This window comes from Nonomuraea sp. NPDC049625 (assembly GCF_040675285.1).
Classification (GTDB): Bacteria; Actinomycetota; Actinomycetes; order Streptosporangiales; family Streptosporangiaceae; genus Nonomuraea; species Nonomuraea angiospora_A.
Window position 1 is genome coordinate 1 of sequence record NZ_JBFAOQ010000020.1, and the last position, 113,409, is coordinate 113,409.

The 113,409-nt window shown below is 68.1% G+C and carries 112 protein-coding genes, 1 tRNA gene and 1 pseudogene (1 of these 114 only partly in view); 61 read left to right on the plus strand and 53 right to left on the minus strand.

The window, feature by feature from the left end; genetic code table 11:
• Positions 1-67 precede the first annotated feature (67 nt).
• The 5 genes from AB0J87_RS53055 to AB0J87_RS53075 form a co-directional block, all read right to left on the minus strand.
• Complete coding sequence (locus AB0J87_RS53055) at positions 68-694, minus strand: glycosyl hydrolase family 28-related protein (protein ID WP_363981087.1); 627 nt, start codon at positions 692-694, stop codon at positions 68-70.
• Between the two features lie 825 nt (positions 695-1,519).
• Complete coding sequence (locus AB0J87_RS53060; protein ID WP_363981090.1) at positions 1,520-2,083, minus strand: dihydrofolate reductase family protein; 564 nt, start codon at positions 2,081-2,083, stop codon at positions 1,520-1,522.
• Between the two features lie 477 nt (positions 2,084-2,560).
• Positions 2,561-3,658 carry a hypothetical protein gene (locus tag AB0J87_RS53065; RefSeq protein ID WP_363981093.1) on the minus strand — a complete coding sequence of 366 codons (1,098 nt, stop codon included), beginning with the start codon at positions 3,656-3,658 and terminating at the stop codon, positions 2,561-2,563.
• Between the two features lie 303 nt (positions 3,659-3,961).
• A complete protein-coding gene (locus tag AB0J87_RS53070) occupies positions 3,962-6,718 on the minus strand; it encodes a glycoside hydrolase family 95-like protein (protein WP_363981096.1) in 2,757 nt (918 codons plus the stop codon).
• A 328-nt stretch (positions 6,719-7,046) separates the two neighbouring features.
• Positions 7,047-7,787, minus strand: a complete 741-nt coding sequence (locus tag AB0J87_RS53075) for a polysaccharide lyase (protein WP_363981099.1) — start codon at positions 7,785-7,787, stop codon at positions 7,047-7,049.
• A 179-nt stretch (positions 7,788-7,966) separates the two neighbouring features.
• Here AB0J87_RS53075 and AB0J87_RS53080 point away from each other — a divergent pair, with 179 nt between their 5' ends.
• Positions 7,967-8,272: a hypothetical protein gene (locus AB0J87_RS53080; RefSeq protein WP_363981573.1), complete on the plus strand. Its 306-nt coding sequence runs from the start codon at positions 7,967-7,969 to the stop codon at positions 8,270-8,272.
• Positions 8,248-8,664 (plus strand): PIN domain-containing protein, encoded by a 417-nt coding sequence (locus AB0J87_RS53085; RefSeq protein WP_363981102.1) that lies wholly within the window; start codon positions 8,248-8,250, stop codon positions 8,662-8,664. The genes AB0J87_RS53080 and AB0J87_RS53085 overlap by 25 nt, the downstream gene beginning before the upstream one ends.
• Before the next feature lie 16 nt (positions 8,665-8,680).
• On the opposite strand, the gene AB0J87_RS53090 is transcribed toward AB0J87_RS53085, so the two are convergent.
• Together AB0J87_RS53090 and AB0J87_RS53095 are read right to left on the minus strand one after the other, a co-directional pair.
• Positions 8,681-9,040, minus strand: coding sequence for a nuclear transport factor 2 family protein (locus AB0J87_RS53090; protein WP_363981105.1), 360 nt, complete (start codon positions 9,038-9,040; stop codon positions 8,681-8,683).
• Positions 9,041-9,443: 403 nt separating this feature from the next.
• The gene (locus tag AB0J87_RS53095) at positions 9,444-10,190 is read right to left on the minus strand and encodes a MerR family transcriptional regulator (RefSeq protein WP_363981108.1); all 747 of its coding nucleotides are present in this window, start codon (positions 10,188-10,190) and stop codon (positions 9,444-9,446) included.
• A 41-nt stretch (positions 10,191-10,231) separates the two neighbouring features.
• Here AB0J87_RS53095 and AB0J87_RS53100 point away from each other — a divergent pair, with 41 nt between their 5' ends.
• A complete protein-coding gene (locus AB0J87_RS53100) occupies positions 10,232-10,921 on the plus strand; it encodes a hypothetical protein (RefSeq protein ID WP_363981111.1) in 690 nt (229 codons plus the stop codon).
• A 79-nt stretch (positions 10,922-11,000) separates the two neighbouring features.
• Here the strand turns inward: AB0J87_RS53100 and AB0J87_RS53105 are convergent, their stop codons facing one another.
• Positions 11,001-12,296 (minus strand): MFS transporter, encoded by a 1,296-nt coding sequence (locus AB0J87_RS53105; RefSeq protein WP_363981114.1) that lies wholly within the window; start codon positions 12,294-12,296, stop codon positions 11,001-11,003.
• The gene (locus AB0J87_RS53110; protein WP_363981117.1) at positions 12,296-12,490 is read right to left on the minus strand and encodes a hypothetical protein; all 195 of its coding nucleotides are present in this window, start codon (positions 12,488-12,490) and stop codon (positions 12,296-12,298) included. Before AB0J87_RS53110 ends, AB0J87_RS53105 begins: the two co-directional genes overlap by 1 nt.
• 105 nt (positions 12,491-12,595) lie before the next feature.
• Here AB0J87_RS53110 and AB0J87_RS53115 point away from each other — a divergent pair, with 105 nt between their 5' ends.
• Positions 12,596-13,147, plus strand: a complete 552-nt coding sequence (locus AB0J87_RS53115; protein ID WP_363981120.1) for an XRE family transcriptional regulator — start codon at positions 12,596-12,598, stop codon at positions 13,145-13,147.
• Positions 13,148-13,164: 17 nt separating this feature from the next.
• Here AB0J87_RS53115 and AB0J87_RS53120 read toward each other — a convergent pair whose 3' ends face one another.
• Positions 13,165-14,154, minus strand: coding sequence for a DUF5937 family protein (locus AB0J87_RS53120; protein ID WP_363981123.1), 990 nt, complete (start codon positions 14,152-14,154; stop codon positions 13,165-13,167).
• A 92-nt stretch (positions 14,155-14,246) separates the two neighbouring features.
• Here AB0J87_RS53120 and AB0J87_RS53125 point away from each other — a divergent pair, with 92 nt between their 5' ends.
• A complete protein-coding gene (locus AB0J87_RS53125) occupies positions 14,247-15,095 on the plus strand; it encodes an isocitrate lyase/phosphoenolpyruvate mutase family protein (RefSeq protein ID WP_363981126.1) in 849 nt (282 codons plus the stop codon).
• A 6-nt stretch (positions 15,096-15,101) separates the two neighbouring features.
• Here the strand turns inward: AB0J87_RS53125 and AB0J87_RS53130 are convergent, their stop codons facing one another.
• Both AB0J87_RS53130 and uppS read right to left on the minus strand, forming a co-directional pair.
• Positions 15,102-16,505 carry an oxygenase MpaB family protein gene (locus AB0J87_RS53130; protein ID WP_363981129.1) on the minus strand — a complete coding sequence of 468 codons (1,404 nt, stop codon included), beginning with the start codon at positions 16,503-16,505 and terminating at the stop codon, positions 15,102-15,104.
• Positions 16,502-17,239, minus strand: a complete 738-nt coding sequence (gene uppS, locus AB0J87_RS53135; RefSeq protein WP_363981132.1) for a polyprenyl diphosphate synthase — start codon at positions 17,237-17,239, stop codon at positions 16,502-16,504. Before uppS ends, AB0J87_RS53130 begins: the two co-directional genes overlap by 4 nt.
• 221 nt (positions 17,240-17,460) lie before the next feature.
• Here uppS and AB0J87_RS53140 point away from each other — a divergent pair, with 221 nt between their 5' ends.
• Complete coding sequence (locus AB0J87_RS53140; RefSeq protein WP_363981135.1) at positions 17,461-18,756, plus strand: cytochrome P450; 1,296 nt, start codon at positions 17,461-17,463, stop codon at positions 18,754-18,756.
• Here the strand turns inward: AB0J87_RS53140 and AB0J87_RS53145 are convergent.
• The gene (locus AB0J87_RS53145) at positions 18,686-21,529 is read right to left on the minus strand and encodes a BTAD domain-containing putative transcriptional regulator (protein ID WP_363981138.1); all 2,844 of its coding nucleotides are present in this window, start codon (positions 21,527-21,529) and stop codon (positions 18,686-18,688) included. The two genes, AB0J87_RS53140 and AB0J87_RS53145, sit on opposite strands and share 71 nt — an antisense overlap.
• 84 nt (positions 21,530-21,613) lie before the next feature.
• Positions 21,614-21,913, minus strand: a complete 300-nt coding sequence (locus tag AB0J87_RS53150) for a hypothetical protein (protein WP_363981141.1) — start codon at positions 21,911-21,913, stop codon at positions 21,614-21,616.
• On the opposite strand from AB0J87_RS53150, the gene AB0J87_RS53155 reads away from it, so the two are divergent.
• The gene (locus tag AB0J87_RS53155) at positions 21,906-22,484 is read left to right on the plus strand and encodes a hypothetical protein (protein ID WP_363981144.1); all 579 of its coding nucleotides are present in this window, start codon (positions 21,906-21,908) and stop codon (positions 22,482-22,484) included. The two genes, AB0J87_RS53150 and AB0J87_RS53155, sit on opposite strands and share 8 nt — an antisense overlap.
• Before the next feature lie 100 nt (positions 22,485-22,584).
• The gene (locus AB0J87_RS53160) at positions 22,585-23,004 is read left to right on the plus strand and encodes a VOC family protein (protein ID WP_363981147.1); all 420 of its coding nucleotides are present in this window, start codon (positions 22,585-22,587) and stop codon (positions 23,002-23,004) included.
• On the opposite strand, the gene AB0J87_RS53165 is transcribed toward AB0J87_RS53160, so the two are convergent.
• Positions 22,995-23,618: a TetR family transcriptional regulator gene (locus AB0J87_RS53165; protein WP_363981150.1), complete on the minus strand. Its 624-nt coding sequence runs from the start codon at positions 23,616-23,618 to the stop codon at positions 22,995-22,997. The genes AB0J87_RS53160 and AB0J87_RS53165 overlap by 10 nt on opposite strands.
• A gap of 76 nt (positions 23,619-23,694) precedes the next feature.
• Here AB0J87_RS53165 and AB0J87_RS53170 point away from each other — a divergent pair, with 76 nt between their 5' ends.
• The 15 genes from AB0J87_RS53170 (at position 23,695) to AB0J87_RS53240 (ending at position 40,397) form a co-directional block, all read left to right on the plus strand.
• A complete protein-coding gene (locus AB0J87_RS53170; RefSeq protein ID WP_350733490.1) occupies positions 23,695-24,060 on the plus strand; it encodes an MmcQ/YjbR family DNA-binding protein in 366 nt (121 codons plus the stop codon).
• A 35-nt stretch (positions 24,061-24,095) separates the two neighbouring features.
• Positions 24,096-24,611: a GNAT family protein gene (locus AB0J87_RS53175; RefSeq protein WP_363981154.1), complete on the plus strand. Its 516-nt coding sequence runs from the start codon at positions 24,096-24,098 to the stop codon at positions 24,609-24,611.
• Positions 24,612-24,686: 75 nt separating this feature from the next.
• Entirely contained in the window at positions 24,687-26,642 is a 1,956-nt protein-coding gene (locus AB0J87_RS53180) for an NACHT domain-containing protein (RefSeq protein WP_363981157.1), read from the plus strand.
• Between the two features lie 59 nt (positions 26,643-26,701).
• Complete coding sequence (locus AB0J87_RS53185) at positions 26,702-27,079, plus strand: hypothetical protein (RefSeq protein WP_363981160.1); 378 nt, start codon at positions 26,702-26,704, stop codon at positions 27,077-27,079.
• A 19-nt stretch (positions 27,080-27,098) separates the two neighbouring features.
• Positions 27,099-27,989, plus strand: a complete 891-nt coding sequence (locus tag AB0J87_RS53190; RefSeq protein ID WP_363981163.1) for an EamA family transporter — start codon at positions 27,099-27,101, stop codon at positions 27,987-27,989.
• The gene (locus AB0J87_RS53195; RefSeq protein WP_363981166.1) at positions 27,986-28,609 is read left to right on the plus strand and encodes a GntR family transcriptional regulator; all 624 of its coding nucleotides are present in this window, start codon (positions 27,986-27,988) and stop codon (positions 28,607-28,609) included. Before AB0J87_RS53190 ends, AB0J87_RS53195 begins: the two co-directional genes overlap by 4 nt.
• Before the next feature lie 68 nt (positions 28,610-28,677).
• Positions 28,678-29,034 (plus strand): hypothetical protein, encoded by a 357-nt coding sequence (locus AB0J87_RS53200; protein ID WP_350733499.1) that lies wholly within the window; start codon positions 28,678-28,680, stop codon positions 29,032-29,034.
• A 269-nt stretch (positions 29,035-29,303) separates the two neighbouring features.
• Positions 29,304-30,758, plus strand: a complete 1,455-nt coding sequence (locus AB0J87_RS53205) for a sugar transferase (RefSeq protein WP_363981170.1) — start codon at positions 29,304-29,306, stop codon at positions 30,756-30,758.
• A 2-nt stretch (positions 30,759-30,760) separates the two neighbouring features.
• Positions 30,761-31,828 (plus strand): glucose-1-phosphate thymidylyltransferase, encoded by a 1,068-nt coding sequence (locus AB0J87_RS53210; RefSeq protein WP_350733503.1) that lies wholly within the window; start codon positions 30,761-30,763, stop codon positions 31,826-31,828.
• A complete protein-coding gene (gene rfbB, locus AB0J87_RS53215) occupies positions 31,825-32,751 on the plus strand; it encodes a dTDP-glucose 4,6-dehydratase (RefSeq protein WP_363981174.1) in 927 nt (308 codons plus the stop codon). The genes AB0J87_RS53210 and rfbB overlap by 4 nt, the downstream gene beginning before the upstream one ends.
• Before the next feature lie 25 nt (positions 32,752-32,776).
• Positions 32,777-33,628, plus strand: a complete 852-nt coding sequence (gene rfbD, locus AB0J87_RS53220) for a dTDP-4-dehydrorhamnose reductase (RefSeq protein WP_363981177.1) — start codon at positions 32,777-32,779, stop codon at positions 33,626-33,628.
• Positions 33,613-34,572, plus strand: a complete 960-nt coding sequence (locus tag AB0J87_RS53225; RefSeq protein WP_363981180.1) for an endonuclease/exonuclease/phosphatase family protein — start codon at positions 33,613-33,615, stop codon at positions 34,570-34,572. The genes rfbD and AB0J87_RS53225 overlap by 16 nt, the downstream gene beginning before the upstream one ends.
• Positions 34,573-34,624: 52 nt before the next feature.
• The gene (locus AB0J87_RS53230) at positions 34,625-35,404 is read left to right on the plus strand and encodes a WecB/TagA/CpsF family glycosyltransferase (RefSeq protein ID WP_363981183.1); all 780 of its coding nucleotides are present in this window, start codon (positions 34,625-34,627) and stop codon (positions 35,402-35,404) included.
• Positions 35,401-36,516 (plus strand): hypothetical protein, encoded by a 1,116-nt coding sequence (locus AB0J87_RS53235; protein ID WP_363981186.1) that lies wholly within the window; start codon positions 35,401-35,403, stop codon positions 36,514-36,516. Before AB0J87_RS53230 ends, AB0J87_RS53235 begins: the two co-directional genes overlap by 4 nt.
• Before the next feature lie 68 nt (positions 36,517-36,584).
• The gene (locus AB0J87_RS53240) at positions 36,585-40,397 is read left to right on the plus strand and encodes a LamG-like jellyroll fold domain-containing protein (RefSeq protein WP_363981189.1); all 3,813 of its coding nucleotides are present in this window, start codon (positions 36,585-36,587) and stop codon (positions 40,395-40,397) included.
• Here the strand turns inward: AB0J87_RS53240 and AB0J87_RS53245 are convergent.
• Together AB0J87_RS53245 and rfbC are read right to left on the minus strand one after the other, a co-directional pair.
• Entirely contained in the window at positions 40,394-41,314 is a 921-nt protein-coding gene (locus AB0J87_RS53245) for a glycosyltransferase (RefSeq protein WP_363981192.1), read from the minus strand. The two genes, AB0J87_RS53240 and AB0J87_RS53245, sit on opposite strands and share 4 nt — an antisense overlap.
• Positions 41,218-41,775: a dTDP-4-dehydrorhamnose 3,5-epimerase gene (gene rfbC / locus AB0J87_RS53250; RefSeq protein WP_350733516.1), complete on the minus strand. Its 558-nt coding sequence runs from the start codon at positions 41,773-41,775 to the stop codon at positions 41,218-41,220. Before rfbC ends, AB0J87_RS53245 begins: the two co-directional genes overlap by 97 nt.
• Here rfbC and AB0J87_RS53255 point away from each other — a divergent pair.
• The 10 genes from AB0J87_RS53255 to AB0J87_RS53300 all read left to right on the plus strand — a co-directional run bounded on the left by AB0J87_RS53255 (position 41,774) and on the right by AB0J87_RS53300 (position 51,945).
• Positions 41,774-43,078 carry a class I SAM-dependent methyltransferase gene (locus AB0J87_RS53255; protein ID WP_363981195.1) on the plus strand — a complete coding sequence of 435 codons (1,305 nt, stop codon included), beginning with the start codon at positions 41,774-41,776 and terminating at the stop codon, positions 43,076-43,078. The genes rfbC and AB0J87_RS53255 overlap by 2 nt on opposite strands.
• Complete coding sequence (locus tag AB0J87_RS53260; RefSeq protein WP_355206657.1) at positions 43,075-43,854, plus strand: sugar phosphate nucleotidyltransferase; 780 nt, start codon at positions 43,075-43,077, stop codon at positions 43,852-43,854. The genes AB0J87_RS53255 and AB0J87_RS53260 overlap by 4 nt, the downstream gene beginning before the upstream one ends.
• On the plus strand, positions 43,851-44,498 hold the full coding sequence (locus tag AB0J87_RS53265) for a PIG-L deacetylase family protein (RefSeq protein WP_350733522.1): 648 nt from the start codon (positions 43,851-43,853) through the stop codon (positions 44,496-44,498). Before AB0J87_RS53260 ends, AB0J87_RS53265 begins: the two co-directional genes overlap by 4 nt.
• Positions 44,498-45,514 (plus strand): SDR family oxidoreductase, encoded by a 1,017-nt coding sequence (locus AB0J87_RS53270; protein WP_363981199.1) that lies wholly within the window; start codon positions 44,498-44,500, stop codon positions 45,512-45,514. The genes AB0J87_RS53265 and AB0J87_RS53270 overlap by 1 nt, the downstream gene beginning before the upstream one ends.
• Positions 45,511-46,776: a DUF4910 domain-containing protein gene (locus AB0J87_RS53275; RefSeq protein WP_363981202.1), complete on the plus strand. Its 1,266-nt coding sequence runs from the start codon at positions 45,511-45,513 to the stop codon at positions 46,774-46,776. Before AB0J87_RS53270 ends, AB0J87_RS53275 begins: the two co-directional genes overlap by 4 nt.
• Positions 46,773-47,753, plus strand: coding sequence for a hypothetical protein (locus tag AB0J87_RS53280; RefSeq protein WP_350733527.1), 981 nt, complete (start codon positions 46,773-46,775; stop codon positions 47,751-47,753). Before AB0J87_RS53275 ends, AB0J87_RS53280 begins: the two co-directional genes overlap by 4 nt.
• Before the next feature lie 11 nt (positions 47,754-47,764).
• On the plus strand, positions 47,765-49,240 hold the full coding sequence (locus tag AB0J87_RS53285; protein WP_363981205.1) for an oligosaccharide flippase family protein: 1,476 nt from the start codon (positions 47,765-47,767) through the stop codon (positions 49,238-49,240).
• Positions 49,241-49,255: 15 nt separating this feature from the next.
• Positions 49,256-50,134, plus strand: a complete 879-nt coding sequence (locus AB0J87_RS53290; RefSeq protein ID WP_363981208.1) for a glycosyltransferase family 2 protein — start codon at positions 49,256-49,258, stop codon at positions 50,132-50,134.
• Positions 50,135-50,141: 7 nt separating this feature from the next.
• Entirely contained in the window at positions 50,142-50,963 is an 822-nt protein-coding gene (locus AB0J87_RS53295; RefSeq protein ID WP_363981211.1) for a hypothetical protein, read from the plus strand.
• A gap of 130 nt (positions 50,964-51,093) precedes the next feature.
• On the plus strand, positions 51,094-51,945 hold the full coding sequence (locus AB0J87_RS53300) for a hypothetical protein (RefSeq protein WP_350733534.1): 852 nt from the start codon (positions 51,094-51,096) through the stop codon (positions 51,943-51,945).
• Here the strand turns inward: AB0J87_RS53300 and AB0J87_RS53305 are convergent.
• Entirely contained in the window at positions 51,938-53,062 is a 1,125-nt protein-coding gene (locus AB0J87_RS53305; RefSeq protein WP_363981214.1) for an acyltransferase, read from the minus strand. The two genes, AB0J87_RS53300 and AB0J87_RS53305, sit on opposite strands and share 8 nt — an antisense overlap.
• Before the next feature lie 236 nt (positions 53,063-53,298).
• Here AB0J87_RS53305 and AB0J87_RS53310 point away from each other — a divergent pair, with 236 nt between their 5' ends.
• From AB0J87_RS53310 to AB0J87_RS53320, 3 genes are read left to right on the plus strand one after another with little or no spacing between them, the layout of a single operon-like run.
• Positions 53,299-54,105, plus strand: coding sequence for a hypothetical protein (locus AB0J87_RS53310; RefSeq protein ID WP_363981217.1), 807 nt, complete (start codon positions 53,299-53,301; stop codon positions 54,103-54,105).
• A 9-nt stretch (positions 54,106-54,114) separates the two neighbouring features.
• A complete protein-coding gene (locus AB0J87_RS53315; RefSeq protein WP_363981220.1) occupies positions 54,115-54,849 on the plus strand; it encodes a hypothetical protein in 735 nt (244 codons plus the stop codon).
• Positions 54,846-56,252, plus strand: a complete 1,407-nt coding sequence (locus AB0J87_RS53320; protein WP_350733540.1) for an O-antigen ligase family protein — start codon at positions 54,846-54,848, stop codon at positions 56,250-56,252. The genes AB0J87_RS53315 and AB0J87_RS53320 overlap by 4 nt, the downstream gene beginning before the upstream one ends.
• Here AB0J87_RS53320 and AB0J87_RS53325 read toward each other — a convergent pair.
• Both AB0J87_RS53325 and AB0J87_RS53330 read right to left on the minus strand, forming a co-directional pair.
• The gene (locus AB0J87_RS53325) at positions 56,141-56,689 is read right to left on the minus strand and encodes a dTDP-4-dehydrorhamnose 3,5-epimerase family protein (RefSeq protein WP_350733541.1); all 549 of its coding nucleotides are present in this window, start codon (positions 56,687-56,689) and stop codon (positions 56,141-56,143) included. The two genes, AB0J87_RS53320 and AB0J87_RS53325, sit on opposite strands and share 112 nt — an antisense overlap.
• Before the next feature lie 37 nt (positions 56,690-56,726).
• Entirely contained in the window at positions 56,727-57,665 is a 939-nt protein-coding gene (locus AB0J87_RS53330) for a glycosyltransferase family 2 protein (RefSeq protein WP_363981224.1), read from the minus strand.
• 91 nt (positions 57,666-57,756) lie between these two features.
• Between AB0J87_RS53330 and AB0J87_RS53335 the strand changes: the two genes are divergently transcribed.
• The 4 genes from AB0J87_RS53335 to AB0J87_RS53350 all read left to right on the plus strand — a co-directional run bounded on the left by AB0J87_RS53335 (position 57,757) and on the right by AB0J87_RS53350 (position 61,119).
• Entirely contained in the window at positions 57,757-58,569 is an 813-nt protein-coding gene (locus AB0J87_RS53335; RefSeq protein ID WP_363981227.1) for a 2OG-Fe(II) oxygenase, read from the plus strand.
• Entirely contained in the window at positions 58,569-59,492 is a 924-nt protein-coding gene (locus tag AB0J87_RS53340; protein WP_350733545.1) for a right-handed parallel beta-helix repeat-containing protein, read from the plus strand. Before AB0J87_RS53335 ends, AB0J87_RS53340 begins: the two co-directional genes overlap by 1 nt.
• A gap of 420 nt (positions 59,493-59,912) precedes the next feature.
• Positions 59,913-60,467, plus strand: coding sequence for a hypothetical protein (locus AB0J87_RS53345; RefSeq protein ID WP_363981230.1), 555 nt, complete (start codon positions 59,913-59,915; stop codon positions 60,465-60,467).
• 22 nt (positions 60,468-60,489) lie between these two features.
• Positions 60,490-61,119, plus strand: coding sequence for a hypothetical protein (locus tag AB0J87_RS53350; protein WP_350733548.1), 630 nt, complete (start codon positions 60,490-60,492; stop codon positions 61,117-61,119).
• On the opposite strand, the gene AB0J87_RS53355 is transcribed toward AB0J87_RS53350, so the two are convergent.
• The 6 genes from AB0J87_RS53355 to AB0J87_RS53380 all read right to left on the minus strand — a co-directional run bounded on the left by AB0J87_RS53355 (position 61,116) and on the right by AB0J87_RS53380 (position 67,493).
• Complete coding sequence (locus AB0J87_RS53355) at positions 61,116-61,772, minus strand: hypothetical protein (protein ID WP_363981233.1); 657 nt, start codon at positions 61,770-61,772, stop codon at positions 61,116-61,118. The two genes, AB0J87_RS53350 and AB0J87_RS53355, sit on opposite strands and share 4 nt — an antisense overlap.
• Before the next feature lie 44 nt (positions 61,773-61,816).
• The gene (locus AB0J87_RS53360) at positions 61,817-62,755 is read right to left on the minus strand and encodes an NAD-dependent epimerase/dehydratase family protein (RefSeq protein ID WP_363981236.1); all 939 of its coding nucleotides are present in this window, start codon (positions 62,753-62,755) and stop codon (positions 61,817-61,819) included.
• 61 nt (positions 62,756-62,816) lie between these two features.
• A complete protein-coding gene (locus AB0J87_RS53365) occupies positions 62,817-63,863 on the minus strand; it encodes a 2-oxoacid:ferredoxin oxidoreductase subunit beta (RefSeq protein ID WP_350733553.1) in 1,047 nt (348 codons plus the stop codon).
• Entirely contained in the window at positions 63,856-65,700 is a 1,845-nt protein-coding gene (locus AB0J87_RS53370) for a 2-oxoacid:acceptor oxidoreductase subunit alpha (protein WP_363981239.1), read from the minus strand. Before AB0J87_RS53370 ends, AB0J87_RS53365 begins: the two co-directional genes overlap by 8 nt.
• A gap of 194 nt (positions 65,701-65,894) precedes the next feature.
• Positions 65,895-65,984 carry a putative leader peptide gene (locus tag AB0J87_RS53375; RefSeq protein WP_350733556.1) on the minus strand — a complete coding sequence of 30 codons (90 nt, stop codon included), beginning with the start codon at positions 65,982-65,984 and terminating at the stop codon, positions 65,895-65,897.
• 33 nt (positions 65,985-66,017) lie between these two features.
• Positions 66,018-67,493, minus strand: a complete 1,476-nt coding sequence (locus AB0J87_RS53380) for a polysaccharide deacetylase family protein (RefSeq protein ID WP_363981242.1) — start codon at positions 67,491-67,493, stop codon at positions 66,018-66,020.
• A 176-nt stretch (positions 67,494-67,669) separates the two neighbouring features.
• Between AB0J87_RS53380 and ndhC the strand changes: the two genes are divergently transcribed.
• The 5 genes from ndhC to AB0J87_RS53405 all read left to right on the plus strand — a co-directional run bounded on the left by ndhC (position 67,670) and on the right by AB0J87_RS53405 (position 71,712).
• Positions 67,670-68,041, plus strand: a complete 372-nt coding sequence (ndhC, locus tag AB0J87_RS53385; RefSeq protein WP_350733559.1) for an NADH-quinone oxidoreductase subunit A — start codon at positions 67,670-67,672, stop codon at positions 68,039-68,041.
• A 467-nt stretch (positions 68,042-68,508) separates the two neighbouring features.
• On the plus strand, positions 68,509-68,976 hold the full coding sequence (locus tag AB0J87_RS53390) for an NADH-quinone oxidoreductase subunit B (RefSeq protein WP_225965718.1): 468 nt from the start codon (positions 68,509-68,511) through the stop codon (positions 68,974-68,976).
• Entirely contained in the window at positions 68,973-69,755 is a 783-nt protein-coding gene (locus AB0J87_RS53395; protein WP_363981245.1) for an NADH-quinone oxidoreductase subunit C, read from the plus strand. Before AB0J87_RS53390 ends, AB0J87_RS53395 begins: the two co-directional genes overlap by 4 nt.
• Positions 69,748-70,689 (plus strand): NADH-quinone oxidoreductase subunit NuoH, encoded by a 942-nt coding sequence (gene nuoH / locus AB0J87_RS53400; RefSeq protein ID WP_363981248.1) that lies wholly within the window; start codon positions 69,748-69,750, stop codon positions 70,687-70,689. Before AB0J87_RS53395 ends, nuoH begins: the two co-directional genes overlap by 8 nt.
• Before the next feature lie 63 nt (positions 70,690-70,752).
• Positions 70,753-71,712 (plus strand): hypothetical protein, encoded by a 960-nt coding sequence (locus tag AB0J87_RS53405; RefSeq protein WP_363981250.1) that lies wholly within the window; start codon positions 70,753-70,755, stop codon positions 71,710-71,712.
• A gap of 521 nt (positions 71,713-72,233) precedes the next feature.
• On the opposite strand, the gene AB0J87_RS53410 is transcribed toward AB0J87_RS53405, so the two are convergent.
• Entirely contained in the window at positions 72,234-73,661 is a 1,428-nt protein-coding gene (locus AB0J87_RS53410) for a protein kinase (RefSeq protein WP_363981253.1), read from the minus strand.
• A gap of 268 nt (positions 73,662-73,929) precedes the next feature.
• Between AB0J87_RS53410 and AB0J87_RS53415 the strand changes: the two genes are divergently transcribed.
• From AB0J87_RS53415 to AB0J87_RS53450, 8 genes and pseudogenes are all read left to right on the plus strand, one after another.
• Complete coding sequence (locus tag AB0J87_RS53415; protein WP_363981576.1) at positions 73,930-75,264, plus strand: 4Fe-4S binding protein; 1,335 nt, start codon at positions 73,930-73,932, stop codon at positions 75,262-75,264.
• On the plus strand, positions 75,261-76,064 hold the full coding sequence (locus AB0J87_RS53420; protein WP_363981256.1) for an NADH-quinone oxidoreductase subunit J: 804 nt from the start codon (positions 75,261-75,263) through the stop codon (positions 76,062-76,064). The genes AB0J87_RS53415 and AB0J87_RS53420 overlap by 4 nt, the downstream gene beginning before the upstream one ends.
• A pseudogene (gene nuoK / locus AB0J87_RS53425) lies at positions 76,064-76,363 on the plus strand (NADH-quinone oxidoreductase subunit NuoK); the annotation flags it as partial. The gene AB0J87_RS53420 and the pseudogene nuoK, both read left to right, overlap by 1 nt.
• 350 nt (positions 76,364-76,713) lie before the next feature.
• A complete protein-coding gene (locus tag AB0J87_RS53430) occupies positions 76,714-78,810 on the plus strand; it encodes an NADH-quinone oxidoreductase subunit L (protein WP_363981259.1) in 2,097 nt (698 codons plus the stop codon).
• An 87-nt stretch (positions 78,811-78,897) separates the two neighbouring features.
• The gene (locus AB0J87_RS53435; RefSeq protein ID WP_363981579.1) at positions 78,898-80,742 is read left to right on the plus strand and encodes an NADH-quinone oxidoreductase subunit M; all 1,845 of its coding nucleotides are present in this window, start codon (positions 78,898-78,900) and stop codon (positions 80,740-80,742) included.
• Positions 80,739-82,325, plus strand: a complete 1,587-nt coding sequence (locus AB0J87_RS53440) for an NADH-quinone oxidoreductase subunit N (protein WP_363981262.1) — start codon at positions 80,739-80,741, stop codon at positions 82,323-82,325. Before AB0J87_RS53435 ends, AB0J87_RS53440 begins: the two co-directional genes overlap by 4 nt.
• 130 nt (positions 82,326-82,455) lie before the next feature.
• Positions 82,456-83,307, plus strand: a complete 852-nt coding sequence (gene htpX, locus AB0J87_RS53445; RefSeq protein ID WP_363981265.1) for a zinc metalloprotease HtpX — start codon at positions 82,456-82,458, stop codon at positions 83,305-83,307.
• 3 nt (positions 83,308-83,310) lie between these two features.
• Positions 83,311-84,795 (plus strand): hypothetical protein, encoded by a 1,485-nt coding sequence (locus AB0J87_RS53450; protein WP_363981268.1) that lies wholly within the window; start codon positions 83,311-83,313, stop codon positions 84,793-84,795.
• Here the strand turns inward: AB0J87_RS53450 and AB0J87_RS53455 are convergent.
• The 3 genes from AB0J87_RS53455 to AB0J87_RS53465 all read right to left on the minus strand — a co-directional run bounded on the left by AB0J87_RS53455 (position 84,770) and on the right by AB0J87_RS53465 (position 87,231).
• The gene (locus AB0J87_RS53455) at positions 84,770-85,243 is read right to left on the minus strand and encodes an NUDIX domain-containing protein (RefSeq protein ID WP_363981271.1); all 474 of its coding nucleotides are present in this window, start codon (positions 85,241-85,243) and stop codon (positions 84,770-84,772) included. The two genes, AB0J87_RS53450 and AB0J87_RS53455, sit on opposite strands and share 26 nt — an antisense overlap.
• Before the next feature lie 259 nt (positions 85,244-85,502).
• The gene (locus tag AB0J87_RS53460; RefSeq protein WP_363981273.1) at positions 85,503-85,757 is read right to left on the minus strand and encodes a hypothetical protein; all 255 of its coding nucleotides are present in this window, start codon (positions 85,755-85,757) and stop codon (positions 85,503-85,505) included.
• 973 nt (positions 85,758-86,730) lie between these two features.
• Positions 86,731-87,231 (minus strand): YajQ family cyclic di-GMP-binding protein, encoded by a 501-nt coding sequence (locus AB0J87_RS53465; RefSeq protein WP_350733739.1) that lies wholly within the window; start codon positions 87,229-87,231, stop codon positions 86,731-86,733.
• Between the two features lie 259 nt (positions 87,232-87,490).
• Between AB0J87_RS53465 and AB0J87_RS53470 the strand changes: the two genes are divergently transcribed.
• Positions 87,491-87,572, plus strand: a tRNA-Tyr gene (locus AB0J87_RS53470).
• Between the two features lie 221 nt (positions 87,573-87,793).
• Here the strand turns inward: AB0J87_RS53470 and AB0J87_RS53475 are convergent.
• From AB0J87_RS53475 to AB0J87_RS53525, 11 genes are all read right to left on the minus strand, one after another.
• The gene (locus AB0J87_RS53475; RefSeq protein WP_363981276.1) at positions 87,794-89,158 is read right to left on the minus strand and encodes a tyrosine-type recombinase/integrase; all 1,365 of its coding nucleotides are present in this window, start codon (positions 89,156-89,158) and stop codon (positions 87,794-87,796) included.
• A complete protein-coding gene (locus tag AB0J87_RS53480; RefSeq protein ID WP_363981279.1) occupies positions 89,155-89,346 on the minus strand; it encodes a helix-turn-helix domain-containing protein in 192 nt (63 codons plus the stop codon). The genes AB0J87_RS53475 and AB0J87_RS53480 overlap by 4 nt, the downstream gene beginning before the upstream one ends.
• The gene (locus tag AB0J87_RS53485; protein ID WP_363981282.1) at positions 89,343-90,956 is read right to left on the minus strand and encodes a replication initiator; all 1,614 of its coding nucleotides are present in this window, start codon (positions 90,954-90,956) and stop codon (positions 89,343-89,345) included. Before AB0J87_RS53485 ends, AB0J87_RS53480 begins: the two co-directional genes overlap by 4 nt.
• Positions 90,953-91,156, minus strand: a complete 204-nt coding sequence (locus tag AB0J87_RS53490) for a hypothetical protein (protein WP_363981285.1) — start codon at positions 91,154-91,156, stop codon at positions 90,953-90,955. Before AB0J87_RS53490 ends, AB0J87_RS53485 begins: the two co-directional genes overlap by 4 nt.
• Positions 91,153-92,580, minus strand: coding sequence for an FtsK/SpoIIIE domain-containing protein (locus AB0J87_RS53495; protein WP_363981288.1), 1,428 nt, complete (start codon positions 92,578-92,580; stop codon positions 91,153-91,155). Before AB0J87_RS53495 ends, AB0J87_RS53490 begins: the two co-directional genes overlap by 4 nt.
• 84 nt (positions 92,581-92,664) lie before the next feature.
• Complete coding sequence (locus AB0J87_RS53500; RefSeq protein WP_363981291.1) at positions 92,665-92,982, minus strand: hypothetical protein; 318 nt, start codon at positions 92,980-92,982, stop codon at positions 92,665-92,667.
• On the minus strand, positions 92,979-93,245 hold the full coding sequence (locus AB0J87_RS53505; protein WP_363981294.1) for a hypothetical protein: 267 nt from the start codon (positions 93,243-93,245) through the stop codon (positions 92,979-92,981). The genes AB0J87_RS53500 and AB0J87_RS53505 overlap by 4 nt, the downstream gene beginning before the upstream one ends.
• Entirely contained in the window at positions 93,246-93,671 is a 426-nt protein-coding gene (locus AB0J87_RS53510; RefSeq protein ID WP_363981297.1) for a plasmid replication, integration and excision activator, read from the minus strand. It lies immediately after the preceding gene.
• 122 nt (positions 93,672-93,793) lie between these two features.
• Entirely contained in the window at positions 93,794-94,510 is a 717-nt protein-coding gene (locus AB0J87_RS53515; protein ID WP_363981299.1) for a GntR family transcriptional regulator, read from the minus strand.
• Positions 94,511-94,584: 74 nt separating this feature from the next.
• Entirely contained in the window at positions 94,585-95,064 is a 480-nt protein-coding gene (locus AB0J87_RS53520; protein WP_363981302.1) for a hypothetical protein, read from the minus strand.
• 328 nt (positions 95,065-95,392) lie between these two features.
• Entirely contained in the window at positions 95,393-95,806 is a 414-nt protein-coding gene (locus AB0J87_RS53525; RefSeq protein ID WP_363981305.1) for a hypothetical protein, read from the minus strand.
• A gap of 121 nt (positions 95,807-95,927) precedes the next feature.
• On the opposite strand from AB0J87_RS53525, the gene AB0J87_RS53530 reads away from it, so the two are divergent.
• Complete coding sequence (locus AB0J87_RS53530; RefSeq protein WP_363981308.1) at positions 95,928-97,145, plus strand: XRE family transcriptional regulator; 1,218 nt, start codon at positions 95,928-95,930, stop codon at positions 97,143-97,145.
• Here AB0J87_RS53530 and AB0J87_RS53535 read toward each other — a convergent pair.
• Positions 97,123-97,686, minus strand: a complete 564-nt coding sequence (locus AB0J87_RS53535; protein ID WP_363981310.1) for an NUDIX hydrolase — start codon at positions 97,684-97,686, stop codon at positions 97,123-97,125. The two genes, AB0J87_RS53530 and AB0J87_RS53535, sit on opposite strands and share 23 nt — an antisense overlap.
• A gap of 747 nt (positions 97,687-98,433) precedes the next feature.
• On the opposite strand from AB0J87_RS53535, the gene AB0J87_RS53540 reads away from it, so the two are divergent.
• Positions 98,434-101,751, plus strand: a complete 3,318-nt coding sequence (locus AB0J87_RS53540; protein WP_363981583.1) for an NACHT domain-containing protein — start codon at positions 98,434-98,436, stop codon at positions 101,749-101,751.
• 355 nt (positions 101,752-102,106) lie between these two features.
• Here the strand turns inward: AB0J87_RS53540 and AB0J87_RS53545 are convergent, their stop codons facing one another.
• The 3 genes from AB0J87_RS53545 to AB0J87_RS53555 form a co-directional block, all read right to left on the minus strand.
• Positions 102,107-102,496, minus strand: a complete 390-nt coding sequence (locus AB0J87_RS53545; RefSeq protein WP_363981313.1) for a hypothetical protein — start codon at positions 102,494-102,496, stop codon at positions 102,107-102,109.
• 62 nt (positions 102,497-102,558) lie between these two features.
• Complete coding sequence (locus AB0J87_RS53550; protein WP_363981586.1) at positions 102,559-102,654, minus strand: MYXO-CTERM sorting domain-containing protein; 96 nt, start codon at positions 102,652-102,654, stop codon at positions 102,559-102,561.
• Between the two features lie 15 nt (positions 102,655-102,669).
• Entirely contained in the window at positions 102,670-103,236 is a 567-nt protein-coding gene (locus AB0J87_RS53555; RefSeq protein ID WP_363981316.1) for a hypothetical protein, read from the minus strand.
• 974 nt (positions 103,237-104,210) lie between these two features.
• Here AB0J87_RS53555 and AB0J87_RS53560 point away from each other — a divergent pair.
• Positions 104,211-104,483, plus strand: a complete 273-nt coding sequence (locus AB0J87_RS53560) for a TetR-like C-terminal domain-containing protein (RefSeq protein ID WP_363981589.1) — start codon at positions 104,211-104,213, stop codon at positions 104,481-104,483.
• An 83-nt stretch (positions 104,484-104,566) separates the two neighbouring features.
• On the opposite strand, the gene AB0J87_RS53565 is transcribed toward AB0J87_RS53560, so the two are convergent.
• From AB0J87_RS53565 to AB0J87_RS53580, 4 genes are all read right to left on the minus strand, one after another.
• Positions 104,567-104,764 carry a (4Fe-4S)-binding protein gene (locus AB0J87_RS53565; RefSeq protein WP_363981319.1) on the minus strand — a complete coding sequence of 66 codons (198 nt, stop codon included), beginning with the start codon at positions 104,762-104,764 and terminating at the stop codon, positions 104,567-104,569.
• A 7-nt stretch (positions 104,765-104,771) separates the two neighbouring features.
• Positions 104,772-105,995, minus strand: a complete 1,224-nt coding sequence (locus tag AB0J87_RS53570; RefSeq protein WP_363981322.1) for a cytochrome P450 — start codon at positions 105,993-105,995, stop codon at positions 104,772-104,774.
• A 151-nt stretch (positions 105,996-106,146) separates the two neighbouring features.
• Positions 106,147-107,190 (minus strand): hypothetical protein, encoded by a 1,044-nt coding sequence (locus AB0J87_RS53575; RefSeq protein WP_363981325.1) that lies wholly within the window; start codon positions 107,188-107,190, stop codon positions 106,147-106,149.
• A 165-nt stretch (positions 107,191-107,355) separates the two neighbouring features.
• Complete coding sequence (locus AB0J87_RS53580) at positions 107,356-108,237, minus strand: RNA polymerase sigma-70 factor (protein ID WP_363981328.1); 882 nt, start codon at positions 108,235-108,237, stop codon at positions 107,356-107,358.
• Between the two features lie 317 nt (positions 108,238-108,554).
• Between AB0J87_RS53580 and AB0J87_RS53585 the strand changes: the two genes are divergently transcribed.
• The 4 genes from AB0J87_RS53585 to AB0J87_RS53600 all read left to right on the plus strand — a co-directional run bounded on the left by AB0J87_RS53585 (position 108,555) and on the right by AB0J87_RS53600 (position 111,122).
• On the plus strand, positions 108,555-109,220 hold the full coding sequence (locus tag AB0J87_RS53585) for an SDR family NAD(P)-dependent oxidoreductase (RefSeq protein ID WP_363981330.1): 666 nt from the start codon (positions 108,555-108,557) through the stop codon (positions 109,218-109,220).
• Positions 109,221-109,281: 61 nt separating this feature from the next.
• Positions 109,282-109,407, plus strand: a complete 126-nt coding sequence (locus tag AB0J87_RS53590; RefSeq protein WP_363981333.1) for a hypothetical protein — start codon at positions 109,282-109,284, stop codon at positions 109,405-109,407.
• Between the two features lie 51 nt (positions 109,408-109,458).
• A complete protein-coding gene (locus AB0J87_RS53595; protein WP_363981336.1) occupies positions 109,459-110,727 on the plus strand; it encodes an FAD-dependent oxidoreductase in 1,269 nt (422 codons plus the stop codon).
• A 98-nt stretch (positions 110,728-110,825) separates the two neighbouring features.
• Positions 110,826-111,122 (plus strand): hypothetical protein, encoded by a 297-nt coding sequence (locus AB0J87_RS53600; RefSeq protein WP_363981339.1) that lies wholly within the window; start codon positions 110,826-110,828, stop codon positions 111,120-111,122.
• Between the two features lie 38 nt (positions 111,123-111,160).
• Here AB0J87_RS53600 and AB0J87_RS53605 read toward each other — a convergent pair whose 3' ends face one another.
• The 4 genes from AB0J87_RS53605 to AB0J87_RS53620 form a co-directional block, all read right to left on the minus strand.
• Entirely contained in the window at positions 111,161-111,493 is a 333-nt protein-coding gene (locus AB0J87_RS53605; RefSeq protein WP_363981342.1) for a YnfA family protein, read from the minus strand.
• A 265-nt stretch (positions 111,494-111,758) separates the two neighbouring features.
• Positions 111,759-112,205, minus strand: a complete 447-nt coding sequence (locus AB0J87_RS53610) for a MerR family transcriptional regulator (protein WP_363981345.1) — start codon at positions 112,203-112,205, stop codon at positions 111,759-111,761.
• A gap of 163 nt (positions 112,206-112,368) precedes the next feature.
• Entirely contained in the window at positions 112,369-112,716 is a 348-nt protein-coding gene (locus tag AB0J87_RS53615) for a hypothetical protein (RefSeq protein ID WP_363981348.1), read from the minus strand.
• A 484-nt stretch (positions 112,717-113,200) separates the two neighbouring features.
• Positions 113,201-113,409, minus strand: partial view of a hemerythrin domain-containing protein gene (locus AB0J87_RS53620; protein WP_363981351.1) — the 3' end only. 544 nt of this gene lie beyond the right edge of the window; 209 of the gene's 753 nt are visible here — the last part of the coding sequence; its start codon lies off the right edge, out of view — the gene reads right to left on this strand; the stop codon is at positions 113,201-113,203.

The following is a 113,409-nucleotide window of genomic DNA, read 5'->3' on the forward strand; positions in this document are numbered from 1 at the left end:
CAGCCCCAGCGCAATCGGCGACATCGCCCGCGCCGCCCTTGTCCTCACCCACTTCGAGCACAACTACCTACCAGCAATTCGCTGAGATCACTTCACTGTATCCCCAGCCGGTCATGGCCGAGGAGTTTCGAAGCCACACGTTGGGCTGAGTAGTGCTGTTCGCTGTGCCGGTGCTCTCCTCGATCACCAGATTGTAGAACCTGGAGTCCCAGAACTCGACGGCGTCGATGCACAGGTCGTTGTTGCTCGACATGAAAACATCACGAAAGTAGGAGTTGTCATTGTAGTAAAGCTCGAGCAGCAACCCGGTCTTGCCATTGCCGTTGAACCCGAGGTTTTCGATCGAACAGTAGCGCCGATGTTTCGACCCGCTCGTGTCGGTTGGGGCTCCGGACATACGCAACAGGATGCCGTTCGCCTTCTTAACCAGCGTGGAGGCCTTGCTGCTCGCGCCGACCAGTCGGATTCCGTTGCCGCCGATGGACAAGGCCGGGCCGCCGGCCGTCGGGGTGACCGCGTACGCCCCCGCGGGGAAGTACACGGTTCCGCCTCCAGCGGCCACCGCCGCATCGATCGCGGCCTGGATCTTCGGGGTGTCGTCATCGGCCCCGTTGCCGAGCGCCCCGTAGTTCTTGACATTGAACCAGTCCAGCGGGGCCGTCTCCGCCGCCGCAGACGGGGTCTTCGCGATCATGGCGGCACCCGCCAGCCCTGCGGCGGTGCCCCACAACGCTCTACGCCCCATGCTCGGACTCTTCGGCTCCGTCACGCCACAGCCCTCCTAGAGATCAACTTGGGGATTAAATCAGTTCTAGACCGATTCGCGAACAAAAATCAGGACGAATCGGCACATTTTGGGCCCTTCTCACAACTGACGATTATCGTGAGCTACTGATCGTTGCAGGGTCCTGACCTGCCCGCGGAGGCCCAGCGGGAGGACGCCGGGCTGTTCTGCCGGATGCGAGCGGCTGTCGCTTGGCCGGATGGGGTGTGGGGGGTGGTAGGGAGCTCGGGGCTCGAACCCGGAACCTACGGATTCATCACTGATCTCGAACGCCGAAGGCGGTGGCGGCTCCACGCCACCTGCCGGGATGCCGTTGCGGGAATGGGTGGTTTGGCGTTTGGGCGCGAGGGCTCCGCCCCGCACTCCGAGCGGGCGTGCCGCCGACGCGGCCCCGTCTGTATACAGGGGCTTGGTGAGGGACCTCGACATCGACTCGCGCGTTGGGCGGCGGCGCGGCACGCCGCCGCACTCCCGGCCCTCCGGCCGCCCGCCCGCCGTCCGGGCGTGCGGCCTGGAGGCCGGTCCCGGACGGCGGCGGGAGAGCGGGTCGGGCACCGCGTGCCGACCCGGGCGATCGACGATCCAGGGTTCGGGCAAGGTCCCGAGGAGTAATGGGCTTCGAGGTCGCGGCGATGCCGCCGGTGTCGCTGGTTGGTTTGAGTTGGGTCGTGGACCCCTCGGGCGGGTAGCGGCGCTCGCGTGACTGCCGCTCGTTGCGCATGTCCGGTCGCTGGGTCAGCGGTGTCGGCGGTACTGCAGATATACGATCCCGTTGCTGGAGGCGGTGCTGGAGATCAGGTCGAGTGGGTAGGACTTGGGGACGCCGTCGAACAGCCGGGTGCCCTCGCCTGCGACGTAGGGGAACATGCTCAGCCGGAGTTCGTCGATCAGGTCGAGCCGCATGAGCGACCGCCAGAGGCTGACGCCGCCCCAGACTATGATGTGGCCGTCGCCGCCCAGCCTGAGCTTGTCGATCTCTTCTGCCGTGTCACCAGCGGCGATGGTGGTGTTGGCCCAGTCGGCCGTCTTCAGGGTCCGGGAGAAGACGACCTTGCGCCCGGCGTTCAGGATGTCGGCGAACGGGTGGTCGGTGGACGTTGTCATGCCCCTGGCCATGCCCTCGTAGGCGGTGCGGCCCATGATGTGCGCGTAGGCGCTCCGGAGAAAGTCGAGGTGCGCAGGGGCGTCGGGCTCACGGTTTTCGGGCAGGCCGAAGCAGAACTTCCAAAACTCGGTGTCCTCGTCGGCGAGAAGGCCGTCGAGGGAGTAGTTGAACACTGTCGCTATCAGCTTCCGCATGATCAGAACTCCGTGGTCTCGGGTCGTGGGGACCGTGCTTGTTAGGGGGACGTGCGTGTCCCGGGTCGCAGCGCTCGCGTGGCCGCGGCGTCTGTGGCCTGTCGCTGATGCTTTAGACGACGCTGGCGCCGGGAAATCATCGGTGCCCGCTCTACTGGCTGGTTGCGCGGTCAGGTACCGGGGTGGCTTGGAGCAGTGCGCGCGTCCGCACCGGTTAGGAGCGTCCTCTGTGAGATCCTCGCGTCGCTCGTCGAGTAGAGCGCGCTGCCGGACACCGACGATGAGCGGAAAGACCGCTGGTACGGGTACCCCTGCTGGGTGAGGTGACGAGGCTTGATCTCAGGCTCGTCCGGGCGGTGGGCCGGGGGTGGTGTCCTTCATGGGTGTGTGGAGCTTGCCTGTGACTTGGCCGCCGCGTACGACATGAGCCGGGCGTGAACGCGCCTCAGCTCTGCATGGAGCGACTGTGAATCCTCACTACCCGACGTACGGATAGGGCTCCCGCAGCTGCCTCTTGAGGATCTCGATCCCCGACTCCTTGGGGTCAAGGGCTTCGACGTACTCGATCTGGGGCAGCAGCATCTCGGCGTTCGCGGGGATCATGTTGTACCAGAAGCCCATCTGCTGGTTGAACTCGCGCAGGTACTGGCGGGCGCGCTCGTCGTCCTCGTTGTCCTCGCCGCCGGCCCACTCCCACAGGTCGTCAACCTCGAAGTCGCCGACGGCACTGGCGCAGTTCTCCTTGTACCGCCAGTAGAGTTCGCCGAACGACAGGAGCACGTCGCCCGTCCGGCCCGCGTCGTAGGCGAGCGTCTTCGCGGTGCCGTGCAGCTTCCTGAGAGCCTGCTGGCACAGCTCCGCCGCCTGGCTGCCCCATACCTTGGCCAGCGCCTCCGAGTGCCCCTCGATGGTGGCCGCCAAATCGGCCATCCAATCGGCGGAGTTCTGACACACCACGCCGAGGTCCAGGAGAATCCGCGGACGACTCCGCTCGAAGAATTTCCTGACGCCGGCCGCGTTGTTGGTCGAGACGTCCTCCTCGCGCCACCGCTCGATATCAGAGGGGGACCGGGAACGGCCCGGATCCTGCTGCCCGTTGACGATGTTCCGCAGCTTGCCCATTTGGCGGTTGAACATTCCCTCAGCCGCGTCGTAGTTCAGGGCGGCGGCGTATACGAGCTGGCCGAAGCCGGCGTAAGACCGGAAGAACGTCTCCAACTGATCTCGGAGGCTTTCGAACTTCCGATCGAGCGCCTCCTGCATCCTGTCTGCGGAGGCCCATGCGCCGTCCAGATCGATTTTCGCGACGGAATGGCCGCTGTAGGCACCCCAGACGACCTCCGAGACGTAGTGCCCGAAGGCCGCGCTCGGCGTGGACTCCCCGGACAGCGGCGAATACATTTCGTCGCTGATGGGTGGCGTCGAGCTGAGGTCGTCCGTGACGATTCGCGCCGAGCGCTTCTTGAGCTCCGCTCTGTTGACCTCTATCCCGCTCGCAGGCGACGGCCATGACCGGTCCAGCTCAAGTCCGCTGTGCCACTGCCTCCAGGGTTCGGAGCTGAGTGGTTCCTGCATGTACGTGTCCTTCCGGCGCGACGGGCGGACCACGACGGCCGGAGGAAACACCGCCGTTCTCGCCGCCTACATACATGTTATGCATGCCCGTGACCTGGCCGTCAAGATCGTGTAACCCCCGATTCCCCGGCTCTTCACCGTGGATCGCTCCAGGTTGTGAGCCGCCACCCGTGCCGGGAGCGGGCGACGTCCGGTGAGGCGTGGGCCTGCGGAGATGGCTGGATCCTGGGCCTCGATCGCCTGGCCCCGCCCGCGCGCCGAGCGAGTGCCATGCGGTCTACGACCTGTGGTTCAGCGTGATCATCAGTTGGTGATCAGGTCGAAGGATTCCCAGGGGCCGATGGCGTCGCGGTTGGCGATGAGCGCTGAGGATCCGGCGTTGTCGGCGCACACGTATTTGCCGTTGGCCTGGGCTTTGAGGCTGATCGTGCCGTCGGGATTGTTGATCTGCTGGAAGGTCTCCCAGGGGCCGATGGCGTCCCGGTTGGCGATGAGCGGTTGCGCCCCGGCGCTTTCGGCGGTGACGTATTTGCCGTTCGCCCTGGCCTTGAGGGCGACGTTGCCGTTGCCGAGGTCGGTGCGGTCGAACTGTTCCCAGCCGCCGACGGTCGTGCGGTTGGCGATCAAGGGCTGGGCTCCGGCGTTCTCCGCGGTCACGTACATGTTGTTGGCGCGCGAGCGCAGGCTGATCGTGCCGGACGGCGCTGACCCGGTCGGGAGGCCCAGGGTGGAGGCGGTGCCGCTCAGGGACTTCACGCCCTGGTTGGCGGCGCCGGTGAGCCGGGTGGTGGCGTACGAGCTGAGCGGCTTGGCAGTGCGCTCCACCACGTAGACGGACCCGGCTGCGGTGGCGAAGCCGATCTCCGCGCTCGAGCTCGTCGTGATGGTCGCGTTGTCGGAGGTACGGCGGACGCGGACCTGCTGGGTGCCCCACGGGTTGACCACGGTCGCCTGCTTGCCGTGCACGCTCTTCATGCCGACGTACTTGATCTCGCCGGCCTCCCGCTCGGAGCTGATCAGGAAGCCGTCCTTGGCCAGCAGGGTGAACTTGCCGGCGAACGAGGAGTCGGCCGGAACGGCGGGGAACACCCGGATCTTGCCGTTGTAGCTCTGCATGAGCGACTCGTTGAGGGCCGTGAGGTGCACGCCGAGGTACTCGAAGACGCCGTTGGTGTTGTTCGTCATGCCGTTCGGGTAGTTCTGGTACTTCTGCAGCATGGTCTTCATGCCGTTGTACGCCTGGTCGCCGAGGCCCAGCCGGGCGGCCTGCACGGCGTCGTTGGACCACACGTTGCCGTAGGGGAAGGGCCGCTGGTTCCAGGTGTTGACCGCGGTCTGGTGGTCGGGGAAGCCGATCCCCGTCATGTCGTACGGCCAGATCAGCTCGGCGGAGACGTTCTCGTTGTTCCTGGTCTGCGAGATCGGCGGCTGGTGCGGTTGGTAGGCGCCGTTCGAGACCACGTAGGGCACCAGGTGGTCGAGCACGTTCTGCCACGTGGACCGCAGCCCCGCGTCCACCCCGAGCTGCTCGCTGACCTGGATCGTCAGGGGGAAGATGCTGCGCACGGCGGCCAAATCGGTGATCGCGTTGCGGACGTTCCAGTACGTCTCGTGCGAGTTGGAGTTGGCCATGTAGTACGTGTTCGTGGCCGTGTCGTGGGAGAGCATGGCCGAGTAGAACTTCGCCGTCTCGCGCATGAACGGGTAGGCCACGTCGCGCAGGTAGTTCGCGTCGTTGGTGTACCGGTACCGCAGGTACATGCTGTAGGCGGCCTCGTAGCCGGTCGACAGGATGTTCTTGGTGTAGTCGCTGTTGATCGTGCCGCGCGCGTTGCCGTCCCAGCCCATGGTCTCCGGCACCCACAGGCCGTCCACGTTGTACCGCGTCTGGGTGTACGACTTCAGGGCGTTGTAGTTCCTGGCGTACAGGTTGTTGTGCCTGTCGATGAGGTCGGGATGGTTGGAGGCGAGGAAGGACAGGTAGACGTCGCGTTGGTTCCAGTACCAGTACGCGTTGCTCCACTTCGTGTTGTCCTGGGTCGCCCTGAAGACGCCGTTGATGAAGTGGGACGGGTAGTTGCCGTAGCCGCCCGCGGCGATCATGTACGTGGACAGGTAATAGACGTTCTCCATGAAGTCCGCGTCGCCGGACAGGCCGGAATACTGGACGAACGACTTGGCCCAGAAGGAGTGCCACCAGTTGCGGTAGTTGGCGATCGTGGTCGCGTACCCGGTGGACTTCACGGCGGCGAGCTGGTTGCGGGCCTGCGCCACCGAGTCGCGGTTGGGGGCGTTGAGCCGGCCGGCCGCGGTGAACCAGATCGTGTAGCTGGAGGTGGGCGTGATGGTGAGCCGTACCGTGCGGGAGTCGACGACCTGGGTGGAGTAGCTCGCGCCCTCGACTGTGGCGGCCAGCGTGTAGCCGAACCCGTTGGCGTCGGTCTGCCCCCGGCTCAGGCCGGCCGCGTTCGCGTCGGCGAAGGTGGAGACGGTCTTCCAGGTGTTCAGGTCGGGCACGTCGCCGCTGTTCGGGAGGTTCGCCGTGTCCCACATGCTCAGGTTCAGGGCCACGTTGGAGACACCGGTGCGGCTGTCGTCCACGTGGATGCCCATCACCTCGGAGTTCGGCGACCCCATGACGGTGACGGTGCGGTTCGAGTCGTACTTGGTGGTGAGGGTGCCGTCGTACAGGGACAGCCGTTGCTGGAAGGTGGTGTATCCGGTGTCCATGCCCGGGCTGGTGGCCAGGTTGACCAGCCCCGCCGCGAACGCGGACTGCTGGGACAGGTCCACGCCCGAGGTCTGCATGGTCAGTCCGTTCTGACTCCAGACCATCGCTCCGGTACGGCCGTTGCCCACGGTCATGCCGTACAGCGGGTTGGTGTTGGGCCTGTTGTAGACGATGTCGTGCTTGGACAGGTAGCCCGCGTAGTCGACGTCCAGCGTTCCCGTGGACTGGTCGAACGCGGCGTCGGTCGGCGAGGCCAGCGCGGGCGTCCCGGACAGCAACGCGCCGAGGAGCGCCACCAGGGGGAGGGAGCGTAACAACCTCTTCACCATGCTCACCTTTGGGGGGTTAGGAAGTGGCATGTCACGCGCAGTTAACATTGGGTGTTTCTTATCGTCAAGAGGAGATTAATAGATAAGAAACCTACAAAATCCATCAATATCCACCAGGTATGCCCTGCTAGCAGCGCATGTTTTGCATACGAGCTCGGGATATGTCCTGAAATATGCGACGCATGGTGAGGCTTATTGATCGGAGGTCTGATTCGGCGCCGACGGGCCGCGATCGTCACCGTGCCAGAGGGAGGCCGCGACATCGCCGACTCCCGGGGGCCGGTCGCGCTCGGCTCCTGGCCCCCGGGCCGGGGATGGCGTCGATGCGTCACCAGTTGGCGGGCTCTGCCAAGGAGTAGGAGGAGGCGATCCTGGCGTGGTCGTGGTAGATCGACAGTACGCGCGGGCCGGCGGGCGTCCCGTTCCGCCAAGCCGTGCAGTAGATGCCTGACGACCAGCGGATCGTCTGCGATGTCTTGGGCAGCACTGTGACGCCGGTCCTGCTCCACACCTTCCGCCCGTTGACCCAGACCTCGAAGGCTCCCGCGGTGCTGTGGAACTTCAGGCGGGTGACGATCCGGATCCACGTGCCACGAAGGTTTGTGATCTTGTCGAGTGTGGCCGCGAAACCGCCCGAGCCGCCGATCCGGAGTTCGTCGTTCTGGACGAACATCAGCTCCCAGGGCCCTTCCGGGTCCTCTGGCGACCACTGCTGGAAGGTGACGTTCTGGTTGTGGAACTGCCAGTTCGGCGGCAGGTAGATGGCCTGTCCGTAGTAGCGGTCCTGGCCCACGGCCTGGGTCCGGTTCTGGACGGTCTCGGAGTGGTACCCGCCGCCTTCGTCGAGGTACGTCTGCTGTGCCTCGATGGCGGTGGTCCCCTTGTACACGGGGCTGCTGACCGTACGGATCACGCCTTGCTTCTGGGGCTCTTGTGGGTAGTTGCTCCAGCCGGTCAGCGTTCCGGTGTCCTGGAAGAACACTTCGGCGGCGGTCGCCGAGCCTGCCGGAGCCACGGCGGGGACCGCGCACAAGGCAACGATGATGACGGTGATCATTCGTCGGCGCATGTGATCCTCTTCTGTGAGGGGTGCTGAGAGGCGAGTATCACACGCGTGAATTTATTAGTAAAGGTACTTAAAATATTTGCCTTGCCTGTGGCACGGCGAGCTCCTTCGGCAGGACGTCGCAAGCGGCAGCTCAAGGACGGGCATTTTGCTACTTCGAGTAGTAAACTGAGCTTGTGAGCATGCCAGAGCGAGATTTCGCCCCGGGCGACGGGCCGGCCGCCAAGGTCAGTGTGTCTCTGAGAGCGGGCAACATTCGCGCCGTCCGAGAGCGAGTCGGGGCCCGCGGGTTTTCCGCCTACGTCGATGCCGCTGTGGAGCGCCAGATCGAGCGGGATCTCCTGGAGGAGGCCCTGCAGGCGAACGAGGCCGCTTCTGGGCCGATCCCCCAGGCATTGCGTGATGAGGCGGCGGAGTTGTTCCGCCGCGTCAAGTCGGCGCCTGAACTCCAGGAGGAGTACGGATGGCGCGCGCACGAAGCAGGTTGAGCGCGGGCACCGTCGTTCTCGACTGCGAAGGGCTCGTGAAGTGGTGCGAGGCCGATCAGCGGGTGACAGCGTTCGTACGGGAGGCGCAGGATAACGACTTTCGGGTCGTGGTCAGCGCCATGACACCGATTGAGGCGCAAGACGTCCGTGTCAAAAGCGATCGTCTCAGGTGGTATCTGTCCCGCCTGAAGATCGAGCCGGTGACCGAGGACATCTCGTCGCGAGCGATCGAGCTTCTCCGGGATGCCCGCCTGCACGGTCACAAGTACGCCATAGACGCTGTGGTCGCGGCCACCGCACTGCGCTCGGTGCGTCCTGCCATCGTTCTGACGCCTGACGCGGACCACATGAGCGAACTGTGCGGGAAAGCAGTGCAGGTGGTCCCCGTCTAAGACTGGGTGCCGCACCCTACATGGGTGTCTGGTGGAGGAGGACGACGCGCCAGCCCTCGGAGGTACGGCGGTAGACCGTCGACGCATGCCATGTGGACGTCTCATCGCCGATGGTGCTCGTCAGTTTGTAGGCCACCACGGCTCCTGCGTCGCCGAGCGGCTTGACCACGACATCGTGTGCTCGGTTGCACCGTTCCGGATTGCCGCTTCCCTTGACGTACATGTCGAGAACCTGCTGCCTGGACACGATTCCGTAATGTCCCATGGCTACGAAGTCGTCGGCGCAGTGCTCCTGGAAAAATGTCTCGTCATAGGCAGCGTCCGCGTCCAGCATCCGCTGCTCGAGTTCTACCAGGGTCTTCTCGGTGCCGCTCATCCAGCCAACTCCTTTTCGCGAGATGTGCGGCCCATGCTGTCAGCCGTACCTGACGTCCTCTGACAGGTACAGCCGCAGCCACCGGCTGCGGGAGCTGCGCGCGGGCTCCACCGGCGTCCTGGTCTCCCACCGGCTCGGCCCCGTCCGCCGGGCCGACCGGATCGTCGTCGTGCAGGACGGCCGGATCCGTGAGAGCGGCGACCACGCCTCCGGCGCGGCGGCACTGGTGCTCGGGATCGTGCTGGCGCCGCGTGCCGCCGGGCATGCTGGTGCTGCGGGGAGACCATCGCCGCTCGGAGGACTCCAAGCAGTGGGGCCTGTGCCCGGCGGACCGGATGTACGGAGTGGTGCTGAGGCGAGCACGTCACCGCCTGACCGGTCATCCGGCGACAGCGAGGAACGGTCAAGCGGCGCGGATGCACCGCCGTGAGTTCACGGTCACCTCAAGAACGATGGCGTGAGCGCCGTCGCCGTCGATGAGGTGCTCCTCCACGGTGGGACCGGTGACCTCCAGGCGGTGGCGGTGCAGCCAGCCGAAGAGGTCCTGCCCGGCGCGGACCACCCCTGCCGAGGGCGGAACGACGGCTCGTACGACGGTGCGGGCAGGCAGGAAGAGCTGCTCGCCGGCGCCGTCGGTGGTCACCGCGACGGCGAACCCGCCCGTCGGCCGCCCGCGAAGCCAGGTCAGCAGGGCCGCCGGTGGTGCCGGGCAGACGGCGGCCAGTTCGGCGGGATGGTCGAGGCGCATGCGGCGGACGCGGAGTCGGCGCGAGTCCACCGCGGTCTGCTGAGGCAGGATCGACATCGGCACGGCGAGGTGGTCCTCGGCGTGAGCCGCGGTCGCGGCCAGCGTGGCGATGTCACGCCTGATGTTCGCCAGGATCTCGGTGAGCGCCTGCCGCACCTGTGCCTCGGGAGCGTCCAGCAGATCGGCGATCTGGCGCAGCGGCAGGCCGAGACGCTGCAGCCCGCGGATGCGTTCGAGCCGGGACAACTCAGTCACGCCGTACCAGCGGTAGCCGGTGGTGCGGTCGACCGCGGCGGGAACCAGCAGCCCGATCTTGTCGTAGTGGCGCAGGGTCCGTTCGGATACGCCGGCCATGCGCGCCAGTCGCCCGATCCGCCACATGGCGTCCCCCTCTCCTGGCATGTTGACTTTGTCCCAGCGTCAGGGTTCTACCGTCACGGTCCATGACCGATCCGAACCCTCGGCGCCGGCTCACCGGTGTGCTGCTGTTGACCTCGCTGACAGCCATGATCGCCGGTACGGCCATCGTGGTGCCATCGGGGTTGACCCTGAATCCGTCCGACCCCGGTGCCGCGCTGGACGCGGTACGCGAGCAGGTCGGGCTGCACCTGACCGAGCTGGCCTTCGACGTGCTGGGCTGGCTGGCACTGGCCGCGGCCGGACTGGTGATGGCCGCTCGCCCGGCCGAGACGTCAAGACCGTATCTGGTGACGCTCGCCGGTGGCCTGCTGACCGGCGCCGGGCTGGCGGGCCTGCTTCATGACGCCGGAAACCTGGCACTGACCCAGCTGGCCGCCCGCCCGACCGCCCCGGCGGCCGCCACAGTGGCCTTGGCCGTCCTGCACACCGCCAAATGGGCGGTCAATCTGGCCGGGCTGCTGTGGGTCGCCGCCACCGTCGCCGGCGCAGTGGGCCTCCCGATGCCCGCCGGGCTTCGTGTCACCGGCCTGATCGCCGCACTCAGCGGCCTGGCCGCGGTCGTGCTTCCGTGGACGACCGGGATCGCCGGCCCTACGGGGGCGCTGGAACAGCTCGGGTATGCGCTCCACCTGCCCGTCATGATCTGGTACGGGGTCCTGGGCCGGCGGTATCTGCGCAGGCAGCATGCCGTCGTTGCTGATCCTGATCTCTAAGAGGCCATCGACTTGTGGGCTGAGCACCGATCGAAGGCCCGTCAGGCCGTGCGCCTCACGGAAGCGATGAGACGCAGGGTCACCGGTGGTCCCCATCAGGATCCGCCCGGGTCGTCGCCACCTCGCCGTGAGCCGAACGGATGGCGGCTGACCTTGGGTCCGCCACCGCGCGTTGCGTCGAGCGGGCCTGCCGCGTCCGGTCCAGGAGGATGAACGGTACGGCGGTCGCGGCGAGGCCGGCCCCGATCAGGCAGACCGATGTGAGAGCGGCCCCTCGTGTGAGTGAGGCGGCCGCGAACACGGGGGTGATGCTGATGCCGAGCTGGAATGCCGACACGGTGGTGGCACCGGCGAGGGTCGGCGCACCGGCTGCGATGGCGAAGACGCGTCCGTAGACGGCGGGGTTCAGCACGAACGCGGCGACGCCGATCAGGAAGACCGTGGGCACCACCGCCCAGACCTGCTGGACCACGACAGCCATCACGACCGAAAGGATCACGATCGCGGCTGTGCCGGTGAGGAGCGCGAGGTGGGGGCGCCGGTCGGAGACGCGGCCGCCGATGGACAGGCCGACGAAGGCGCCGACCCCGAAGAGCGCGAGGATCGCCGGGATCCAGACCTCGGGGACGGCGGTGATCTCGGCGAGCATGGCGCTCAGATAGTTGAACGTGATCATGTACGCCGCGGTGGTCAGGATCGTGATCGCGTACATGCTCCAGAGCATCGGTTTCCGCATCGTGGCGAGCTCTCGCGAGACGCTGGGCCGGCGGGTGTCCGGGGCGGTGGCGGGGAGTCCGAGGAGGCAGCCGATGATCCCGGCGGCCGTCAGGGCGACGACGGCCCAGAAGCCGCCGCGCCATTGGACGAAGTGGCTGAGCAGCGTGCCTGCGGGACCGCCGACGACCATTGCCGCGCTGAGCCCGCTGACCACGACTCCGGAGGCGCGGGCGTTCCGGCCCGGTGTCACCAGGCTGATCGCGGTCACCGACGCGACGGCGAAGAAGCCCGCGTAGGCGATCCCCGAAACCACCCTCGTCAGCAGCAGGACCTGGTAGTCGCCCAGCAGCCCGACGACGACGCCGGCGGCGAAGAGGCCCTGGGTTGCCACCAACGCGGTACGGCGAGGCCAATGCAGACTCAGCATGGCGAACGGAGGCCCGCCGATCACGACACCCAGCGCGAACGCAGTGATCAGGAATCCGGCCGAAGAGAGTGTGACGTCCAGATCGGCGGCCACGGCAGGCAGTACGCCGGCCAGCAGGAACTCGGCGCTTCCCATCGCGAACAGGCTGAAAGCGAGCAGGTACACGCCGGCGGGCAACCTGCCGGAGGGAGTGTTCCGGGACGTCTCCGCGGACGCGGTGATGCCGCCCATCAGATCGCACCCACGGCAGCGGACAGCTCTCGTTCCAGCAGCCAGGAGGTCATGCCGATGGCGGCGGCGGAGCCCGCGCCCGCGGCGGTGACGACCTGCGCCCGGGGGTTGACCACGTTCCGGGCCGGCAGCCCGGCGGCGCCGCCGCCGATGACGATCGCGTCCCGTAGCGTCGAATCCGTTGTTGCGTTCATGCGAAGAGGATCGGGAGCCTGTCCCGGAATCGACAAACTTCGTTGCCGATTCCGGGACACGTTGATTGACTGCGTCCCGTGGAACAGCAACCGAGCGTCAGCGGGGTGATCGAGCAGATCGCCCCTCGGCTGCGACGTGCCCGCGAGAAGAAGGGCGTCAGCCTGGCCGACCTCGCGCGCGCCACCGGCATCTCGACCAGCACGTTGTCCCGGCTCGAATCAGCTCAGCGCAAACCGAGCCTTGAGCTGCTCCTTCCGATCACCGCGGCGCTGGGCATCCCCCTCGACGAGATCGTCGCCGCACCCCGGATTCTCGATCCGCGCGTGCCGCAGCAGCCCACCGGGAAGGACGGCCGGGTGCTGATCCCGTTGTCGCGGCATCAGGGCGAACCACGCGCGTACAAGATGACCATTCCGGCGCACGACGAACAGCCCCACCTGCGGACCCACGCAGGCTACGAATGGCTCTACGTGCTGCGCGGACGGCTTCGCGTGAGACTGGCTGACCACGACTTCATCATGGGAGCGGGCGAAGCGGCCGAGTTCGACTGTCAGATTCCGCACTGGTTCGGCGCTGCCGGGCGTGGCAGCGTCGAAGTGCTCAGCCTCTTCGGGAAGCAGGGCGAACGCATCCACCTCCGCACCACACAGCGCTGACGCGGGAGCGCGGGGTTTCACGCCTGCGCCGTGAGCAGGGCGTCGGCGAGGCCGGTGCGGGCGTAGAGGACCGAACGGCCCGCTCGGTGAGTGCTGGTCAGGCCGGCGGCCCGCAGGGCGGTGAGGTGCTGGGAGACGCCCGCCGCGGAAAGGCCCGACCGTTGGGCGAGTTCGGTGGTCGAGGCGGGGGTGTCCAGTTCGGCCAGGATCAACGCCCGGGATCGGCCGATCACGGCGGCGAGGGCTTCCATGTGCGTATGTGTCCGGCGCTCCCACAACAGGCCGATCCCGCGCGCCGGGTAGGCCAGCTGCGGTGGTTCGGGCGCGACGGAGCGGGTCAGCACCCGCGGCCAGGCGAAGACCGACGGCACCAGGAGCAGCCCGGCCCCGGTCTCGATCCTGGTGATGGCGCAGTGCCGCTCTACCAGGTGGAGGCTGCCGCCGGCCCAACGCACCGTGTGGTGCAGCTCGTCCAGCGCCTGGGCCGTACCCTGCTCGGCCACCTGGCGCCCCCGGTGGAAGATGTCCGCCTCCAGGACCGAGCGGATCCTGGCCCAGTAGGGCGCTATCGCCAGCCCCCAGTAGACCTCGATCTCCGCCACGATCCGGGGCAGGCAGCTCTGCGGGGTGCGGTGAAGGCTCCGCAGCTGGGAGGGCAGAGCGCCGTCGCGCTCTGCGGCCAGGCGATCGACGTCCTGCCGTACCTGCTCGGGGTCGGTGGCCTCGATGGCGGCCAGCTCGTCGGCAAGGCCGGGAGAGGGAGTCGTCGGCGCCGGGTTGAGGAAGTCGGGGAGGTGGCCGCTGGGCGGGATCATGTCGGCCAGCCAGCCGCGATCGAGGCCCGCGGCGGCGAGCCGGGGGCGTACCTGGTCGGCCCAGTTGCGGTGCGGGCGCGGCACGACCGCGGCGGCCAGCGCTCTGACGCTGGTGACGACTTCCCACATGGGCGAGACGGCGAACCGGGTCTCGGCCAGATCGTTCACCGAGAAGGCGAGTCGCGCCTTCATGCCGCCTCCATGATTCGGTCTCAGCTTAATCAGTGGATCCTCGACCCTCTGCCCAGCAGTATCCCGGAAGCAGGACAACCCGAAAGGCAGTCATGTACATCTCCTCCTCCGTCGATGCCGCGACTCAGCGGAAGGCGCGGCTGTTCCGCGCCCTGAGCACCGAGCCCGTGCTGGTGCTGCCCAACGCCTGGGATGCCGCCAGCGCGGCCGTCATCGCCGCGGCCGGCGCCACGGCGATCGCCACGACCAGCGGTGGCGTCTCGTGGTCGCTGGGCCGCGGGGACGGGCAGCGGCTCGGCCGGGGCGAGATGGTGGAGGCCGCGCGGCGCATCGTGGACTCCGTCGATGTGCCGGTGACGGTCGACGTGGAGGGAGGGTACGGGCCGGATCCGGCGGATGTCGCCGCGACCGTGCGGGCGGTGGCCGAGGCCGGGGCGGTGGGCGTCAATCTGGAGGACTCCACGGCCGTCGGCGGTCCTCTGTTCGACGTGGCCGAGCAGAGCGCCAGGCTGCGCGCCGCCAGGGAGGCCGCGGCCGCCGCGGCCCTGCCGGAGCTGTTCGTCAACGCCCGTACCGACGTCTTCCTGTTCGGGATCGGTGCACCGGACGGGCGGCTGGACGAGGTGCTGGAGCGGACGGAGGCCTACGCGGAGGCGGGAGCCGACGGCATCTTCGTTCCTGGCCTGCTCGACCTGGACGCGCTGAACACCCTCTGCGCGGCATCGCCGCTGCCGGTCAACGCGATGGCCGTCGCGGGTGGGCCGAGTGTCACCGAGCTCGCGCAGGCCGGGGTACGCAGGGTCAGCCTCGGCACCGGGTTGGCCCAGGCCGCGTACGCCGCGACCCGGCGAGCCGCCGCGGAGCTGCTCGGCACGGGAGGTCTCACGGCGCTGGACGGCTCGCTGGACTTCAGCGAACTCGACGTCCTGTTCCGCCGTTGATCGAAGCTAGGACAGGAGGGAGTCGTAGGCGACCGAGTGCCGCTGCCCCGACATGAAGGACAGGAACTGCCTGACGAAGGCGCCGCGCGAGTAGGCGTCGGCTCCGCCGGCCAGATCGCGGTGGAAGGCCGTGCGGAACAAGCTCTGGAACTCCTGCGCGTCGATCGCCTGGTCGTCGTCGCCGTCGGTGACGTCGAACAGCACGTCGGCGACCTTGATCAACCCTGAGCCGGGCAGCGAGACGGCCGAGGCGGCGTATTCCTGTCGTGTGACGCGCCCGTCGCCGTCGGTGTCGAGATTGGTCTGCAACTCCCGCCACCAGGTGGCGTAGGCGTTGTAGAGCCGCTCCTCGTCCTGTTCGTCCAGGTCGAGCCGGGTGGCGAGCTCTCTTGCCATGGCCGCCAGGTCGGGCCAGGTGAGGTAACCGTCGCCCGTCTGGTCCAGGACCTCGGTGAAGAACCGGTCGGCCGAGCGGGTGGTCGGGTTGACGTCGTCGGGGGCCGGGGTGATGAGCCTGACCATGGCCGCGACCTGGCCGGCCTTGCGGCGTACGGTCTGCCATGGCCCGGAACCACCGTCGTGGCCGGGATCCAGCAGGCTCACGAGCGAGTTGACGTCCACCCAGCCGTCCGGGAGCACGCGGGTGGCGATTCCGGCGGTGAGGTACGCCCCGTGCATGAGAGCCCGCGCCCCCGGGAGGTCGGGCAGGGCGACCCGCCGGCAGAAGGGCTCCGGCAGCGACGCGATGGTGATCGCGGCGGCTACGGGGCCCGCCACGGTCCGGCCCGCGGCCCACACCGCGGGATGGTTGCGCAGCAGGGGCGGTGCGGGCACGTTGGCGAAGAGCCGGTAGAGGATGACGCGCACGGCCTCGGTGCTCTCCAGGCGGTGGTCGATCATGTCGTCGTAGTAGGACCAGAACTCCCGCACCGTCGCGGGGAGCCGGTCGCTGTCGCCCTCGATCAGGGCCAGGAACGCACGGAACTCGGCATAGAGCTGTTCGAGCGCGGGTCCGTCGAGCGACTCGCCGCTCAGCCGGTACATCGTCACCGTCGATTCGAACAGGGTCGCCACCACCCAGGCGCGGGCTTCGGCGTCCTTTCCGTCGTAGGGGCGGCCTTGCGGGTCGGTGCCCGACATGCGGGCGTGCAGGCGGTTGAGGCGGGTCGCCTCCCGGGTGCGGACGTGCTGGTCAGGGTCGAGCACGCGCTGCATGCTCACCAACGTGTTGCGCAGCCGCCGCCACGGATGCGCCACGAACGTCGAGTTTTCGATCAACGCGGCGCCGATCTGCGGATGTGCGGCCTCCAGAACCGTGGCGCGGGTCACCGCGAGGCCCCACCGCGCGTCGTTGACGAGGCGGCGCAGCATCGAGTCCGGCCCGAAGGCGTCGGCGGTGCTCTGGCTCATCGAGATTCCTCTCCCGTGGCGGCGGTCGACTGACGGACATCGCCGAACCGGCGCTGGCGCGATCGGTAGGCGTCAAGGCATTCCCAGAGGTGGGTCGCGCGGAAGTCCGGCCACAGCACCTGCGGGAAGACCCACTCGGCGTAGGCCACTTGCCAGAGCATGAAGTTGGAGATGCGTTGCTCTCCGGAGGTGCGGATGACCAGGTCCACATCCGGCGTGTCGGAGTAGGGGAGATGCCGGGCGAAGGTGGCCTCGGTGACCTGCTCGGCCGGCACGTCGGCGCGGATCAGCGAGCGGGCGGCCTCCACGATGTCGCGGCGCCCCCCGTGATCGAAGGCGACCGTCAGTGTCATCTGCCTGTTGTCGCTGGTGAGCGTCATCAGGTCGGTGATGTCGCGGACCAGGGTGGGTGGGATCCGCGGATCGGACATGCCCAGGAACCTGCACCGGACGCCCCGCGCGTGCAACGCCGGTGCGTGCTTGCGGATGGCCCGGCGCACGAGCCTCATCAGGATGTCGACCTCGCCCGCCGGCCTCCGCCAGTTTTCGGTGGAGAAGGCGTACAGGCTCAACCACCTGATGCCGGCCGAACGCGCCTCCTCGATGATGTCCACGACGGCGGCCTCCGCCGCCTCGTGGCCCGCGGTGCGCGGCAGCGATCGCTGCGCGGCCCACCGCCCGTTTCCGTCCATCACGCAAGCCACGTGACACGGCAATCCGCTGACGACTTCCATAGCTGACCGTAACTATACCATTACCTGTGGTGACGGTGGCGGGCAGGCGGGTTTCATGCGGAGATCATGCGCCCCGTGATCGATCGTGGTCAGTGACGTCAGTCGCGCTACGGAGGTAACGCATGAAGCACATCCGACACGCAACCGTCCGCCTCGTGGGCCGGGTCCGCATGGGAGGCATGTACACCTACTGGAACTTCTGGAACTAAGAGGGCCGACGAGTGACGCACGCACCTGGTTCGGAGCGGCCCCCCGGGCCCCGAGGGCACTGGTTGTTCGGCAACACCGAGGAGTACGACCGGGACAGGAACGGTTTCCTGGAACGGTGTCACCGTGAATACGGGGACGTCTTCTCGTTCGACGCCCGCACCATCGTGGTGTCCTCACCGGATCAGGTGCATGCGTTGCTCACCAGGACCAACCGAGACTTCCTGGCCGAGAATTCGCCGCTGGCGGGAAACACGGACACCGAGCGGATGGCGGCCGACGCCGAGCTGTGGACGACGACCCGCCGCGCCGGCTGGCAGGGGCTGCACAGGAGGGTCGCGCAGGCGCACGCCGAACGCTTGCGGGAGATCTTCCTCAAGACCGTCGGTGACGGGGACATCGACGTGCTCGCCACGATGGCCGACTTCTTCGGCCGGGCGACCGCCGACTTCTGCCTGAGCGCGGACGCGGAAGGCGTGCCGGAGACGCTGGCCGAGAGCGTCGCGGCCATCGACCCCCTGTCGCGTGACTCGCTGCAGCTCCCGCCGTGGTGGCCGTCGCGCAAGGTGCGGCGCTTCGCCCGCTCCCGCAAGCGGCTCCTGGCGCTCATGACCGACATCGTGCGCCGCCGCCGCTTGGCCGGGGACTCCGCCGCCCAGGACCTCCTCGGCGTGCTGCTCGCCCCGGGCGATCAGCAGCTGTCCGACCTGCAGATCGAGCGGTTCCTGCGCGGGATCATGCTGGCCGCCCTGGGCGTCCCGGCCGCCGCGCTCACCTGGATCGTGTACGAGCTCAGCACGCGGCCCGACGTGCTGGCCCGGCTGGAGGCCGAGGCCGCGCCGGCCGGCGAGGTCCCGGTCATGGGGGACCTGCCGTACACCGAGGCGTTCGTCAAGGAGGTGCTCAGGCTGTGGCCGCCGACCTGGCTGATCGGCAGGACCGTACGTCACGACACCGAGCTCGACGGGTGGCGTCTCAAGACGGGGGATCAGGTGCTGTTCAGCCTGTATCGGCTGCATCGCGATCCGCGCTGGTGGTCCGACCCCGACCAGCTGGTGCCGGAACGGTGGCTGGAGCCTCGTGCCGCGCCCGTCAGGCACACCTACCTGCCGTTCGGCGCCGGGCCGAGGGTGTGCGTGGGGACCCAGCTCGGCATGATGCAGCTGACGCTGGCGACAGCCTGGCTGGTCAGCGGCATGAACCTGGCGCGGACGCAGGAGACGGCGATGGTGCCCGACTTCAGCGGTCTCCTGGTGCCGCGTGACCTGAGGGTCCGGCTGGAGCGGAAGGCGGTGCGGCAAGGCGCCTGATCTTCTCCTGGACGTTCCCGGCTTCGACCGCCCGGTGCTGCTTGTGGTAGAGATCGAGCGCTCGCTGCCAGGCGTCGCGGGCGGCGGCGGGCCGGCCCGTTTCGTGGTGGACGTCGCCGATGCGGACGAGGGTGTCGGCGCGCTGGTAGGCGTTTCCGAGTTCCTCGCGTAGTTCGAGGCATCGGCCGTAGTAATCGAGCGCCTGGTCATGTTGTCCCGCCCAGTGGGCGATGTAGCCGAGGCTGTCGAGGGTGGCGGATTCGCCGTTCAGGTCCTCGTGCTTCTGGAACAGCTCCAGAGCCTGCTCGCAGTACGACCGCGCCTGCGGGTAGTGGCCGAGCTTGGCGTGGCACCAGCCGGCGGCGCTGAGCGCGTTGGCCTCCCAGAGGGGGTCTCGGAGTTCGCGCTGGAGGCGCAGGGCGTTCTCCACGTGCGGGAGCGCGCGCTCGGGTGCGCCCCGCTCCAGCCAGGCGAACCCGAGGGTGTGGCTGGTGTGCGCCTGCCCGGCGAGGTCCTCCTCCTGCTCGAACAGCTCGAACGCGAGCAGCAGGTGCTCCAGGCCGTCGTCGGCCCGGGAGTCCTGCGCGTAGGCGTACCCCAGATACCAATGGGAGAAGGCCCGGGGGCCCGGCTGGCCCAGCCGCTCGGCGGCGGCCAGGGCCGTCTCCCAGGACCGGGTGCGCAGCTCGTGCTGGCACCGCTTGTGGTACGTGTCCATCGCCCACGCCAGCCGCCAGACGGCCGCGTCCAGGCCCAGCCTCTCGGCGTGCCGCTGAACGGCGATGAGGCTGGACTGCTCGTCCTCGAACCACGCCCAGGCCGACGCGGCGTCCTCGAACTCGTCCCGCACGGCCTCTCCGGAGATCCGCGCGGCGAAGGGACGGTTGGGGTTCAGCAGCCGGTCGCCGGCGCACGCGGTGAGCACGTAGGCGTCGACCAGGCGGGTCAGCGCCTCCGCCCGCTCGTGATCGGGCAGGTCGGACTGCGCGCGTTCGGAGGAGTAGAGGCGGACCAGGTCATGCGTGCGATACCGCCCGGGACGGTGCTGCTGGATCAGGTTGGCGGCTTCGAGGTGCCGCAGCGACACCCTGGTGCGGGAGGCGGGCAGGCCGGCGAGCGCGGCGGCCGACCGCAGGCTGATGTCCGGCCACGGCGCCAGACCCAGCAGCGCGAACAGCCGGGCGGTGCCGGGGTGGAGGGCCTCGTACGAGGACTTGAACGCGGCCCGCAGGTCCGCGTTCAGATCACCGGTCTGCAGGGCGTCGAGGCGGGTGGCGGGGCTGCTCAGCTCCTCGGCGAGGACCGACAGGGGAAAGCCGGGGTGCATGGCCGCGCGCGCGGAGAGCACGCTGATCGCGAGAGGGAGGCCGCCGCTGTGCTCCACGAGGGCGGCCGCGCTGTCGGGATCAGCGCCGATCCTCGATTCGCCCAGGTGGTGGCCGAGCAGGCGGCGTGTCTCGGCGGGCGTGAGGGCGTCCAGCCCGATCAGGCTCGCGCCGCGGGTGGCGTTCAGGCCCGGGAGGCGGTTGCGGCTGGTGATCACGACGACGCAGCCGGGGCTGCCGGGCAGCAGCGGCTCGACCTGTGCCACGTCGCGGGCGTTGTCGAGGACGACGAGCAGGCGGCGGTCGGCGACCAGCGACCGGTAGAACCCGGCCTGAGCCTCCTCGCCGGCCGGGATGGCCGCCGCCGGGACACCGAGAGAGCCGAGGAAATGGCGCAGCGCCACATGGGCCGGCAGGGGGTCGCTGCCCGGGTCGAACCCGTGGAGGTTGACGTAGAGCTGGCCGTCGGGGAAGAGGTCGCTGTTGTCGTGCGCCCAGTGCAGGGCCAGCGAGGTCTTCCCCATTCCCCCGGTGGCGCTGATGGCGGCGATGGCCACGCTGTTCCTGGTCCGGTCGCGGGCGAGGCGGTCCAGCTCGGCGCGTTCGCGTTCGCGGCCGACGAAGTGCGGTGGCGGAGCGGGCAACTGCCGGGGGATCGGCGAGAGCACCGGACGTGGCTGGGGTTCCGGCGTGCTGTCGGAGGTGAGGATCCGCTGGTGAAGCTGTTGCAGCTCGCGTTCGGGCTCCAGCCCCAGCTCCTCGCTGATCCGTTCGCGCAGTCTCCGGTAGACCGCCAGGGCGTCGGCGCGCCGGCCGCTGCGGTGCAGCGCGAGCATGAGCTGACCGTGCGCCGACTCGCGCAGGGGATGGTCCGCGACGACCGCGGTGAGCTCGGTGACGGCTTCGGCGTGCCTGCCCGTCGCGAGCATGGTCGAGCCCCGCTCCTCCATCGCTTCCAGCCGCAGCTCCTCGAGCCTGGCCACTTCCGCCGGGACGAAGGAGCCGTCGATCCCCACCAGCGGCGCCCCGTGCCAGAGGCCCAGCGCCTCGTCGTAGCGGGTCACCGCGGTCTCCGGGTCACCTGCGGTCGCCGCCTTGCGGGCCCGCGCCACACCGTCGAGGAACCTGGCCAGATCGAGCTGGTCGGGTGCCAGCCGCACGACGTACCCGGGCCGCTGCGTACGGATCAGCTCGTCCCCCGCGGCGGCGCACGTCTTCCTGAGGTCGGAGATCAGCATCCTGACGCGGGAGGAAGGGGAATTCGGCAGCGGCTCGCCCCACAGCGACTCCGCCAGCCGCTGGACGGACACCACGCGGTTGGCGCTCAGCAGCAGGATCGTCAGCAACGCCCCCTGCTTGCCGGTCAGGACGACGTGTCCTGTATCGGTCTGGAGCTCCACCGGGCCGAGAAGGCGGAACCTGGCCCGCGTCAGACCTTCAGAACTCACCGGCGACCTCCAGCGGAACCAGCTCCCCGACGTGAGGATAGTCGAGGCTTGATCACCGTCCCTTGGCGATCAGCCGGCCTGGCGTCATGGCAGGGAGGCGCGGCCCTCCAGCCGGGCCGGCACCCCGGGCGGTCGGTACGGCCATTCGAGGTGGCCGTCGGGCGCCATCAGGCCGAGGACCGTTTCGTAGTCCTGCGCCAGGCCCGCCCGCAACACGCGTTCGACGACCTCACGGGGCCGGTTCTCGCAGGCCGCGAAACTGCCCCCCGACGAGCTGGCGCCCGGCACGCCCGACGAGGTCGCCGACGCTCTGCTCGCCCTGCTCCACAAGCGGCTGGTCGGCGAGCCGGTCGCCTCGCTGGCCGTGCTGCGCTCGATGCTCACCCACGCCGACGCCGCCGAGGACTTCCGCGCCGCGGCCATCCGCAGGCTCGGCCAGTTCACGGCGGTCATCCCCGGCACGGACGCCGAGCTGCGCGCCGGCGTGGTCAGCGCGATCATCCACGGTGTGCTGATGGAGCGCTACCTGCTCCGGCTGGGCCCGCTGGCGGACGCCGGCTCCTGCTCGGGCTCGTCGCCCACCTCGGTGCCGTCCGGCAGGACCCTGACCTCCTCGTTGTTGATCTCATCGGTGAGATCGCACGACTGGCTGGCGAGCCCGGTCGTCGCGCTCGAGGCGCACCTGCACCACGAACTTGTCGAACCGCTTCGGCAGGTTGAACGATCTCGTGTCCCAATTCGCGCTGCAGGTCCAGCCGGCGGCGTGCGCGGGGGACGAGACGAGGACCACCCCGCCGGCCAGGGTCGCGGCGGTCACCGCCACCGCCGCGATGGCCTCGCGTCCACACTTCTGCGCGGAGCATCCGCATCGGATTCGCATTTCTCAATTGGCGCGGTGCGGTCGCCGCCGGACCTGCCGTGTTTACTTCGCTGTCATCCGGATCTTTCATTATGAAATGAGTGCGGCGCAGGCCGGTATCGGCCGCTGAATCACCGTCCAACCATGGAACCGCAGGTGGACAGGGGGATTCGGGGCGGCAGAAGCGGAGGTATGCATGGACGTGCGGCTGGACCATCTCGTCTGCTGGGTCTCCGACCAGCTCGATTCCCTGCATTTCTACGAGCAGGTTATCGGCCTGCCGGGGGTGCGGGTCGAGGCGTTTCGCGAGGGAAAGACGGCGTTTCCGAGTGTACGGATCTCGGCCGAGACCATCCTCGACCTGATGGCGTATGACGCCTCCATGGGAGTGGACGAGGGCACCGGGGTCAAGGGCAGCGCCGGGCATCCGATCAATCACTTCTGCCTGGCCGTCGGAAAGGAGGATTTCGACGAGCTGCAGGTCAGGCTGAAGCGGCACGGGGTCGAGATCACGGGCTCCGGCGTCAACTCCTTCGGCGCGCAGGGCATCGCCCCCGAGACGATGTTCTTCCCCGACCGCGACGGCAACGTGCTGGAGGTGCGCTACTACGAGTGACGGCGCAGCTTGGCCCGGGCGGCGCGGCGTACGAGGGGGCCCATGTCCTCCAGGGCCGTCACCAGGCCCGCCAGGCTCTCCAGGGCGTCGAACGCCTGGTTCGCACCGTCCGGGTCCACTCCCTCGTACAGCTCCAGGCCCACGAACGCCGCCGCCGTGGCCTTGGCCAGGCCCGCCACATCCACGAACTCCGCCAGCGGCGACTTGGCCAGCACCCTCCCCAGGGCCTGCTCGACCTCCTCGATCCACAGGTTGAGGCCGGTGGTGGTGGCCGGTGCGAGTTTGGGATCGGTCTGGCCGCCCGCGAGGACCTGCGCGAGGGCGGCGACGGTGCCCTCCGCCCGCTCCTCCGCGTGCAGCGCGCGGCCGAGATCGAGGAGCTCGCGGAGGGTGGTGACGGCGGCGAAGCGGGCGCGGTAGAGGGCGATGCGCTGCTGGGAGCCGTGCTCGACGGCGGCCGCGAGGAGCTGGTCGACACTGCCGAAGTGGTAGAAGACGAGGGCCTGGTTGACGCCCGCCGCCGCGGCGATCGTACGGGCGGAGACGCCGGCGATGCCGTGCTCCTTGAGCGTCTCCAGCGCGGCATCGAGCAGTTTGGTACGTGTGTCGGCCATCGGCATCACGTTATCGGGAACGCCGCCCTCGGGGCCGCGGTCGGAACTGTCGGTCGGGTTTGGTAGACAGGCGGGCATGGGTGTGAGCGTCGATGAGTTCCTCCAGTTGCTGGACGAGCTGCCCGGGGTCCGCATGAGCCACGGCGGCGAGTGGATCGGCCTCAAGGTCCGCGACAAGGGCTTCGGCTACCTGTGGGAGGCGACCGAGACCGTCGGGCTCAAGGCCACGATCGAGGAGCAGATCGCGCTGGTGGCCGAGCGGCCCGAGGTGTTCGAGGTGCAGTTCACGGCCGGGCGGTTCGGCTGGGTGGTGGTGCACCTCGACAAGATCGACTCTGACGAGCTGTTCGAGCTGGTGGCCGAGGCCTGGTGCCTGACCGCGCCGAAGGCGATGGTCGCCGAGTTCGAGGCCGCGCATCAAATCGGGCAGGGCGCGTTATAGGTGCATTACGGGTAATGTCGGGCATTGTGGGCGTTGTGCGCGTTCGGTTGCGGGAGTGGCGGGCGGACGACGCGCCGGTCGTGCTGAGGGCCTTCCGGGCGCCGGACCTGCGGACGCAGGCATCCTGGCCCGTCGTCACGCTCAAGGACGCCGCCGGGTGGATCACCGCCTGGCAGGGGGTGGGCCACGCGTTCGCCGTCACGGTCGAGGGCCCCGAGGGTGAGCAGGTGGTCGGAAACGTCGCGGTGTCCCGCCTCGACGAGCACGACAACGGCTGGGTGTCCTACTGGGTCCTACCCGAGGCCAGGGGGCGCGGCATCGCCGCGGCGGCCACCGGGGAGCTGGCCCGGTGGGCGTTCGGCGAGCTGGGGCTCTACCGGCTGGAGCTGGGGCACCGCGTCAACAACCCGGCGTCGTGCCGGGTCGCCACGAAGGCCGGGTTCCGGCCGGAGGGCATCGAACGCGGCAAGCTCCGTCACGACGGCGTCCGTCACGACGTCGAACGCCACGCTCGCCTGGCCACAGATCCCCCGCTCCAGACCGGCGAGTGACGCTGAGCTGGCCGCGTCGCGCTATTGTCCGCATGCATGCTCGACCCGATGGCGGCACCTGCCATGGCTCCGAGCATGCAGCCCGTTGTCCGCACGATGGTCCGGAGGCACGCCGGCGTGGCGCGATCACGCTCAGACATTCGTGGGTGGTACTGGTGGGCGCTGGTCGCCACGATCGTGCTCGTGCCGTCCTGCTGCATCGCCCTGGCCGTGTTCTTCGTCTCGGAGGGACTGGAGAACGCCGACCGGTGGGCCAGCGTCGGGGGCTTCTCCGTCAGCGTCCTCGTCGCCGCCGCGGCCTCGATCGGCTGGTTACGGCAGCGCGCCAAGGAAGTGGGCGACCTCGGCACCCTCGACGAGGCCGAGCCGGCGGCGGACGTCGAGGCCGCGCGCGCCGATCGGCTGGCCGCCAGGGTCCGGCAGGTGTGGGAGTCGGAGGAGTTACGGCAACGCCTGCTCGACCCGCAGCCGCTGCCCGTCTCGTGGCGCACGCTCGGCCCGCCGGTCAGCGATCACTGGCGGGTCATCGGGGGCGACGACACACCCGTCGACCTCGACGGCACCCTGGACGATCTCTACCAGACCTTCCACACCAAGCTCCCCAGCATGCGCCTGGTCGCGCTCGGCGAGCCGGGCGCCGGCAAGACCTCCCTGGTCATGCGCTTCGTTCTGGCCTGCCTGGCGGCCCGCGACAAGTCAGGCGACCCGGCCGCGCCCGTGCCGGTGATCCTGAGACTGTCGACCTGGAGTCCGTCGGACAAGTCGCTGCGCGCCTGGATCTACTCACGCCTCCGCGAGGACTACGCCTTCGACGAGCCTCTGGGCACGGACCGCCTGCTGCTCGTCCTCGACGGGCTCGACGAGATGCGGCAAGCCGATCGCGAGACAGCCCTGACCAAGATCAACGCCGCGTTCGGCTCCACTCGTCCGGTCCTCCTGACCAGCCGTACCGGCGAATATCTGGCCACCATCGACTCCAGGGAGGCCGATGTCCTGACCGCCGCGGCCGTGATCGAGCTCAGGCCGCTCGACGCCGTCGCCGTCCGCGACTACCTGACCGTCACCACGAAGCCCGCCCGGCTCGCCGAGTGGGACGGTGTGTTCGCGCAACTGGCCGCGCATCCGGACGGAGAGCTCGCCCGCGGGCTCTCCACTCCTCTGGCCCTGTCGCTGGCCCGGGTCACCTACGCCGAGCGCGCCGCCGACCCGGACGACCTGCTCGCCTTCACGAGCAGGCGTGAGGTGGAGGCCCACCTCCTGACGCAGATCGTTCCCGCGCTCTATTCGGACCCGTCAGGGCATCCGAGCTCGCCCTGGCGCGCGAACGACGTGCACAGGTGGCTCACCTTCCTCGCCCGCCATTTCCGCACTCAAGGCATCTCCGGGGCGGCCTTGGGGGACAGGGTCGCGCCTGTGGCGAGCAGCGTGATCACCGGTCTCGTGGCCGGTCTGGGCACCGGCGCGGCATTCGGCCTCGCGGCGGACGCCTCTCTGGGCGCCATCGCAGGTACGGCCATGGCGCTGGGCATCTTGGGTTACTACGCCTTCGCCAACACGGTTCCGGAGCGTAGGAGCCAGTGGGGGGCATGGGCCGCCGCGGCGGTGTGCTTCGCCGCCGTTCACTGGTACCTCGCGGCGGGAGACAGCCTGCCGGCCGGTGCCGCGAGCGGCATCGCGGCGGTGGCCGCGCTCTGGGTCCTCACGGTGTTGTCGCCTGCCCTGATCGCTCTTCAGGCGGTGATCCTCTCTTTCGCCGTCACGCTCGGGATCATCGGTGGGCCCGCCGCCTCGCCGTACGCGCTCGCCCTGGCGGCGCTGGCCGTGGTCGTCTTCATGACGATTCTGCAGACTTCCCGCACGAGCTTCGTCGTGGCGCGCATCTTGCTCGCCGCGACCGGCCGGCTGCCATGGGATGTGACGGCGCTCCTGGAGGACGGCTACCAACGAGGTGTGTTCCGGAAAGTGGGCGGCCTGTACTACTTCCGACACGACCTCCTGAGAGTGCGGCTGGCCCACCCGCACCGCTCTTAGTGCACGGGCAACAGCGGGACGAATGGCCACCTGCCGCCCCGCTGATCTACCCTTTCTTGGTGGACAGCGAGAGCCTGGCCGCAGCCGGTCTCCTGGAAGCCCTGAGCCGGGCGTCAGGGATGCTCGCGGAATTACGTCACCCGTTCGCCAGAAGCGAGCCCTTCTCCTATTTCCTCCCGCCCGCGGGCGCCCGCGTCGGCACCGGCCTCACGCTGCCCGACGGCCGCGAGGTCCGTTTCGAGATCTCCATCGCCGTCTTCGCCGGCGCCTTCCACATCGAGGGGTCGATCACCGCGGAGGACGAGACGCTGTTCGAGCTCCCGCGCAAGAGCGTGCCGGACATCCACGACGCCCTGGCCGTGCTGGACGACTACGCGGGGGAGGTGGTGGCCCCGGCGGGGCGGCTGATCGACCAGCAACTGGACGAAATTGTCTAATTGTCAGACAATGGCGAGCATGAGAAACGGACCACTCGCCGTTGTCGCTGCCTCCGTGCTCTGGGGCACGGCCGGGACGGCAGGACTGCTCGTCTCCGCCGACTCCGTCGCGCTGGCCGCCGCGCGGCTGGTCATCGGGGGGACGGCGCTCGCGCTCGTGGCCGGGGCCGGCGTCAGGAAGGCGATCAGGCCGGGCCTGCTGCTGGCCGCCGTCGCGGTGGCCGCGTACCAGCTGTGCTTCTTCGCCGCCGTCGGCCGCACGGGGGTCGCCATCGGCACCGTGGTGGCAATCGGGAGCGGGCCCGTCTTCACGGGGCTGCTGTCCTGGCTCCTCCACGGTCACCGGCCGAGCGGGCGGTGGGCCATGGCGACCGCGGCGGCCATCTGCGGGTGCGCCGCGGTCATCGTGGGAGGCGGGGCCGAGGCCGGCGGGCAGACGGTCTCGGGAGTGCTGTTCGCGCTGCTCGGCGGCCTGGTCTACGCCTTCTACGCGGTCATGGCGGCCCGGGCGATCAGCCGCGGGACCGAGTCCAACGCGGTCATGGGGGTCATGTTCGGCGGCGCGGCACTGATCATGCTGCCCGTCCTGCTGGCGAACGGCGTCGCCTGGATGGGCGAGCCGCGCGGGCTGCTCGCCGTCGTCTACCTGGGCCTCGGCACCACGGCCCTGTCCTATTTCCTGTACGGCAGGGGCCTGCGGACCACGCCGGTGGCCACGGCCGCCACGCTGGCCCTGGCGGAGCCGGCCGTCGCGGCGCTGCTCGGCCTGGTGGTGCTCGGCGAGCGGCTGGCCCCGATCTCGATCGCGGGCCTGGTGCTCCTCGCGCTGAGCCTGGTGGCCGTGGCGATCCCGGAGAAAGTACGCGAGCAAGAGCTTGTGCCGGAAAGGGAGCTAGAGTCGCAGCCGTGACGTTGCCGCTCAGACCCGTCTCCACCGTCGGCGCGCTCGCCGACGCCCTGCGCGGCAGGGTGCTGTCCGGCGAGATCCCGCCTGGCACCCCGTTGCCCGAGCAGGAGATCGCCGCCTCGTACGGCGTCGCCAGGCCGACCGTGCGGGAAGCGCTGGCGAGCCTCGTCCACGAGGGGCTGCTGAGACGCGAGCGCAACCGCAGCGCTTATGTCCCCGAGGTGACGCTTTCGGACCTCGACGATCTCATGTACGTCCGCAGGCCGCTCGAAGACCTCATGGCGCAGGCCGTGGCCGGGCAGCGGGTTCCCGGGGCGGAGGCCGCACTGCACCGGATGGCGGCCCTGCCCGCCGACGCGCCCTGGTCGGAGTGCGTGGCCGAGCACATGGCGATGCACCAGGCGCTGATCGAGGCCGTGGGGAGCCCCCGGCTCGAACGGCTCTACGGAGTCCTGGCCGCGGAGACGCGGCTCGGGACGGTGCGGCTCCGGGAGGTCTACACGGACCGGGACGTCCTGGTGCGCGAGCATCGCGAGCTGCTCGACGCCATCGCCGACGGCCCGGAGGACGCGGCCAGGGCGGCGGTGGCCGCGCATCTCAGCCACTCGTGGGGCGGTCACTGACGGGGTCAACCGCACCATTGTGTGCGAACCCTTGCGGGACAGCCCCTGAACTCGCAAGAATCGCGCCCATGCACGGCAATCCGATGCCGGACTCCTACGTATATGTCACGGAAGAGGGCGTCACCCGTCACTACGCGGACGGTAGCGTCGAGGCTCTCGCCTGGGAGGACGTGGTGGAGGTCCGTGTCGTCACCGAAGCCGAAGCCGGGGAGGACGTCCTCTACATCCTGCTCGACCGCGACGGCGACGGTTGTGTCGTGCCGCGTTCGGCCACGGACGCCACCTTCCTGGCGCGGCTGCGCTATCTGCCGGACTTCGACCTCGATCGGCTGGCCCTGGCCGCCGACTCCGCGCGTGACGGGGTTGTGGTCGTCTGGCGCAGTCCTGACCCGCCGTCCGCATTGCCGGATCTGGAGTACGACTAGCGGCTTGATTCGGCGGCAACCTGCCGAAATTCCACCGTAAACCGTACATTTTGCCAGCTAGACCGCTGCACTTATGGATCGTTCCGTCAAGCCCTTCAGCTGCTGAGCCCTCGTCCGATTGTGGACATTGGACGTTATTCCCCGTACCGGAATCGATCTTTACTCTTTAGTGGGGGCCGCCGCCCTTGATTGTGCGTGGGACATGTCAACCCATGTGGTTCAAGGAACGTCCTGTTATCGCGGTGCACAAGAGTTCTCAGGGTGGTGCTATGAGGGTGGGGACTGGGGAGTCCGTTGTCGTGCTCCTCGGGGCCGTGCCACGCCGCGCGTCGAGCATCTGGACGCGCGCGTACCTACGGCTCCTGTTAGGCGGTGATACGACATGCGCACTGCTGGCATGCGTATGCGTGCTGAGCATCAGGCTCATCGCCGGGGTGTTCATTCCGTGGGTCGAGTTCATGCTCGGACTCGGCCTGATCGTCGCCTGGCCCGTCGCGCTCATGATGGGCGGCGCGTACCGGCAGCGTGCCAACGGCGAGGGAACGGACGAGTTCAAGGCCGTCTTCAACGGCGGTGTCGGCCTGATGGCGACCGTCGCCATCCTGGCCTACGCGACGCAGACCGCGGTCGCCCGCAGTTTCGTGATGGCGATGCTGCCGCTGGCGCTGCTGTCCACGCTGTACTTCCGCTACCGGATGCGTAAGCGTCTCCACCGAAGGAGGGCGGTGGGCGACTACATGCGTCAGGTGATCGCGGTCGGGCACCGGGAGTCGATTCTCGACCTGGTGATGCAGTTCAGGCGGCAGCCGCACCACGGAATGCAGGTGGTGGGAGCCTGCCTTCCGGACAGCGCGATGGACATCGACCTCGACGGCATCCCCGTGCTCGGCTCCTTCGGCGACGTGGCCACGGTGGTCGAGCGCGTGCAGGCCGACGCCGTGGCCGTGCTGGCCTGCCCGGAGCTGGACGGGGCCGCGCTTCGCCGGCTGGCCTGGAGCCTGGAGACCGCGCGCACCGACCTTTTCGTAGCCCCCGCACTCATGGACGTGGCCGGGCCGCGCATCAGCATCAGGCCGGTCGCGGGGATGCCGCTCCTGCACCTGGAGCACCCCGAGTTCGACGGCACCAAGCAGGTCGCGAAGACCGTCTTCGACCGCCTGGTCGCCGCCGCCGCCCTGCTGCTCCTGGCGCTGCCGCTGCTGGCCATCGCGCTGGTGATCCGCCTCACCAGCCAGGGGCCGGCGCTGTTCCACCAGATCAGGGTCGGCAAAGGCGGCAAAGAGTTCCATGTAGTGAAATTTCGTACGATGGTGGTTGATGCGGAGCGGCTCAAGAGCGCACTTCTGGAAGCGAACGAGTTCGACGGCGTGCTCTTCAAGATTAGGAACGATCCAAGAATCACGCGGGTAGGCGCTTTCCTGCGGAAATACTCGCTCGACGAGCTGCCCCAGCTGCTGAACGTGCTCCGAGGAGAGATGTCCCTGGTCGGCCCCCGCCCGCCGCTGCCGGAGGAGGTGGGCCAGTACGGCGCCGACGTCCGCCGCCGGCTGGTGGTCAAGCCGGGCATGACCGGGCTCTGGCAGGTCAGCGGCCGCTCCAACCTGAGCTGGGAGGAGTCCGTACGCCTCGACCTGCGGTACGTGGAGAACTGGTCGCTCATCCTCGACCTGCAGATCCTCTGGAAGACCTGGTCCGTCGTCACCCGTGGAGAAGGGGCTTACTAGCGGTGAAAGCACTCGTGCTCGCCGGGGGGTCGGGCACACGGCTCCGGCCCATCACGCACACTTCGGCCAAGCAGTTGGTGCCGGTCGCGAACAAGCCGGTCCTCTTCTACGGGCTGGAGGCGATCGCGGCGGCGGGGATCAGGGAGCTCGGCCTGGTGGTCGGCGACACCCACGCGGAGATCGAGTCCGCCGTGGGGGACGGCTCGGCCTTCGGGCTGCAGGTCACGTACCTGCGGCAGGAGGCCCCGCTCGGGCTCGCGCACGGCGTGCTGATCGCCAGGGAGTTCCTGGGCGACGAGGACTTCGTCATGTACCTGGGCGACAACTTCGTGGTGGGCGGCATCAACGACCTGGTGGACAGGTTCGCCCGCGAGCGGCCCGCCGCCCAGATCATGCTCACCAGGGTCGGCGACCCGCGCCAGTTCGGGGTGGCCGAGCTCGACGCCTCCGGCCGGGTGGTCGGCCTGGAGGAGAAGCCCGCCCGCCCCAAGAGCGACCTGGCGCTGGTCGGCGTCTACCTGTTCAGCCCGGCCGTCCACGAGGCGGTGGCCGAGCTCAAGCCGTCGTGGCGGGGCGAGCTGGAGATCACCGACGCGATCCAGTGGCTGATCGAGGCGGGCCTGCGCGTCGAGTCCTCGGTGATCTCCGGCTACTGGAAGGACACCGGCAACGTCACCGACATGCTGGAGGTCAACCGGCTGGTCCTGGAGTCGGTCGAGCCCAGCGTACGCGGGCAGGTGGACGACGCCAGCGAGCTGGTGGGCCGGGTGGTCGTCGCGGAGGGGGCCGTGGTCGAGCGGTCCAGGATCGTCGGCCCGGTGATCATCGGCCACGGCGCGCGGATCCGTGACAGCTACGTCGGCCCCTTCACCTCCATCGGCGCCGACTGCGCCGTCACCGGCAGCGAGATCGAGTATTCGATCGTGCTGCCCAGGGCCTCCATCGCCGGGGTCGGCCGCATCGAGTCGTCGCTGATCGGCCACGACGTCGAGGTCACCCCCGCGCCCAACACGCCCAGAGCCCACCGTCTCGTGCTGGGCGATCACAGCAAGGTACAGATCAGTTCATGACCCGGATCCTGGTGACGGGCGGTGCGGGCTTCATCGGCTCGCACTTCGTCCGCAATCTGCACGATATGTACGTCACGGTGCTGGACAAGCTCACGTATGCCGGCAACCGGGCCAACCTTGAGGGAGTGCGGCACGAGTTCGTGCACGGGGACATCTGCGACGCCGAGCTGCTCAGGAGCGTCGTCCCCGGCCACGACCTCGTGGTGAACTTCGCGGCCGAGTCGCACGTGGACCGTTCGATCGAGGGCGCGGCCGAGTTCATGCGCACCAACGCGCTGGGCACCCAGACCCTCCTCCAGGCGTGCCTGGAGGCCGGGGTGCCGAAGATGGTCCAGGTGTCGACCGACGAGGTGTACGGGTCGATCGACATCGGCTCGTGGGACGAGGACGCGCCGCTGCGCCCGCGCTCGCCGTACGCGGCCTCGAAGGCCGCCGGCGACCTGATCGCCCGGGCCTACGCGATCACCTACGGCATGAACGTCTCGATCACCAGGTGCGGCAACAACTACGGGCCGGGACAGTACCCGGAGAAGCTCATCCCGCTGTTCCTGACGAACCTGATGCGCGGCCGGAAGGTCCCCCTGTACGGCGACGGCGGCAACGTCCGCGACTGGATCCACGTCGCGGACCACTGCGCCGGCATCCGGCTGGTCGCCGAGAAGGGGGAGCCGGGCGAGGTCTACAACATCGCGGGCACGGCCGAGCTGACGAACAAGGAGCTGACCGGCCGCCTGCTCCAGGCCTGCGGCAGGGGCTGGGACGCGGTCGAGTACGTCGAGGACCGCAAGGGCCACGACCGCAGGTACTCGATGGACGACGCGAAGCTGCGGGCGCTCGGCTACCGGCCGGAGATCCCGTTCGAGCAGGGGCTGAAGGACACCGTCCGCTGGTACGCCGAGCACCGGGACCGGTGGACCTCGTGATCGATCGGTTGCGCCGGGAGGCGGCATGAGGTGGCTCATCACGGGCGCCGGCGGCATGCTCGCCGCCGACGTCCTGGACAGGGCGGCATTGACGGGGGAGCCGGTGCTCGCGCTCGGGCGGGCCGAGCTGGACCTGCGCGACAGGCGCGCGGTGCGTGACTTCGTGTCCGCCTACCGGCCGAGAGTCGTGATCAACTGCGCCGGCTGGACCGCGGTGGACGACGCCGAGGCAAGCGAGGCGGAGGCGCTGGCGGTCAACGGGCATGCCGTGCGCTGGCTGGCCGAGGCCTGCGACCTGGCGGGGGCGCGGCTGGTGCACGTCTCCACCGACTACGTCTTCGACGGGGACGGCGTGGTGCCGTACGCGGAGGACGCGCCGACGGGGCCGATCAACGCGTACGGGCGGACCAAGCTCGCCGGGGAGTACGCGGCGCTGGAGCACGGGCACTACGTGGTGCGCAGCGCCTGGCTCTACGGCGCGGGCGGCGCGAACTTCGTGTCGACCATGATCCGGCTGGCGGCCGAGCGGCCCACGGTCGACGTGGTCGACGACCAGCACGGCCAGCCGACCTGGGCGGCCGACCTGGCGGACTATCTCGTCCGGCTGGCCCGGTCGGACCTGCCGCCGGGCGTCTACCACGGCACCAGCGCGGGCGAGACCACCTGGTGCGGGTTCGCCAAGGAGATCTTCAGCCTGCTCGGCGCCGACCCGGACCGCGTGCGCCCGGTGACCAGCGAGGCCTTCCCCCGCCCGGCCAAGCGGCCGGCCTACAGCGTGCTCGCGCACGCCCGGGGGGAGCCGATCCGGCACTGGCAGGCGGCGCTGCACGCGGCCTGGCCGGTGCTGATGCGTGGACGCCGGTGCAGCGTCGTCTGAGGGACTCGATGCTGTGGCTCATGGTCGCGGGCCTCGCCGGGTGGGCGGGCCTGCGCCTGTGCGGATGGGAGCCGAAGTTCGTCTGGTCCCAGCTCGTGTCGTTCACGCCGTACGCGGCCGTGCTCGCGCTGGTGCCGCTGGGGTTCGCGGTCTTCTTACGCTCCGGGGCGCTGCTGGCGGCCGCGCTCGTCGTGACCGTCGCCTTCGCGGTCATCGTGCTGCCGCGCGCGATCCCGGAGGGCAACCCGCCCGCCGGCGGCCCGGTGCTGCGGGTGATGGCCGTCAACCTGCTGCACTCTTCCGTGCTGCCGCCCGACCTGGTCGACGCGGTCGAGCGCGAGCGGCCGGACGTGCTGCACCTGCTGGAGTTCACCGACCTGATGCGGCAACGGGTGGAGGAGCTCGGGCTGGGGCGGCTGCTGCCGTACAAGATCGTCCTGCCGGGGGAGGACTCCCAGGGAGCGGCGATCTACTCGCGTTACCCGCTGCGGCCGGGGGACGCGCCGATCGCGGCCCCCGCCTTCGTGGAGAGCCCGCGCCACCTTCCCGCCGTCGTCACCCTGCCGGGCGGGCGGGAGGTGGACCTCGTCGCGGTCCACGCGTGCGCGCCCTCCGAAGGCTGGCGTACGGCGTGCTGGGCGTCGAGCATCCGGGCGCTGCCACCCGCCGGAGGACGCCTGCGGGTGCTGGCCGGGGACTTCAACTCCACCCTGGACCACGCGGTGCTGCGCGACCTGATCGCCACCGGCTACCGGGACGCCGCCGACGTCACCGGCAAGGGGCTGGCCATGACCTGGCCCTATTACCAGCAGCCGCGGTTGTTCCCGAAGGTGGCCATCGATCATGTGCTGGCCGACCCCCGGATCGCGATCCGGAGCTTTCAGACCCTGCGGATGCCCCGGACGGACCATCGCGCGACGCTCACCGAGCTGGTCCTCCCGTGATGTCACGTTTCCGGAGCCGGAACCGATATGTCATGGACACCCAGGGGGATGGATGACGAGGTTGCCGGAGCAGGCCTCCAGGAAGACCATACTCGGCACCACACTGGACGCCCTCACCATGCGTCAGGTGATCGCGCGGTGCGTGGCGGCGGTCTCGGAGAACAGGAGGCTCACCATCGGCGTGGTGAACGCCGCCAAGGTGGTCAACATGCGTACGGACGCCGCGTTACGGCAGTCCGTGGTCGACAGCGATCTCGTGCTGGCCGACGGGCAGGCGGTGGTCTGGGCGGCGCGGATGCTCGGTCACCGGCTTCCCGAGCGGGTGGCGGGCATCGACCTGTTCACGGAGCTGATGGCCGAGGGGCACCGGCGCGGCTACCGCGCCTATTTCCTGGGCGCGACCGACGAGGTGCTGGCCCGGGTGCTGGCAGAGGTACGGCTGCGCTATCCGGGGCTGGGCATCGCCGGTTCGCGCAACGGATATTTCCCGGTGGAGGACTCGGCCGAGGTCGCCGCCGAGATCGCCGAATCCCATGCCGACCTGCTGTTCCTCGGCATCACCTCGCCGAAGAAGGAGATCTTCATCCGCGAGTGGGGCGAGAGCACCCGGGCGCGGATCATCCACGGCGTGGGCGGCTCGTTCGACGTGCTGGCCGGGCACACCCGCAGGGCGCCGGTGCGCTGGCAGCGCCTGGGCCTGGAATGGCTCTACCGCATGCTGCAGGAGCCGTTGCGGCTCGGTCCGCGCTACGTGCGGACCAACGGCAGATTCCTGCTCCTGGTGCTCCGGGAGCGGGCCGGTGTCAAACGCAGGATCGAGGAGACGACGTGACGGATCACCGGATCGCTCTGCTGAGCTCCGGACACCAGGACTTCGTGATGGGCATGGTGGACCTGTCCGTGCGCGGGCTGCCGCCGGGCTACGCCGACGGCGAGTTCGTGTTCACCCGCCGGGGCCGCCAGAACGACGACGGGACGTGGACGGCGGTGCCGGAAGGGCGCAGCATCCGTTACTCGGCGATCGTCGCGCTCGGCGTGGGGACCCTGACGGAGCAGCGGCAGCGGGCGGCCCTGGCCGGTGACAGCCTCCTCGACCTGGTGGGCAACCTGATCAAACGGCTGCCGGAGGTGACGGGGGCCGGCGACGCCGCGCTGATCTGCTGGGCGGCCGCCGAGGCCGGGCACACCGATCTGGATCTGGCGCTGAGCCGGCTCGCGGAGCTGGACGCGGGCGGCCCGATCTACACCGTCGAGGCGGCGTGGGCGCTGGCCGCCCTGGTCGCGGCCGGCGTGACCGACGGCCGGGCCGAGCGCGCCCGTGAGCGGCTGCTGGCCGGGCTGGCGGGCAACCGGCTCTACCCGCACGCGCTCGGCAAGGGGGCGCTGGTCCCCCGGTACCGCGCCCACGTCGGCTGCTTCGCCGACCAGGTCTACCCGCTGCAGGCGCTGGCCAGGCTGCACGCCGCCACCGGCGACGCCGAGGCGCTGCGCGCGGCCGAGCAGGTGGCGGAGGGCATCTGCCACGCGCAGGGCCCGCAGGGGGAGTGGTGGTGGCACTACGACGCCCGTACCGGGTCGGTGGTCGAGGGCTATCCGGTCTACAGCGTCCATCAGCTGTCGATGGGGCCGATGGCACTGCTCGACCTGGCCGACGCGGGGGGCACCGCCTACGTGGCGGAGATCTCCAAGGGCCTCGACTGGATGATCGAGCGGCCGTCCTTCGTGCTCGAGGAGCTCGCTCTGACGTGGCGCAAGGAGGCCAGGGCGGATCCCCGCAAACTGGTGCGCGGGGTGCGGGCCGTGGCGACGGGGGTGCATCAGGGGATGCGCCTCGGCGTGCTGGACCGGATCTATCCGCCGGTCGCCGTCGATCGGGAGTGCCGGCCGTACGAACTGGGGTGGCTGCTTTATGCGTGGCTGTCCACTTGTGGACAGCCCTCGTGACTTCCGCCTGATTCGGTGCGATAGATCGAGTTCAGGGCTCGGGGGAGTTTCGGCTCAAGGGGGTTCTCGTGTTGAGGCGGCTTCGCCATGCGCTCCTTTCCGTCCTGCTACTCACCACCGGCCTGACGCTCATCGCGCCGTCCGCGGCGCAGGCGCTGCCGGGCAGCTTCCAGAGACAGGTCGTCTTCAGCGGACTGACCAACCCGACCAACATCGAGTTCGCCTCGGACGGCCGGGTGTTCGTCGCCGAGAAGAGCGGCCTGATCAAGGTCTTCGACTCGATCACCGACACCACGCCGGCGATCTACGCCGACCTGCGCACGCAGGTGCACAACTTCTGGGACCGCGGGCTGCTCGGCATGGCCCTGCACCCGAACTTCCCGGCCGACCCGCGCATCTACGTCCTGTACGCCTACGACGCGGTGCCCGGCGGCACCGCGCCGCGCTGGGGAACGGCGGGCGTGAGCGCCGACCCCTGCCCGACCCCGCCGGGCGCCACCGGCGACGGCTGCCTCATCACCGGGCGCTTATCCTCGCTGGCGCCCTCGGGAGGCTCGGTCGCCGAGACCCCGCTGATCACCGACTGGTGCCAGCAGCACCCCAGCCACTCCGTCGGCGACCTCAAGTTCGGCCCCGACGGCATGCTCTACGCCAGTGGCGGCGATGGTGCCAGCTTCAACTTCGCCGACTACGGCCAGGACAACCTGACCAGCTCCGACGTCACCCCGGACAACCCGTGCGGCGACCCGCCGTCGCCGGTCGGCACGGCGCTCACCCCACCGGCCGCCGAGGGCGGCGCGCTGCGCTCGCAGGACCCGCGCACCGGCGGCGACCCCGCGGCACTCAACGGCACCGTCATCAGGATCGACCCGAACACCGGCGCGGCCGCCCCCGGCAACCCGAACGCCGGCAGCAGCGACCCCAACGTGGCCAGGATCATCGCCTACGGCCAGCGCAACCCGTTCCGTTTCACCATCCGGCCGGGCACCGGCGAGGTCTGGGCCGGTGAAGTCGGCTGGAACACGTGGGAGGAGATCAACCGGATCGCCGACCCCACCGGCCCGGTGAAGAACTTCGGCTGGCCCTGCTACGAGGGCGCCGCCAGGCAGGGCGGCTACGACAACCTCAACCTGACCCTCTGCGAGAACCTCTACGCGGAAGGCGCCGCGGCGCACGCCCAGCCGTACTTCTCCTGGAACCACGGCTCCAGGCCCGCGCCGAACGACCCGTGCCCGTCCGGCGGCTCCTCCTCCAGCGGCGTGGCCTTCTACAACGGCGGCCCCTACCCCGACACCTACGACGGCGCGATGTTCTTCTCCGACTACAGCCGATCGTGCGTCTGGGTCATGACGAAGGGGGCCAACGGCCTGCCCGACCCGGCCACCATCACCACGTTCGACTCGGGCATGCCCGCCGTGGAGCTGCAGACCGGCCCCGGCGGCGACCTCTTCGCGGTCGACTTCACCAACGGGCAGATCATCCGCTACCTCTACAACAACACCCCGCCGACCGCGGTCATCGGCGCGAGCGCCACGTCGGGCAACGCGCCGCTCGCGGTGAACTTCACCTCCGCCGGATCCGCGGACGCCGACGGCGACCCGCTCACCTTCCGGTGGGACCTGGACGGCGACGGCGACTTCGACGACTCCACCTCGGCCGCCCCGTCCTTCACCTACACCCAGCCGGGCTCCTACGTGGTGAAGCTGCGCGCCGACGACGGGCGCGGCGGCCTGGGGGACGCCACCGTCACGGTCAACGTGGGCAACACGGCGCCGACCGCGACCATCAACTCCCCGTCGGCCGCCCTCACCTGGGCGGTCGGGGACACGATCGCGTTCTCCGGCACCGGCACGGACGCCCAGGACGGCACGATCCCGGGGTCGCGGATGTCCTGGAAGCTGATCATGCATCACTGCCCCGGCACCTGCCACGAGCACGAGATCACCACGTTCACCGGCGCGAGCGGGTCCTTCGCCGCTCCGGACCACGAATACCCCGCTCATCTGGAGCTCAGGCTGACCGTGACGGACGCGCACGGCCTCACCGACACCAAGAGCGTGACCCTCCAGCCGAAGACGGTGAACCTGACCTTCCAGACCGCGCCCACCGGGCTGCAGCTCGGCTTCAACAGCGAGCAGACCGTCGCCCCCTTCACCCGGACGGTGATCGTGGGCTCCCACAACTCGGTCTCCGCGCCCTCGCCGCAGAGCGCCGACGGCTTCAGCCACACGTTCACCTCCTGGTCCGACGGCGGCGCGGTCAGCCACAACCTCACCGCGCCCGCCACCGCGGCGACCTACACCGCGACCTACCAGCGGTCACAGGCGCCGGACGGCCTGGTGGCCGCCTACGCGATGGACGAGGGCGGCGGCACGGCCGTCGCCGACGCCTCCGGCAAGGGCAACAACGGCACGGCCGCGAACACCGCGTGGAACGTGACCGGCAAGTACGGCCAGGCGCTGTCGTTCAACGGCACGTCGAGCTGGGTGACGGTGGCCGACTCCACGTCGCTGCGGCTGACCGGCGGGATGACGTTGGAGGCGTGGGTACGGCCCACGAGCGTCTCCGGGTGGCGGACGGTGATGATGAAGGAGTTCGGCGCCGATCTGGCGTACGCGATCATGGGCAGCGGGAGCAGCGGCCCGGCGGCGTTCATCTACACCTCGTCGGGGGCCAACGCGCCGGCGGCGAGCAACCTGCCGTTGAACACCTGGAGTCATGTGGCGGCGACCTATGACGGGTCGACGTTGCGGATGTTCGTGAACGGCACGCAGGTGGCCACGAACCCGACGGGCGGCAACCTGCGTACCGGGACGAGTCCGTTGCGGATCGGTGGCAACAGCGGTTCGGGTGAGTACTTCAGCGGCCTCATCGACGAGGTCCGCGTCTACAACAAGGCGCTCACCGCGGCACAGATCACCACCGACATGAACACCCCCGTCGGCCAGCCGGGACCGCCCGACACCCAGGCGCCCACCGCACCGGCCTCGCTGGCGGCGACCGGCGGTCCGGGCAGCGCCCAGCTGACCTGGACGGCCTCGACCGACAACGTGGGGGTGACCGGGTACACCGTCCACAGGTCCGCCACCGCCGGGTTCACCCCGTCCGGCGCCAACCAGGTGGGCTCGACCGCGAGCACCTCGTTCACCGACTCGGGTGTCGCGGCGGGCACGTACTACTACCGCGTCGTGGCCTTCGACGGGTCCAGCAACACCAGCCCGTCGTCCAACGAGGCGTCGGCCGTCGTGACCCAGCCGCCCACGGTCAGCGGGCTGGTGGCCGCCTACGGGATGAACGCGGGCAACGGCACCGCCGTCGCCGACGCCTCCGGCAACGGCAACAACGGCACGGCCACCGCGGCCACCTGGTCGGCCGGCAAGTACGGCCAGGCGCTGTCGTTCAACGGCACGTCGAGCTGGGTGACGGTGGCCGATTCCACGTCGTTGCGGCTGACCGGCGGGATGACCCTGGAGGCATGGGTACGGCCGGACAGCGTCTCGGGGTGGCGGACGGTGCTGATGAAGGAGTTCGGCAGCGATCTGGCCTACGCGATCATGGGCAGCGGGAGCAGCGGGCCCGGGGCGTTCATCTACACGTCGTCGGGGGCCAATGCTCCGGCGGCGAGCAACCTGCCGTTGAACACCTGGAGTCATGTGGCGGCGACGTATGACGGGTCGACGTTGCGGATGTTCGTGAACGGCACGCAGGTCGCCACCAATCCGACCGGTGGCAACCTGCGTACCGGGACGAGTCCGTTGCGGATCGGTGGCAACAGCGGTTCGGGTGAGTACTTCAGCGGCCTCATCGACGAGGTCCGCGTCTACAACAAGGCACTCACCGCGGCCGAGATCACCACCGACATGAACACGCCGGTCGGTTAGTCCCGGCTGCTCTCGTCACGCAGCCAGGTGGTGTAGTCGCCCGCGCGGATCGCGCGGGCGGCTCTCCGCCTGGCCAGCACCGCCACCATGACGAAGACGACCGCCGCGCCCACCAGGCGCGGGTCTCCGGCCACGATGGCCAGCAGATCCCGCATGCCCGTGCGTTCCCCGGCCGTGGCCGAGGCCTGCTCCAGCTCGCTCACGCTGGTCGTGGCCCGCACCCGTCGGCGCATCAGGTCGGCGACGGTACGCGGAGTCTGGATCACCGCACGCGCGCCGGCCACGATCACGCGCTCGTCCGGCGTGAACGCCAGCGAGGCGGCCAGATCGTCGGCCATCGCCGGCGGCAGCGCACGGATCCGCGCGTTGCCCTCGTCGTTCACCGCGATGACGCCGCGGCCGAACAGCCCGGCGCGCACGTGCGGCAGCCGCGTCCAGATCGCGTAGTAGGCCCGGATCGGCCACGGGCGATCGGCCAGCGCCAGCTCCCGCTCGGGCGCGGCGGCGAGCGGCCCGTCCGGCGCGGCCAGCACATCGGCCAGCGCGCGGACGGAGGCGGTGCTCAGCTCGATGTCGGCGTCCACGTACAGCCGGGGATATCCGCGTGCCGCCTCGTCGCCCAGCCGCAGCGCCTCGCGCTTGGAGGGGACCGGCGTGGTCACGACGCGGACGTCGTACGGCTGCGCCGCGGCCACCGTGCCGTCGGTGCAGCCGTTGGCCACCACCACGACGTCGAACTCGCCGGGCACGGCCTCCCGGAGCAGGCCGTCCAGCAAGCGGCCAATCACCTTGGCCTCGTTGTGGGCCGGTATCACGACACTTACCACGATGGGAGTATCCCCGCTTCCTGAGCCTGCTTGAGCGTGGGCGCCGCGCCGTCCTTGGCCGAGAGGATCGGCTCCCCGTCGAGCGGCCATTCGATGCCGAGATCCGGGTCCAGCGGGTGGACGCCGTGCTCGCGCGCCGGGTCGTACGTCGTGGAGCAGAGGTAGAGGACGGTGGCCGACTCGCTGAGCGCCATGAAGGCGTGCCCCAGGCCCTCGGAGAGGTAGATCCCGCAGCGCGACACGTCGTTCAGCCGCACCGCCTCCCACCGGCCGAAGGTGGGCGAGCCGACGCGCACGTCCACGACGACGTCGAGCACCTCGCCCGAGACGCACATGACGTATTTGGCCTGGCCCGGGGGGACGTCGGCGAAGTGGACGCCGCGCAGCACGCCGCGTCTGGAGACCGAACAGTTCACCTGCGCGAGGTCCATCGATTGCCCCAGCGCCTCCCGCAGGTCGGCGGCGCGGAAACTTTCCAGGAAGTCGCCCCGCGGATCGCTGTGGATGCGGGGGGTGTAGACAAATGCTCCACTGATGCTCAGGTGCTTCATGAAGATACTTGTAACACTCCTTGGCGCCCACCCGAAGTACGGCTGTGGGTTTGCCATAGGGGGAAATCTTGTCATTTTCGGGTGGGGCCCATTGTTGAGGACATCGTGCCGGCTGTGTGGCTCGGCCGACCTGGTCGGTGTGGTGGATCTCGGGGCGACTCCGCCCTGTGAGCTCTTCCTCACCGCGGAACAGCTCGACGAGCCCGAGCTCACTTATCCACTTCACCTGCGGGTCTGCACCAGTTGCTGGCTGGCGCAGATACCGCCGCTGATCACACCGGAAGAAACTTTCACCGAATACGCCTACTTCGCGTCTTATTCCGCCTCATGGGTGGAACACGCACGGCAGTTCGTCGACTCCGCTGTGGAACGTTTGAAGCCGTCGTTCGTGGCCGAGGTGGCCAGCAACGACGGATACCTGTTGCAGCACGTCGTCGAGCGTGGCATCAGGTGCCTGGGCATCGAGCCGTCGGCCAACGTGGGACAGGCGGCCAAGGACAAGGGCGTGCCCACGCTCACCGCGTTCCTCACGCCGGAGACGGGCGCCGCGGTGCGGGCCGAGCACGGGCCGGCCGACCTGGTCGTGGCCAACAACGTCTACGCGCACATCCCCGACGTGGTCGGCTTCACCGAAGGCCTGCGGGCTCTGGTGGCCGACGACGGGTGGGTGTCGATCGAGGTCCAGCACCTGCTCACGCTCATGGAGCTGAACCAGTACGACACGATCTACCACGAGCACTTCCAGTACTACACGGTCGCCTCCGCGCAGCGGGCGCTGGCCTCCGGCGGGCTGACGCTGGTGGACGTCGAGCTGCTGCCCACCCACGGCGGATCCATCCGGCTGTGGGCCCGGCCGTCGGGGAGCCCGTCCGATCGGGTGCTCGACGTGCTCGCGCGGGAGAAGGCGGCCGGACTTCACGATCTGTCCGGCTACGCCGGGTTCGCCGACCGGGTCGCACGCGTCCGCCGCGACCTGCTCCGCTTCCTGATCGACGCCGCGGAGGAAGGCAAGACGGTCGTCGGTTACGGCGCGCCGGGAAAGGGCAACACGCTCCTCAACCACTGCGGCATCCGTCAGGACCTGCTGGCCTACACGGTTGACCGCAACCCCTACAAGCACGGCAGATTCACTCCGGGCACCCGGATCCCCATCGCCGCTCCGGAGCGCATCGCTCAAGATCGCCCGGACTATGTGCTGGTCCTGCCGTGGAACCTGCGCGAAGAGCTCACCGCTCAGCTCTCCTATGTGCACGAATGGGGAGGCCGTCTGGTCTTCCCGATCCCACACCTGGAGGTCGTGTGAAGGTTGTCCTGTTCTGTGGAGGCTTCGGCACACGCATGCGTACGGGTGTGCCGGGCGAGGTGCCCAAGCCGATGGCGCTCGTCGGCCCGCGGCCGCTGCTCTGGCACGTCATGCGTTACTACGCGCACTTCGGGCACAAGGAGTTCATCCTGTGCCTGGGCTACGGCGCCCACCACATCAAGGACTTCTTCCTCGGCTACCAGGAAGCCACGTCCAACGACTTCGTCTTACGCGGCGGCAAGGTCGAGCTGCTGTCGAGCGACATCTCCGACTGGTCCATCTCGTTCGTGCAGACCGGAACCAACTCCCCGATCGGCGAACGGCTGCGCCGCGTCCGTCACCACCTGGACGGCGACGAGATGTTCCTCGCGAACTACGCGGACGTGCTCACCGACGCGCCGCTGCCCGACATCATCGACCGCTTCACCGAGTCGGGCGCGGCCGCCTCGATGATGGTCGTGCCGCCGTCCCAGACCTTCCACTGCGTGGACGTGGGCGAGAACGGCCTGATCGGCGGCATCTCGCCGGTCAGCGAGATGCCGGTGTGGGTCAACGGCGGCTATTTCGTGCTGACCCAGGAGGTCTTCGAGCACATCCCGGAGAACGGCGACCTGGTCGCCGACGGCTGCGTGGAGCTGGCCAAGCGCGGACGCCTGCTGGCCTACCCGCACCGCGGCTACTGGCGGCCGACCGACACCGTGAACCAGCGCATGGAGCTGGACGAGGCCTACTCCCGGGGCGAGCGCCCGTGGGCCCTTTGGGAACGGTCCCGGTGATCGGTCTGCGCGCGGGGCGGCTCGACGGCATCGTGGCGCTCGCCGCGCACTGTGACGACCTGGCGATCGGGGCGGGCGGCAGCCTGCTGACGGTCTGCGCCGCCCGCCCCGGCATCCGCGTGGACGCGCTGGTGCTGTCCGGCGGCGGCACCGAGCGCGAGGACGAGGAGCGCGCGGCGCTGGCGGACTTCTGCCCGGGCGCCGAGCTACGCGTCACCGTGCTGAAGCTGCCCGACGGCTACCTGCCGGCCAGGTGGGAGGAGGCCAAGGCCGCGGTGGAGGAGCTGCGCGCCCGTACCGACCCCGGCCTGATCTTCGCACCCTGGCGGGGCGACGCCCACCAGGACCACCGCGGGCTGGCCAAGCTGGTGCCCACGGCCTTCCGCGACCACCTGACGCTCGGCTACGAGATCGTCAAATGGGACGGCGACCTCGCCGCGCCCGCCGTTTTCCAGCCGCTGACGGAGGAGGTGGCGGAGCTGAAGGTCGATCTGCTCCAGCGCCACTACGCCTCCCAGCGGCATCGGCCCTGGTACGACCGCGAGGCGTTCCTGGGCCTGGCCCGCATCCGCGGCATCGAGTGCCACGCGCGCTATGCCGAGGCGTTCCACGTTTCCAAGCTCACCGTCGATCTGGAGAACTGATGCGGGTACTTCTCACCGGTCACCAGGGCTACCTGGGCACCGTGATGGCCCCCATGCTGGCCGAGGCCGGGCACGAGGTGGTCGGCCTGGACTCCGGCCTGTTCGCCGACTGCCTGCTCGGCCCCGCGCCCGTGCAGGTCGAGGCGCACACGGTGGACCTGCGTGACGCGGGTCCCGAACACGTGGCGGGATTCGACGCGGTGATCCATCTGGCCGCGCTGTCCAACGACCCGCTCGGCGCGCTCGCGCCCGACCTGACCTACGACATCAACCACCACGCCTCGGTCCGGCTGGCCAGGCTGGCCAAGGAGGCGGGCGTGCGCCGCTTCCTGTACGCCTCCACCTGCTCGGTCTACGGCGCGTCCGGCGGCGAGGAGCTGCTGGACGAGAACGCGCCGCTGCGGCCGGTGACGCCGTACGCCGAGTCCAAGGTGCGGGTCGAGGACGACCTGGTCACGCTGGCCGACGACGACTTCACGCCGGTGTTCCTGCGCAACGCCACCGCCTTCGGGTTCTCCCCGAGGCTGCGCGCCGACATCGTGCTGAACAACCTGGTGGGCCACGCGCACCTGACCGGCGAGGTCCGGGTGCTGTCCGACGGCACGCCCTGGCGCCCGCTGGTCCACGCCAGGGACATCGCCGAGGCCTTCGCGGCGGCTCTCGTCGCGCCCCGCGAAGCCGTGCACACGACGGCCTTCAACGTCGGCACCGAGGTCAACAACGTGACCGTCGCCGAGATCGCGGCCGAGGTCGTCGCCGCGGTGCCCGGATCGACGCTCAGCATCACCGGCGAGACGGGATCCGATCCGCGCTCCTACCGCGTCGACTTCTCCCGGATCAGGGCCGAGCTGGGCTACGAGGCGCGCTGGACGGTCAAGGCGGGCGCGGTGGAGCTGATCGACGCCTATCGCGAGCACGGTCTGACGAAGCAGGACTTCGAGCGCCGCTTCACCCGGCTGGCCCGGCTCGCCGACCGGCGCGAGGCCGGCACCGTCGACGACACCCTGCGCCCATGACCGGGGCGGAAATGCACGCCCTGGTACGGCGGCTCTACCCGCTGTGCCGGAGCATCACCGGCGACGGGCTGCGGCAGACCCTGGAGATCATCGGCGAGTCGATCCCGCTGGAGATCACCCAGGTGCCGACCGGGACCAAGGTCCTCGACTGGACGATCCCCCGGGAGTGGAACATCCGCGACGCCTCCATCAAGGACGCCGCGGGGAACAGGGTGGTCGACTTCCAGGACTCCAACCTGCACGTCGTGGGATACAGCGTGCCGGTCGAGGCCACGATGTCCCTGGAGGAGCTGCGCCGGCACCTGCACACCCTGCCCGAACAGCCGGACCTGATCCCGTACCGGACCAGCTACTACGCCGAGACCTGGGGCTTCTGCCTGAGCCAGAACACCCTGGACGGGATGGCCGACGGCCCGTACGAGGTCAGGATCGACTCCACGCTGGCCGACGGGTACCTGACCTACGGCGAGTACGTGGTCCCCGGCAGCAGCTCCCAGGAGGTGCTGATCTCCTGCCACGTCTGCCATCCCTCGCTGGCCAACGACAACCTGGCCGGCGTGGCGGTGGCCGTCGCCCTGGCGCAGCGGCTGTCCGACCCCTGGTACACCTACCGGTTCATCTTCGCGCCCGGCACCATCGGCGCGATCACGTGGCTCGCCCTGAACCGGGAGCGCACCGACCGGATCAGGCACGGCGTGACCCTGGCCTGCGCGGGGGACAGCGGCACGATCACCTACAAGCGCAGCAGGCGCGGCGACGCCGAGATCGACCAGGTCTTCGCACACGTGCTGAAGGGCCGGCCGCACACCGTCCTGGACTTCTCCCCGTACGGCTACGACGAGCGGCAGTACTGCTCGCCGGGGTTCAACCTCGCCGTCGGCTCGTTGACCAGGACGCAGTACGGCGGATACCCGGAATATCACACCTCGGCCGACAATCCGGACTTCGTGCGCCCCGAGGCGATGGAGGACACCCTTGAGACGCTGTGGACGGCCGTGCGGGTTCTGGAGGGCAACCGCCGCTACCAGAATCTCAGCCCGTACGGCGAGCCCCAGCTGGGCGCCCGGGGCCTGTACGGATCACTCGGCGGGCGCAGTGACACGAAACAAGCGCAGATGGCGATGTTGTGGGTGTTGAGCCTTTCCGACGGGCTGAACAGTCTCCTGGACATCGCGGAACGGTCGAACCTGCCGTTCCAGGCAATAGCGGACGCGGCACATGCCCTGCAGAACGCGGGCCTGGTGAAGGAGTGGATGGGTTGAACCTGGCGCTGAAAGTCGGCGACGTGGTCGAGGTCCTCAGTGCGGAAGAGATCCTCGCCACGCTCGATGACAAGGGGGAGCTGGACAGCCTCCCTTTCATGCCGGAGATGCTGCGATTCTGCGGGCAGCGGCTCACCGTTCACAAGGTGGCCAACAAGCTCTGCGACACGATGACCAGGACCGGGATGCGGCGCATGGAGGACGCCGTCCATCTGACGGGCTCCCGCTGCGACGGGTCGGCCCACGGCGGCTGCCAGACGGCCTGCCTGCTCTACTGGAAGACCGCCTGGCTCAAGCGGGTGGACGGGCCGCCCACCTCGGAGCCGGCCGTCCGCCCCGAGCGGCCGCTGCTGCCGATCCTCGAGGTCAACACCCGGAGGGAGCCGGGGCCGGAGGGCGAGGAGCGCTTCCGCTGCCAGGCCACGGAACTGCTGCGCGCCGCCCCTGAACGGCTCCCGTTCCGGGACATGAGCCAGTACGTCACCGACATCCAGGTGGGCAACGCCGGGGTCGGACCGACCCTGCGCACGCTCTTCTTCGGGATGTTCAACCGCTACCAGCGCCTGTCCAGGAAGTTCCCGAAGTGGTTGCGCATCAAGGGCGGCCTGGCCTGGGGCTTCGTACGGCCGGGCCCGCACGCCGGCCCCACGCCGACGGGAACGACCGACCTCCAGCCGGGTGAGCTGGTGCGGATCAAGTCCAGGGACGAGATCATCGCCACGCTGAACGCCAAGGGGTTCAACCGCGGGCTGGGCTTCGAGGAGGACATGGCGCGTTCGTGCGGCCGCGTCGCCCGCGTGAGCGCCCGCGTCGAGCGCTGCATCGACGAGAAGACGGGCGAGATGCTGGAGATGAAGAACCCCTGCATCGCGCTCGAAGGAATCATCTGCGACGGCGTCTACAAGTCCAACTGCCCCCGCGCGTTCGTCCCGTTCTGGCGGGAGATCTGGCTGGAGCGGATCAGCGAGCCTAGCTAGGGAAGGCCGGCATGGCAGACCAATCGGGCCCGGACATCAGCGACATCGGGCGCAAGGCGGGCCGAGGGGCCGTGTGGAGCTTTCTCGGCACACTGGTCACCCGCGCGGGCTCGTTCATCCTCGGCCTGATTCTGGCCAGACTCCTCGCGCCGGCGGACTTCGGCGTCTACGCCGTCGCGCTCGCGGCCACCCAGTTCGTCATGGTGGTCAAGGACGTCGGCGTGATGTCGGCCGTCGTGCAGTGGCGCGGGCGGCTGGAGGACATCGCGCCCACGGCGACGACCCTGACCATGATCTCCGCACTGGGTCTGTACGGGATCTTCTGGGTCGGCGCGCCGTACTTCTCGGCGCTGGCGGGCAGCGCGGAGGCCACGTCCGTGGTGCGCATCCTCACCGCGGTCATCCTCGTCGAGGCGGTCACCGCGGTGCGCAGCGCGGCCCTGTTGCGCTGGTTCCGCACGGGCAAGAACGCCAAGGCCGTCCTCGCCGGCTTCCTGGTCAACGCGCCGGTGGCGATCATCCTGGCGGTCAACGGGGCGGGCGCGTACAGCTTCGCCTGGGGACAGCTCGCGGGTGCCGTGGTCACCGGCGTCTTCATGCTGCTCTACGCGCGCCTGCCCTACCGGTTCGGGTTCGACCGGCAGATCGCGGCCAAGCTGCTGCGGTTCGGCATCCCCTCGGCGGCGGGGATCGCGCTGGAGATCATGCTGCTCAACGTGGGCTACATCATCGTCGGCAACATCATGGGCGACGCGTGGCTGGGCTTCTACCTGATGGCCTTCAACGTGTCGAGCTGGGTGCCCGGCATCATCGGCAGCGCCATCCGCATGGTGTCGATCGCCGGCTTCTCCCGGCTGGCCGAGCGCGACGAGGAGTCCCTGTCGCTCGGCGTGCAGCGAACCGTGCCGCTGCTCATCGCCATGGTGCTGCCGCTGGCCGTCTTCATGGCGCTGCTCGCGCACCCGCTGATCATCTTCATCTACGGCCCGAAGTGGGAGCTGGCCGCCGGCGTGCTGCGGTTCCTGGCGGTCCTGATGGTGGTGCGCATGCTCACCTCCTTCGCCCTCGACATCCTGAACGGGCAGGGCGCCACCCGCTCGACGGTCTGGATGAACCTCGGGCACGCGGCGGCGATGATCCCGGCGGTCATCGTCGGCACGCATCTCGACGGCATCCGCGGCGCCGCGATCGGGCAGGCGGCCGCCGCCGTGCTCGTCGCGCTTCCGCTCGCCGTGCTCGCCGTGCAGCGGGCCGGGGTACGGCTCGCCCCGGCCCTGCCGGGACTCGCCCGCCCGGCGGCGGGAGCGCTGGTGTGCGCGGCCGTCATGCTGGGCCTCGCGATGCTGACCCAGGGGAGCCCCCTGGTCCAGCTCATCGTGGCGGGCGGCGGCGGCCTGCTGGCCTACGTGCTGGTCGTGGTGACCCGCGACCAGTTCCACATTGTGAGCGATCGCCTGGTGCGGCTGCTTCCCGCCCGCGCGCGATGACCTCGAGGAGAAGCGATGCTGGTGTCCATCGGAATCCCGGTCCGCAACGGTGCGGACCGCCTGGAGGCGGCCGTACGCTCGGCGCTCGCCCAGGACCACGCCGAGATCGAGGTGGTGATCTCGGACAACGCCTCCACCGACGGCACGGAGGAGCTCTGCCGCGAGCTGGCGAGGCAGGACAGCCGCATCGCCTACTACCGGCAGCCGCGTGACCTGCACGTGGTCGGGAACTTCGTGGAGGTGCTGCGGCGGGCGCGGGGAGAGTTCTTCCGCTGGATGGGCGACGACGACCTGCTCGAACCGGGCTACGTCTCCCGGAGCCTGGAGCCGTTCCTGGCCGATGAGCGGCTCATCCTGGTCACCTCGGACGTCAGCTACACCGGGGCGGACGGGACGGTCCACCAGCCCCGCTACCGCGGCACCCGGATGCTCTCCGACGACCCCATCGACCGCCTGGACGAGCTGTGGGACGTCGTCACCACCCAGCACCACGGACTCGACCCCCTCTACGGCCTGATGCGGCGCGAGCAGGTGGCCGCCGTGCCCCGGCCGCTGATGATCCGCGAGGACGAGGTCTACGCCACCATGCTCGCGCTGACCGCGCCCTGGGGTCACGTGCCGGAGACGCTCGCCCACCGCAACCTGCGCGAGCGGCGCCTGCCCGGGATCGCCGCGGCGCTCGGGGTGCCGGCCTGGACCGCGCATTTCGCCACCACGCTGCAGTTCCGGGCGATGTACCGAGCCGTGCGGCTCATGGAGCTGTCCACGGAGCAACGCAACCGCGCCCACGCCGTGCTGCTGCGTACCTACTATCGCCGGCAGCACCAGATGCTGACGCACCGCAGCCGCAAACTCGCCGGGTTGGCCGCCCGACTCGTCTCCTCGAAAGGGTGATCTGCTCGTGTTGATTCGCATCGTGCGGCTGCTCATGCAGCCGGGCCGGATCCTGCTGGCCGCCATGCGGCGCCTGCCGTTCGGCTCGTACGAGCTGCGCTGCTCGCTCGACCTCTACCCGAGGCCGCACTACGCCTACGGCGTGCAGCAGGCGGCCGAGCTGGCCAGGCGCCTCGGCGTCGGCCGGATCAGCGTGGTCGAGTTCGGCGTCGCGGGCGGCGCGGGCATGGTGGAGCTCAACCGCATGGCGGCGCTGGCGTCGGCCGCGTCGGGCGTGAAGATCGACGTCTACGGCTTCGACACGGGCGCCGGACTGCCCAAGCCCACCGACTTCCGGGACCTGCCCTACATCTGGCGCGAAGGCGACTTCGTCATGGACGTCGACGCCCTGCGGGCCCGGCTGGGGGAGGCCACCCTGATCCTGGGCAACATCGAGGACACGGTCGGCGAGTTCCTGGACGGCGAGCGTCCGGCGCCGATCGGGTTCGTCTCCATCGACGTGGACTTCTACTCCTCGACCGCGGCGGCGCTGCGGCTGTTCGAGGGCGACCACAAGTACTTCCTGCCCCGCGTGTTCTGCTACCTCGACGACACCGTCGGCGACGACGACCAGATCATTCACAACGAGTATGTCGGCGAGCTCAGCGCGATCCGGGAGTTCAACGAGGACAACGAGCTGATGAAGCTGGCGCCGATCAACGGGCTGCGGCACAAGCGCCCGGTTCCGGCCCCCTGGAACGACAACATCCAGGCGCTGCACCGCTTCGACCACCCGGACTATTCGGTCTACGTGGGCAGGCCGGACACGCAGACGCAGTTGCCTCTGTAACCCCTCCAACCCCCTGTAACGAAGATGCGGGCTAAGGCGAGAGAAGGGAAAAGAACCACGCGAGGGGGAAAATCTCGCTATGTCCGTTTTATTGGCAAATAGCCGAATCAACGATGATGTCCGGCGCAAAATGCTCTTCCAGGGAGACCTCTTCCTCTACTCGGCGACGCCTGCCTCGACCAAGCTGATCGAGTTCGCCCGCGAGTTGATCGAGGAGGCGTTCGAGGGCCGCGACCCCCAGACCGCCCAGTACGAGATGCCGGTCGAGGAGTTCGCGGCACTGCTCGCGGACCTCAAGCCGCGCTTCATCCACCACCCCACCAGCAAGAAGCTCCTCGTCACCCTGCTCGACGAGCTGGGCATGGCGCTGGACAAGACCTACTTCGACGTGCCGAGGCTGCGCACCTCCACCGCCGATCACTACCTCGACTCCGGCATCTCCTACGCCTACCACGCTCATCGCGACTGCTGGTACGCCGCGCCGTTCTGCCAGGTCAACTGGTGGATCCCGATCTACGAGGTGGTCCCGGAGAACGTCTTCGCGCTGCACCCGCAGTACTTCGACCGCCCCGTGCGCAACGGCAGCGGCCGCTACGACTACGCGGAGTGGACCGCCGTCAGCCGGCCCACGGCCGCCCAGCACATCCACAGCGACACGCGGGAGCAGCCCAAGCCGGAGGAGGCGCTCGACCTCGAAACCGAGCTCCGGCTGGTGCCGGAGCCGGGCGGCATGCTGCTCTTCTCCGGGGCGCACCTGCACTCGACCGTCACCAACACCTCCGGCAGGACCCGGTTCAGCATCGACTTCCGCACCGTCCACATCGACGACGTCCGCTCCCGCGCGGCGGCGCCCAACGTGGACGCCACCTGCCGCGGCACCACCCTGCGCGACTTCTACCGGGCCGACGACCTGACGCGCATCCCGGAGGAGCTCGCGGCGGAGTACGAGGCCGAGGCCGAGGCGCTGGCCAAGCTCACCTGACGAACCGCGCGCGTACGGCGTCGCGCAGGCCCCTCCAGCTCCGGTGCCGTTGGAAGGGCAACTCGAAGACCGAGGCGAACAACCACGCCGTCCCCACGCTCACCGGCACTGCCAGGGCGAGCGTGAGGAGAAAGGTCGGCATGCCCGGTGGCACGTGCGGGGCGACGACCAGCCGGTTGATCATGACGACGAGCGGTGAGTGGATCAGGTAGAGGCTGTAGGAGGAGGAGCCCAGCCGCCGGAGCGGACGCGTGTCGAGCAGCCGTACGAGCCAGACCGGCCTGCCCGTCGCCACACCCGTCAGCAACAACCCGGCGGCCGGGCCGACCGCCAGATCCACCCAGAAGAAGTTCGCGACCACCCAGACCGGCCCGGCGACCACGATCAGCAGGAGCACCGGGACCGCGGCAGCCGCCGCGAACCAGTGCCAGGGCAAGCGCTCCGTACGCTCCTGCGCGCGCACCACGCCGGCGCAGACCGCGCCCACGGCGAACAGCACGGCGAACTGCGGCGTCAGCCGCATCAGCAGGTCCACGGCCGGCACGGAGGGCGCCAGCGCCCCCACCGCCACGACGATCAGGGTCACCGCGCCGAGCATCACCGCCGCGCCCATCTTGCGCAGGACCAGCAGCATCAGCGGGAACACCAGGTAGAGCTGCGCCTCGACGGCGATCGACCACAGGGCCCCGTTGGGGCTGGGGGAGCCGAAGACGTCCTGCAGAAGGAGCCCGTAGATGAGGGCCGACTGCCCGGTGGGCGTCTGCTGCCCGGGCTGCGGGATGACCGTCCACGCGATCACCAGGCTGAACGCCAGCGCCGCCCAGTAGGGCGGCAGGATGCGCCAGGCGCGGCGGTTGAGGAACGTGGGGATGCCGCCCAGCTGCCAGCCGGACCGGGCGGGCGAGATCGCCAGCGAGAAGCCGGACAGGACGATGAACACCACGACCGCGAAGTGGCCGTAGAGCAGCCATCCCGTCCACCAGGGCGCGTCGTTGACCGGGAACCCGGGGAAGGACAGGAGCCAGCAATGGTGAAGGACGACGAACAACGCCGCCAGCCCCCGTAAGCCGTCGAGCCCGGTCAGCCTGCGCCGCGTCGCCGGACGCTCTACCGTCATCCCCACCGAAGCCCCCGTCGCCGTAGTCGGTAGGTCTATCGCTGCGACTACGCGCGGTGTAACCGTTCTACGGAGATGTAACGTCTGGCCGCGAATGGGCGATGGTCCGCTATAGAGCAAGCATTGCTGATGCGGGGGAACGTACCAAAATGGAGTTCTGGAAGACGATCCTTGGTCTTCTCCGCCGACTTCTCATTGGCCCGCCACTGATCTGTCTTTCGATCCTGGTGGGCGTTGTGGTGTACACGGTCATTCCGGCGCACTACACGACCGATGTCTCCCTCGTGCTGGCCACGCCGGTGAACGGGGGCACCGTCCCCTCCGACAAGACCAAGCAGGGGCTCACCAACCCGTTCCTCTCCTTCAACGACGCGCTGAAGACCGGGGCGAGCATCGTCATCCTGTCGATGAACACGCAGGACGTCTGGACGCAGCTCGGCGCGCCCAAGGACGGCCCGACGGAGATCACGATCGACGACGGGCGCTCCAACCCCAACGTCCTGGACATCAACGGGCCCTACATCTACATCAGGGTCGACAGCGAGTCTCCTCGGCAGGCCACGGCCGTGCTGATGGCGGCGCGCGAGCGCGTGGCGACCGAGCTGTTCAAATGGCAGAAGGCGCTCGGCGCTCCGCCGAACACCTTCATCACGTCCACCGACATCGTGCCGCCGTCCACCCCCGAGGCCGACCACAGCGTGAACTGGCAGGGGGCATTCGGCGGCGCCGTGCTCTGCCTGCTCCTGGGCCTCGGCATCGCCTACGGCGTGGTGACCAGGCGCGCGCCCAAGCAGCCGGAGCCCCCGCTACCCCCGGCGGTGCCCCTGGCGGCACCCTTGGCGGTCCCGGTGGCGGTTCCGGTGGTCACTCCCGTGACGGCGCAGGCGCCGGAGCCGGTGGCGGCGCAGGCGGACGAGCCCGTCGAGCGGGCGGAGCTCGACGAGGACAGCTCCAGCACCATGGAGTTCCCCATCTACCGGGGGGAGCCTCTCTCGCCCGTGCCCTGGCCCGGCAAGGCGACCCAGGACAACGGCGAGGGATGAGGCCCGCGCATGGACTTCTGGGCGACGGCGACCGTTCTGTTCAAGCGGTGGTACGTGACGATTCCGGCCTTCCTGCTCACGGTCGTGGGAGCCGTCGGCGTCTTCGCCGTGGCGCCCAAGACCTTCATCTCCAGCTCGGCGCTCGTCCTCACCCTGCCGGTCACCGGCGGCAGCGTGCCGAGCGACCCCAGGTTCCCCAACCCCCGCACCAACCCCCTGGTCTCCTTCGACCAAGGGTTGAGCATGACCTCGTCCATACTCATCCAGGCGCTGAACACCCCTGAGGCGGTCGCCAAGGTCGGCGCGCCGATCGGCGGCGACATCACGCTCAAGATCACCAGCGGCGGCACCAACCCCGAGATGATGCCGGCGACCCCCTTCATCGTCATCACCTGCGAGGCGCCGAGCGCCGAGCTGGCCCACGGCATCGTCGTGAAGGTCACCCAGCTGGCCCAGCAGGAGCTGCGCGCCCGGCAGCAGCAGGTCAAGGCGCCGCCCACCACCTACGTGAGCGCCACCGTCGTGGTGCCGCCCACCCAACCCGACGAGAAGAAGGGCAGCCGGATGCGCAGCGCGGTGGTCACCGGGGCGCTGGCGTTCTTCATGAGCCTGTTCGCCGCCTTCGCGGCCGAGAGCTTCGCCCGCCATCGCCGGGCCCGCCGTCGCCCGACGCCGCCCGAGCTCGGACTCTACGAGCCCGTCGCGAGCAACGGAACGCGGTCGCTGGCTGGACGCGAAGGATGACCGGGGCCAACCTGGCCCAGCGGCCGCTCCGGCGCGCCGACGGCGCCACGCTGGTCTGCTTCTTCGTCGTGGTCCTGCTGATGCTGCCGGCCCGCCTGGCGGTGGCCGGGCTTCCGCTGTCGCTCACGCCCGCCGAGATCATGGCTCTGGTGCTGGGCGTGGTGTGGGTGTGCGCCCAGATGATCAGTACGACCGGCGTGGCCAAGGGCGGCAACCCGGTCCGCACCTCAATCTTCGTGTACGGCATGCTCCTGCTGGCGATCTACGGGTACACGACCTACCTGTACCTGCCGTCCGACGAGCTCAACCTCTCCGACCACACGTTCGTGCTCTACGCGGGCTACGTGAGCCTGCTGCTGATGGTCTGCGACGGCATCGACAGCCGCGAGCGCCTCGACTTCGTGCTCAAGGCGGTCGTGATCGGCGGCACGTTCGCGGCGATCGTCGCCCTGCTGCAGTTCAGGCTCGACTTCGACCTCACCAAGTACATGCAGATCCCCGGGCTGCGCCACTCCTCCGTCGAGGAGGTGCCCACCGTGATCTCCCGGTCGGACCTGCGCCGCGTCGCCGGCACGCTCGGGCACCCGATCGAGTTCGGCGCGGTGTCGGCGATGCTGCTGCCGCTGGCCGCGCATCTCGGCTTCCAGGCGCGCAGCCGCGGCGAGGCCGCGACCCGCTGGTGGATCTGCGCCGTCATCATCGCGGCCGGCCTGATGTTCTCGGTCTCCAGGACCGCCGTGCTCGGCCTGGCGGGGGCGGGGCTGATCCTCCTGCTCGGCTGGTCCAACCGGCGCCGGATCGTCACCATCGGCGCGTTCGTGGTGTTCCTGGGCTTCATGAAGGTCCTGGCGCCGGGCCTGATCGGAACGTTCTACAACCTGTTCGCCGGCGCCGGCGAGGACAGCAGCATCATCTACCGCACCCACGACTACCCGTTCGCGATGCGGGAGTTCGACAAGAGCCCGGTCTTCGGCCGCGGGCTCGGCACCTGGTACCCGTTCAAGCATCAGGTGTTCGACAACCAGTACCTGCTGTCACTGGTCGAGACCGGGGTGCTCGGCGTGCTGGGGTTCGTCGGCGTGATCGGGTGCGGGATCGTCGTGGCCCTCTGGGTCCGCCGGTTGAGCTCCGATCCGAACGTACGCAACCTGGGCCTGACCATCGCCGCCTGCCTGGTGATCCCGCTGCTGGGGGCGGCCACCTTCGACCTGCTCTCCTTCCCCGGCATCACCAGCGTGATGTTCCTGCTGGTCGGCGCGGCGGGGGCGCTGCTGCGGTTCGAGCGGCGGGATCAGGCGGACAAGATGGTCCTGAGCTCCTTCCAGGAGCCCGCCGACCTGTCGCGCTCGCTGATCGCGGTGACCGGCAACGGCCAGGGCAGCGCGAGGTCGGGGTCGTCGTAGCGGACGGCCAGGTCCTCGGCGGGGTCGTGCTCCCTGTCGATGCGGTAGCAGACGTCGGCGTGCTCGGTCAGCGCCTGGTAGCCGTGCAGGATGCCCGGCGGCACGTAGAGGTGCGCGAACGACACGTCGTCGAGCCGGACGGTGATGTGGGAGCCGAACGTCGGCGACGCCGGGCGCGCGTCCACCAGGATGTCGAGCACCGCGCCGTGCGCGGCCCGTACCAGCTTGGCCTCGCCCCGGCCCGAGCGGCCGTGCATCCCCCTGATCGTGCCCAGGCGCGAGCGCGACTGGCTGTCCTGGACGAACGCGGTGTGGTCCAGCCCGTGCTCGGCGGCGATCACGGCGTCGAAGGTCCTGGTGAAGAAGCCCCGATCGTCGTGGCTGGGCGCCGGCACGAACAGCAGCACGCCTTCGAGCTCCAGGTGCTCGACTCTCATGGTGTTCCTCTCATCCAGGTAGGGCCCGCAACGCAACTCATCCAGGTAGGGTCCGCAACCGGCGGGAGGGCCGCAGGAGGGCCACGACCGACGCTCTGGCCGTGCGGCGGCCCGCGGCGGCCCGCATGGCCTCGCCGAGCAGGACCGCGAGATAGAAGCCCGCGCTCGCGATCCTGCCCCGGCGCTGCCGGAACAGCCGCACGCGGTTGACCGTGAGCAGCGCGGCCAGCATCGGGCTGGTCTTCGCCTCGCCGCCGATGTGCTCGACCACGGCGGCGGGCTCGTACCAGAGGCTCCAGCCCCCGTCCGCGGCCCGCAGCGCGTACTCGGTCTCCTCGCTGTACAGCAGGAAGGACTCGTCCCACGGGCCGACCTCGGTGAGCGCCGCGACGGAGATGAGCATGGCGGCCCCGGTGGCCCAGTCGGCAGGGCCCGGTCGCTCGTAGCGGCCGGGATCGACGATCATCTCGCCCAGTGCGCCGACGCGGCCCGCCAGGTGCCCGCCGAGCACCGCCTCGGCCAGCGCGCGGCGTACGGCCGGCGTGCGGCGGAGCGAGTGGTGGAGCACGCCCTCGGTGCTGATCAGCCGGGGGACGGCGATGCCGGTGCCCGGACGCCCGAGGGCCTCGCTCAGCACGGCCAGCGAACCGGGGCGAAGGCGGCAGTCGGGGTTCATCACGAAGATCGCGTCGAGCTCGTGGAGGTCGAGCGCCGCGATGCCGGCGTTGATCGCCGCCGCGTACCCGGCGTTCCTGCCCACTGGCACGGGACGCATGGGCAGGCCGACGGTCTGTTCGGCGATGCGGAGCGAGTCGTCCTTGGAGGCGTTGTCCGCCACGACGACGGCCGCGAGATCCACCCCATCGGCGCCCTCGGGCAGAGAGGCCAGGCAACCGCCGAGGACCGGAGCGCTGTTGTAGGTCACGATCACGATCGCGACTCGGGGGCAGCCGGGCTTCACATGTCCCCATCGCACCCCAGCAATGGAGCGTTACAGGTAACAGCTGACACGGCTGAGGCGATGACGAGGTAGGGGCCGCGGTGTCGTAGAGACGGAGACACATTTCATGCAGGATCTGCAGGCTTTCACCTTCCGCCGGGATGACCTCTTCCCGCTGGCGGACAAGTATTCCGAGCAGTTCCGTACGGCCTCGCCGTTCCGCCATGTGGTCATCGACGACTTCCTGCCGCCCGAGGTGCTGGAGCCCGTCCTCGACGAGTTCCCCGAGCCGCGGGACGCCACCTGGCAGCGGTTCGACACCGCGCGCGAGGTGAAGCTGGCGCTGGCCGACACCGAGCGCATGGGGCCGGCCACCCGGCACCTGCTGGCGGAGTTCAACAGTGGGGTGTTCGTCCAGTTTCTGGAGCGGTTGACCGGCATCACACAGCTCGTCTCCGACCCGCACTTCGAGGGCGGCGGCCTGCACCAGATCCGGCCGGGCGGCTTCCTCAAGGTGCACGCCGACTTCAACAAGAGCCGGAAGCTCAACCTCGACCGCCGGCTCAACGGCCTGCTCTACCTCAACAAGGACTGGGAGGAGAGCTACGGCGGGCACCTGCAGCTGTGGAACAAGGACATGACCGAGTGCGAGGGCAAGATCCTCCCGCTCTTCAACCGGTTCGTGGTGTTCGCCACGACCGACGACGCCAACCACGGGCACCCGGACCCGCTGACCTGCCCGCCGGACCGGGCGCGGCGCTCGATGGCGCTGTACTACTACTCCAACGGCCGGCCCGAGGAAGAGGCCACCGACGAGCACACCACGCTGTTCAAGCAGCGGCCCGGTGAGGCGTGGAAGAGCAACCTGCGCCAGGTCGCCAAGCGCTGGACGCCACCGGCGCTGGCCGACCTCGTCGGCGGCCGGAAGCCCAACGCCTAGTGAGGTCGTCCGCCATAGGCTGGTGTCTCGGCCTGGGCCTGGTCGTGCTGCTGAGCGGGTGCCAGAACGGCGGCGCCCAGGACAAGCCGCTCGCCACCCAGTCGCTCGCCACGACCCCGACCACGTCCGCCTCGGCCCCGCCGCTGAACCCGGCCGAGCGGAGCTGGCCGGGACCGGACAACACGGGTGTGCCCAGCGGCGTGCCGCTGCGCGAATCCGGGTCCATCCGGGTGACCAAGAACGGCACGGTCATCGACGGCGTCGAGGTGACCGGCTACATCACGGTCGAGGCCGACGACGTGACCATCCGCAACACGCGCGTCCGCGGCACCAAGGGCTGGTGGGGGATCCTCCAGCGCGAGGGGCGCACCGGGCTGAAGGTCGAGGACAGCGAGATCTTCGGCAACGGCAAGGAGCGGACCCAGTTCGGCATCCTCAACCAGGGCAAGATGATCACGGTGCGCCGGGTGGACATCCACACGATCTCCAACGGCATCCTGACCCAGCAGGGCCTGGTCGAGGACTCGTACGTGCACGACCCGAAGTACTACTCCGGCGACCACACCGACATGATCATGTCGACCGGGCCGCCCGCCGCCGGGACCGAGCTGATCATCCGGCGCAACACGGTGATCAACACGCTGGACCAGACGGGCGCGATCGCGCTGTTCCAGGACTTCGGCGTGGTCAAGAACGTGACGGTGGAGGGCAACCTGCTGGCCGGGGGCGGCTGGTCGCTGTACGCGGGCGCCGGGGCCAAGGGCACCTCGTCGAACATCAAGGTGATCGGCAACGTCTTCAGCCGCAGGGTGTGGCCGAAGGGCGGGTCTGCCGGGCCGGTTTCTTATTGGGATAAGGACGGGCCCGGAAATACGTGGCACAGTAACACCTGGGAAAACGGTGGGGCGGTAAGTCCGGGATAACATGCTTTTTTGATCATCATTGAGAAAGCTGAGCTTTCTGGGAATTGAGGGGTAAAGGAGTCCTTTTTCGGCAAAAAGCCCCTCTTAGTGCTTCCGGCATGGCTACTCTCTCCCCTTGGGGACTCGATATGGCCGTGATCGGAAGGAGTCACCTGTGTCAAGGCATCGGCGGAGTACGCGAAGTAAGAGGCGGACCGGGTGGTTATCCCTGGCCGGTGTCTCCGCCGTGGCGGTGCTGGCGGGCGGATACGGCGTCATCGCCTCTGATGTGCTGAAGCCTCAGGCGGCCCTGACGGACGCGAGCGGGGGAGCACGGGCTTCGGTCTCACCGCGGGCTGCCGCCGGTCAGAAGTCCCGGCCGCGACCCACCACGGAGAGCCCGCGGCCACGGAAGACCAAGGGGCATTGGTGGTGGCCCCGGTGGCCTACCAAGAAGCCGACCTCGCGGCCGACGCGCAGGCCGACCGAGACGCCGGAGCCCGGCGATTCCGCGACTCCGACCTCGACGCCGATCAAGACGCCGACCCTGATCTCCTCACCGACGCCTCAGCCGACGAGGACCAGGACGCCTACTCCTCCTCCTGCGACGCCCACGCCGACCTCTACGCCGACCTCGACTCCGACCTCGACTCCGACGGTGACGTCGACCCGGACGCCGACCCCAACTCCGACGGTGACGCCGACCCCGACCCGGACCCCCACCCCGACCCGGACCCCGACTCCCACCAGGACGCCGACGCCGACTCCCACCGGGACGCTTCCCGGTACTCCTACTCCGACGAAGACGTCTCCCGGTACTCCCACTCCGACTCCGACGCCGACGAAGACGCCGACGACCGCACCGCCGCCGAGCGGTGGCTGGCCCGGGCCCGGGAACACGGGCGTCCCCGAGGGCACCGAGCTGGTCCGCAAGACCGGCTCGATCGTCATCAAGGAGGACGGCAAGGTCATCGACGGCTGGGACATCACCGGTGACATCACGGTCGAGGCCGACAACGTGACCATCCGCAACACCCGGGTGCGCGGTCAGACCGACTACTGGGGCATCCTCCAGCGCGAGGGCTTCTCTGGCCTCAAGGTCGAGGACAGCGAGATCTTCGGCAACGGCAAGCAGCGCACCCAGTTCGGCATCCTCAACCAGGGCAAGATGATCACCGTGCGCCGGGTGGACATCCACACGATCTCCAACGGCATCCTCACCGACCAGGGCCTGGTCGAGGACTCGTACGTGCACGACCCGAAGTACTACTCCGGCGACCACACCGACATGATCATGTCAACGGGCACCGCCGCCGCCGGCACCGAGCTGATCATCCGGCGCAACACCGTGATCAACACGCTCGACCAGACGGGCGCGATCGCGCTCTTCCAGGACTTCGGCGTGACCCGCAACGTCACCGTGCAGGGCAACCTGCTGGCCGGGGGCGGCTGGTCGCTCTACGCGGGCGCCGGCCGGAAGGGCCTGTCCTCGAACATCAAGGTGATCGACAACGTCTTCAGCCGCAAGGTGTGGCCGAAGGGCGGCTCCGCCGGCCCGGTGTCGTACTGGGACTCCAACGGGCCCGGCAACGTCTGGAAGGGCAACACCTGGGAGAGCGGCGGCGCGAGCGTGCTGGCCGCGGACTAGGTGCGGATCGCGATGACTGACTTCACCAGCCCGGCCAGCCGCTCGAAGCGGATCTGGGACTTGGGGAAGTAGTGCCGCATCTCGGTCACGCTGAGCAGCTCGACCTCCATGGCGATCATCCGGGCGGCGTCGCGGTCGGAGGTCGGGGTGTGGACGAGCGGCCAGCGGCGCAGGATCGTCGTCCGCGCGGCGAGCGGCAGGAACTGGAACCCCGGGAACAGGAAGTGCGGCTCGACCGGGAAATAGCGGTAGGGCGTCTGCACCCAGTGCCGGTCGGCCATCTCGTGCACGGTGTCGGCGAACCGCTGCCGGCGCTGGTGCCCGCCGACGTGTTCGATGACCGCGTTGGAGAAGACGAGGTCGTAGCGCGTGCCACGGATCGACGCCGGTAGGTCGCAGGCGTCGGCGACATCGGCCCGCAGCCATCCCGGCAGGTCGGCGGGCGGCTGCTCGAGGTTGACGATGTGGACGTGGGCCGGCCTGACCGGGGCGCGCATCCAGGCCCCGGCCGTGCCGCCGAGGTCGAGCACGCTCATCTGGTCGAGGTCGGGGAACCGGTCGGCGAACCACTGCCACCTTCGCGCCCGTGCCTTGGCCCCCAGCGAGTCCGGAGCGTCCACGAAACGGCTGCGCAGGGCATTAAGACGGCTCATAAAGGCGCTCCTCCGGCCAGACAAGTACCTCTATGCTCCCAGAATTATCCCGGGCCCGGCTGAGCGTGCGATTCTTTGTGACATTCTTGCGACGCATACCAATCGACAGTTCGGCGCAACCCTTCGTCCAATTCCGTGACAGGACGCCAGCCGAGCCGGTCCGCGGCCGGTGCTATGTCGCCGACCTGCGTAATATCGTGCGGGCGATCGGGGGTGGCGCCGAATTCGGGTCGCGTGCTCGTGCCGGTGATCCGATAAATCCGCTCGACGACCTCGTGCGCCGGGGTCTTGACGCCGGTGCCGATATCCAGCGTGTGTCCGATGGCTTTGTCTGATTCGCCCGCCAGGACGAACGCGTCGACGACATCGTCGACATAGATCCAGTCGGCGAGCTTGGTGGCCTTGGTGAGCCGGGGGTGCTGGCCCCGCAGGAGGCAGAGCGTCACGTACGGCACGAGCTTGGTGGTGTCGGGCTGGGCGGGCCCGTAGACCATGCTGGGGCGCAGGACGGTGACGGGCAGGTCCCAGAGCCGGTGGTAGAGCTGCGCGTAGCCGGTGGCGGCCCATTTGGACATCGCGTACGCCGACGACGGCGGCGCCTGGTCGTTGCCCGGGCGCGGCTCCTCGATGGAGCCGGTGAAGACGGTCCTGATGCCGCGTTCGTGCGCGGCGGCCAGCACGTTGACCCCGCCGATGACGTTGCTCTCCAGGGTGGCGCGCAGGACCTCGTCGCCTCTCGATCCGGTGACCTCACCGGCGAGGTGGAACAGGAGCGTCGGCCGTACCGACCGGAAGAGCCGCGTCGTCGCGTCGGCGTCGCTCAGGCTCGCCACGTGCCAGGTCTCGCCATGGCGAGCCTGCTGGGGGCGGCGGCTGACGGCGTGCACCTGAGCGCCGAGCGCTCGTAAGCGCGTCACCAGATGTGAGCCGATGAATCCGGCCGCCCCTGTCACCAGCACCACGGTCTCCGGCCAATACGACATCGTGGATTGACCTCCGTGGAAGATGGAGCCGTTCGGGCCGACGGCTCCATCTAATCATCAACTAGCCGATGCGCCAGGTGTCTCCACCAAGGAGCAGGTCGCTCAGGTCGCCGGGGCCCTTCTGCGCCACGGCCTCCTCGAGCTGCTCGGCCATCAGCACGTCGTACGCCGGCCGGTCGATCTGCCGGAAGATGCCGATCGGCACGTGCTCGAACGCCGGCTCGTCCAGCCTGCTGAGCGCGAAGGCCACCGAGGGGTCGGGAGCGTGCGCGTCGTGCACGAGGATCTGGTCCTCGCTCACGCCGTCGCGCGCCACCACCTCGATGCCGCCGTTGGCCGCCCGCACGACGGCCTTGGAGGCGCTCACGATCGGCTGCCCGTGCTCCAGGCGCAGCGTGATGTCGTCGCGGACCTCGGGGTCCTTGAGCTGCTCGAAGGCGTTGTCGTTGAAGATGTTGCAGTTCTGGTAGATCTCCACCAGCGACGTGCCGCGGTGCGCGGTGGCCTCGCGCAGCACCGACTGCAGGTGCTTGCGGTCGGAGTCGATGGTGCGGGCCACGAACGACGCCTCGGCGCCGAGGGCCAGCGAGATCGGGTTGAACGGCTTGTCCAGCGAGCCCATCGGCGTCGACTTGGTGATCTTGCCGACCTCGGAGGTGGGCGAGTACTGGCCCTTGGTCAGCCCGTAGATCCGGTTGTTGAACAGCAGGATGTTCAGGTTGACGTTGCGGCGCAGCGCGTGGATCAGGTGGTTGCCGCCGATCGACAGCGCGTCGCCGTCACCGGTGATCACCCACACCGACAGGTCGGGCCGGGAGGCGGCCAGCCCCGTCGCGATGGCGGGCGCGCGACCGTGGATCGAGTGGAAACCGTACGTGTTGAGGTAGTACGGGAACCGCGACGAGCAGCCGATGCCCGACACGAACACGATGTTCTCGCGCTTGAGCCCCAGCTCCGGCAGGAAGCTCTGCACCGCGGCCAGGATGGCGTAGTCGCCGCAGCCGGGGCACCAGCGGACCTCCTGGTCGGACTTGAAGTCCTTCAGGGTCTGCTTGACGTCGGTCTTGGGGATGAGCGACAGGCCCTTCCCGTTAACGAGCTCAGTCACTGTCGATCACGTCCTGGATGACTCCGGCCAGCTCCTCGGCCTTGAACGGGAGCCCGCGCACACGGTTGTAGCTGATCACGTCGACGAGGTAGCGGGCCCGCAGCAGCAGCGCGAGCTGGCCGAGGTTGATCTCCGGCAGCAGCACCTTGTCGTAGCTCTTGAGCACCTCGCCGGTGTTGGCCGGCAGCGGGTTGAGGTGGCGCAGGTGGGCCTGGGCGACCTTGCCGCCGTTCCGCCTGATCCGGCGGACGGCCGCGGCGATCGGCCCGTACGTCGAGCCCCAGCCGATGACCAGCACCTTCGCGTCGCCGTCGGGGTCGTCGACCGCCAGCTCCGGCACGTCGATGCCGGCGATCTTCGCGGCACGCGTGCGGACCATCAGGTCGTGGTTGTTCGGGTCGTACGAGATGTTGCCGGTGCCGTCGGCCTTCTCGATGCCGCCGATGCGGTGCTCGAGGCCGGCCGTGCCGGGGATGGCCCACGGGCGGGCCAGCGTCTCGGTGTCACGCTTGTACGGCAGGAACTCGCCGTCGGCGCCGTTGGGGGCCTCGGTGAAGGGCTGCGAAATGTCCGGCAAGTCGGAAACTTCGGGCAGGCGCCAGGGCTCCGAGCCGTTGGCCAGGTAGCCGTCCGAGAGCAGCATGACCGGGGTGCGGTACTTGACCGCGATCCTGGCGGCCTCGATCGCGGCGTCGAAGCAGTCGCTCGGCGACATCGGCGCCACGATCGGCACCGGGGACTCGCCGTTGCGGCCGAACATGGCCATGAGCAGGTCGGTCTGCTCGGTCTTGGTCGGCATGCCGGTGCTCGGCCCCGCGCGCTGCACGTCCACGATGAGCAGCGGCAGCTCCGTGGTGACCGCCAGGCCGACGGTCTCGGCCTTCAGCGCCACACCCGGACCGGACGTGGTGGTCACGCCGAGCGCCCCGCCGAACGCGGCCCCGAGCGCCGCGCCGACGCCCGCGATCTCGTCCTCCGCCTGGAAGGTGCGGATGCCGAACCGCTTGTGCTTGCTCAGCTCGTGCAGGATGTCGCTGGCCGGGGTGATCGGGTAGGAGCCCAGGAACAGCGGGAGCTTGGACTGCACGCTGGCGGCGATCAGACCGTACGCGAGGGCCTGGTTGCCGGAGATGTTGCGATAGACGCCGGGGGCGAGCTGGGCGGGCTTGACCTCGTACGAGACGGAGAAGGACTCGGTGGTCTCGCCGTAGTTCCAGCCCGCCTGGAAGGCGGCGATGTTGGCCTTGGCGATGTCCGGCTTCTTCGCGAACTTCTGCTCGAGGAACTTGATGGTGTGCTCGGTCGGCCGGTGGTAGAGCCAGCTGAGCAGGCCCAGCGCGAACATGTTCTTCGACCGCTCGGCGTCCTTCTTGGACAGCTCGAAGCCTTCGAGGGCCTTGACGGTGAGCGAGGTCAGCGGCACCGCGTGCACGCGCCACTCGCTGAGCGAGTCGTCCTCCAGCGGGTTGGCGTCGTAGCCGACCTTCTGCAGGTTGCGCTTGGTGAACTCGTCGATGTTGGCGATGATGTCCGCGCCTCTGGGCAGGTCGCCCAGGTTGGCCTTGAGAGCGGCCGGGTTCATGGCCACGAGCACGTTCGGCGCGTCGCCGGGCGTGAGAATGTCGTGGTCGGCGAAGTGGAGCTGGAAGCTCGACACACCCGGCAAGGTGCCTGCGGGTGCACGGATCTCGGCGGGGAAGTTGGGGAGCGTCGACAGGTCGTTGCCGAACTCCGCCGTGCCCGCGGTGAAGCGGTCGCCGGTGAGCTGCATGCCGTCGCCGGAGTCTCCGGCGAATCTGATGATCACGCGGTCGAGTTGCTGGACCTGCTTGTTCACAGCGCCTCCCTCGTCAGTGCTGTGAACGAAACTCGACTGTGCTCATCGTTTGTGCCCTCGCTGCGCTGGGTCACGGCTCAGTCCTCCTCGACGCCCGAGGCGCGGTTGCCCGGGGCGCGTTCTCTGTATCCATGCTAGATCCTCGGAAGGTCACGCGTTTGCATCCCGCGCATAGCGGGTAAACGCGGTCGAAGTCAGGGTGAGGTGGGAGAACGACGACACAGCCCGGACGCGAGCCTGCAGAGGTCCACATGCAGGCGGGCGTACAGAACGGTTCGGGTCACGAGCGCCAACTATACGTCCCCCCAATACGTGTCCTACGTCAGGGGGCGCTTACCCGGCAGCTCGCTCCCCGACCGGTACAGGTGTCCGGCCTGCATCCCTGCCGAGCCGTACAACTCAGGAACGGTGACGAAGCTGTAACCCTTCCCGCGCAGCCGTTTGAGGATGTCCGGAACCGCGTCAACCGTTTCCCGGTGGATGTCGTGCATGAGAATGATCGCACCTGGATGCGCCTTGCGCACGGCAAGGTCCGCGATGTCGCCCGCTTTATCTGCGAACAGATCCTTGGCGTCGATGTCCCAGTCGACCAGGGCCAGCCCCAGTTCGGCCGCGACGTCGCGCACGGCCTGGCTCGCGGTCCCGTACGGCGTGCGCGCGAGCGCCGGCCGCTGCCCGATGGCGGTCGAGACCGCGTCCTCGGTGCGCGCGAGCGAGTCGGTGATCCGGCTCGTCGCCTGTTTCGAGAGGTCCTTGTGGTCCCACGTGTGGTTGCCGACGAGGTGCCCTTCGGCGCTCATCCTCTTGACCAGCGCGGGCTGGGCGGCGGCGTTGGAGCCGACCACGAAGAACGTCGCCCTCGCCTGGCCTTTCCGCAAGATGTCCAGCAATTTGGCGGTATAGGGCCCGGGGCCGTCGTCGAACGTCAGCGCCACGCACTTGGCCTTGGCGCAGTCCACGGTCCCCGCCCGGTTGCTGGCGGCCTGCGGGCTCTCCGTGGGCGCCGTTTCGGGCCGCCGGATCGGAGCCCTCCTGGCCGCCTCCCGCACGCTGTCCTGCACCCGCCGCCCGAACTCGGACAGCAGCGGACGTACCCGCTCCGCCGGGATCGCCACGGCCAGCCGCCCCAGCGAGCACGGCCCGATCTGGCAGTCGTCGAACTCGACCACCAGGTCCCCGCCCCGGTTGAACGCCATCGAGTCGAACCGGTCGCCTCCGGCGCTGACCTCTTCCCGCTCGACCTGCGACCCGCGTCCCTTGAACTGCTCCCGCACCAGCTGGGCGAGCTGCCGCAGGGCGTGCTCGCCGTCGAGCAGCCCGGCCGACTCCGCCACCTTGCCGCTGCGCCGGTCGAACCAGTACGTACGCGTGGAGTAGGCCCAGCCCGCGCCCTGGAACTCGCCCGTCCGCAGCCGTACCGCGATCGCCTGGGGGGAGGCGGCGGCGAGCTGCCAGTCCACGTTCAGCTCGGGCCGCGAGGAGGCGGCGCGGCCTTTGGTCCGCCCGCCGAAGTCCCGCCACCTCCGCTCGGCCTCGGCGCGCAGGGCGCGGTTGAGCGCGGGGGCGTTCTGGAACTCGGGGTAGCTGATGTGCACATATCGGCTGCCGGTGTAGTGGTCGTCGGTGAGCGTCCTGGTGGACAGGCCGGCAACGGCCGCCGGGTCGACAAAGTCGATCATCGTCGGCTCTGCCGGGACCACGACCTCCCTCTCGGGGGTGGCGGCCGCCAGATCGCAGGCGGTCGCCGAGAGGGCCAGCAGAGCGATTCCGGAAAAGAATCGCAATTTGTGCATGAATGTCAGGGTATGTTGCTGATCTTACTATTTACCCCGTCTTGACGTGATCACCACCGAGCCTTTGACCGGCGCGGGTACCTGGCGGGCGCTGATGCCTTCTGGGCCGGGGTTTGTGGCGGATTCCTGAACTTTGACCAGGTTCGTGAGGGGGGTTCCGGGTTACGATCTCACTCATGGAGGGCTACTTCGGGTCCTACGTGCTCGTCGCCGCACTGCTCGCCATCGGCGTCGCCATCGTGGCCGGCGCCCTGATGGCCAACCGCCTCCTCCGCCCGACCCGCCCGACTCCGGAGAAACTGACCACGTACGAGTGCGGGGTCGACCCGGTCGGGGAGGGGTGGGCGCAGTCGCAGGTCCGCTACTACGTCTTCACTTACCTGTATGTGGTGTTCGCGGTGGACGCCGTCTTCCTGTTCCCCTGGGCCACGATCTTCGACACGCCTGGCTATGGGTTGACGACGCTCGTGGAGATGTTCGTCTTCCTGGGCTTCATCGCCCTCGGCATCCTGTACGCCTGGCGCAAACGCGTACTCACCTGGACCTAACCCACCCGCCCACGCCTTCACCCGCGCCGCGCCTTCACCTGCACCGCGCCTTCACCTGCACCGCGCCTTCACCTGCACCGCGCCTTCACCTGCACCGCGCCTTCACCTGCGCCACGCCTTCACCCGCACCCTCAGTTTCGCCTCCACTCTCGCCTTCACCCGCACCCTCAGTTTCGCCTCCACTCTCGCCTTCGCCACACCCTCACCTCCACCCCCGACTCGTCTTCACCTCCGCCTTCGCCCCGCGCCTTCGCCCCTGCCCCCGCTGATTCCCACCTGCGCCATGCTCGCCCCGCCATGCTCGCGCGCCTCCTCTCACCGCTTGCCGATCCCAAGAAGTCCCCAACCATCCCCCAACCGAAGATTCCTTTGCCTGACCTGCGATCCGCGCAAGAATGGTCAACATGGCAGCAACAGACCTCCCGATGCCCACCGTGGGCCCGATCTCCAGGTTGGCGCCCAAGCCGATGCGCTTCGTGCTCAACTGGGGCCGGCGCTACTCGCTTTGGGTGTTCAACTTCGGGCTGGCCTGCTGCGCCATCGAGTTCATCGCGACCTCGATGAGCAGGCACGACTTCATCAGGTTCGGCGTGATCCCGTTCGCGAACGGCCCGCGCCAGGCCGACCTGATGATCGTCTCCGGCACGGTCACCGACAAGATGGCCCCGGCCGTCAAGCGCCTCTACGAGCAGATGCCCGACCCCAAATACGTGATCTCGTTCGGCGCCTGCTCCAACTCCGGCGGCCCCTACTGGGACTCCTACTGCGTGACCAACGGCGTGGACCAGATCATCCCCGTTGACGTGTACGTCCCCGGCTGCCCGCCCCGCCCTGAGGCTCTCCTGTACGGGATCATGAAGCTCCAAGAGAAGATCGCCGACGAGAAGCTCAGCGACCGGTACGTATGGTCCCGCTCCCATGGGGAGGACGCGTGACCACCGAGGGAACCCCGGACCGACCGGACAACACCCCCGACCCCTCGAACGCCTCCAACCCCCACGACCAGCAGCCACCCGAGCGGCCCGAAACCCGCCCGTCCAAACAGCCAGGGACTCGTCCGCCCACACAGCCGTCCGAGCGGCCCGAAACCCGCCCGTCCACACAACCGACGGACGACGGCACCCAGCAGTCGACACGGCATCAACCCCCCGACACCACTGGCCTCCCTGGCGGTCTCACCCAGGTGGAGGCCCGGTTCGGGGACCGTGCCGAGATCTCCGAGTCCTACGGCGACACCACCATCGACGTGACCCCCGCCGACTGGATCGAGCTCCTGACGTTCGTCCGAGACGACCTCGGCTACGCGTTCTTCGACTGGCTGACCGGCGTGGACGACCCGCCGGAGGCCTTCCTCGTCGTGGCCCACGTCTACAACCTGACCGCCGGAGCACGCCTGCTCCTCCGCACCCGCGTACCCCGCGAAGACCCCCACCTCCCCACCGCGGTAGGCGTCTACCGGGGCGCGAACTGGCACGAGCGCGAGACGTACGAGATGTTCGGCGTGATCTTCGACGATCACCCCTACCTCGTGCCCCTCCTCCTGCCCGACGGGTTCGAGGGCCACCCGCTCCGCAAGGATTTCATTCTCGCCGCCCGCGTGGCCAAGCCGTGGCCCGGCGCCAAGGAGCCCGGCGAATCGGGACATGGCGCACCGAGCCGCCGCAAGACACTTCCGCCAGGAGTTCCAGCCGACTGGGGGCCGCCCGATGCTTGAAGTGGTGTTGAGCTTCGCCGTCATCCTCATCGTGTTCCTGGTTCTGCCGCTGATCGTCGGCCAGACCGAGCACAAGGTCATGGCTCACATGCAGTCGCGGTTGGGCCCCATGTACGCGGGTCGTTTCCACGGTTGGGCGCAGCTCATCGCCGACGGGGTGAAGTTCGCGCAGAAGGAGGACGTCATCCCGGCCGCGGCCGACCGCCGCATTTTCATGATCGCCCCCGGCGTGGCGCTCGTCCCGTACCTCGTCGTACTGATCGCCATCCCCATCGACCGGGACCGCGTGGCCGTGAACCTCGACCTCGGCCTCTTCTTCGTCCTCGCCGTCATGGGCATCGGCGTCCTCGGCTCGATCATGGCCGGGTGGGCCTCGGCCAACAAATACTCGGTGCTCGGCGGGATGCGTTCGGCCGCCCAGCTCATGTCGTACGAGCTGCCGCTGGTCCTGGCGGCCTCCTCCGTCGCCATGGCCGCGGGCACGCTGTCGATCCCCGGCATCGTCGAGGCGTGGCAATGGTGGTGGCTGCCGTGGCAGGCCGTCGGCGGCGTCGTCTTCTTCCTGGCGGGACTCGCCGAACTGCGCCGCCCCCCGTTCGACATGCCGATCGCCGAGTCCGAGATCATCATGGGCCCGATGACCGAGTACACAGGCATGCGCTTCGCGCTGTTCATGCTCGCCGAGTACGTCGGGATCGTGGTCTTGTCGTTCCTGACCACCGTTCTGTTCCTGGGCGGCTGGCACGGCCCGTTCCTCCCCGGCTGGCTGTGGACTCTGATCAAGGTCTTCGCGCTGTCGTTCGTGGTGATCTGGCTGCGCGTCACGTTCCCCCGGCTGCGCGAGGACCAGCTGCAAAAGCTCGCCTGGGCCATCCTGGTCCCCCTGGCCCTTGGCCAACTGGCCCTGACCGGCATCATCAAGGTTCTCGTCTAGAGCAGAAACTTTAGGTTCGCTTTATTCGTCGTACCTGGGCAGGGGGCCTTTGGGGGTATGGCTATGGACCATCTCGTCCCGATCTCAGGCGCGACAAAGGGCGAACTCCGCCCGGAAACCGTTCTGACATCACACGACCGAACCTTGGTCGTCACCGACGTTGCTTCAGACCATTCCGTACGCGTGACACCTGCGAGCCTCTACCACTACAACTGCGAGCAGATCACCACCAAAACCGGCAAGCTCCAACCCGTGCAAGGCATAGCGGCCCTGGACGCGGACGGCCTGGTCCTGCTCGACCTGCCGGGCGAGTGGCACAAGCCCGACCTGGAGCTTTTCGCGCACAGGGCAGGCATCCCATTGCTGGACGCCCGCTCCCACCCTCCGGCCCGTGTACGCGCGGTCCTGGCAAGCCGCGCCCCCGGCTGGCAACGTTTACGCGGCCTCCGACCGTTGTTCCCGCGCAAATGGCACAAGCCGGTTGCCATTTGCGCGGGAATCGCAGGCTTGGCCGTCATGGCTTACCTCGCGTCTCTGGGAATGTGGGCTGCCTGGCGCGCTGTCTCGTCAATGGGCCGGTTCCTCCTGGAAATGTTCGAATCCAAATGGCTGATGGTCGCCTTCAGCCCCGCACTGCTGGTGTTACGTCCCGTCTTCGGACGAATAACCCGCTGGCGGGCGCGCAGAGGCACCCTCCTGCCCTCAGCGGGCCGCGGACCGGACCTCAAAGCAAACTCCTCCGGAACGCTCCAGATCTTCCATGGCACGGAGGTCACGGCCACCCGGCGAATCGGCGCATCCCCGCGCGAAGCCTTCAGCCTGCTCCTCTATCAGTACGACAGCCTCACCGGCCTCTTCATCCTCGACGTAACCGGCAGCCCCCTCCACCACCTCCCGGGCCGCTGGCTCCCCGAACACGCCCACGCCTTCACCAAACGCCACAACCTCTCCCTCGCCGTACACCGCATCTCGCGCGAGGAGTACCTCAACCTCACCAGAGCCACCAAAGAAGCCAACCCGTGACAACCCCGGAACAGCCGCGGAAAGAACAGCAGCGACCACCCGCACGCCCTAACCAACTCCCGTTGGCGGACACCCGCGATCAGCCACCCACACTGACAACACGCCCGGAGCCCAACCGGTTGAACGGCCTGCCCGGTTGAACGGCCCGGTTGAACGGCCTGCCCGGTTGAGGATCCGCCCGGTTCGGCGGCGCCCAACCAGCCTGGGTGCTAATCACCATCAACGACGTCAACAACAGCGCCAACACCCCCGGCCCAGCAACGCCTGCCCATGTCGAAGGCACGCCGCGCGATCAACGACGTCAGCACCCCCGGACCCCCAGCGCCTGCCCATGTCGAAGGCGCGCCGGGAGATCAACGACGCCAACGCACCCGGGCCAGAGGCGGCAGCGGCCAACAGCGCCGAGAACACCGGCAGATCAACCCCAACTGCTCACTCAGCACGCCCGCCCAAGCCGCCAAGCGCGTCACACCGCAACCCATCCCTCCCACGACCAGGAGGCCGCTCTGGGCAGCAACAACTCAGTGCACGATCGCCAGCATCACATCAGACGCCGAAGGCCGATCCTCAGGCCGCTTGTTAAGACAAGACCCCACAACTCCCCGTAAAGCAGGCGACAGCGGCGACAGATCCGGATGCAGCGTGAGCACCCGGTTGAACACAGCAGGCACGGTGTCCTCCCCGAAGGCAGGCCGCCCAGTAGCCGCGAACATGATCGTCACAGCCCAGCTGAACACATCGGAAGCCGGCCCCACAGCCTCCCCGGTCAGCTGCTCAGGCGACATGTACGGCGGCGTCCCGACCATCTTCCCCGACGTCATCGTCACCTGATCCAGTGCCCGGGCGATCCCGAAGTCGATCACCCGAGGCCCGTCGTTCCCGATCAGCACATTGCTCGGCTTGAAGTCACGATGCACGATCCCCGCCTTGTGGATAGCCGCCAACGCTCCGGCTGTGGATAACGCCAGCCTGGTCAGACTGTCCTCGTCACGCGGCCCGTGTTTCTTGACGAGCTGCTCCAGCGAGGGCCCCTCCACGTATTCGCTGACAATGTAGGCATGCTGCCCGGAGATGTTCACGTCGAGCACACGGGCTGTGGAAAACGTCGCCACCCGCCGCGCCGCGTCGACCTCCCGCGCGAACCTGGCCCGCGCCATCTCATCGACGAGATCGTGCAGCACCTTCACGGCCACCCGCGTCCCGTTGGGCGCCATGGCCAGGTAAACCGCCCCCTGCCCACCACGCCCGAGCGACTGGAGCACCCGATAGTGCCCGATCCACTCAGGCTCTCCGGGGCGCCGCGGGCGCGACTCAGGCTCGGTCGTACGCCGCCGGTAGTTTTCGCCACGTCCGGGACGCGGCGGATGGGTGTCGGCGGAGTCGGTACGCCGCTGGTGCGTCTCGGCCGAGGTGGGACGTGGCCGGTGCGTCTCGGCGGAGGCGGGACGCGGCCGGTGTGCCTCAGCAGGGCCGGGACGCCCCTGATAGGGGCCGGGCTCCCGATGCCCATGCTGATGGGAGGGCGAGGTCGTCCTCTGGTGCAGATTCGTGTGCGTCGGATGCACCGGCCCCCGGAGCCGCGCCCGCACCATGGTCGGCACCAGGATTCCCGAGTGAATGGCCCCGCCGAGCCAGCTGACGAACAGCCCCAACGAGACCAGCACGGACAGCGGCTGCGGAATGTCTTCGAAGGTGTCGTACGCCAGCGCCGAGATCACGAACGACCCGATGCAGACCAGGTAGGCGGACGCCGCGAAGACCTGCCAGATGCTCCGCAGCCAGAACGCGGCGAACCCGATGGTGAACGGGGTCGCCAGCCCGCACGTGAACAGGGGCAGGCAGGCCCAGACGACGGCGGCCGCCCACGCCCCGCCACCGGGACGGACCTGATGGCTCTGCTGCATGGCCGAGAGACTATCGCCCCGGCACGGTTCATACCGGGCATGCACACAGCTTGTGGATAACTCCCCGTCAACCTGTGGACGGCTGTGGAAAACCGGGGACCCTGTCCCCACTCATTTGCCTGCGGGACCAATTGCGTCATGATATTGAAGCATGGGGCGGATACCAGGAGTCGGACTGGCAAAGGGGCTGTCCATCACCCTTCGCCACATGCTGCGCAAATCGGTGACGCAGCAGTATCCCGAGGTCAAGCCTGCCCTCCCGCCCCGCAGCCGCGGCGTCATCGCCCTGGTCGAGGAGAACTGCACCTCTTGCATGCTCTGTGCCCGAGAGTGCCCCGACTGGTGCATCTACATCGACTCCCACAAGGAGACGATCCCGGCTCCCGAGGGCGGCCGCCCTCGCCAGCGGAACGTCCTCGACCGCTTCGCCATCGACTTCAGCCTGTGCATGTACTGCGGGATATGCATCGAGGTGTGCCCGTTCGACGCTCTCTTCTGGTCTCCGGAGTTCGAGTACGCGGAAGGCGACATCCGCAACCTCATCCATGAGAAGGACAAGCTGGCCGCCTGGACCCAGACCGTCCCCCCGCCTCCGGCCCACGACCCGGGCGCCGAGCCCCCGAAGGAACTCACGGCCGCCCCCCGCCGCCCCGCCGCCCGTACGGCACGCACAGCGGAACCACCCCAGCGCAGAGGTACGGCAGCCGGCCCCTCCCCGGACGCACAGAAGACCCGGCCGGCAGCGGGAACAAGCGAGACGCGCCCCACCTCCGAAGCACCGGACGCAGGGCCCACAACCACAGCAAAAAGCTCGCAGCCCACAACCAGAGCAGAGCACTCAGCAGGCGCCCCCGGAACAACATCCGAAGCAAGCCTGCCCGGAACAACGTCCGAGGCAAGCGTCTCCAGAACAGCGCCCGAAGCCGACGTTTCCGGAGCAACGCCTGAAATCGTCCCATCCGAGCCCGGAGCTGGCGCATCCGGGACGATTCCCGAATCCAGCACCCCAGGCACGGCCCCCGACACCTCAGCGACGACGCCCACGCCCGACGCCCAGGACGGGGAGCCCACTGCGGGCGCGCCCGGATCAGGCCCGGCGACCGCTCCGTCACGCACACCAGGCGGACGCCCACGCCGACCCATCCAGAACGTACGGGGGATCCGTCCTCCAGGCGCCCTCCCATCCCGCGCTCAGGACGACACCTCTGAGCCGAATGCCGACGTGCCGCGCTCCGCCCTCCCCCCGGAAGAGGGCCAGACGACCGCATCTCGCCCCGCAGGAGAAAGCGAGACGACCGCATCTCGTCCCGCAGGAGAAAGCGAGACGGCCGCAGCCCCCGCAACGAAGGACGACGACCCGACGACCAGCGCGCCCTCCCCAACGGCGGCCACCGCCTCTCCCCCCACAGAAGACGGCGAGACTGGTCCCTCCGCGGAGGAGCCACCCCAGGGACAGGCTTCATCCACAGGGCAGTCGTCCTCAGAAAAGTTGTCCACAGCCTCGGGCGGCCCGCAACCGAAGCCCGAGCCGGAGGAGCAAACTTCTGCCGCGAGCCCTCGCAGGCGCAGGATGGCCGATCCACGGTCCATCCGACCGCCCGGGCGGCTCGGTCCTGACGAGACAAGGGAGTCCGAGGAGGAGTCGTGACCGAAGCGGTGCCCTCCTACCTGTCACCCACCGGGCAAGAGATCGTCTTCTTGCTGCTGGGCGCGGTAGCGGTTGGATCGGCGCTGCTTGTCGTCACGACCAAACAACTCGTCCACGCCGCCCTCTGGCTCGTGGTGTCCTTCGGCGCCCTGGCGGGCTGTTATCTCGTGCTGACCGCCGAGTTCGTGGCCTGGGTCCAGGTGCTGATCTATGTGGGCGCGGTGGTGGTGCTGCTGCTGTTCGGCATCATGCTCACCCGGGCCCCTATCGGCCGCTCCACAGACCTGGACAGCGGCAACCGCCTGGTCGCAGCCCTGGTGGCGGTGGCGACCGCGGCCATTCTCGTCACGGTGGTGATCGACGGATTCCACGCCGCCTACACACCGTTGACCCCAGGCCAGGGAGCCGCGAAGGAGCTGGGCGCCAGTGTGTTCGCCACCTGGGTGCTGCCGTTCGAGGCGCTGTCCGTGCTCCTGCTCGCCGCCCTGATCGGCGCCATCGTCCTGTCCCGTACGGACATCCCCGGCGGCGCGCCGTCCGCTCATACCGGGAGCAACACCCCACCCGACGAGACGCGCGCCGCAAGGTCGCCGACGGAAAGGGACTCGGCACCTCGGCGGGTTGGGGGTCACAAAGCCGGGGAGGATGCGCATACGGGGGATAGGTCACCATCCACCCGGAGCGGGGAAAGCTCGCCCGCCCGGCCGGAGACCAGCCCGTCACCCCCCGACACCCGGGACAACTCGGTGCCCGACCGGACCGGGGGTCATCTGCCGCCCGATCAGACCGGGGGTCATTAGTGCACATCGTCTACCCGGCCGTGGTCTCTGCGCTCCTGTTCTCCATCGGCGTCTATGGCGTGCTCGTCCGCCGCAACACGATCCTCGTGCTGATGTCGGTCGAGCTGATGCTCAACGCCGTCAACCTCAACCTGGTGGCGTTCGACGTGTGGCTGGCCGACCGCCTGCACAGCGGCCAGGTCCTCACCCTGTTCGTCATCGTCATTGCGGCCGCCGAGGTGGGCCTGGGCCTCGCGATCGTGCTGGCGCTGTACCGCAACCGCCGCACCGTCGACATCGACCACCTCCGCGACCTCGCCGAACCCACCGACGAGCCCACAGAGACGCCGGCGATCGCGGGCATTCCCGACCAGCCCGCCGCCGCCGCGCGCTCAGCGACGACACCGGTACGAGGCCACGCCATCGCCCCGGAACACCCACCTGACCCCGCCACGTCCGATCCCGCCACGCCCGCCAACACGGTTGAGCCCACCGAAGGCCGTCCACCCGCCACCGCTGAGCCCAACGAGCACCACCACACCCAGCCGGCTCAGGCACCCCAAGCAGCCTCAGACCACTCGGACGGGACAAGCGAGGCGGATCGGACAGGGAAGGCGGAGGCCGAAGGCGGTCGTGGGGACGAGCAGCCCGCCAAGCGAGGTGGCACGCTGTGACGACTTTCCCGCTCATCGCCGTGCTCCTGCCCTTCGTCGCCGCCGCGGCAGGGCTCCTGCTCTCCCGCTGGCCCCACCAGCGCTCCACCGCCCCCTCCGGCACAAGAGGGCCCAAGACGCCCAGCCCAGGCGCCCCAGCCGGCAACCTCGGGACGACGACACCCGCCTCCGAAACCACGACATCCACCCCAAAGGCCACAACCCCGGCCCTCGAAACCGCGACCTCCGCGATAGAGGCCACCACGCCCGAGCACGAAGCCAAGTCAGCCGAGACAGCTGCGGCAACCAGAGCGGCGACCCAGCGAGCCAACACCCGGGCAGCCTGGATCGCGATCCTCCCGACCACGCTCTCAGCGATCCTGGCGGGCTGGCTCGCCTGGGGCCCGGGCGTCGCCTACCTGCACGGCGCGACCACCTCCCCACCCACAGGCCAGACGTACGGCACCATCGTCACCGGCGGCGTCCCGATCACGCTCATCCTCCAGGCCGACAACCTGTCGAGCATCCTCGGCGTCCTGGTCACCCTCGTCGCCCTGGCCGTACAGGTCTACTCCGTCGGCTACCTCAAGGACGATCCGCGCTACCCCTCCTACAGCGCGTTCATCAGCCTGTTCACCAGCGCCATGCTCCTGGTGATCTACGCGGGCGACCTCCTGGTCCTCTACGTGGGCTGGGAGATCATGGGCCTCTGCTCGTACCTCCTCATCGGCCACTGGTGGGAAGACCGGAGCAATTCCCGCGCGGCGGTCAAGGCGTTCCTCGTCACCCGTCTGGGCGACGTCGGCTTCCTCTTCGGCATCTTCGTGCTCGGTCTCGCGGCGGGAAGTTTCCGCATCACCGACGTGCTGGGCAAGGTGCCGGAGATGTCCGCGGCCACGCTCGTGACCGCCACGATGCTCCTGCTGGCCGGTGTGGCGGGCAAGAGCGCCCAGGTCCCGCTGCACACGTGGCTCCCTGACGCCATGGCGGGCCCCACGCCGATCAGCGCCCTGATCCACGCCGCCACCATGGTCGCCGCAGGGATCTTCATCGTGGCCAGGCTGTTCCCCGCGTTCCTCGCGGCCCGGCCCACGCTCGACGTGCTGGCCGTCGTCGCGGCCCTGGGCATGCTGGGTTCGGCGCTGGCCGCGTTGGCCCAGGACGACCTGAAACGCGTGCTCGCCTACTCCACGATCAGCCAGCTCGCGTACATGGCAGGCGGCCTGGCCGCGGGCTCCGACACGGCGGCCATCTTCCACCTGCTGACTCACGGCGCGTTCAAGGCTCTGCTGTTCCTGTGCGCGGGTGCGGTGATCCACCACGTCGGTTCCAACCTGATGACCCAGATGGGCGGCCTGCGGCGCGAACTGCCGGTGACGTTCGCGACGATGACAATAGGTTTCGCCGCCTTGATGGGCATCCCTCCGGCCAGCGGCTTCTTCAGCAAGGATGGCATCCTGCTGGCCATGGACCGCGCACTGTCCACCGGTGGCCTGACGGACGCGGCCGCGCTCCTCCTGTACGGCTGCGCGCTCGTGACCGTGGCCGTCACCGGCGCGTACGCCACCAGAGCCTGGCTACGCACGTTCTTCGGCCAGGCGCGGGCCGTGGCGCTCCCCGAGCCGGAGCCGGGCACGGCCCACGTCGTGGACGTCGCCGAGGCCCCCCGCACGATGCTCGTTCCCGTCGTCGTCCTCGCCGTCCCCACCCTGCTGCTGGGCTTCGCGGGGGAGCTGCACCTGGACCTCGGCGTGGCCGCCGTCAGCGTCGTGCTCGCCGCACTCGGCGCCGGGACGGTGTACGCGTTCTGGCGCATCGATCCCATCGCCGACCCGGCCCGCCTGCTGGGGCCGTTGCGGGGGCCGTGCGAGCGGGCGTTCTCCGTGGACGGCCTCTACGCCGCGCTGTTCGTACGCCCGGTCCTGGCCCTGGCCAGGCTGGTGGTGCGGACGGACGACGTGGTCGTGGACGGGGCGGTGCGCGCGTCCGGCAGGTCGGCGCGCGGATTGTCCGGACTGCTGCGACTGGCCCAGAACGGCAATGTCCAGCTCTACGTGAGCGGCCTGCTGGCCGGTGTCCTGCTGATCGCGGTGGGGGCGGTGGTGTTCGCATGACGGCCCGGTATCGCCTCGGCGCAGAGGCGGTGGTGTTCGCATGACGGCCCGGTATCGCCTCGGCGCAGAGGCGGAGGCGCTCGCATGATGGCCTGGCTCTCCGTCGCGCTGCTGGCCGTGCCGCTGCTCGGCGCCCTCCTGCTCCTCCTCGCGCCGCACCGGCTCCGGCCGTTGCTGCACACGTACGGACTGACCCTGTCCGGCCTGACGCTGGCACTGGCCATGCTGCTGGCCGCGACCTTCGACTACTCACGGGGCGCGCGGCCGCAGTTCGAGGTCGATCAGGCGTGGATCCCCGGGCTGGGTCTCCGCTTCCACCTCGGCGTCGACGGGATCTCGCTGCCGCTGATCGTGCTGACGGCGCTGCTGACGTTCCTGTGCTTCGTCTACCTGTGCTGGGGTGCCGCGCGGAGGGGGTTCGTGGGGGCGCGGCCGAGGGCACTGGTGTTCACGCTGCTGGTGCTCGAAGTGGGCATGATCGGTACCTTCCTCGCTCTCGACCTGCTGCTCTTCTTCGTGTTCTTCGAGATCGTCCTCATCCCGATGTACTTCTTGATCGGTATCTGGGGCGGAGAGGGCCGCCGGGCGGCGTCGGTCAAGTTCATCCTGTACACGCTGCTCGGCTCGGTCGTGATGCTGCTCGGCCTGCTGCTCGTATGGGCGCAGACCGGCACGCTCGACATCGAGGCCCTGAGCGCGGCCCACGGTGCCGGTATAGCGAGGTCTGTGCAGATCGTGGCGTTCGTGGCGATCGGCATCGGCCTGGCGGTAAAGACCCCCATGTGGCCTTTGCACACCTGGCTGCCCGACGCCCACACCGAGGCTCCCACCGTCGGCTCGGTTCTGCTCGCCGGGGTGCTGCTGAAGATGGGCACGTACGGCTTCGCCAGGATCGCCATCCCCATCCTCCCCGAGGGCGCGATGGCGGTGGCTCCGTGGCTCGGTGCGTTCGCCGTGGTAGGCATCATTTATGGCGCTCTGGCCTGCCTCGCCCAGCGTGACCTCAAACGCATGATCGCCTACTCGTCCGTCGGCCACATGGGCTTCGTCCTGCTGGGGTTCGCCACGCTGACCCCGGTCGGCATCAACGGCGCCCTCTTCGCGAACGTCGCCCACGGCCTCATCACCGGCCTGCTGTTCTTCCTGGCCGGGGCGATCAAGGACCGCTACCACACCGCCGACATGCCTTCCCTGGGCGGCGGCATGCTGGCGACGCTGCCGCGGCTGGGCTCGGTGCTCACCTTCGCGTCGATCGCCTCGCTGGGGCTGCCGGGGCTGGCCGGATTCTGGGGGGAGATGCTGGCGCTGTTCGGGGCCTTCCAGCCGGCGAACGGGCTGCCCCGCGCGCTGTTCGTGACGTACATGGCGATCGGAGGGCTGGGGGCGGCCCTGACGGCCGCGTACTTCCTGGTCATGCTGTCCCGCGTGACCCACGGTCGCCCCCGCATGGACGAGCGGGAAGGCGTCACACCGGACGAGCGTCCCGTCGTACCTCTCGGCTCGACGGCAAGACGCTCGGCGACGGCCACCTTGGAGCCGCCCCCGAGACCGGAGCCCTACAGCGGCCAGAACAAGCCTCCAAGCGCCACCGAACCCAGCACGCCTCCGGACCATGCCGCACCGTCCGGTGACGACGCGTACCTGGAAGATGCCGGACCCTTGAACGGCGGCACGCCCTCAGACCACGTCCGACCGTCCAGCGGTGACGCGCGCCTGGAAGATGCCGGAGCCGTGAGCGGCGGCACCCTCCCGGGCGGCCCTCAGCGGGTTACCGGCGCGCCCCGGCGGCAGGCGCCAGATGACATCAGGAGTTACGAGCTGCTGGCATGGACACCGCTGGTGGCCCTGATCCTGCTCTTCGGGCTCTGGCCGGGCCTCCTCCTGTCGCTCACCACACCGGCCGTGCAGACCCTGCTGGGAGCCGTCTCATGATCCAGCAGATCGACTACTTCGTGATCGCGCCCCCGCTGGCGCTGGCCCTGGTGGCCGGTCTGGTGCTGCTGCTGGACGCCTTCCTCCCGGCCCGCCCCCGTACGAAGCCCGTGCTGGGGCTCGTCACGCTGGCAGGCGTCCTGGTCGCGCTGGCCTTCGTCGTCGCCCAGGCGATCAGGGGCGGCCCGCCGCGATCGACCTTCTGCGTCCCGGCCGACCTCGCCGGTCCCACCAGGCAGTGCTCCTTCGTGGCGGACGGCTTCACGCTGGTCTTCGCGGGCATGGTGCTGGTCGCGGCCGTGGTGGTCGTGCTGATGTCGATGACCGAGCTGGCGGCCGGCGGCATCCCGGTGGGTGAGTGGTACTTCCTCCTCCTTTGCACCCTCGTCGGCGCGGTGACCCTGCCCGCCTCCCGAGACCTGATCATGCTCGTGGTGGCGCTCGAGCTGGTCTCGCTCCCGGTCTTCGCCCTCACCGCCATGAAGCGCTACGACGGCCGAGCCTCCGAGGCCGCCGTGAAGCTCTTCGTGGTTTCGGTGGTGTCGACGGCCGTCATGCTGTTCGGCGTCTCGCTTCTGTACGGCATCGCGGGCACGGTCTACCTGTCCCGCCTCGCGGCCGTGTTCAGCGGTCAGGCCCCGGCGCCGGGGTTGGCGGAGACCACGACCCTCGCGGCGGTCCAGGGTCTGCCCGCCGTCGTCTCGGTCGGAGTCGTGCTCGTCGTGGCGGGGTTCGCCTTCAAGATCGCCGCGGTGCCGTTCCACTCCTGGGCGGCCGATGTCTATCAGGGCGCCCCGGTCCCCGTGGCCGCGCTGCTCTCGGTGATCTCCAAGGCGGCCGGGTTCGCCGGGTTGATCCTCGTACTGGTCGCCGGACTGTCCGGGCAGGCTGCCACCTGGGCGCCCATTGTCGGGATCATCGCCGCGCTGACCATGACCGCGGGCAACCTGCTCGCCATGCGCCAACGCTCCGCCGTACGCCTGCTGGCCTGGTCCTCCGTCGCGCAGTCCGGCTACATCCTGGCGCCGCTGGCGGTGGCGGCCCAGGGCATAACCCTTCGGCCTGCCAGGGGACCCGGCACATACCCAGCCGGAACCGGGGTCGGCGCGGTCAGCACTTCCATGGCGTACCTGGTCATCTACGCCGCCATGAACCTCGGCGCGTTCGCGGTGGTCCTGCTCGTCTCCAGGACCGCCACCCGCAACGAGCTCGACGACTACCGGGGCCTGGCGTTCCGGCGACCCGCGGCGGGGCTCGCGCTGGCGTTCTGCCTGGTCTGCCTGGCCGGCCTGCCACCGGGCCTGGCCGGGCTCTTCGCCAAGGTGTTCGTCTTCCGCGAGATCGTGGAGGGCGGCTCGGGCTGGCTTGCCCTGATCATGGCCGTCAACACCGTGATCGGCCTCTACTACTACGCTGTCTGGACCGCGCGCCTCTTCACCCCTCCCACGGCACCGGTCCTCGTCCGGCACCGCCCGACGCCCATGACGTGGCTGGCCATCGGCCTCGCTCTGGCAGCGGCCGTGCTGTTCTCGATCGCCCCCCAACTGGTCCTGGACATGACCGCACTGTCCGCCTTCGGTTGAGAGACGGGCCGTGGGTAAGAAGAAAGTCGCGCTCCGCCCGCAGCTGAGCACGCCGGGGAGCGGCTGGGGAACGAAGCACCGGGTCGTGGTCGTTGGAGGAGGTGAACCCAGACCACGAAGGGGGGAAACCTTGCACCACAACGGTCTGCGCACGGCCATCCTGCTGGGCGGCCTGTCGGCGCTGATTGTCGCGGTGGGCGCGTGGTTGGGCGGCGGCGCCGGTGTGCAGATCGCGCTCGTGCTCGCCCTGGCGAGCAACGGAGTCGCCTATTTCTTCTCCGACCGCATCGCCCTGTCGGCCATGCGTGCCAGGCCGGTCAGCGAGGTGGAGCAGCCCACGCTCTACCGGATCGTGCGAGAGCTCTCCACCGAGGCTCGCCAGCCGATGCCGCGCCTGTACATCTCGCCGACGGTGCAGCCGAACGCGTTCGCGACCGGCAGAAGCCCTCGCCAGGCCGCGGTGTGCGTGACGTACGGCCTGACCAAGCTGCTCGACGAGGCCGAGCTGCGCGGAGTGATCGGGCACGAGTTGTCACACGTGTACAACCGGGACATCCTCATCTCCTCCGTAGCCAGCGCGCTGGCCACGATGATCACCTGGATCAGTTACGTGGCCGTGTTCTTCGGCGGCTCGGACGATGACGAGGGGCCGGGCTTCGTGGGCGCGCTGCTGATGATGGTGCTCGGACCGGTGGCGGCAGGGATGGTGCAGATGGCGATCTCCCGGACGAGAGAGTTCCAGGCCGACGAATCGGGTGCCAGGCTCACGGGCGACCCGCTCGCCCTGGCCTCGGCGCTCCGCAAGATCGAGATGGGTGCCCGCAGGCTTCCGCTCCCCGAGAACAGCCGCCTCACCTCGGCCTCCCACATGATGATCGCGAACCCGTTCAGCGGCTCGGGCTTCGGCCGGCTGTTCTCCACGCATCCGCCCACGTCCGAGCGGGTCGCCCGCCTCGAGCGGATGGCCGGCTACCGCCGCTGACCCATGGGCCGATTAACCAAGGCGGAGCGGAGGCTCTGGAACGCGTTCCCCACCGGCCAGACCGTCGAGCTGGGCCCGTTCAAGATCGGTCCGTTCCGTACGGCCGGCGCGAACGCTCCCACGGACGGCCACACGTGGGGGCCCGAACGCTCGATCAGAGCCGAAGTGATCGCCCAGTTGCTCCTCGGCGCCCGCGACACCGGCACCGGCTCGGTCCCGGCGGTACGTCTGCGCGGCGCCCGGATCACCGGCCGGCTCACGATCATCGGCGGCACGATCCCGTACGAACTCAGCCTGATCGGCTGCCATCTGGATGAACCCATCCGCTTCACCGACTCCAACACCCGCACCGTACGCCTGACCGACTGCCGTCTCCCGGGCCTCAGCGGCGGCGGCCTGCGGGTGGCCGGGCACCTCAGCCTGTCCGGCTCGAACATCACCGGCACCGTCCGCCTGAACCGGGCCCAGTTCGAGAGCGGGCTGTGGCTGGGTGGGACCAAGATGACGGCCGACGACGACGAGGGATGGGCGCTCTACGCGAACGCCGTCGTCGTGGACTCCGGCACGTACCTGCGCAACGCCGACTTCACCGGAGCAATCGGTCTGGTCGGCGCCCGCCTCAACGGTGGACTCTTCCTGGACGGCGCAACCCTCCGCAATCCCGGCAACCAGGCCCTCATCGCCGACAACATGGTCGTCGAGGACACCATGCGCTGCACCGACGGATTCCTGGCACTGGGCTGCATACGATTACGCGGAGCGCGAATCAACGGGACACTCTCGCTCAACGGGATCATCCGAAGCCCGGACACCCGCTACGCCCTCCACGCAAGCCACATGGAGCTCCGCGAGCTCTACCTGAAGCCCGCAAAGCTCATCGAAGGCGTCGTCACCCTCGCACACACCACCGTCGGCACGCTGCACGACAATCCAGACACCTGGCCCGAGAAATTACGCCTGAACGGCCTGACCTACGACCGCCTGCGCGGCTCCGGCGTAACCCGCCGAATCGACTGGGTGACCCGGGATCCGGAGGGGTTCAGGCCGCAGCCGTACGAGCAACTCGCCGCCTGGTTCCTCAGCGACGGCAACGACGCGCTCGCCCGGCGCACCCAACTCGCCAAACTCCGCGCCCGCCGGCAGACCCAGGGCCTCGGTAGCCGGGCGTGGGGGCGGCTGCTCGACGTCGCGGTCGGGTACGGTTACCGCCCCTGGCTGGCGGGCATATGGTTCGCCCTGCTGCTGGCGATCGGGACGGTCGTCTTCGCCATCAGCCCCCCAAGAGCGCTCAAACCCTCCGAGAGCCCCGATTTCAACGCCTTCGCCTACACCTTCGACCTCCTGCTCCCGATCCCCGCATTCGGGCAACGAGAGCTGTTCGACCCGGGTGGGTGGACGCAGTGGCTCGCGTACGGACTGATCGTCTCCGGCTGGATCCTGGCCACGGCGCTGATCGCCGGCGCTACGCGGATCCTCCGCCCTCAGTGACCTGGCGCAGGATGGACGCGAGATCCGTCGGGAAGAAGGTCTCCTCCGTGCTCTCGAGCTCCTCCGCGCTCCACCACCGGTAAGCCATCGTCGTGTCCTTCTCGGTCTGCTCCATGTGATCGAACGACACGACCGCACCGGCCCCCACCCAGATCGCGAAGAACGTCTGATCCTGCGTGATGGCGTACTCGGACCAGTTGAACTCGATCACGCTGTTCCCGTACGGTCCGCTGAGCTCGTCCGCATTCGCCCGGATCCCGACCTCCTCGAACAACTCCCGCGCCGCCGCCTCCTGCAACGTCTCGCCATCCTCCGCCGCCCCGCCGATCGTGAACCAGAACGGCTCATCGGGCCTGGCCGGATCGAAGCCGTGGAGCAGGAGAACCCGATCTTGATCATCAATGGGCAGGGCACGCGCCGTAAAGCGGCGCAGGGGGATCTTCGTCACGTTTACCGAGCTTACGATCGAGCCCCGACATGCCGCCCGCCGCCATCCTCCAGAGCAATCTGACTGAGGGCGCGATCGGGCTGGACAACCAGCCAGACCCTGGGGACTGGACCAGATCAACCTGAAGCACTGTGAGGCCGATCATTCATGTCCATACCACGCAGGTCAGAGATCAAGCGGATGCTGGGCTCAGCCTGAGCCGCCGCGAGCATATCGGCGGCTTTGGCTGAGCCTTTGGCTATCTAGGGATGAGCTCGGGTTAGAGGGACCCCGGCTGGAGCTGAACCTTGCATTGGATGGAACTGAGGTACTCGTTCAAGTGCCGCCGAAGCCCGGCCATCTCGTCGCCGAGAGCTGCGAGATCTTGTCTGACCTCAATACGGAACTCGGCGATGTCGGCCTTTATCTGGTCGACTTCGGCCGTTGTGGCCTTGCCGGCGCCACTGCTGGGCACGCCCGCTTCGAGTGCCCGCATCCGTGACATCAGGTCGAGAAGGCGTCCTTCTATGTCCACTGTTCCACCTTTGCGGCAGAGGGAGTACTCCCTTGTGGTTGACTTCATCCATGGTCTCATTGAGTGAGGACTCAGTGACGGACAGTTCCCCAACTGCCGATGGGCGCCCGTAGTCAGGCAGTGGTTCTTTCGCACCGGTGCCTAGATTTCTTTTCCCCGGGAGGAGGATCGAACTCCCATGGTGCGCGTCGGCGAAGAACTCCGCCAGCGAAAACGGGTCAAGGCGACGGATCGGAAAGACCGGGTGCCGCATCGGCGATCGACACAGGCACGAGATCTCGGATAGATGGTTCAACGAGCCAAGAAGACCATCAAACGCGGAGACTTCGCCAGCACCTCATTGGTGGCGGTACCGGAGCCGTCCCTGCCCGCCGGCCGCGCGCCGGAGCGCTCGCCGACCTGGACGAACCGGCAGCTGATTGAAGGCCCCGGTGCGGATGCGGGTGGGAGCGTTTTAGTGGAACTTCCCGGAGCGGTATGGGTGCTGGCAGGCGATCTACGGGCCGAGCGCCGGGCCCGGTGGCGTGCGGAAGAAGCCGGTCGATCATGCAAGCAGCGCCACCTGTGGGACACGGCATCAACCGGCTCAAACCTCATCGGGCCGTGACCACCTCGCTTCGGCACGCTCGCCATCCGCTACAAGGTCGCCATGAGTCGCTATGAACTCACTTCCGAAATGTGGCCTCTAGGCCGTGCATATGGGCGTTGGCGGTCCGCGGTGGGCGCCCCGCCTCTGACTGGCCTACATCACCCACGGAGCCATTTGGCCGATCCGCAAGGGCACCTCGACCAAGGCTGTGTAGCCCGCTCTCAGCCACTCCACCGAGGATACGTACATGTGGGGGAGCGGCCCGAGGCACAGGAGAAGACGCGTGCCCTCGTGGACAGCGCGCTCGACCGTGTGCCCCGGATGTGCCCTCCGAGCCCTGCGGAACGCTGGAACGCCAGTTCAAAGGCCTGAAGTAGGCCTCCGCTAGCGGTAGTTCACGAACTGGAGGGCGATGTCCAGATCCTTGCCCTTCAGAAGGGAGATGACGTCCTGAAGGTCGTCCTTCTTCTTCGAGCTGACCCGAAGCTCCTCGCCCTGAATCTGCGCCTTGATCCCCTTCGGCCCCTCGTCGCGAATCAGCTTGGAGATCTTCTTCGCGTTCTCCTGGTCGATGCCCTCCTTCAGGCTGACCAGCATCCGGTACTCCTTGCCCGACAGCTTGGGCTCACCCGCGTCGAGGATCTTCAGCGAGAGGCCCCGCTTGACCACCTTCTCCTTGAACACGTCGAGAGCGGCATTCGCCCGCTCCTCGCTGTTCGCCTTGATCTCGATGTTGTCCTGCCCTGACCAGCTGATCGCGGCCCCCGTACCCTTGAAGTCGAAGCGGTGCCCGATCTCCTTGACCGTCTGGTTCAGAGCGTTGTCGACCTCCTGACGGTCGATCTTGCTCACGATGTCGAAAGACGAATCGGCCAAAACACTCATCCTCTCAGCGGCGAAAGCACTACCCGGATCCTGCTTCCCCGGCGTACGCGAAAACGCGCGGACCCAGCGCACGAGCCTAGCCAGCATCGGCCCGCCGCGCAGGACACCGCTCCCCGTACGGAGAACCGTCCAGATTCCGGCTCCCCTCCACCCGTTTCGGCGCGGTGCCCAACGGAGATCCGGCGCACACCCAACCGTTGTCACGTACACCTCGGAAGTCCGCTATCCTTCTATCTGTCGCCGCGAGAGCGGATGGCACGGCAGGTTGCCCGAGTGGCCAAAGGGAGCGGTCTGTAAAACCGTCGGCTCAGCCTACGCAAGTTCGAACCTTGCACCTGCCACACGCAGTAAGCGCAGCTCAGAGGCCCTTCGGGGCCTCTTCTGCGTTTCAGGGGTGTGCAGCCAGATGCCGCTCTGAGCGGCCCGTTGTCGCTGGTCCACCAATATACGTGCAATGATCTTGAGTGCATTTTCGCAGGTCGGCCAGGGGTTTCGGCCAATACGCGGCCAAGAAGAAGAGCCCCGGCGGTGGGACGGGGCTCTGGGTGCGGTTGGGACGTGGTCATGCGGCGAGGGCGTCGCCGATCCGCTTGTTGGCGATCTCTTGTTGTCCGTCGATGCACTTGGCGTAGACCCTCAGGAGGACGTCGACGCTGTGGCCGGCTCTTTCAGCTACGTCCGGGGCTGAGACGCCCGCGTTGAGCCAGAGGGAGACGGCCGCGTGCCGGAGATCGTACGGGCGCTTGGCGAGCGGAGAGGCGACCTGGGCGGGTGCGAAGGCCAGGAGGCGTGCGGCCTGCCAGACCTCGGTGTAGGCGGTTGAGGCCACCACGCCGCCTCGTTCGCTGCTGAAGATGCGTCCGTCCTTGGCGGTGCCGTATTCCGCGACGTGCTCGCGGAGGATCTTGACCAGTTCCGGTGGGATGGGGATCGGGCGGACGTCTTGCCTGCCCCGGTGCTTGAGGCCGCGTTCTTCGTGGGCGTCTCCGCTGTCGGTCCACTGGGTGTTGACCTCTGGCCGGGACACGTCGATCGTGAGCCGGCCCCAGCCGGACGCGGGCAGGTGGCAGTCTTGCAGTCGTAGGCCGACTGCTTCGGCCGGGCGTAGGGCGGCGTAGTACATGCAGGCGAAGAGGGCCATGAGGCGCCGGCCCCTGCCTCGCTGTCCTACGTAGGTCACCGCGGTCAGCAGCTCTTGCGCCTGGCGCGGATTCACCACGACCCGAGGGTCCACCGTCTCCGTCGTCTTGGGTGGCTTCCACTTGATCTTGTGCAGCGGATTTGCCGAAAGTTCCTCCAGCTCCACCGCGTACTCCAAGAGAGCATGGAAGACGGCGCGTTTGCGGGCGATGGTTGTGGAAGCCGCCGCCTTGCCGTCGAGGCACAAGGTCAGGGCGTGCAGGGCGAGCCGTACCGTCTTGGACTCCTCCAGGCTCGCCACGTCGAGCGAGGCAGCTTTCAGCCAGGCCACCGCAGCGGCGTGCTGCTGCGGTATGTCTGGTCGCTTGTCCTCAGGTAGGAGAAGGCACTTACGGAGGACCGTGCGAAGCTCGCGAGTGTCAGGGCGGCCTGCGCGGTCCTTGGCCAGCGAGGGCAGGACCGTTGCGAGGGCGTCGGACATGCTGTCTCGGCTCTTGGCCGCCGCGTGTGGCCACTTCATCTCTATGAACGCCTGGGCGAACTCCAGGACGCTCTGAGCGTCCTTGGCCTTGATCATGGATGACGGCAGCCCAGACTCCACGTCAAACGCTTCACCGCGCTTGGCGGCCTGCCGGAGATCAGACAGGAAGCTCTCGGCCAGGGCCTTGGTTCGGTAGGTCTTGGAGGAGCGTTTACGGGCGACCGACCAACGGACGACATACGAAGGCGTCTTGCTGGATTTGTTGCGGCTGATTTCGAAGAACTTCACGTCGTACGAGGTCGTCATGCGGTGCTCCTGAGGGATGCGAGCCAGGCGTTGAGATCGCTGCGGTAGATGCGGAGTTCGCCGTTGGGCAGGCGGATGCCCTCTGGCGCCTTGCCGATCTCGCGCCAGCGGTAGAAGGTGCGACGGGAGACACCACCGAGTTCGTCGAGGACCTGGCTGACGGTCAGCAACTCGTCTCGCTTGGTCACGCAGCCCTCCCCAGGTCGTTGGTTGCCGAAAAATCTTGTCCGGCTGCTCTGGCCTCCAGCTCTCTGAGGTGGGCTCGCCAGCGTTGGCGTTCGGCCACGGTGCGCAGCAGGCGTACGACGAGGGGAGGCACGTTGGCGTCTCCGGCCGGGACGAGCCGCCAGATGTAGCGGTGGGGGTCGGTCGGTTCGTCGGCCAGGCCGAGGGCTTCCATGACCCAGGTACGGCGGTCCTGCTTGTGCTCAGCGAGGGTCTTGTTGGACCACTTGCGGGAGACCAGGACCCGGCGCCCGGCGTAGCCGAGGTGTTCGGGCTTGTGCGCCTTGGAGCGGCACCGGCCGGGAGCCATCCCCGCCTTGGCGTTCTTGGGCTGTACGCCGTAGCGCAGCCAGTTCGGGCAGGTCGGCGAGCAGGGCTCGTAGCGCAGGGCGTCAACCATGCGCGCGGCGTGCTCACGCTGGGCTTGGCCGCCGTCGAGGCTCTCGCCGATGGACTTGGTCAGGTACTTGGACAGATACCGGATGCACTGGTCAGCGTCCGGCGTACCGGCGAGAACACCTTGCACGTCCACCTGATCGCCGAAGCGGATCACGTGGAGCGGTTCGGCGTCTTCGTCGAGGGAGTCGAGGGCTTCGTCCCAGGTGGGCAGGACCTCGCCGGTGATCGGGTCGAGGTAGCCCGTCCCGTCCTGCCAGACAGGCAGCTGATCCCCGTCGAAGCGCACTTCGTCGGTCGATGGCCACCACACTTGGTGATAGGTGGCCGCAGCTATCTGCTTGATCTCCGCGCGCGGCAGGGTGCCCCGGATGGCCATGTGCAGATGTGGAGCGAGCCGCCTCTGAGGTTCGACGGCCGCGAAGTACTGCACGTCATAGCCCGCGACCCGGCGCAGGTTCTGCACGAAGCGATCCACGAGCTTGGAGACGTGCAGCGCGTCCCGAGCAGCGCGCCGGTAGTCGTAGGTGTCGGGATCGATCGGGACGCCGTCACGGACCTTGCCGTAGCTGGGCAGGGTGAGCGTGACGAACAGCGACGGCCGGTAGTTCTTGCCGTCGGTGCTGGTGAAGGTGCGTCCAAGGGTGGTGTTGGTCATCTTGCGCTTGGGCAGGTTGGGTGCGTCCTGTCGCCGGCGGGTCGATCGGGTGCGTTTGGGCACCGCGGATCCGGTGACGCTGCCCCGCATGCCAGCGGCGTTGATTTCGTCATCGAGGCCGGACAGGACGGCGTCCAGGTCGGTGGTGTCGTCGCCGGCCTGTTCGGCGGCATCCCGCTTGGCCTGCATGTCGGCGCGGAACTCGACCAGCCAGCGCTGCTCCTCGTTCGGCTCGTCGGGCGTGATCGTGGGCTCCTCGTCGAGGTGCCAGCCCTCGCGGCATTGAGCCATGCGGAGTTGCCGGTTGCGCTTGGCACACGGCGGGCACTTGCTGGCGAGGACAGCCCCGCACGGAACGTCGATGATCTCGGACTTGCCAGTGACGATGTCGAGCCGCCGCAGCGGGACGGGCCTGATACAGACCCCGTGAAGCTTGGCGACCTCTTCCAGGACGTCCCGGGCCATCGGCATGGCCAGGCGGACAGCCCGGGGGAGAGCGCGATCGTGCACATGGGTCATGCGGTCCTCCCTTCGCCGGCGGTTTCGGCCAGTCGGGCGCAGAGCCGGTAGCGCTCCAGGTCCGGGTGAGCGTGGACGCGGGGGTGGTAGAGCTCGAAGACCCGCATATGAGGCAGGTCGTGAGCGGTCAGCAGGACCAGCAGCGGGCGGCCTGCGACCAGGCTGATCTCGTCGGCGGTGCCGTGAAAGCAGATCCTCATGCCGCACCCTCGCGCGGGCCGAAGGCGTCGACCATGTCGCGGATGTCGGCATCGGAGACGTAGGCGGCGCGCACCCGGAGGGGTTCGGGGCTGGCCTCCAGCCGGACGTAGCCGACGCCCGCGCCGATCTCCGGGACGGGTGAGATGTGGTCAGCGAGGGCGCCTCGATCACGTGCGCCGTCGCCGAGGACCATGTCCACCTGTTCTGACTCATCCAGCCGGAGGGCGATCTTGTCGGGGAACAGGTTGCGGATGTTCATGACCTCTTTGCGCGGGTCCTGAAGTGCGGCCAGGACGCCGACGCCGACCGCGCGCCCTTGGGTGGTCAGGGTGGCCAGCGCTGCGGAGATGCGTTGCCGGAGTTGCCGATCGGACTGGTAGGCGGTCAGGAACGCCACCTCATCGACTACGACCAGAACGAAAGGATCATCGACGGTGGATGTGTGGGAGCGCTGCAGGCCGGCGAAGCGGGCAGCCCGTTTCTGCATGACGCAGACGGCCTCGTCCAGCAGGTCGGCGCACTCCTCGGGAGTGGCCGCGTACCGGGTGCCGAACAGGTCGCGGCCGTAGGACAGCTCCATGAGTTTGGGGTCCAGCGCCCACAACTCGACCAGGCCCGCGTCGGCGGCGGGGAGCAGGGAGCGGATGACGGACCAGATGATCGATCCTTTGCCGGCCCCGGTCGCGCCCGCGACGAGGACATGGGTGCCGTGCACCTTGAGCCGCCACGGCCCCCCATCCTCGCCCTTGCCAATCTCGACCGGTCCCACGGTCGGCTCTTCCGGTATGGCGAGCGCTGGCAGAGGCAAGGCGAGTGGATCGCTCCGCGGGAAGGTCAGCGTCAACCGACCGGCCCGGGACAGCGCCACCCGGCACGACTTCGCGCCGAACCCTTGGGCCAGGTGGTCGGTGCGGTCGGCCCAGTCCTTGACTGCCTGTCCCTTGAGCATGCGCACGGTGACCAGGTCGGCCCACGAGGTGCAGGTGACCTTCCCGAGCCGGGGGAGGTAGTCGCGGCCTCGGAGGTGACGGCCGAGACCGGAGACGATCATGACGGGTTGCCAGTGCCGCCGGTAGATCCAGACGAGTCGCCACCAGGCCAGAAGCCGGTAGCCGACGAGACGGGCGAACGACGGCCGGTCGATGAACGCCCACGAGACCAGGACCAAGACGACACTACCGAGCAGGGACGCCGCCAGCGGCCAGCCGTGGAAGTACCAGGCAGCGCCGAAGGCTATCGGGATGATGGACGCGATGGGGTGGCGCCAGATCGTACGGACGAGCCCGGCGAGCATCCGACAGACCAGGATGACGATGGTGATGATGGCGGGAGTCTTGACGACGGCCGGGCGGAAGACGACGGCCGTGTCGGGCGTGGTGGAGACGAGGTTGCGCGCCTCGTCGCCAGGCAGCCGCTTGAACATAAGCTGGGAACCTCTCGTGATGTGGAGTCAGGGGAGAACCGAGGGGCCGCCGGAAGTTGCCGCTTCCAGCGGCCCCGCCTCATGTCAGGCCGCCGGGTCGGTGGTGTCCTTGGTGGTGGCCGACTGTTCGGCGTGTAGCTGCTCGCACTCGGCCAGGTATCGAGCGGCAGCGGCGAAGATCTCGCGGGCGATGGCCAGGTCGGCGTCGGTGACCGGCCCGGCCCCGGTGGTGGAGATGTGCACGTCAGCCTCTTGAGAGTTGAACTCCAGGTACGGCCGCGGGCCGCTGAGCAGGAGTCCGGCGCGAACCTTGAGGTCGGACGTGTGGAAGGAGACGCCGACGTGCGGCGTGGACTCCGGTCGCACGGACAAGGTGACGTAGGTGTACGGGCCGAGACTCACGCCGCGACCCCCTTGCCGTCGGGCAGCCCGTAGAAGCTGCGCTCCAGCGAGCGGGCGAAGCGGTGGGCCTCGCGGGCGAGCTGGCGCGCGAACTCCAGGTCCTCCACGGTCACGGGCCCGCTCGTGGTGACCAGGACGGAGGTGGCACCGAAGTCGAGCGCCAGGACGGGCTCACGGCGGGCGTACGGGTGGTTGAGGGTGCGGGCGGCGTGCCCGGTGGTCAGCCGGATCACGCTGTTGCGCGGGGTACGGCGACGGGTCATTTAGGCGGCATCCTTTCCGGCCGAAGCCTTGCTCTGGGCGGGTTGGGTGGTCTGGCGGGGTGCGTGCATCTCGCGGACCTTGATCGAGTACGCGAGGCGACCAACGGCGTTGACGTACGGCGTGATCGCGATGCCGTCGAACTCGACCGGCGTGAACGGCAGCCCCGGCATCGGGGAGGGCGGCACCGGCTGAACCGGCGCGAGGATCTTGACCGCCACCGTCTTCTGGGCAGGCTTGAGGGTCGGGTCACCGTCCATGACCGCGACCTGCCAGACCAGCTCTGCGGTCTGCTTGTCGCGGGCCTGCACGAACCGGCCGTTGGACGAGGCGTCGAAGTCCTTGACGGGCTCGACCTCGCCGACGATGTAGCAGCCGTGCGGGAAGACCATGTTGTACGTGACGGGGATGGGTCCCTGGATTGCCATGCTGTTCCTCTCGATAGCGGTGGAGAGCCCTTTGTTCGCTCGTCCACTTGTCCGCATGAGTTGAGAGTAAGTGATCGCAACTCGTCCGCACAAGTGGATGACTGGTAAGTGGCGGGTAAGAGTTAGCTCACCTTGAAGACATCTTCGAGCTCGTGCAAGCTCCCGGGCAGGGCCAGGCACGCCACCATCAGCACGTCGCCGGCCGGGTCATGCACGGTGGCCAGCACGCCGAGGACCGGGTTGGATGACCCGAGCAGCTCGGCTTCCTCCTGAGTGGGCATGCGCGCGCTGACTCGCTCGGTGATGTGGTCGAAGCGCAGGTGCTTGACGGCCTGGAGGTGCTGGCGGATGCCGCGCCGCAGGGGTTCGGGCTTGTCCAGGTCGGTGCCGATGGCATGCTCCAGCGGCACCCAGACCGTCTCCACGGCCGAGATCACGTCCGCCTGTCGAGCCACCCGCTTACGCATGATCACTGGGGTCTGCTCGGCAACACCCAGCAGACGCGCTACATGCCGTGGGGCTGGAACGCGCCCGGCTTCCACCACCGCATCGGCGCTCTCGCCCTGCTCGGTAGTCGTCTGGCTGGGCCGCATCCGTTCGGCCGTGCTCTCTGGACGACCCTTCACAAAGGAGCCGCGCCCGTGCTCGCGCTCGATCCAACCTTGCATGGCCAACGTCTGAAGGGCGCGTACCACCGTGGTTCGGCCGACGCCCAATTCGCGCACGAGCTGTGTTTCGGACGGCAGCATGTCGCCCGGGGCGTACTCGCCTGACTCGATACGCTCTTGAATGGCCCGCATCACCTGGGCGTATTTCGGTGGGGCGAAGTCCATGCTCATCTCAACCGCCCGTTCGCTCTTGCACTCATGCGCACAAGCACAGTACCGGTTAAGGATGTGCTTGTCAGGCCCCATCAGGGTGCAGGCATAGTGACCTTACTGCCGTCTCGATCAAGGGCATCGAGGAGCGTGAGGCACTTCGCGCACGCCTGAGGGGCAGTGGGGGAGAAGGTCAGCGACCAACCGCAGAAGGGCAGCGGCTTGACCGGCGAAGAACAAACGGCGAGCTTCGTTCCAGGCACGACGGCGTGCTGCTTCAGGACGCGGCCCTCTTTCGAGAAGCCGGCCACGTACGTCTGGACAGCGACCTCAGACTCGCCCGCCGGTTCATGAATCGCGAGGTCATCCCACGCGACAGCCCAACGCTGCGCACCTTCCGGAAGGTCGTACCATTCGCCGTCGAGCTTCAGGAGAGCGACGTTGCCCTCGCGCAGCACCGCCACCACCCGGCCTTCGCGCCCGATCAACATAGATCGGTAGGCCCGAGTGGAGGCGGGGCTGTGCTCCATGGTCACGATCGTTGCGCGGTTCCCGACGCGCTCCCACGTGTTCATTGAGGCTCCGCAGAGGGCGTCTCGTGTCGGCCCGCCTCAGCACATTGCTGGTTGCGCAATTCCTCGTACCGCATGGCGATACGACGGGCTGCCCGAAATGGATCAGTCGCCGGATGCCAGGCATAAATGACCCGCCGACGACCGGCATTCCACCCGGTACGCCACCAAAAGCGTCCGCCATCGCACCAAACGACGAGACCCACCCAGACCGAAACCAACGCCAGCCCATAACCGCCATGGACGTCGGCCTTGATTCCGTCGTGCCGCAAAGCCTCTTGAAGGAGCTCGGCCGACCGACAGGGATCCTGAATGATCACCAGGGGGGCGATCATTTGGCGACCCGCTCAAATAGTACGGAACCAGCCGGGTCGAGATATGCCCGGAAGATATGACGGCTTGACCAGCCGTCAGCACCCGTGCCGAAGTCGAAGACCTTGTGCACGATGCTGCCTCGAATAGAGGCGTCACCCGGCATGCCTCGCATCGCCTTGCGCAACTCGTCCATCGCGGTGGCCTGGAAGGCAGAGGACCCGCACGGTCCCAAGGCATCGCCCTGCTCTGAGCTGATGCGGACTTCCCACTCGAACCGCTCCTGAGGCGTCTCGGCTGGCCCCGGGCAGTGCAGGCAGTCCTCTTGGGCGGATGCCGCCAGACCCAGCCCCGAAGCCGCCACGTGGCCGCGCCGGGTGACGATCTTCCAGCCCCGTCCCTCGCACTCTGTGCATCTGACTGGCGTTGTCATGCCGGACAGCATGATTGCCGATACTTTTCTTACCTATCCCACGCTGGTATATGACGATGGGATATAGGCTCCGCCACACGGCAATGCATCATCCGGACAATGACAAAGCCGGAGGTCAGCAATGCAGAATGGCGCGTTCGACCCAATTGAGCTACCCGCCGTTGTCTGGGAACAGGAACGGACCCGGGAAATTCTCAGAGAGCGCGACATTGCCGGACTTTTCGGTCTTGCGGTCAAATACGGCGCGAGTCAGGTCCGCATCGGCACCGCCACCGGCCTCGGTCAGCCCCGTGTGAACGCCATCCTGCACGGCAACGGAACGATCAAAGAACTCGCCGTCATCGAGCGCATCGCCTCTGGCCTACGCCTGCCCGACCACGTCCGCATGCTCCTCGGCCTGGCCCCGCTCGACATCGCCTCACCCACCGGCGACCACGACGACGAACATGAGGAACAAACCACCGAACTAATCAGCCGCCTGGACGCCGCCGCAGCAGTCGACCCCACCACGGTCATGATCCTGCGCACTGACACGAACAATCTGCGCTTGCTGGACCGCCGTCTTGGAGGTCCTGCCATCGCCGACAAGATGCACGCCCAGATGGCCCAGATCCAGCGCGCCCACCGCCACGCCATCCGCCCCGGCCTACGCGCCGGCCTGGCGCACCTACTCGCCGAAACCGCCTCACTCGCGGGATGGCAGGCCATCAACACCCTGGCCTTGAACGACGCCTGGACGCACTACGAGCGAGCCAAGGCCGCCGCATATGAGGCTGACGACGCGGCCCTACTGGCCTATGTCTCTGGCGAACAGGCGTACGTCCTCATGGAGCTCGGCCGCCCCGCCGAAGCCACCGAACTCCTGCAGCATGTTCACGAGCAGCACGGCGGCCACTTGCCGGCTCGCCTCCGCACCTGGCTCTCAGCAGCCGAAGCAGAAGCCGCCGCTATCCTCGGCGACGAGACCATCTGCCGCGCGGCTCTCGACCAGGCCGCCGCCCTCCTTCCCGAAGGGGACGGCGATGCGGAAATGCCGTACCTGTCCATCAACGCCCACCACATAGCCCGCTGGCGCGGCAACTGTCTCGTACGTTTCGGCGACCCAGACACCGCCGAAGACCTTCGCTCAGCCCTTGCCGGTATGGACGGCACCTACAACAGGGCCGAATCCGGCGTCCGCTGCGACCTCGGCCATGCCCTCCTGGCCGTCGGCAACCCCGAAGCCGCCCAACCCCACATCCAACGCGCTCAGCAACTGGCCACCATGACCGGCAGTCGCAGACAGCGCCGCCGCATCGACGAACTGTCGAAAGCCGTCAACCGCGCGCTCGGCCGTTGAGCCACACCTGAGCCTGAAGCAACCCGATCAACGTTCCGGATGTCCAGATGTCTCCGCGGGCAATCATGCTGGGAACCTCTGCCATCGGAACCCACTCGATCCGGTCGGCCTCCACCTCTCCTTCAGGCGTGCCCACCAGCTCGGCCCCGCGCGCCACGAACAGCAGGTGCTCTGCATCCACCATGCCGGCCATCGGCTGATAGCTCACCAGGCGCTCAACGTTTTTCGGCCGGTACCCGGTCTCCTCCTCCACCTCCCGGATAGCGGTCGCCATCGGATCCTCGCCGGCCTCGACGAGCCCGCCGGGAAGCTCCCACCCCCACCGATCGAACACGAACCGATGCCGCCACATCAGCAAGACACGATCCTGCTCATCGATGACGACGGCGATCGCAGCCCGATCCAGATGCACCACGTGATGCTCGAACCGTTCCCCGCCGGGGATCTCCACGTCGGCCAGCCCCAGCCGAATCCATCGGTTGTCGTAGATCAGCCGTTCCCCATGCACAACCCAGCGCGTCAGCTCAGCGTCATCAGCCACACCGCGACGCTATCGTCTTATACGTTCCTCATACATGGCATCGAACCGATACACCAGCGTTGAGACTGAGCCCGAGTCCCTGGTCCACCATCAATATGCCAGCGGCCACCAAGCCTGGCAGCCTCCCAGGACAGCGTTGCGGCTCCGAACTGGAGAGATCCTTGGCCAGCCTAGTCGAGCTCCTATCAATCCCTAAAGGCCACACATAGCACGGTTTCGCTGCTAGCATATAGGGTTTAAACCGTGTGGGAAGAGTCGCAATGGTCCTACCCAATTACGCTGAGTAAGCACAATGACCGCGTCCAGGGCTCCATGCTCTTAAAGTGGCTACCGTGGAACGACAAACCTTCCGCCAAATTGGGCACGATGTGACAGATCGCCTCTAAAAGGAACGCATAGCCGAACGACGGCATTATCCATGTGGTGGGTGTGCGAATGATGAATGTGCGTGGTGCTGTGGTGACGGTTGCCACGGCGGCAGGAGTCGTACTGGTTGGAGTAGCCACAAATCAGGTTCTTGACGACGGAAAATTAAGTTGGACATGGGCCTATCTTGCCTTCGGCTTGGCGGTCCTCGGGGCTCTTATAGCTCAACATGTCTCGCAGGTGGCGTCCAGAAATGGAAGCGACGCCTCAGCTAGTTCTTTGTCGGCTGGCCGAAGGCGAACTTATCTACGCCAGTTGAGAGCTAGCGTCAGCGACATGGAGACGATTGGCGTAAAGACTCAGGCCGAGTTTGTGTTGAAAATGCGTCAGGTATATGTTGACGTTAGCCTAGTGCCGAAGCCTTCCCAAGATACAGTCCACGAGCCATACGTGGGCATCGATGCCACCAGCGCGTACAATGACAGGCGCACTTTGGAATCTTTCCTTGGCAATCATCGACGTCTTGCTGTCATCGGTGGTCCCGGCACAGGTAAGACCACGCTTGTACGAAACACTGCGTTGATTTGTAGCAGACGTGGGTGGCGAATCTGGAAACGTACAACGCTGCCAATCCTCCTATACATGCGAGATCACGCCGAAATGATTCTCTCGCAGGCATCACAGAGCCTTGCAGAGGTGGCAGTCTCGGCGGGTTGGCTGGCAGGAAAAATCCCGGCGGTTTGGGTAGAGAAACGGCTTGATCGAGGCGGTTGTATCGTCCTCCTCGATGGCTTAGATGAAGTCGCAGACGAATCTCATAGGGGGCAAGTAGTTGCTTGGGTCAAGCGACAAATTGAACGCTACCCCTACAACGACTATGTGCTCACTTCTCGGCCATATGGATACTTGTCTAATCCACTTCCAAATGCCGAAGTACTGCAGGTGAGACGCTTCACTGGAGGGCAAATCTCTCACTTTCTGCATAACTGGTATTACGCAATTGAGTGCCGAGCAGTCGGAGCCAAGGGTGCTCGGGTTCGCGCGATCTCCTCCCGTAAGGCAGACGATCTATTCCACCGGATAAGACAGCAGTCAGCGCTCCATGACTTGGCAGCCAATCCATTACTTCTCACTATGGTTGCCAATGTCCACAGGTATCGAGGGCAACTTCCTGGAAGTAGATCGGAACTATATGCAGAGATGTGTGACGTTCTTCTTCATCGTCGACAGGAAGCAAAGGATCTAGAGAATACTACAGGGCTGCGCGGGCACCAAAAGGAGCATGTCATGCGTCACCTGGCGCTCGACATGATGACCGCACAAGTACGCGACATTCACGCTGCGGATGCTGAAAGAGCCATCCAGAAGTCTCTTCGGCTGGTATCACCAGGATTATCACCCGTAACGTTCCTGCAAGATGTGTGTAGGAGCGGACTGCTCGTAGAACGTGAACATGACATTTATGCCTTTGCCCACCTTACACTTCAGGAGTATTTGGCAGCAGCCCAAATAAGAGAGAAGCGTCAGCTGCTGAGTCTGCTTACGGATAATGTTGATGATGTATGGTGGCGTGAATGTACGTTGTTGTGGGCGGCCGCCGCGGATGCAACCCCTGTCATCGAAGCGTGCCTAATCTCCGGATCGTACCGCGCTTTAACTCTAGCATTTGACTGTGCTGATGAGGCGCGAGAAGTGGACCCCGGTGTGCGCGGCCGTCTTGAAGAATTTCTTTCCAATACCGATGCAGCCGAAAAGGTTGACGTAGCCCGCCGTAGGCTTGTCGACGGCGTGAAAGCTACACGCTTCTTGCGCGACACTATTTGGATCGATGAAGGATCTGCTGTTTGTGCGCAGGCAGTAAGTAATGAACTGTACGGATTGTTCGTTCGGAATGAGCTTGCAGCCGGACGTTATGTTTATAATCCAGCACTAAGAGACGTCACGTTGGGCTATGAAAACAGCATGCCGGCTGTAGGCGCTAATCTTGGAGAAGTAGAGCGCTTTGTTGCATGGCTGAATTCGCTGTTCGATGGGGGGCAAGCCTATCGCCTCCCTGATGCAGAAGAAGTCAGTTCTCCGGCCGTTAAGTTAGTGAAGGGTATCGGCAAAAATACCATCTGGATCAGGAATAAGGCGGAGCTTAGTTTGTTTCGCCCAGAGGTTGCTCCTTGGCCATATGCAGCTTCATCTGAAGATGTAAGAAGATATCCTGTACGGGATCGCAAGCAAACCAGTCTGAATCTACGATTGGCCCTTGTGACGCCGGGCCTAGAGTTTGATCGTATCCTTGTTTATGGTCACGCTCTGGCTACTGCTCGTGCTCAAATGGTGCATCAGGAGCGTGATAATCCAAAAATTGGTGTCTACAAGCTTATGCTAATGCTTGAGCTTGGGCGATCTCTCCTTCGCCCACCTAACCAAGCTCGAGCACAGCACATAGAAGATCTTCGCGGACTGTTAAACAGTCAACGGGCCACCGCTAGCGAGGTGCGGGCCAGATCAGAGTCACTTGCGAGTGAGCTTGGACTTGACTTCACCTTTCTTCAGGACACGACTTCCTATGTCGATCCTTTTGCCTACGACAAGGCTCTCAAGGCTGCTATTGAGCATGCCCAACCTGAACTGGGTGAGCGTAACCATCCTGAGATACTGGCACGCGCTAACGCGCTAGATCGGCAGCTTGATTTCGCGCTGGGGATTGGTCATAAAGCCTTCCCGTACCGCGATTTCGCTATAGGCTTGGACTTTTGTAGAAATCTAAATGATGGGCTGAGCCTTGAAAGCGCGCATGAAGCTGTGCACAAACTATGTTCGATTCTTAAGACAGCGTGTGATGGTGGTGGACGCGCTAGCTCTGTGGCGAGCCTCGCGCAGGAGGTTGCTCGCATCGGTGACGTAGCGCGTGATGTCCAACATGCTCTTGGCCACGTTCGCCATTATGAGAATGAAGATGAGCTTAGGTCATATGGTAGCTTGAATGTATATCTTGATTCCATCTGCAAAATGGCGGATTCTCTCTCAAGGAATCTAACTAGCGACCTAGCGAGTGCGCTTGACAACGGTTTCATCTCCGATCTTGAAGCCGCTCTAGGCCGGGCTTATGCGCGGGCTTGCGACCTGGAGAGAGCGATAGAGGTCTCCACGACTCGAAGACGTGAGCTTGAGGACATGGTCGACCTCGCTAATGACCTTGATCTTGCCTCTGAACTTTCGCTCCAAACAAGGGTAAAAGAAATTCATGTTTTGGTGCGCAGCTATCGAATCATCCTTAGGTTGTGGAAACCGCAGGCGTCCAGATCTCTCGGGGAGCTAGATGAGTACATCGCGGATCTGCTTGCGAAGCATCCAATCTCGACTCCTATCCGAGAAAATCCCCGAAATATTCTCAAGGGGGCAATTCACGAAGTTCAGCGGAGCCAACACCGCCAGCCATCGCAAGTTTTCGGATATCAGGTAAGTCGGCTTAAGGAAGTCGATTCCTTTATTGGCAAGATATTTGACGGAATTGTTCCTATCAATGGCGAATCCATGGCTGTTGCTCGTATGGAGTTGATCGCCACTTTGGCCATGCTGGATAAGGTTGGTAACAACAAGGCTGGGGTATTGGTGGCACAGTCATTCGCGAGTCTGGTTGCACTTCAAGAACATGCGGAAGGTTCGTTGCGTGCCAATGAAATCATTCTGCTCGGCCCAGCTTAGTGTCTAAACGGTGTTCCGGGCTCCTCGGCCGCACTGGCGGCGGTTGACTGATGCCCAGGAATCTTGCCGAGTTGTTCTTATAGGTATCAAGCGGCGGCGCGGCGCGCCGCCGTACCCGGCCCGCCGCCTGCCCGCCGCCCGGGCATGCGGCCTGGGGGCCGGTCCCGGGCGGCGGCAGTTCGGGCCGCACCGCCGACCATCCACTCGCCGCATCCATCGAACCCGCCGACGTGAGCGACGCGCCGCCGCACGGAGCCGGTCGCATCGTCGCCGGCCGCACGAGTTCCGCTCGCCCTTCGCTTCGGGTGCCTACGGCATGCTGTCGGCCACGCTGCTCAGGTTCAACGCATAGCGCTCAAAGAAAGAGCATCGGGTCATGTGGATGCTCCATGGGCTCAGGATGGGCTCTACACCAGTCCACGACCCGGAGCGTTAGGCGGTCGAAGGGAGCGTCATCAATGGCTGGTCGCTCGTAGTCAGCGAGACGATCGAGGTCCGCGATCAGCTCTCGCAAGTCCTTCTCGTCAAAGAGGGTCGGGTCAACAAGCATGGACCGGAGGAAGGCCTGGAGGCGCTCGAAGCTGTCGCTCCAGTTGATGTTGCCGTTGCGTTGTGCCTCGTTTCGGAGCTTCTCGACGGCACGGAGGAGTTCTCCTTGAACGGTGTCGGCTTGGCCGCGGGGAGGTACGTACGACTGCCATATCCGGCGGGCGTCAGCGGCATACTGCGGGTCCACGACGCTCACCGTACAACCATGCCTCCGGCGGGGAACTCCGGCTCCGGGATGATCGCGACAAGCCGAGGTGGTCACGTGGCTGGGGTGGAAGCCTGATCTTCCCGTCGCCGTCGCCCCAGGACAAGCCCAAGCAGACCAAGGGCCAGGGGCGAAGGTCGTTCTTCCAGTAGGGAGCTCCACCTTCACCCCTGGCCCTTGGCCCGCTTCCCTGCCGGGTGGGACGACGGCAACGGGACGATCAGGCAGGTGGAGGACGTGTGCGAACTGCGCAGCTCCGCAGCTTCCGCGATCTTTCCAGCATGAGCACGGAGCTCGTCATCGGTTGGTTGTGTGTCCCGTACGGCTTCCCAGTCATCGATGAGGATCATGAGTTCGGTGATCTCCGGCGGATAAGCGCACTTCGCCATTAGCTCAGTGATCAGGAAATCGGCTCCGGATGAGATCGGTAGTGAGCCGTCCCGCATGGCCAGCGAGATATCGCGGGCGGTGGCCCATGGCTCTTGGCTGGTGTCCATGGGAGGCATGCCGCACTCGGACAACACCTGACGGATCAACGGCTCGATCTCGGACATGGAGCCGATGGATAGAGCGTGTCCGGCCAGCTCAAGGGTGGCAGGCGTGTCAAGTCCTGCCCCGATCAGGTCGCAGGCGATCCATCCCGCATCGGCGGTAGAGCCGACAAGGCGCCCGCGTAGCAGGTGGCCTCGAAGCGTGGCCAGTTGGTCACGCAATTCTGCTGGGAGCCTCATGAGACCATTATCAGGGCGCGCTAACTGCCTCACCGCATGATCGGCTTGCCGTGCAATATGCGGGAAATGATCATCACATCCAAGCGCGTGTGCAGGAGTCGCCTACCAGGTCAAGGCGTAGGTGCGAGCGTTAGTCGCGACGCCCTGTAAAACCGTCGGCTCAGCCTACGCAAGTTCGAACCTTGCACCTGCCACACCAGCGGGAAGAGGCCCGTCACCAGCGGAAACGCGGTGACGGGCCTCTCGCTTTGTGTCCGGCTGTCTACGGCGATCCCCGGTGTCCAACGGCTTCTCACGGCCAATACGCGGCCAAGTTTGGAAGGGGTGTGGCCGTGTCCCAAGCCGCTCACGCGGGCGACGGAGCCTAGGTCGATCTTGCCGTGGGCGACGGGATTGAACGGTTGTGGTTGGCGCGGGCGTTGATCCGCCTGCCTGGGCCGGCAATGCGTAAGGGCAGCAGTGAAGTCGTTCCGCGAGGCCAGGCAATCGGGATGTGGAGCCCGACGACACAACTGCTGGGAATGTGCGGCGACGCGTCGATCGTTATGCCGCGGCGGCCAGGTGAGAGAGCCTGTCTCCACGGATCACGACCAGTGGTAGCCCAGGTTTACGGCTAGTACGGCTACCGCAGTGGCGAAGAATCCGGCCCAATTCACGAGCTTGCGGGAACCCACTCGCAGGTGCTCAAGACGCGCGCGCCGAGGAAGTACAACACAAGGCTGAAGGCGGCGAGTGTTCCCAGCATTGGCACGGCGAACCCGCCCAGCAGCCCCAAGGAGCCGGGCCGGCGTCGGCAAACACACCGTCTACCGCCGCTGGCCCTCTCGGGGGCTGCTGTTCCTCGACGCGGTCCTCAGCTTGAACACGGCAGGCCTGGACCACCCCCGACACCGGCGACATCGTGGCCGATCTACGCGAGGTGATGACCAGGGCCGCCGACCTGCTAGGCCGGGACACCCTGGGTCCAGGACCTCATCGGCGAAGCTCAGCACGATCCCGAGGTCGCCGCCGCACTCAACCGGCGTCTCATCGAGCCACAGACCGCCAACACCCTGGCTGGCCTCCGGGCCGCCAAGGACCAGGGTCAACTCGCTCCCGACTTCGACCTGGACCTGGCGTTCGAGGTCCTGTCTGGCCCCTTGTACTACCGGTTGCTGATCACACAGCAGCCGTTGGCCCCCGACTACATCAACCGCGTACTCCATGCCCTCTTCGCCGGGTTGAGCCCCAGACCGCAACCGCGATAGCGGCACCTTGCCTCCGGCGCAGATGCGCTGGAGGCAAGGTGCCGACGTACGGGTACGGACGCGTAGTTCACCCGGGGTAGGGCTTACTCCTGCAGGATGGACAGGGCTCGGGATGGGCACAGGGTGACGGCGTGGCGCGCCTGTGCGGCGCTCTGGTCGTCGAGGTGGTCGGTCAGCAGGGCCACGATCCCGTCGTCGTCCTGGTCGAAGACAGCCGGTTCGGTCAGGACGCACTGGCCGGAGCCGACGCAGAGACTAGTGTCCGCGTTGATGCGCATCATGTCCGGCCTACCAGGTGACCGGGAGTTCGTGAACGCCGTAGATGACGGCGTCGGACTTGAACGGCAGCTCCTCGGCCGGTGCGGCGAGCCGCAGGGTGGGGATACGGCGGAACAGCGTGTCGAAGACGATCTGCAGTTCCATCCGGGCCAGGTTCTGGCCGAGGCACTGGTGCGGGCCGAAGCCGAAGGCGATGTGGTGGCGGGCCCCGCGCTCGACATCCAGTTCGCCCGGGTCCTTGAACACGGCCGGGTCCCAGTTGGCCGACAGCATCGAGACGATGACGCCCTCGCCGGCCTTGATGCTCACCCCGCCGATCTCCACATCTTCGGTGGCCAGCCGGGAGGTGACTCCGTCGGCGATGGTGAAGTAGCGCAGCAGTTCCTCCACTGCCATGGGTGTCCGGCCTGGGTTGCCCTTGACCACGGCCAGCTGCTTCGGATGGGAGAGCAGCCCGACCACGCCGAGCGAGATCATGTTCGCCGTGGTCTCGTGCCCGGCGGTCAGCAGCAGGAAGGCCAGGCTCACCAGGCCCGCGTGGTCGAGGGTGCCCTCCTGGCGTTGCCGGGCGATCTGCCGGCCGAACAGGTCGTCGCTGGGTTCGGACTCCTTGCGGGTGACCAGGTCGTCGATGTAGGCGCGCAGCTCGGCGAAGGCTCGCTGGCGGCCTTCCAGCGACGTCCGGCGCACCATCATGGTGGTACGGCTCTGGAAGAAGTCGTGGTCGGCGTACGGGACGCCGAGCATTTCGCAGATCACCAAGGAGGGCACCGGCAGGGACAGCGCCTGCACCAGGTCGACCGGCCGCTGGTCGGCGGCGAGCATGCCGTCGATGAAGTGGTCGACGATGTCCTGGATGCGCGGGCGCAGCGCGGCCAGCCGCTTCACGGTGAACTCGCCGATCACCGAGCGCCGGGCCGCGGAGTGTTCCGCGCCGTCCATGCCGAGCATCAACGGCGGCTGGTTGCGGAGCTGCTGCAGGGTCGCCGCATCGAGGGTGAAGAGCGGGAAGCCGTCCTTGCGCTTGTCGGAGGAGAAGCGGCCATCGATGAGGACGGCCCGGGCCTCCTCATGCCCGGACACCCACCATGCCTCTCCGCCGCTGGCCAGGCGGACCTTGCTGATCGGCGCCTGCTCGCGCAGTTGCTCGTAGGCGGCGGGCGGGGCGAACGGGCAGCCCCGTCCGACCGGCAATTCCAGACCGGCGAGTTCGTCGGCAACGCTCTTCGTCATGAATGACCTCCCAGTACTAGATCTGGCGGGATGTGTTCTGCTTGTGGCGGCCTCCGGAACCGGCGGTGTCCTGCGGAGGCCGAGAGCCGCCTGTCGCGCCACCGTCAGGTCCATGTCGCTCCAAGGCCGTGGGCCGGTTCGTCACCGGTGTTCATCGCAGGCTGAGCGGGGTCTCGGATTCGCTGGGGACAACATCTCCGGGTCGCGGACGCGTAGGAGAGGCCGGTGATGCGGCCGTCCTGGGAAGGTCCGCGGTGGCGGCACGGCGCACGCGCAGGCTGCCGGCCAGGCACAGCACGACACCGAGCGTGAGCCAGGTGACCAGGACGATGACGGAGTGGGTGACGCCGTGGCCGTCGAAGAAGGCGGTGGAGCGCAGCAACTGGCCACCCGCCCCGGGCGGCAGCAGTTGGCCAAGGACGCCGGACCAGCCGGGCAGCATTTCGGGCGCGGTCGCGGCACCTGACAGGGGATTGCCGATGAGCATCATGGCGACGGCGCCGAGACCGAAGCCCGCCACCCCGAACAGCGACTCCAGCCCGAGGATGCTCAGCGAGGTGGCCGCGACGGTCAGGGCGACGGCGGCGCTGTTGGCCCAGTACGCGCCGCCCAGCGAGCCGAGCCAGAACTGAAGGATCGCCGCCGCGGCCAGGCCGCCGGTGATCGCGGAGGCGAGCGCTCCGGTGACCCGGCGGGCGGTGCCGCGGACCAGTCTGGTCAGCAGGAGCGCGGCGAGCAGGCCTCCCATGACCAGGGGAAGGGCTCCGGCGGCCAGGCCGGCGCCGCGCGGGTCGTCGGCCGGCAAGGCGACGAGGTCACGGACGGCGACCGCCGTGCGGGTGCCCGGTGCCTGCGCCTGGCTCAGCCCGGTCGCGACGCTCTGCAGGGTCTGGGCGACCGCAGTGCCGGCGGCGCTGGCCATGATGACCTGTGGGGTGCCGGAGCTGACGTCGATCGCCCCGTAGACCTCCCGGTCGCGGATCAACCGTTCGGCGGCCGCGGTGCCGGCGACCTCGGTGATCTCGAAGCCGTCCGGTAGACGTCGGCCGAGAGCGGCGCTGACCTGCTCGACCGCGGCGGCCGGCCCGGCGACGGCGATCGGCACATCGTGTACCGACGAGCGCACCGACGGCCAGGCGAAGGCGGTGAGAAGCACGGAGATGCCCGCCGTGAGCAGGACGACCGCCCTGACCACCGTTAACCAGGGTGACCGTGGTGTGTCGGCTGCCAGCGGGGCCTGAACGGCCATATCTGCTCCTCGAATACAACGTTTGCGTGATTTACGTGATGACGGGGCGGGCCGGTACGCGGATGCCTTCGCCCGGAATGCTCCGCACTGCCGCGCGCGGCGGCCGACGGATTACTTCAGCGTGAGCGGGGTCTCGGATCCGATGCGGGTCAGCTTCTGCGGGTTGCGGACGTAGTAGAGGCCGGTGATGCGGGCGTCCTCGACCCGGGCCGCAATGACGCCGTCGATCTCGCCGTCCACGCACAGGAGAAGCGCCGGGTTGCCGTTGACCACGGTGGGCTCGCCGGTGAGCGCGATCTGGGCCTTGCCGAGACCGCTGACGATCATGCGGGCGACCTTGCCGGCGCCGATGATCGGCTGCGGCGCGGCCTGTTTGACGCCGCCGCCGTCGCTGATCAGGACGACCTCGGGGGCGAGCACGTCGAGCAGCCCCTGCAGGTCCCGGGTTTCTACCGCACGCTGGAACGACTCCAGCACCGCCCGGGTCTGGCTCGGGGAGACCACCTCCCGAGGGCGGCGGGCATCGACGTGCCGCCGGGCCCGGTGCGCGATCTGGCGCACGGTCGCCGGGGTCTTGCCGACCGCGGCCGAGATCTCGTCGTAGCTCACATCGAAGACCTCGCGCAGCACGAAGACGGCGCGCTCGGTCGGCGACAGCGTCTCCAGGACGAGCATCAGCGCCATCGACACACTCTCGGCGAGCTCGACGTCCTCGGCCACGTCCGGCGTGGTGAGCAGCGGCTCGGGCAGCCACGGGCCGACGTAGGCCTCCTTGCGGCGCTTCAGGATGCGAAGCCGGTCGAGCGAGCGCCGGGTGGCGATCCGCACCAGGTAGGCGCGTTGGTCGGACACCTGCTCAAGGTCGACCTTGACCCACCGCAGCCAGGTCTCCTGCAGGGCGTCTTCGGCGTCGGCGGCCGAGCCGAGCATCTCGTAGGCGACGGTGAACAGCAGGTTGCGGTGGGCGAGGAACACCTCGGTTGCCGGGTCCATCCGGCCACCACCAGCCGTCGGCTCGGCTTTGCCCGTCGTCGCATCCCAGCGCCCGTTCATACCTGGCTCCTGCCTGTTCACCCGCAACTCCTGCTCCATGCACAAGGCGTTGGCAACCACCGCGGTGTGACACCCGCGATCGGTGACACATGTCACACGACCGCGCTGTCACAAAGTTCCGGGCGCTCACGCCACGTGGTCGTCAGGACGCCGCGCGAACGATATGCGCGGCACACAACTTCCCGAGCGATCACTTCGGCCCCATGGCGCAGTGACCGCCGCGCAACCGCCACCGCAGAAAGAACGGAAAGGACATCATGAGCAAGGTCTGGTTCGTCACCGGTTCGTCTCGCGGCCTGGGCCGCAACTTCGTCGAGGCGGCCCTGTCCCGGGGTGACAAGGTGGCCGCGACCGCGCGGACCATCGGAAGCTTTGACGAGCTGGTCGCCGCCTACGGCGGGGCGGTGCTTCCGTTGGAGCTGGACGTGACCGACAAGGCCGCCGTCTTCGAGAGCGTGAAGCGGGCCGGGGAGCACTTCGGCCGTCTCGACGTCATCGTGAACAACGCCGGCTACGCCTATGTCGGCGCGATCGAGGAAATGACCGAGCAGCAGTTGCGCGACCAGCTGGAGACCAACGTGTTCGGCGCGGTGTGGGTGATCCAGGCCGCGCTGCCGTACCTGCGTGAGCAGGGTGCAGGGCACATCATCCAGCTGTCCTCGGCGGCCGGGCTCATGGCGTTCCCGCTCAGCGGCGCCTACAGCGCCTCCAAGTGGGCCCTGGAAGCTGTGAACGAATCCCTCGCCCACGAGGTCGCCGACTTCGGCATCAAGGTGACCGTGATCGAGCCCGGCGGCTTCGCCACCAGGTCCGGCAAGAACCCCGATCCCCTTCAACAACGGCCACCTGGCCGAGCCCAACCCGGTCTACGACGCTCTTCGCCAGCGCATCGCCGCGTTCGCGGGCAAGCAGCCCGCCGGTGACCCGGCCGCCGCGGCCCAGGCACTCCTCAAGCTCGTCGACTCCGACAATCCGCCCCTGCGGGTGCTGTTCGGGCAGGGCTTCTACCCGATGCTCCAGCAGGTCTACGCCGACCGGCTCAAGACCTGGGCCGACTGGCAGGACCTTTCGGCGCAGGCGCACGGCAACCTCGATCAAGAAGATCGCTGACCCAGGGCCGAGCCGACTCACCAGAAGCAAGCGAACCGACAGGAGCACCACATGAAGCACCGCATCGTCGTCCTCGGCGCCGGCTATGCCGGGGCCTACGTGGCCGGGAACCTGGCCCGCCGGCTGTCCCCAGCGGACACCGAGATCACCGTGGTCAACGCCGTGCCGGACTTTGTCCAGCGAATGCGGCTGCACCAGCTCGCGGCGGGCCGCGACATCGAGGCTCCGAAACTCGCCCACGTCTTCGCGGGCACGGGGATACGGCTGCGCCTGGCCCGGGTCACCGCCGTCGACCCCGAGCGCCAAGTCGTCGCCGTGGCCGACACCGACACCGACGGCGTTGTCGGCGGTGAGCTCGGCTACGACACGCTTGTCTACGCGCTCGGCAGTCACGGCGCCGACCACGGCGTCCCCGGCGCGGCCGAGCACGCCTTCGACGTCGCCGCCCGGCCATCGGCGCTGCGCCTGCGCGAGCGCCTGGACAGCCTGGACAGCCTGGACAGGCGGGGCGGGCGAGGCGAGGGCGGGAGGGTGGTGGTCGTCGGCGACGGGTTGACCGGTATCGAGGCCGCCACCGAGTTCGCCGAATCCCGGCCGGGCCTGTCGGTGGCGCTCATCGCCCGCGGCGAGCTGGGTGCCCGGCTCTCCGCCGGAGCCCGCGGCCACCTGCGCCGGGCCTGCGACCGGCTGGGTGTCACCGTCCTGGAGCACACCCGCGTCGAAGCCGTCGAAGCGACGCGGGTGCTGTGCGCCGACGGCACCGCCCTGACGTCCGACGCGACCGTGTGGACGGCGGGGTTCGGGGTCAGCCCCATCGCCGCCGCCGGCGGGCTGGAGGTCACCGAGAACGGTCAGATCGTCGTCGATCGCACCATGCGGTCGGTCTCGCACCCGAACGTGTACGCCATCGGCGACAGCGCCTATGCCATCGGCGACAACGACCGGCCGTTGCCGATGTCCTGCGCGTCGGCCGGCTATACCGGCCGGCAGGCTATCGAGGCGATCGTGGGACGCCTGACCGGCCGCAAGATTGCGAAGACCAAGCTGGTCTACACGTACAACCACATCAGCCTCGGACGGCGAGACGGGATCCTGCAGACGGTCAACGACGAAGGGCAGGCAAAGCCGAAGTACCAGGGCGGCCGGAAGCCCGCACGGATCAAGGCGGGCATCCTCAAGGTGGCGCTGTGGGCCACCTCGCACCCCACCTACGGCATGCCCACGCGCAAGCACCGCCTGGCCGCCGCGCCGGACGCGGCCCGTCGAGAAGGCGCTCGCGTAATCGCCTCACGTGGCCCGCGTGCACAGCACCGCCACTGATCGCTTGAGCGCCGGTCGGTTCGAGGTCAGCCGGAACGAACCGGCTGGCCTCGCGGGCGTTCCGGCTGCTGGGCTCCGCCGCCGACGTCGAAAACGCCGTGCAGGACGCGTTCCTGCACTGGCATGCCACCGACCGGCAGCGGATCAAGGTGCCGGAAGCATGGCTGACCAAGGTCATCACCAACCTGTGCCTCGATGGCACCCGCCCTGCAGGTCGAGCCGACGGGGCGGGTGCCGTCGAGGTGACCGGCGAGCTGGTCCCATTGGGAGTAGTAGCGGGCTGGCCGGGTTTTGCCCACACCTGGGGCGCCGAAGCAGAGACCGACGTAGCGCAGGGGATCCCGGACCCGAGGGGACGGGAGATCTTGGACCTAAACAAGATCGTTGACATCTGAAGCGTCTAGGGCCCCGCTGACCACGCGCCGGGATCGGCTCAGCCGCGCGGCGCGTACATGATCATCAGGACTCCCACCAGGCAGACGAGCGCGCCGATGACATCCCAGCGATCGGGACGAAACCCGTCGACGGCCATGCCCCACGCCAGCGATCCGGCGACGAACACGCCGCCGTAGGCGGCCAGGATGCGGCCGAAGTTCGCGTCCGGCTGGAGAGTGGCGACGAATCCGTACAGGCCCAGCGCGATGATGCCGGCCCCGATCCACAGCACACCGCGCTGCTCGCGTACGCCCTGCCAGATCAGCCATGCCCCGCCGATCTCGGCGAGCGCGGCCAGGGCGAACAGCACCAACGAGCGGACGATCGTCATGACCGGTAGTACAGCGCATCCCCGTGAGAGGGTTTGCGCCGGGTCGACGCCGATGTCGTCATAGCTCAGCAGTCGCAGCCGCTCCCGCCGCAGTCACAGCCTTTCTCGGTGGCAGTCGCACGCGAGGCGCGGCGGCGATGCAGCCGCCATATGCCGCCGGCGGCGGCGATCAGCAGCACGGCCATGGCCGGCAGGGTCTGCTTGGCCAGGGCGGCGCCGGAGATGGTGAGGGGAACAGCGGTGGTCGTGATGGGTGCTCACGTGGTCAGTTCTCATTGGAGGCGCGGCTTGCGGCCAGATCGGCGAACGGCAGTGGGCAGTCGGGGCAGGTGCAGTTGGTCAGGTTGTCGCACCCGGCGCTGACCACCTGGGTCAGTGCCTCCCGGATGGTGGTCAAGTCGGCGATTCGTGCGTCCACCTCGGTGATCTTGGCCAGGGCGCGGGCGCGGAGGTCCGGGGTGGGGTGGCCGGGCCGGCCGGTGTCGATCAGCTCGGCCACCTCCGCCAGGGTGAAGCCGAGCCGCTGGGCGGCTTTGATCACGGTCAGCAGGGTGACGGTTTCGGGCGGGTAGGCGCGGTGCCCGCCGGGGCTGCGCGCCGGTTCGGCGATCAGCCCGCGGCGTTCGTAGTAGCGCAGGGTCTGGAGGTTGATTCCGGCCTGCTCGGCCACCTGTCCGCTGCGCAGGTACGGCCCGTCGATGTCCTGTCTCACGCTGATCGCCCCGCTGCGGCGGGTGCGTTCGCGCGGCTGTCCTCGAAGGCAGGCCCGGCCTCCACCAAATGCGCGGCTCCAGGGGCCGGCAGCGCGCGCAACTCCTCACGCGTGATGCGATCCATCACTTTCCGTCCCTTGAGGGCTTGGAGGGGCGTCTTCGTCATGCGGAGGCCGCCGCGCCCGCGCGGGCCTGCAGCGCGTCCAGCACCTCGGCCTGCTCCGGCGGCACCGCCACCTCCAGCGCCAGGCTTCCGGCGGAGATGGCGAGGGTGAAGGTGAAGAACGAGCAGCAACTGTTCTCCCGCGCCGTCAGCTCGGCGGCGTGGGCGGCATTGTCCGGGGTGAAGACGAGCTCCAGGCGTAGCCGGGTGTGTTCCGGCCGGGACAGGGCCTGCACCGCCTCGGCGAACAAGGCGTCGAACTCGGCCACCCGCAGTGGCCGCTCGGCGGTGGGCAAGGTGCAGGCTGAGGGCATCCATTCCTGGTCAAGGGCAATGTCGTGAGTCATGCCTCGACGGTAAGCCTGTACCTAGGTATCGGATGCAAGTCCCCGAGCGACCTTTGTGCGTTTCGGCCGACGGGGCTCCGATTTGCCGGCGGGTGTCGCTGTGCGAGGTGCGTGCGGCGGGCACAGGTATGGGGTCCACGGCGCGCAGGTCTGCCGGGTGTCCGACTTGCGAGGCTGCCATGGCGGCGCTGGTCGGCGAGTTCGTCCACAGTCGGGCAAGCACGTGGAAGTCGCCGAGGCTCGGGGTCAGTGTGCGAGCCGGTCTCGTACCGCGTTTTCGATGAGGACGGGAAGATATGCGTCCGTGCCGGGTGTGGCAGCGCTGGCGGAGGACCGCAGGGCGTTGCTGGAGCTGGCGCGGAAGGTGCTGCCCGAGGCGGAACGGCCATAAGGGGCTGTTTGAGCCCTTGAACGTGGCTATTGCCTCAGCGCGCCTGCGCCCGGCGAGTCTTGGGCTCGTCTTCAACGTCCGGCCGGGAAATCGTCATACGCGGGGTGTGAACTGGTTCAGGTCGTAGATGCGGAGCGTCTTTTCGATGTCGGCGACCTGCGCGACGATGCCGGTGAAGCCGGCCGCGCCGAAGCGGCGGTGTTCCTCGTCCTCGAAGGTCTCGGCCATCTGGACGAATTCCCTGGGCGGGATGACGTCCCGCATGGCGGGGAAGACGACGGTGTCCTCGCGGGCCTCGTGTG

Bases quoted from the DNA above. Each gene is read 5' to 3' on its own strand.
- AB0J87_RS53055 (WP_363981087.1), bottom strand. From the start codon at position 694: ATGATCGCGAAGACCCCGTCTGCGGCGGCGGAGACGGCCCCGCTGGAC.
- AB0J87_RS53060 (WP_363981090.1), bottom strand. From the start codon at position 2,083: ATGCGGAAGCTGATAGCGACAGTGTTCAACTACTCCCTCGACGGCCTT.
- AB0J87_RS53065 (WP_363981093.1), bottom strand. From the start codon at position 3,658: ATGCAGGAACCACTCAGCTCCGAACCCTGGAGGCAGTGGCACAGCGGA.
- AB0J87_RS53070 (WP_363981096.1), bottom strand. From the start codon at position 6,718: ATGGTGAAGAGGTTGTTACGCTCCCTCCCCCTGGTGGCGCTCCTCGGC.
- AB0J87_RS53075 (WP_363981099.1), bottom strand. From the start codon at position 7,787: ATGCGCCGACGAATGATCACCGTCATCATCGTTGCCTTGTGCGCGGTC.
- AB0J87_RS53080 (WP_363981573.1), top strand. From the start codon at position 7,967: ATGCCAGAGCGAGATTTCGCCCCGGGCGACGGGCCGGCCGCCAAGGTC.
- AB0J87_RS53085 (WP_363981102.1), top strand. From the start codon at position 8,248: ATGGCGCGCGCACGAAGCAGGTTGAGCGCGGGCACCGTCGTTCTCGAC.
- AB0J87_RS53090 (WP_363981105.1), bottom strand. From the start codon at position 9,040: ATGAGCGGCACCGAGAAGACCCTGGTAGAACTCGAGCAGCGGATGCTG.
- AB0J87_RS53095 (WP_363981108.1), bottom strand. From the start codon at position 10,190: ATGCCAGGAGAGGGGGACGCCATGTGGCGGATCGGGCGACTGGCGCGC.
- AB0J87_RS53100 (WP_363981111.1), top strand. From the start codon at position 10,232: ATGACCGATCCGAACCCTCGGCGCCGGCTCACCGGTGTGCTGCTGTTG.
- AB0J87_RS53105 (WP_363981114.1), bottom strand. From the start codon at position 12,296: ATGGGCGGCATCACCGCGTCCGCGGAGACGTCCCGGAACACTCCCTCC.
- AB0J87_RS53110 (WP_363981117.1), bottom strand. From the start codon at position 12,490: ATGAACGCAACAACGGATTCGACGCTACGGGACGCGATCGTCATCGGC.
- AB0J87_RS53120 (WP_363981123.1), bottom strand. From the start codon at position 14,154: ATGAAGGCGCGACTCGCCTTCTCGGTGAACGATCTGGCCGAGACCCGG.
- AB0J87_RS53125 (WP_363981126.1), top strand. From the start codon at position 14,247: ATGTACATCTCCTCCTCCGTCGATGCCGCGACTCAGCGGAAGGCGCGG.
- AB0J87_RS53130 (WP_363981129.1), bottom strand. From the start codon at position 16,505: ATGAGCCAGAGCACCGCCGACGCCTTCGGGCCGGACTCGATGCTGCGC.
- uppS (WP_363981132.1), bottom strand. From the start codon at position 17,239: ATGGAAGTCGTCAGCGGATTGCCGTGTCACGTGGCTTGCGTGATGGAC.
- AB0J87_RS53155 (WP_363981144.1), top strand. From the start codon at position 21,906: ATGCTCACCCACGCCGACGCCGCCGAGGACTTCCGCGCCGCGGCCATC.
- AB0J87_RS53160 (WP_363981147.1), top strand. From the start codon at position 22,585: ATGGACGTGCGGCTGGACCATCTCGTCTGCTGGGTCTCCGACCAGCTC.
- AB0J87_RS53165 (WP_363981150.1), bottom strand. From the start codon at position 23,618: ATGGCCGACACACGTACCAAACTGCTCGATGCCGCGCTGGAGACGCTC.
- AB0J87_RS53170 (WP_350733490.1), top strand. From the start codon at position 23,695: ATGGGTGTGAGCGTCGATGAGTTCCTCCAGTTGCTGGACGAGCTGCCC.
- AB0J87_RS53180 (WP_363981157.1), top strand. From the start codon at position 24,687: ATGCAGCCCGTTGTCCGCACGATGGTCCGGAGGCACGCCGGCGTGGCG.
- AB0J87_RS53190 (WP_363981163.1), top strand. From the start codon at position 27,099: ATGAGAAACGGACCACTCGCCGTTGTCGCTGCCTCCGTGCTCTGGGGC.
- AB0J87_RS53200 (WP_350733499.1), top strand. From the start codon at position 28,678: ATGCACGGCAATCCGATGCCGGACTCCTACGTATATGTCACGGAAGAG.
- AB0J87_RS53205 (WP_363981170.1), top strand. From the start codon at position 29,304: ATGAGGGTGGGGACTGGGGAGTCCGTTGTCGTGCTCCTCGGGGCCGTG.
- rfbB (WP_363981174.1), top strand. From the start codon at position 31,825: ATGACCCGGATCCTGGTGACGGGCGGTGCGGGCTTCATCGGCTCGCAC.
- rfbD (WP_363981177.1), top strand. From the start codon at position 32,777: ATGAGGTGGCTCATCACGGGCGCCGGCGGCATGCTCGCCGCCGACGTC.
- AB0J87_RS53230 (WP_363981183.1), top strand. From the start codon at position 34,625: ATGACGAGGTTGCCGGAGCAGGCCTCCAGGAAGACCATACTCGGCACC.
- AB0J87_RS53245 (WP_363981192.1), bottom strand. From the start codon at position 41,314: ATGGCCGCTCGACGGGGAGCCGATCCTCTCGGCCAAGGACGGCGCGGC.
- AB0J87_RS53255 (WP_363981195.1), top strand. From the start codon at position 41,774: ATGAAGATACTTGTAACACTCCTTGGCGCCCACCCGAAGTACGGCTGT.
- rfbC (WP_350733516.1), bottom strand. From the start codon at position 41,775: ATGAAGCACCTGAGCATCAGTGGAGCATTTGTCTACACCCCCCGCATC.
- AB0J87_RS53270 (WP_363981199.1), top strand. From the start codon at position 44,498: ATGCGGGTACTTCTCACCGGTCACCAGGGCTACCTGGGCACCGTGATG.
- AB0J87_RS53275 (WP_363981202.1), top strand. From the start codon at position 45,511: ATGACCGGGGCGGAAATGCACGCCCTGGTACGGCGGCTCTACCCGCTG.
- AB0J87_RS53285 (WP_363981205.1), top strand. From the start codon at position 47,765: ATGGCAGACCAATCGGGCCCGGACATCAGCGACATCGGGCGCAAGGCG.
- AB0J87_RS53290 (WP_363981208.1), top strand. From the start codon at position 49,256: ATGCTGGTGTCCATCGGAATCCCGGTCCGCAACGGTGCGGACCGCCTG.
- AB0J87_RS53300 (WP_350733534.1), top strand. From the start codon at position 51,094: ATGCTCTTCCAGGGAGACCTCTTCCTCTACTCGGCGACGCCTGCCTCG.
- AB0J87_RS53305 (WP_363981214.1), bottom strand. From the start codon at position 53,062: ATGACGGTAGAGCGTCCGGCGACGCGGCGCAGGCTGACCGGGCTCGAC.
- AB0J87_RS53315 (WP_363981220.1), top strand. From the start codon at position 54,115: ATGGACTTCTGGGCGACGGCGACCGTTCTGTTCAAGCGGTGGTACGTG.
- AB0J87_RS53320 (WP_350733540.1), top strand. From the start codon at position 54,846: ATGACCGGGGCCAACCTGGCCCAGCGGCCGCTCCGGCGCGCCGACGGC.
- AB0J87_RS53325 (WP_350733541.1), bottom strand. From the start codon at position 56,689: ATGAGAGTCGAGCACCTGGAGCTCGAAGGCGTGCTGCTGTTCGTGCCG.
- AB0J87_RS53335 (WP_363981227.1), top strand. From the start codon at position 57,757: ATGCAGGATCTGCAGGCTTTCACCTTCCGCCGGGATGACCTCTTCCCG.
- AB0J87_RS53355 (WP_363981233.1), bottom strand. From the start codon at position 61,772: ATGAGCCGTCTTAATGCCCTGCGCAGCCGTTTCGTGGACGCTCCGGAC.
- AB0J87_RS53360 (WP_363981236.1), bottom strand. From the start codon at position 62,755: ATGTCGTATTGGCCGGAGACCGTGGTGCTGGTGACAGGGGCGGCCGGA.
- AB0J87_RS53380 (WP_363981242.1), bottom strand. From the start codon at position 67,493: ATGCACAAATTGCGATTCTTTTCCGGAATCGCTCTGCTGGCCCTCTCG.
- ndhC (WP_350733559.1), top strand. From the start codon at position 67,670: ATGGAGGGCTACTTCGGGTCCTACGTGCTCGTCGCCGCACTGCTCGCC.
- AB0J87_RS53390 (WP_225965718.1), top strand. From the start codon at position 68,509: ATGCGCTTCGTGCTCAACTGGGGCCGGCGCTACTCGCTTTGGGTGTTC.
- nuoH (WP_363981248.1), top strand. From the start codon at position 69,748: ATGCTTGAAGTGGTGTTGAGCTTCGCCGTCATCCTCATCGTGTTCCTG.
- AB0J87_RS53405 (WP_363981250.1), top strand. From the start codon at position 70,753: ATGGACCATCTCGTCCCGATCTCAGGCGCGACAAAGGGCGAACTCCGC.
- AB0J87_RS53415 (WP_363981576.1), top strand. From the start codon at position 73,930: ATGCTCTGTGCCCGAGAGTGCCCCGACTGGTGCATCTACATCGACTCC.
- AB0J87_RS53435 (WP_363981579.1), top strand. From the start codon at position 78,898: ATGGCCTGGCTCTCCGTCGCGCTGCTGGCCGTGCCGCTGCTCGGCGCC.
- AB0J87_RS53440 (WP_363981262.1), top strand. From the start codon at position 80,739: ATGATCCAGCAGATCGACTACTTCGTGATCGCGCCCCCGCTGGCGCTG.
- AB0J87_RS53450 (WP_363981268.1), top strand. From the start codon at position 83,311: ATGGGCCGATTAACCAAGGCGGAGCGGAGGCTCTGGAACGCGTTCCCC.
- AB0J87_RS53465 (WP_350733739.1), bottom strand. From the start codon at position 87,231: ATGAGTGTTTTGGCCGATTCGTCTTTCGACATCGTGAGCAAGATCGAC.
- AB0J87_RS53475 (WP_363981276.1), bottom strand. From the start codon at position 89,158: ATGACGACCTCGTACGACGTGAAGTTCTTCGAAATCAGCCGCAACAAA.
- AB0J87_RS53485 (WP_363981282.1), bottom strand. From the start codon at position 90,956: ATGACCCATGTGCACGATCGCGCTCTCCCCCGGGCTGTCCGCCTGGCC.
- AB0J87_RS53490 (WP_363981285.1), bottom strand. From the start codon at position 91,156: ATGAGGATCTGCTTTCACGGCACCGCCGACGAGATCAGCCTGGTCGCA.
- AB0J87_RS53495 (WP_363981288.1), bottom strand. From the start codon at position 92,580: ATGTTCAAGCGGCTGCCTGGCGACGAGGCGCGCAACCTCGTCTCCACC.
- AB0J87_RS53505 (WP_363981294.1), bottom strand. From the start codon at position 93,245: ATGACCCGTCGCCGTACCCCGCGCAACAGCGTGATCCGGCTGACCACC.
- AB0J87_RS53510 (WP_363981297.1), bottom strand. From the start codon at position 93,671: ATGGCAATCCAGGGACCCATCCCCGTCACGTACAACATGGTCTTCCCG.
- AB0J87_RS53515 (WP_363981299.1), bottom strand. From the start codon at position 94,510: ATGAGCATGGACTTCGCCCCACCGAAATACGCCCAGGTGATGCGGGCC.
- AB0J87_RS53520 (WP_363981302.1), bottom strand. From the start codon at position 95,064: ATGAACACGTGGGAGCGCGTCGGGAACCGCGCAACGATCGTGACCATG.
- AB0J87_RS53525 (WP_363981305.1), bottom strand. From the start codon at position 95,806: ATGACAACGCCAGTCAGATGCACAGAGTGCGAGGGACGGGGCTGGAAG.
- AB0J87_RS53530 (WP_363981308.1), top strand. From the start codon at position 95,928: ATGCAGAATGGCGCGTTCGACCCAATTGAGCTACCCGCCGTTGTCTGG.
- AB0J87_RS53540 (WP_363981583.1), top strand. From the start codon at position 98,434: ATGCGTCAGGTATATGTTGACGTTAGCCTAGTGCCGAAGCCTTCCCAA.
- AB0J87_RS53555 (WP_363981316.1), bottom strand. From the start codon at position 103,236: ATGAGGCTCCCAGCAGAATTGCGTGACCAACTGGCCACGCTTCGAGGC.
- AB0J87_RS53565 (WP_363981319.1), bottom strand. From the start codon at position 104,764: ATGATGCGCATCAACGCGGACACTAGTCTCTGCGTCGGCTCCGGCCAG.
- AB0J87_RS53570 (WP_363981322.1), bottom strand. From the start codon at position 105,995: ATGACGAAGAGCGTTGCCGACGAACTCGCCGGTCTGGAATTGCCGGTC.
- AB0J87_RS53580 (WP_363981328.1), bottom strand. From the start codon at position 108,237: ATGGACCCGGCAACCGAGGTGTTCCTCGCCCACCGCAACCTGCTGTTC.
- AB0J87_RS53585 (WP_363981330.1), top strand. From the start codon at position 108,555: ATGAGCAAGGTCTGGTTCGTCACCGGTTCGTCTCGCGGCCTGGGCCGC.
- AB0J87_RS53595 (WP_363981336.1), top strand. From the start codon at position 109,459: ATGAAGCACCGCATCGTCGTCCTCGGCGCCGGCTATGCCGGGGCCTAC.
- AB0J87_RS53605 (WP_363981342.1), bottom strand. From the start codon at position 111,493: ATGACGATCGTCCGCTCGTTGGTGCTGTTCGCCCTGGCCGCGCTCGCC.
- AB0J87_RS53615 (WP_363981348.1), bottom strand. From the start codon at position 112,716: ATGACTCACGACATTGCCCTTGACCAGGAATGGATGCCCTCAGCCTGC.